Genomic DNA, 111,953 nt, shown 5'->3' on the forward strand with positions numbered 1-111,953 from the left:
GACATTCAGCTCACCGAGGTTGCCGGCCGGCAGGTCCGCGACACCGGCGACCGCGGACAGGAACCGTTCCTGCTCGGCGGAGTCGATCACGTCTGCAGCCAGATCGCTGAACTTGGCCTCATACTGCTCACGCGCGAACGGTCGGGCACCTTGAGGATGCGCATCGGCGACCGCGAGTTCATCGGTGATGACCTCACCGTTCGTCAACGTGATCACCGCACGGGCACCAAACGCCCGCTTCTCCGGATCCGGATCGTGGTAGCGCTCAGTCCATTCGGCATCTTCGACCGTCGAGATCTTCTTCCACAGCTCGATCGTGTCGAGACGGTTCGCCCGTTCGGGTGCATAGGAGGTCTCGTGGTGCCAGACGCCGTCCTGCAGAGCGACCGCGAAGATGTACATGACCGAGTGGTCGAGGGTCTCACGAGAAGCGTTGGGGTCGAACTTCTGTGGATCATTCGAGCCGGTGCCGATGACGACGTGGGTGTGATTGCTGGTGTGCAGGACGATGGATTCGATCCGCGCCGTGTCTCCGACACGGTCGCGCAGCCGGCGAGCGAGATCGATCGGGGCCTGGCTCTGGTATTCCGCCGAATGCTCTTTGGTATAGCTGTCGAGGATGGCTCGTTTGGCTTCACCGCGCGCGGGCAACGGCACTTCGTAGAAGCCGTCGGGTCCGTCGAGCAGCCAGGCGATCACACCGTCTTCCCCTTCCCAGATCGGCGACGGGGCGCCCTCGCCGCGCATCGCGCGGTCGACGGCCTCGACGGCGACCTTGCCGGCCTGCGCCGGGGCGAAAGCCTTCCAACTGGAGATCGAGCCCTTCCTCGACTGCCGGGTGGCGGTGGTCAGGTGCACGGCCTGTCCCACTGCCTGGTAGATCGTCTGCTCGTCGAGGTGCAACATGGTGCCGAGACCGGCCGCGGCCGAGGCTCCGAGATGCGCGACGTGGTCGATCTTGTGCTTGTGCAGGGAGATTCCGCGCACGAGGTCGATCTGGATCTCGTAGGCGGTGGCCAGACCACGGATGAGGTCGGCGCCGCTGACGCCGAGATGCTGTCCGACCGCGACCAATGCGGGGATGTTGTCTCCGGGATGCGAATACTCGGCTGCGAGGAAGGTGTCGTGGTAGTCGAGTTCACGTACCGCGACACCGTTCGCCCACGCGGCCCACTCCGGCGAACAGCCGCCGGCAACACCGAACACACCGGCGCCGCCACAGCTGACCGGGTGTGCGAGCGCCTGCGCACGGGCGACCGTCGCCGGACGGCGGACCACCGATGCTGCACTGACCGCAGCGTTGTCGATGATGCGATTGCGCACCATCTCGGCCGTCTCTTCCGGGACCGCAACCGGGTCTGCGGCAACCTCGGCGATCTTCTGCGCCAGGTGCTCAGAGCGCGGGAACTCGTCGGCGCTACGACGGGTCCGAACGATGTGTTTGATCATGGTTCGCACAGTACGCAGAGCCACTACCGCCACAAAAGGCCTTGCTGAGGCGTATTTTTGCGTATTTCGAGCAACGCGTTTGCGAACTTTGCAAACATCGACCCGGTACTGTGATGGCCGTGCCCAAGATGTTTGTCGGCGCCAAGATGCGTCGTCTGCGTGAAGAGCGAGCATTGACCCAGGCGGCGCTGGCGCAGGGACTCGGGTTGTCGACCAGTTACGTCAATCAACTCGAGAACGACCAGCGGCCGCTGACCGTCGCGGTGTTGCTCCGGCTCACCGACACCTACGACCTGCCGGCACACTTTTTCTCCGCTGACACCGACGCCCGATTGATCGCCGACCTCGGGGAGGTCCTCGGTGAATACTCCGAGGCAGCCGACATCGGACAGGCCGAACTCGACGAACTGGTCGCGCGGATGCCCACCGTCGGACGCACAGTGATCGGCCTGCATCGCCGACTCCACGCGGCCCAGACCGAGCTCGAGACCTACCGGGCGGGGGCGGCACCCGACCAGACGGAGAACTCGGGAGTCGTGTTCCCGGCCATGCCCTTCGAAGAGGTCCGCGACTTCTTCTACGACCGTCGCAATCACATACCCGAACTGGACCGGGCCGCCGAGAGGACATTCGAGGCCCAGGGGTTGCGAGTCGGCGAACTGGACTCCCAACTGGCGGATCTCCTCTCTCGCGAACACGACGTGCGGGTCGTCATCGACGACGGCGACGGCGAGATCGGCTCTCGTAAAAGGGTGTTCGACTCGGAAGCACAGGTGTTGCGCGTCGCGCGACGACTCGATGCCGGGCAGCGTGCATTCCAGATGGCCACCCAGTTGGCGTTTCTTGAGCATGCCGAACGCATCGACTCGATCCTGGCGCACGACAACACGCTCAGCGAACAATCGCAGCCGGTGGCCAGGATCGGGCTCGCCAACTACTTCGCCGGCGCCCTGTTGCTGCCCTACGAGAAGTTCCGGTCGGCGGCCGAGACGGAGCGCTACGACGTCGACAGACTGGCACTGCGCTTCCAGGTCGGATTCGAGACGGTCTGCCACAGGCTCTCCACCCTGCAGCGTCAACGTCAGCGTGGCGTTCCCTTCATCTTCGTCAGGATCGACCGTGCCGGGAACATCTCGAAGCGGCAGTCGGCCACAGCATTTCACTTCTCACGGGTGGGGGGCAGTTGTCCGTTGTGGGTCGCGCACGAAGCTTTCGCGCGGCCGGACAAGGTGCTGACACAGGTGGCCCAGATGCCCGACGGCAGGACCTATCTCTGGATTGCGCGGACAGTGCGATCGGCGTCTGCGGGCTACCTGGCGCCAGAGAAGATGTTCGTCGTCGCCCTCGGTTGCGACATCGCCTACGCCGACAGGCTCGTCTACTCGACGGGTATCGCGATGGACGATCCCACCATCACCGTGCCGATAGGGGCCGGTTGCAAGGTGTGCGATCGTCCATCGTGTCCACAGCGCGCATTCCCCCAGCTCGGCCGACCGGTGCTGGTCGACGAACGCCAGAGCAGCGACCTGCCGTACCCGGCGACCATCCGCTGACCAGATACCCAGGACTCGGCTCACCTCGCCGGGGTGTCGTCGTTCTCGAGTGCTGCAGCGTCTTCGAAGCCGGTCCCCCGGTCCTCCATCCGGTTGACGAGGTACGTCACGCCCCACAGGACCACGCCCAGCAGCAGCATGACTCCTGCGATCTTGTACTGGATCATCTGGGTGTCGGTGCGGGCCCAGGGACCGGCGAGGAACAGACAGAGCACCGCGCCGAGCACCGGAATCCAGACCGGGGCCCGGAAGAACGTCTTGTCCTGGCCCCGTTTGAGGACCAGGCAGGCGACATTGACGACCGCGAACACACAGAGCAGCAGCAAACCGGTGGTACCCGACAGCGCCGCAACGACGTCGTTGTCGGACAACTGGTTCACGACGATGATGAGCGCGAACGAGAGGACCGTCGTGAAGATGATCGCGGTCCAGGGTGAGCGGCGATTCGGCAGCACCTTGCCGAGCGACCGTGGCAGGACCCGTTGTCTGGACATTCCGTAGATCAACCGGCTGGCCATCAGCATGTTGATCAGGGCTGTGTTCGCGACGGCAAACACGGTCAGGTACGGGAAGATCTCATCGATCGGGACCGACGGTGCACCGATACGCACCACGTGCAACAGGATGCCTTCGTCGCCGGAGTCGTAGTCGAGCGGCAGCACCGCGATCACGGCGACGACGACGAGGACGTAGATCAGACAGGCGAGTCCGAGACCCGAGAGCATCATCTTGGGGAAGATCTTCTGCGGTTCTTTGACCTCCTCGACCATGTTCACCGAGTCTTCGAACCCGACCATGGCGAAGAACGCGATGGTCGTCGCGATGGTGGTTGCCAGGAACCAGCCCTTGTCGTTGGCGTCTTCGAAGACGACGAGGTTTCCGATGTCGCCTTCACCGGTACCGCGACCGGCCGCCACGAAGCCGATCACGATCACGATGATGAGCGCGAGCATCTCGACGAGGGTGAGAACCACGTTGAAGCGAACCGATTCCCCGACGCCGCGCAGATTGATCACGGCCAGCAAGACCATGAACGCCAGAGCCACGAACAGTTGCGCGCCGGTTCCGGTCGGCACGTTGAACCAGCCGAGCCCGTCGGCGTCACTGAACGATTCGTGCAGGCCCTCGAGAAGGTTGCCCGCAACGACATTCGACGACGTGGAGGCGCTCGTGATGCCCGAACACACCACGGCGAAGGCCACCAGAAACGTGACGAAGTGGATGCCGAAAGCCTTCTGGGTGTACAGGGCTGCACCTGCACACTGGGGGAATTTGGTCACCAGTTCCAGATAGGAGAAGGCCGTCAAGGTCGCCACGGCAAAGGCGAGGATGAACGGCAACCACGCCATGCCACCGACGTTGTCGATCATCTGGCCGGTCACGGCGTACACACCGGCACCGAGGATGTCACCGACGATGAACAGCAGGAGCAGGCGTGGACCCATCACCCGCTTGAGTTCTGGTTCGGCCTTGGGTGGCGGATTGACTGTCGCTTGCGTCATTTCGGATCCTTCCATTGCCTGGAACAGATTCCAGCTAGCCTGTACCCGAATTGCCCGACTCGCAAATGGTAGGACTCCGAGGTGGTCCGCCGTGGCCGGTTGTCATTTTTTTGTAACTCCGTCGTCGTACGGTGGCGCCATGAGCACAATCATCGAGAACGCCTACATCGTGACGATGGACGCGGGGCGACGTGAGCTGCGCGGCGGATCGGTGGTCGTCGTCGGCAACACGATCTCGGCGGTGGTCGACGGCGCTGTCGACGATGAGCTCAGAGACACCGCTGAGGTGATCGACGGCACCGGATGCATCCTGACCCCGGGGCTGATCAACACCCATCACCACCTGTACCAGTGGATCACCCGTGGTCTGGCGGCCGATCACACCCTGTTTCAGTGGTTGACCACCCTGTACCCCATCTGGGCGGGCATAGACGAAGAGGCCGTGAACGTCGCTGCCACAGGCGCACTCGGCTGGCTCGCTCTCTCGGGATGCACCACCAGCACAGACCATCACTACGTCTTTCCCAAGGAAGGCGGTGACCTCCTGGCAGCGGAAATCCTGGCCGCGCACGCTGTCGGTGTGCGGTTTCACCCGACACGCGGGTCGATGGACCTCAGCGAGAAGGACGGTGGTTTGCCACCGGACAGCGTTGTCGAGACGATCGATCAGATCATGACCGCGAGTTCGGCCGCCATCTCGCGGTGGCACGACCCGTCCCCTGACGCCATGATCAAGATCGCCCTCGCGCCCTGCTCCCCGTTTTCGGTGACAGCCGACCTGCTGCGCGCCACCGCAGAACTCGCGCGGGAGCGCAACGTCCGACTGCACACGCATCTCGCCGAGACGGTTGACGAATCCGACTACACAGCAGAGCACTTCGGTTGCACCCCCCTCGAGTACATGGAGACCGTCGGCTGGGTCGGTCCCGATGTCTGGTTTGCGCATGGCGTGCACTTCGACGACAAGGCCATCGCCACCCTGGCCGCCACCCAGAGCGCTATCGCGCACTGCCCCACCTCCAATGCCCGGCTCGGCGCCGGGATTGCACGTACCCGGGATCTGCTCGCGGCGGGGGTCCCGGTCGGCCTCGGCGTCGACGGCTCGGCATCCAACGAGTCGTGCCGACTACTCGAAGAAGCGCACCAAGCCGTCATGATGGCGCGGGCTGTCGGCGGTCCGACCGCGTTGACCACGAGAACCGCTCTCGAGCTGGCGACGCTCGGCGGCGCCGAGGTGCTGGGCTACGGCAACCTCGGATCCATCGAACCCGGCAAGCTTGCTGACCTGGTGCTGTGGCGTCTCGACGGTCTCGGTCACAGTGGTATCGCAGATCCGGTGGCGGCGCTGGTCTTGGGTGATGTACCACCTATCGAGCGTTCCTGGGTCAACGGCGAGGTCGTCGTCAGCGGAGGCCGGCTGACGCGCGTCGACGCCGAGGTGATCGCGGCCCAGGTGGCCGCAGCTCACTCGGCCTTGATCGCGAAGGCCGGCTGATGGACCTGCACACCATCGACTCGGTCACGACGCCGCGGACCCGCTCAGATCTCGCCGACCTCTGCGCGACGGACGGATTGATGGCGGGCGGAACCTGGTTGATGAGTGAACCTCAGCCGCATCTGCGCCGGATCGTCGACCTGAGCGGGATGGACTGGCCCGACCTGACGATCACCGAGGCAGGGCTCGACATCGCGGCGACCTGCAGCATTTCCTCACTCGTGGCGGCAACCCATCCCGCGGAGTGGGCCGCCACCAGCGTGTTCCGGCAGGCCGCGCAGGCGTTGCTCGCGTCGTTCAAGATCTGGCAGAACGCCACCGTCGGCGGCAACATCTGTCTCGGTTTCCCGGCGGGAGCGATGATCTCCATGGCGTCCGCGCTCGAGGCCGAGCTGCTGGTCTGGAGAGCCGATGGGACCGACCTACGCTGTTCGACAGCCGAATTCGTCACCGGGATCGCCCAGACCATCCTGCGGCCGGGTGACGTCCTGCGCTCGATCCGGCTACCCGCTGCCGCACTACGGCAGCGGACTGTGCTGCGCAAGATGGCGATGTCGCCGCTCGGCCGGTCAGGGGCAGTGGTCATCGGCCGCGCGACACCGACCGGGATCCTCGTGTCGGTCACCGCCGCAACAGATGTCCCTTATGTGATCGCCACTGACTCGGTCGAACCCATGACGGTGCTCGAGCAGGTCTACTCGGCGATCCCCACCGACGCCTACTACTCCGACCCGCACGGCGAGGCCGGTTGGCGGAGGCAGATCACGGGGGTACTGACGAGAGCTGTGGTCGCGGAATTGGCCGAGATAGCGTGAACGCATGAAGGGCGGTCGATCATGAAGATCAACGGTCAGTTTGTCGAGGCTGTTCCGGCGCCCGGGCAATGTCTGCGCACGTTCTTGCGTGAACAAGGCCAGGACGGTGTCAAGAAGGGATGCGACGCCGGCGATTGCGGGGCGTGTTCTGTCCTCGTCGACGGCAAGCCACAACACTCCTGCATCGTCCCCGCACACCGGGTCGCGAACGCCGACATCACGACGGTGGCGGGCCTCGGTACGCCGGAGAACCTGCACCCGATGCAGCAGAGGTTCGTCGATGCTGCCGGCTTCCAATGTGGATTCTGCACGGCCGGAATGGTTGTCACCGCAAGCGCCCTGGACGACGAACAGCTGTCAGACCTGCCGAACAGTCTCAAGGGGAACCTGTGCCGCTGCACGGGTTACCGCTCCATCCGCGATGCTCTCGACGCGGTGGTGAGTACCGAGAAGGTCGCACCTGGCGATCCCGGCGTGTCGGTGGGCAAGTCCGTCCAGGCACCCGCCGCGCCGAGAATTGTGACCGGCACAGAGCCGTACACGATGGATCGCCTGCCCGCTGATCTCGGCCACGTCGCGGTGATCGGAAGCCCGCATCCCCACGCCCGCATCGTCGCCATCGACACCACTGCCGCGGAACGAGTTCCGGGGGTGCGCGCGGTGCTGACCCATCGCGACGATCCCGGTGTGCTCTTCTCGACAGCCCGCCACGACAACCGGCTCGACGACCCGGACGACGGACGGGTCTTCGATGTCACCCTGCGCTTCGTGGGTCAACGGGTCGCCGCGGTGGTCGCCGACTCGATGACCGTCGCACGCAGGGCGAGTGCCCTGATCACCGTCGAATACGAGGTGCTCGCGGCCAACTTCGACCCCGCCCTCGCCACCGAGCCGGGCACACCGCTCGTCCACGGCGACAAGGGACCCGAAGCACGGATCGCCGACCCCGGGAGAAACCTCGTGGCGGCACTGGCCGGCACGGTGGGCGACATCGACGCCGGAATCGCACTCGCCCGCGACACCGGGGGCGCGGTGGTCTCCGGCAGCTGGCAGACCGCACGGGTCCAGCACACGCACCTCGAGACCCACGGCGCGGTCGGCTGGCGCGACGACGAAGGTCGCATCGTGGTGCGCTCGAGTACTCAGGTGCCGTTCCTCATCCGCGACGAGTTGTGCCACATCTTCGAGCTCCCGCGGAATCAGGTCCGGGTGTATGCGGCGCGGGTCGGCGGTGGGTTCGGTGGCAAGCAGGAGTTGCTCACCGAAGACCTTGTGGTGCTGGCGATGCTCAAGACCGGCCGGCCGGTGGTCTACGAGTTCACCAGGAGCGATCAGTTCACCATCGCACCGTGTCGCCACCCGATGCGGGTCGACGTCACGGCCGCGGCGGGTGCGGACGGCGTGCTGACTGCGCTGTCGGTGTCGGTGCTCTCCGATGCCGGGGCCTACGGAAACCACAGCGGCGGTGTCATGTTCCACGGGTGCAGCGAATCCGTAGCGCTCTATCGGAGTCCGAACAAGCATGTCGACGCACGCGCCGTGTACACCAACAACATCCCCTCGGGCGCCTTCCGCGGATACGGACTCGGCCAGGTCGCCTTCGGTATCGAGGGTGCGATCGATGAACTGGCAGCCCGTTTGGGCATCGACCCGTTCGAGATGCGCAGAATCAATGTCGTTGTACCCGGCGACGAGTTCGTGTCGTGGGAAGTCGAGGAGGGAGACCTCGAGTTCGGCAGCTACGGACTCGACCAATGCATCGATCTCGCGGAGCAGGCACTGCTGGCGGGCAGGGCTGACCCGGTGCGTGGGGGCGTCGAACTCCAGCAACTCCCCGAGTGGGAGATCGGAGAAGGTATGGCGGCGGCCATGATCGCCACCATCCCTCCGCGTGGCCACTTCGCCGAGGCCGCGATGACGCTGAACACCGACGGTGAGTACATCGCCGCGGTGGGCACCGCCGAGTTCGGCAACGGGACCACCACGGTGCTGACGCAGATCGCCGCTTCCGCACTGGGGTGTCCCCCGGGCCAGATCACGATTCGGCAAGCAGACACCGACGAGATCGGCTACGACACCGGCGCGTTCGGATCTGCCGGCACCGTCGTAGCGGGCAAGGCACTGCGTAGTGCGTGCGATCGGTTGCGCTCGAGCATGATCGAGGTCGCAGCCCGGGCCCTGGACGCCGACCCGGCAGAGTGCGCGCTGGGACCACAGGGCATCCAGGCTGGTTCGCGCTTCATCGACCTGGCCGGGATTGTCGCGGCGAACGGCGGCCCGATGGCGGCGGAGGGCAAGCACGACGGGAGCCCGCGGTCGACCGCGTTCAACGTGCACGCGTTCCGGGTGGGGGTGAACACCTCTACCGGCGAAGTGCGGATCCTGCATTCGCTGCAGTCCGCCGACGCCGGCGTGGTGATGAATCCCCAGCAGTGTCGCGGTCAGGTCGAAGGCGGTGCGGCACAGGCGATCGGCAGCTCCCTCTACGAAGAGATGATCCTGGAGAACGGGCACGTCATCACGCAGGTGCTGCGTAACTACCACATCCCGCAGATCGCCGACGTCCCCGACACCGAGGTCTACTTTGCCGACACCTACGACGCCATCGGGCCGCTGGGCGCCAAGTCGATGAGCGAGGCGCCGTACAACCCGGTGGCTCCGGCACTCGAGAGTGCCATCCGGAACGCGATCGGCGTCCGGGTGTACGAGCTACCGATGAACCCACCGAGGGTCTGGCACGCCATCAACCGGTGACCGTGCCGGCGACGGGCGGCATCAGTCGGTCGAGATCGTGGTTCCGAGGCCGGTTTCCATGCGCCCGGAGACGATCTGCAGACCGTGATGGGTGCCGGGCTTGAGCCAGGACGTCAACGTCGGACCGTCCGACAGCACCGTCACCCGGGCATATCGGGCCTTCCCAGTGAGTTTCGACCCCGCGATGGCCAGCCCACCGGTGGCAGGCTGCGCGAACCCGATCCCACCCTTGATCGGAAATGCGGGACCGCGTCCGTCGGATTGCGTCTGGACGGCCCACTCCGGACCGCTCGCGCCGGCGCCCGCGAGAACGTCACCGGTGAACGTGGCCATCACCTTGGGCAGTTGCCAGTGCTCACGGCCACCGTGCACCGACGCGGCGGAATCGACGGCTATGAACGGCACCGAAATTCGCGGAAGCGGACCCCGCCCACCACCGGGCCGCCGCAGCACCGGGCTGGCGAGAATCTCTCGATACGGGCCGACCGGCGAATCGAGATAATCGACGACCATGCCCACCGTGATACCGATCGTGGACTCCGAGCTCCCAGCAGACTGCGCACCGATGTCTTTCGCAGCATCGGTACTGCGGTGCCACCAGATGGTGGCGCGCACATTCGCGGGCCAGGGTGGCGGCGCGCTCACCGGCACCTCGCCGGGGTCGACGTCAGACTCGGCCACACTCCACATCAGCAGGCTCCCTTCACGGATTCGGACTCACGATCTCGAACGAACAAAGGGAGCCGCAGGGCCCCCGGGGCACGCTCGGGCACAACAGGTGACGTCGGTTGGACCGGTGAGATCCGCAAGTACCCCGCGCCCAGTTCTGGACGTTCGTCGATCTCACCCTTGTTGGGCCACAACGCAATGGCTCGTTCGGCCTGCGCGGCGATCGTCAGCGACGGGTTCACGCCGAGGTTGGCACTGACCGCGGACCCGTCGACCACATGCAGCCCGGGATGACCGAACATCCGGTGGTAGGGGTCGACGACGCCCTCGCCCGAGTCCGCGCCGATCACGCATCCCCCGATGAAGTGCGCGGTCATCGGGATGTTCACGATCTCCGCCATCGAGCCACCGGGGTCTCCCCCGATCTTGTCGGCCAGCAACCGGATCGCCTCATGTCCCTGTGGTATCCATTCTGGTGGTGGATCGCCGGCGCCTGCGCGGCTGGTCAATTGCCTGCCGAAGATGCCGCGCTTGGAACCCAGTTCGAGAGAGTTGTCGTCGGTCTGCATCACCAGTGCGATCACCGTCTTCTCCGACCAGTGCCGTACCGACAGGCTCCGGACGAAGGCTCCGGGATGGCGGAGTGCGACGCCCGCGGTCTTCAGGACGCGGGGAACCTTGCCGCCCCCGTCGGACAACACCGTCTGTAGCAGGCCGATGGCGTTGCTGCCCTTGCCGTATCGGACCGGTTCGATGTGCGTGTGGTCGTCGGGATGGAACGACGACGTGATCGCCACCCCCTGGGTGTAGTCGGTCTTGCGGTCGCGAGCCGTCGCGGCCAGAACCGCCTCGGAATTGGTGCGCACCACCGAACCCAGCTGGTCGGACAGATGCGGGAGTTGATCGGTCTGCTTCATCGCGAGCAGCAGCTTTTGGGTACCGTACGTACCTGCCGCGAAGATGACCTGTCCCGCGAAGATGCTCTTCTCGCGGCGCCGCAGCTTCGCGCCCGTACGCCGGGTGACGACCTCGTAATCGTCGCCCGCGGGGCGTACCGCCGTCACCGTCGTCAGCGGCAGCACCGTGACCCCTGCCTCTTCCGCCAGATGAAGGTAGTTCTTGACCAGGGTGTTCTTCGCGCCCACCCGGCACCCGGTCATGCACGATCCACATTCGGTGCACGCGGTCCGCTCCGGCCCGGCTCCACCGAAGAACGGATCCGGTACCTGCTCACCGGGATTGCCGAACAGAACCCCGACCGGCGTCGTGGTGAACGTCGAGCCGACACCCATGTCGTCGGCGACTTCGCGCATCACCTTGTCCGCGGGCGTCACGCTCGGATTGTCCACCACGCCGAGCATCCGCCGGGCCTGGTCGTAGTACGGGGTGAGTTCGTCCTGCCAGTCGGTGATGTGTCCCCACTGCGGATCCTCGAAAAACCTGGTGGGCGGCTTGTACAGCGTGTTGGCGTAGTTCAGGGAACCACCGCCGACGCCCGCACCGGCCATCACCAGCACATCGGGGAGCAGGTGAATCCGTTGCACACCATAGCAACCCATCCAGGGTGCCCAGAGGTACTTACGCAGTCGCCAACTCGTCTTCGGGAGTTCGTCGTCGGCGAATCGGCGGCCCGCCTCCAGTACCGCGACCTTGTAGCCCTTCTCGGCCAGTCGGAGTGCAGCCACCGACCCACCGAACCCGGAGCCGACGATCACCACGTCATAGTCGTTCATGCGGACTCGCTTTCCTGTGGCTGGGGCGCAGGCACATCTGCACCGGGTGTGTCGTTCTTGTCGAGTTCGTAATCACCGAGATCGGCGGTCCGAAGCAACTGCCGGAAGCCCCAGGTGAACGTCGGCCACATCACAGAGTTTCGGCCGTTCTTGTCGAAGTACCAGCTCGAGCATCCACCGGAGTTCCAAACCGTACCTTCGAGACCCTCGTCGATCGCCGAGTTGTAGAAGTCCTGGGATCGCTGATTCACATTGACACTGACCAGATTTCGATCAGCCATCTGTTCGAGAGCGGAGCTGATGTAGTTGGCCTGCGACTCGAGCATGTACACGATCGAGCTGTGCCCGAGGTTGGTGTTCGGACCATACATCAGGAATAGATTCGGAAACCCGTGGACCGTGGTTCCGCGATACGCATTGGGGCTACCGTCCCAGATGTCCGCAAGACTACGTCCATCGGTGCCGTGGAGCACCTTTGCGACCGGTGGTTCGGTGGCGGTGAAACCGGTTCCGAAGATCACCGCGTCCACCTTGTGCTCGACGCCCGACGAATCGACCACACCGTCGGCGGTCACAGCGGACACGCCGTGGTCGACGAGGTTCACGTCCGGACGCGCCAGTGTCGGTAGCCAGGTGTTGCTGAGCAGCATCCGCTTACAGCCGATGGTGAACTTCGGCGTCAGTTTCTTGCGCAGCACAGGGTCTTTGACCTGCTTGCGCAACTGACTCGTCGCCAGCATTTTGAACAGCGGAAGCAGGAACGTGAACTTCGCCAACGCGACGACGTACGCCTCGCGATACAGGTACAGACCGCCGCGGGCGATCTTCTGCGTGGGAGGCAGCGTCCGATAGAGGGTGCGCTCCAGCTTTCCGACCGGGCGATCGAGCCTGGGGATGATCCATGCGGGCGTCCGCTGCAGAACTGTCAGATGCGCTGCAGGCTCTGCCAATTCGGGGACGAACTGGATCGCCGAGGCGCCGGTACCGACAACGGCGATCCGCTTCCCGGTCGGGTCGAAACTGTGATCCCAGGTGGCGCTGTGGAACATCGTGCCGGTGAAGTCGCCGATGCCGGGCACGTTCGGCAGGCTCGGATTCGACAACGTTCCGGTCGCGGCGACAAGCACCTTCGCGGAGATCGTTCCGCGCGATGTTTCGACGACCCACCGGGAGAGCTGCGGATCCCATCGTCCTGCGAGCAGCTCGCAATTGAACAGTGTGCGCTCGCGAAACCCGAAGTCGTCGGCGACCGACCTCAGGTAGCTGAAGATCTCCGGTTGCCGTGCATAATTGTTCGACCAGTCCGGACTCGGTGCGAACGAGAACGAGTAGAGATTGCTCGGCACGTCACAGGCAGCACCGGGGTAGGTGTTGTCGCGCCAGGTCCCACCGACGTCGCCTGCCCGTTCGATGAGGATGACGTCGGCGTTCCGATTGCCTTTCAAGATCCTGTGCGCGGCAGCCAAACCGGCAAAGCCGGTGCCGACGATCAGGGTGTCGACGTGCGTGGGCAACGCTGCGAGCGGCGCCTTGTCGGTCGTGATAGCGGTCATTTGGTTGTCACCATGGCCTCCCATATCGGTACCAGGCGTGTGCGTAGCTCCTGGTCGGACTTGTCATTGCGGAACAGCGCCGAGACGGCGAGTCCGCGCGCCAACTCGACGCTGATCTCGATTGCTTCCGGTGTCATCCGGTCGCCGAAGATCACGGCGCCACCGGTGTTGATGGCCTCGTTGACCCGCGCCTCGAGGGGCAGAACCGCCGCGTGCAGTGCAGGGTCGGTGCGGGCCGCGATCCACAGTTCGAGTGCGGCGTAGAACAGCGGCCCGGAGAACGCGTCGAGGAAGACCTCCACGCTCGCTCGCTGTCCCGCTGCGTGCGCTTCGAGCAATTCGGCCAACCGCTGCTCGACGAGGTGCTCGACAGCCGCGACCACCAAGGACTCCTTGGTCGGGAAGTGATGGAGTTGCGCACCCCGCGACACACCGGCGCGCCGGGAGATCTCCTGCGTGCTGGTGCCGGAATACCCCTTGTCGATGAGGCACGAGATGGCCGCATCGAGCAGGCGCGCACGCATCTGCGCGGTGCGTTCGGCCTGTGTCCGGGTCGGCGCTCTGACCCCGTCCGTCTCAACGGTCGTTGCTGTGTTGGTCGCCACACTCAGGAGGTTAGCGGAGAAGTAAGAAACAGTCCAGTCTGTTTGTAAGTTGGTCTGAGGGGTGCGCCAAACCCAGGCAAACCCAGCAGCAGCTGCTGGGTTTGCCGGTGTGACTGGGTTGTGGCGCGAACTACCTGGCCAGGACGCCCTTGGCGACGTGGGTGGTCTGGATTTCGTTGCTGCCGGCGTAGATCATCAGCGACTTTGCATCACGGGCAAGTTGCTCGACCCGATACTCGGTCATGTATCCGTTGCCGCCGAACAACTGAATCGCTTCCATGGCGACATCAGTGGCTGCCCGGGAGGAATAGAGCTTCATCGCCGAGGCCTCCGCGAGGTCGAGGGGCTTGCCCGACTGCGCGCGCTCGAGCGCGTGGAACACCATGTTCTGGACGTTGAAACGAGCAACCTCCATCTCCGCCAATTTGAGCTGGATCAGCTGTAGTTCAGAGATCGGCTTGCCCCACAACGTGCGCTGTTTGGCGTAGTCGACGCACAGGCGCTGACATTCGTTGATGATGCCGAGCGACAGCGAGGCAATGCCCACGCGCTCGAGCACGAATCCGGCTTTCGCGCCGTCGCCGCCGCCCTTCGCACCGACCTCTTCCGTCTCACCGAGGAGACGGTCTTTGTCGAGTTTGACGTTGTCGAAGAAGAGCTCTCCGGTCGGCGAGGACATGATGCCCATCTTCTTGAACGGCTTGCCTTGCGTTAATCCCTCCATGCCCTTGTCGAGCACGAACGTGAGCACCTTGCGACGACGCCGGTCGACACTCGCGTCACCGTCGTCGAGCTTGGCGAAAACGACGATCGTATCGGCGAACGGCCCGTTGGTGATGAAGGTCTTCTGCCCGTTGAGGATGTAGTTCTCACCGTCTCGCTTGACAGTCGTCTTCATGCCACCCAGCGCATCTGAGCCCGAGTCCGGTTCGGTGATCGCCCACGCACCCACCTTGTTCATGGTGACCAGGTCCGGGAGCCAGCGCTTCTTCTGGGCCAACGTGCCCTTGGACCGGATCGTCGAAGGCGTCAGGCCCAGGCTCACCCCCATCGAGGCGACGATGCCCAGGCTCACGCCCGCCAGTTCGATGTTGAGGATCGAGCCCATCGACGTCATACCCGCCCCGGGCGAGGGTTTCTTGGGCTCGGCCTCGCCGCGGGCCACGGCCTCGTCGTGGGCAAACTCCTTCTCCAGGGAATCGGTTGCCATGGCGTCGACACCGAAGGTCTTGAGCAGATTTCGGACGATGTCGTACGGCGGTAGGGCGCCTGTCTCGAGCTCATCGATGTGCGGACGGATCTCTTTGTCGATGAACCCGCGTACCGCGTCGCGCACCATCAGGTCTTCTTCGGACCACTCGAACATGCAATTTCCCCTAGCGTCAGCAAGTGTTCTTTCTGCTAATACTAGAATCTGAGATCATTTTTTAGAACAGGTTTCAGAAATCGGTCGAGCCCAACTGCAGCCGCCATCGTCCACCTCGGCGTTCGAGATCGATCACCCCGGCAGGTACCACCTCGACGCTCCAAAAACTGGCCCCGGTGGCTGCGGCGACGAGACCCTGCGCGGTCCCGCAAGCGACCACCGCACCGACATCGACTGTCCACGCGGTGTCCAGCCAGTCGGTCAGGCGCGCAAGAAATGCCGTGATGCACTCGCCGCCGTGAGGACTCGTTCCCGGATCGCCGAACCACTCCCCCAGGTCCATGGGATCGATCTGGTCCGGCGTGAGACCTTTCCATCGCCCCAGATCCAGTGCTTTCAGGGCGTTGTCGATGACCCCGTCCGCCCCGATCGCTGCGGCCGTTTCGGTCGCGGATCGATCCGGCGCGATGCGGACCGTGTCCGGATACGACAAACGCAGCCGCGCGCAATCGGCGCGACCGCGTTTGTCGAGTGGATCGTCATGCGCACCGAACCGCAGTGCCACATTGGGCCCGGTCCGGGCCGCGGTGATCAGTCGTAGTCTCAGCGAACGCTTCTCTGAGGTGTTGCAACGCCCGCCTCGCGGGCGGCACGCTTGCCGATCCAGGTGAGCGACAATGCGAATCCGAGTCCCAGGACGCCCCACAGAATCACCTGGTTGACGATCGAGTAGTACCGGAAATCGCCGACGACATCAGCCGGGAAGCCAGGGAACACGATGGTGTTGCCGTCCAGCAGTGGTCCTGGTACCTCGTCAAAGCTCGGTAGCAGCGCGATACTGATACCGACCGCGATGAAGTAGGCAATTACACCGGCGACTGCCGAGAGCAGGCCACCGATTCGCGGCGCGAGCCAGAAGGCCAGCACGGTCGCCGCGATGAGAAATGCCACGGACAGCAGCAGGATCGTGAGGTAGGCACCGCTGCGCGCACCGATCGTGTCGTCACTGCCGACCGCGGGAGGATTGGCCGGGTACGCACTGAACGGGATCAAATACACCGCCACGAATCCCCCGACGGCGAGAAGCCCGGCGACGACGCGCGGATCGACCAGCGGGTAACGACGGCCGACGTACGCCCAGACAACGGTGAAGGTGACCGCGAAGAACGCCCCGATGATCAGGCCGAAGACAACCGTGCCCGTGCTTGCACCCCAGTTCTGCTGCACGGCCCGGCTGAACACCTCGCCGTGATCGTGACCGGCGTCCCCACCGACCAGCTCCAATTCGGCGTGGCCGCGGCCCTCTTCGTAACCGATGGCCCGCTCGACCAGCGGCTCGATGTAGATGCGCGCGAACACGAACGCGAGTATTCCGGCGACCAGGCCCGAGAGCAGGCCGGCGCCGATGAACTTCTTTTCCATGTATTCAGTTCCTCAGCGGCTTCGGTGACTCAGTGGCAGGGGAAGCCGAGGAAATGGCGTGCGTCGTGGATGTACTCGTGAACGTGGGTGTCACTGCCGAAAACGGACACGGCCCCTTGATCGAAGCCGAGGAAGTAGTAGGCGAGAGCGGCGACCAGGGTGGTGGCGGTCAGCCATAGCGCGGCGTTGACCGCGGACACGTCGGGCACCGCTATCGCCAGGGCCGGCTTTCCCGAAATGGGCTGCGCCATTGACGAACTGGACATTGACATCTCCTCTCGCGGGATTGCGCGTCCCGCGTGTACACATGTTTGTCGCCAAGCGCCGGAGCCCTGACTCGCCCACGGGCGAAGCCCGATGGAACTCACAGTGGCGCGACCGTTCCGGATTCACACCGGATTTCCCGTTCACCTGGTTCGCAGTGACTGTATTCCGCTGCGTTTTGCCCGGTCAACTGCGGGGAAGATCTAGACCGCCGACGATGTCCGACCTCTCGTGGATCATGGAGCAATGGCCGCCCGCAAGTCCTCCCCCTCAGCCCCCGCCGGGCTCGACCCGCAGCAGGTCATGGGCCGCTTTGCCGCACCCACCCGGGCGTGGTTCACCTCGGCGTTCCCCGAACCGACCGCGGCGCAGCTCGGAGCCTGGAACGCCATCTCCGCCGGCGAGAACACGCTGGTGGTGGCGCCCACCGGCTCAGGCAAGACGCTGTCGGCATTTCTGTGGGCACTCGATCAGCTGTCGCGGCCGGAGTCCGACGTGGCGACCGCCGGCACCCGGGTTCTCTATGTCTCACCGCTCAAGGCACTGGCCGTGGATGTCGAGCGCAACCTGCGGGCCCCGCTGATCGGCCTCACTCGCGCAGCGCAGCGGATCGACCAGCCGATCGCGGACATCACCGTGGGGGTGCGCTCCGGCGACACCCCGGCCGCGCAGCGCAGACAACTCCTGCGCAAGCCGCCAGACATCCTGATCACCACGCCCGAGTCACTGTTCCTGATGCTCACCTCGGCGGCGCGGGAGACGCTGGAGAACGTCGAGACGGTGATCGTCGACGAAGTGCATGCCGTGGCCGGCACCAAGCGCGGCACCCACCTGGCACTGTCCCTTGAACGTCTCGACACCCTGCTCGACAAACCGGCCCAGCGCATCGGACTGTCTGCGACCGTGCGCCCGCCCGAGCGGATCGCCGGCTTCCTCTCGGGGAGCAGGCCATGCACCGTGGTCCAACCACCCGCCGCCAAGACCTTCGACCTGTCGGTCAACGTGCCGGTCGCCGACATGACCAACATCCCGGTCATCGCGAGCAGTGAAGAGATCGACGACGAGGCGTCGGCACCCGCGGCAGGCTCATTGTGGCCATATGTCGAGAGCTCGATCGTCGATCTCATCGAGAAGAACCGGTCGACCATCGTGTTCACCAACTCGCGACGATTGTCAGAACAGCTGACGGCCCGCCTCAACGAGGTGCACGCCACCCGCCTCGGCGGGCCCACCGAATCTGAGCCCAATCCGGCGGTTCCCGGCGGGGCCCCGGCACACATGCTCGGCAGTGGGATCAGCTCCGGGGCCGAACCGCTCCTGGCCCGCGCCCACCACGGCTCGGTGAGCAAAGAGGTCCGAGGGCAGATCGAAGACGAACTCAAGTCCGGTCGCCTGCGCTGCGTGGTGGCCACCAGCAGCCTCGAACTCGGTATCGACATGGGCGCGGTCGATCTGGTGATCCAGGTCGAGGCGCCCCCCTCCGTGGCCAGCGGCCTGCAGCGGATCGGGCGCGCCGGTCACCAGGTCGGTGAGATCAGCCAGGGTGTGCTGTTTCCCAAGCACCGCGGCGATCTGCTTCGGTGCGCGGTTCTCGTCGAGCGGATGACCGACGGCCTGATCGAAGAACTCACCGTTCCCGCCAACCCACTCGACGTACTCGCCCAGCAGACGGTCGCCGCGTGCGCCACCGGCACGATCGACGTCGACGACTGGTACCAGACCGTCCGCCGCAGCGCGCCGTACGCCACGCTGGCGCGACCGGTCTTCGATGCGACTCTCGACCTGTTGTCCGGGCGTTATCCATCCGACGAGTTCGCCGAACTGCGACCGCGCATCGTCTGGGACCGCGCGCAGGGCACGCTCACCGGTAGGCCGGGCGCCCAGCGACTCGCGGTCACCTCCGGTGGCGCAATTCCCGACCGAGGGCTGTTCGCGGTGTACATGGTCGGCGAAAAGCAGACGCGGGTAGGCGAACTCGACGAGGAGATGGTCTACGAGTCCCGCGTCGGAGATGTCTTCGCGCTCGGCGCCACCAGCTGGCGCATCGAGGACATCACCCACGATCGGGTGCTCGTGACGCCGGCGTTCGGGCAGGCCGGACGACTTCCCTTCTGGCATGGCGACAGCATCGGCCGGCCCGCCGAACTCGGCGAGGCGATCGGGAAGTTCGTCGGCGAATTGTCCAAACCCGGCAAGCTCGGTGCACACGCGCAGCGGCTGGGGCTCAACGAGTTCGCCCGCGACAACCTCGCGCAACTGGTCTCCGAGCAACAGGCCGCCACCGGTCACCTACCCACCGACCGCACGCTTCTCGTCGAGAGGTTCCGCGACGAACTCGGCGACTGGCGGGTGATCCTGCACTCCCCCTACGGTTTACGTGTTCACGCACCGTGGGCCAGTGCCGTGGCCGCACGCCTGCAGCAGGACTACGGCATCGACGGCGCCGTCTCCGCTGCCGACGACGGCATCATCGTGCGTCTCCCCGACACCGACGATCAACCACCCGGAGCGGCGCTCTTCCACTTCGACCCGGACGAGATCGAGCAGATCGTCACCGAGCAGCTCGGCGGTTCGGCGATGTTTGCCTCACGCTTCCGTGAATGCGCCGCCCGCGCACTGCTGCTGCCGCGCCGCAATCCCGGCAAACGCGCTCCGCTGTGGCAACAGCGGCAGCGTAGCGCCCAGTTGCTCGACGTGGCACGAAAGTTCCCGCAGTTCCCCATCATCCTCGAGGCATTCCGCGAGTGTCTGCAGGATGTCTACGACCTCCCCGCGCTCGTCGGCATGCTCACGAAAGTCGCCGATCGACGCCTCCGGGTCATCGAGATCGAGACCGAGACACCGTCCCCGATGGCCTCGTCCCTGCTGTTCGGCTACGTCGGCGCGTTCATGTACGCCGACGACGCCCCACTCGCCGAGCGCCGCGCCGCGACCCTGTCACTCGACACGGCGTTGCTCGCCCAACTGCTGGGTCGGGTGGATCTGCGAGAGTTGCTCGACCAGAACGTCATCGCCGATACCGAGGCCAAACTCCAGCGCCTTCACCCTGACCGCCAGGCCCGCGACATCGAGGGCATTGCGGATCTGTTGCGGTGGCTCGGTCCACTCAGTGAATCCGATGTCGCCGCGCGATTCACCGGCGATGAGCCCCTCCCGTTGCTCGCCCAACTCGTGTCGGCCGGCCGAGCGATCGAGGTGCCCCGCGGGGGCTCCCTGCTGTTCGCCGCCGCAGAAGATGCCGGCAGACTCCGCGACGGGCTCGGTATCCCGCCCCCGCAGGGGCTTCCGATGGCGTTCCTCGAACCCGTCGACGATCCGCTCGGCGATCTGATCGGACGCTACGCACGAACGCACGGACCGTTCGTCGCCGCCGACGCGGCCACCGCGCTCGGCCTCGGTGTCGCGGTCGTGCGCGACACCCTCGTTCGACTGGCGAGTTCACGGCGGGTCGTCGAAGGAGACTTCCGGCCCGAACCGGAGGGCACCCTGCGCAGCAGCGAACAGTGGTGCAACACAGAGGTTCTCTCCGGGCTTCGACGAGCCTCACTGGCGGCGAGCCGAGCCGAGGTCGCGCCCGTCAGCCATGAGACGTACGCGCGGTTCGTCACCGGCTGGCAACACGTCACCCGGCAGTCGCGGCTGCGTGGTATCGACGGCGTGTCGGCGGTCATCGATCAGCTCGCCGGTGTACCCATTCCCGCGTCTGCGTGGGAGTCCCTGGTCCTGCCTGCCCGCGTCGCCGACTACCGACCCGACATGCTCGACGAATTGACCGCCGGCGGCGAAGTCCTGTGGGCAGGGCACGGCCGGCTGTCAGGTTCCGACGGGTGGATCAGCCTGCACCCGGCCGATCTCGCCGAGGACAGCCTGCCCACCCCCGCCGAGATCGACATGGGTGAACTGCATCAGCGGGTACTCGACCATCTGGCCCCGGGCGGCGCGTTTTTCTTCCGGCAGCTGAGCGAGTCGATGGCCATCGATGGTGTCACCCCGCTCGGCTCAGAACTCGAGATGGTGCTCTGGGATCTCGCGTGGGCCGGACTGATCAGCAACGACACGTTCACCCCCGTGCGTTCACTACTGGGTCCGGGCCGTAAACCCGGCGCAGTCCGAAGTGCGCCGGCGCACCGTGGTCGGCGACGTTTCGCCCGGACCCCTCGCACGGCGCCGCAGTCGATGACCGGACGTTGGTTCGTGTTGCCCGCCCCGATCTCCGATCCCACCCTTGCGGTCGCCGCTCAGTGCACGGCACTTCTCGACCGATACGGCGTCGTCACCAAGGGCGCTGTGATGACCGAGGGCATCGTCGGCGGTTTCTCGCGGGTGTACAAGGCCCTCACCGGGTTCGAGGACAGCGGCAAGGTACGGCGTGGTTACTACATCGACGGATTGGGCGGCGCGCAATTCGCCGCGACCACCACCGTGGACAGACTGCGCGACGAGGTCGAACCGATCGGGCAGACGGCCATCGCGCTGGCGGCGACCGATCCCGCCAACCCGTACGGCTCCGCCCTCGCGTGGCCACAGCAGTCGGAGGGGCATCGACCCGGCCGCAAACCCGGCGCACTGGTGGTGTTGGTGGACGGTCATCTCGTGCTGTTCGTCGAGCGAGGCGGCAAGACGGTGCTGACGTTCAGTACCGATACCGAGCAGCTCGCGGCGGCCACCACAGCGCTTGCTCGGGTGGTCACCCGAGGTCAGGTGGACCGGTTGTACGTCGAGCGCGTCGACGGCGAACCAGTCCTGACCGGCGCCTTGGCCGAGCACCTACGAGAAAGCGGTTTCGACCCGACGCCCCGCGGTTTGCGGTTACGCAGAACCGGATGAGCATCGCTTCATCCCACGAACAAGCCGGCCATGTGGCTTCGGCCCGAGGCGCGGCGTCCTAGGCTGTACCCGAGCCCGGGGTACATACACGCAAAGGAACATTCATGACGCAACAGGCATCGACTACTGCGGCGGCAACGCTCAGTTCGGAGTTGCCCGCCTGGCAGCAGGCACGCCGTTTGCGGATCATCAAAGCTGCCAACGCTGCACTCAAGGAGCAGGAGTACGAGCAGATCCAGATCCGCGATGTCGCGCAGGATGCCGGCGTGGCACTGGGCACCCTCTACCGGTACTTCTCGTCGAAGGAGCATCTCTACGCAGCGGTATTGCTCGACTGGGCGGCGCCGGCCTACGCACGTTCGGGCGAAGACCTGTCCGAGCATCAGATCCGCGCGAAGATGAACGCGGTCATCTCCTCGTTCGAGCGCAGGCAGCACTTCTTCCAGGTGCACGTGATCCTGCAGTCGAGCGCAGACACCAACGCGAAGGCATTACTCGGCCAATTCTTCACGGTGTGCCAGAACACACTTGCCGATGACTTCGCCCGACTCGGCCCCGGCGCGGCAGAAGACGCGGCCATCATGCTCTGGTCGATCATCAACACCGCCCTGACCTCTGCGGTCTATCACGACGGGACGATGGAGGACGTCCACCGGCTCTGCAACCGCTTCATGGACTTCATCTTCGGACCTGCAGAACAAGCACTGGTTGAAAACTAGATCTCGGTTCTAGTATGTTTGCGGACGTCCTTCTTTTTCGGTAGTTGATGCGCAGGAGTATCCATGGGCTTTCGGGGCGATGCAGCAATCGTGGGGTACACAGAGCTACCACCGCAGAAAGTGTCGACCCGGACGCCTCGGTTCACCCTGGAGCAGTGGGCCACACTGTCCGCCTCGGCCATCGCCGACGCCGGGCTGACCGGGATCGAAATCGACGGCATCGTCACCTCGACCCTGCTCGAATCAGAAATGTTCGTGCCCTCGACCATCGCCGAATACCTCGGGGCCCGAGTCAATTTCGCCGAGGTGGTCGACCTCGGCGGCGCCTCGGCGGCGGCAATGGTGTGGCGCGCGGCGGCGGCCGTCGAACTCGGGATCTGTCAGGCCGTGCTGTGCGTTCTCCCGGCCGACTACGGCGTCCCCCATTCACCCAAGAAACCGCTACCCGACAGCCTCACCGACATCCTGCTCTATGGATCATCGTCCAACCGGTTCGGTTCGCCGCAGGCCGAGTTCGACATCCCCTTCGGTAACCTCGGCCAGAACGGTCCCTACGGCCAGATCGCGCAACTCTACGGTTCCGTCTACGGCTATGACGAGCGCGCGCTCGCGAAGATCGTGGTCGATCAGCGAGTCAACGCAAACCACACGCCCGACGCCATCTTCTACGACAAGCCGCTGACCATCGAGGACGTCCTCGCCAGTCCGGTGATCGCCGACCCGCTGCACCGGCTCGAGATCGTCATGCCCTGCTCGGGTGGCGCGGCGGTGCTGGTCACGTCCTCGGATGTCGCGCGGCGTTCCAAGAACCGGCCGGTCTGGATCAAGGGGTTCGGCGAGCACGTCGCGTACAAGACGCCCACCTACGCCCAGGATCTGCTGCAGACCCCCATCACCCATGCTGCCGACTCCGCCTTCGACATGAGCCAGCTCGACCGTTCCGACATGGACATGGTGTCGATCTACGACTGCTACACCATCACCGTGCTGATGAGCCTCGAAGACGCCGGGTTCTGCGAGAAAGGCAAGGGGATGGAGTTCGTGAACTCCCATGACCTGACGTTCCGCGGCGATTTCCCGCTCAACACCGCGGGCGGTCAGCTCGGATTCGGCCAGGCGGGACTCGCCGGCGGCATGCACCACGTCTGCGACGCCACCCGTCAGATCATGGGACGGTCTGGCGAAGCTCAAGTGCCCGACTGCAATCGCGCCTTCGTGTCCGGCAACGGTGGCGTGATGGGCGAGCAAACCACTTTGGTCCTGCAGGGCGACTAGAAAGCGTGAACGCCATGACATTCACCCCACCCATGCCGGTAAAGACACCGGTGAGTGCGCCGTACTGGGATGCGTTGCGCGAGCACCGGATTCGCATCCAGTACTCGCCGTCGCTCGATGAATACGTCTTCTATCCGCGAATCCTGGCACCCGGGACACTCGCCGACGACCTCGAATGGCGCGAGATCTCCGGCGAGGGAACGTTGTACACCTTCACCGTCGCCCGCAAGCCGGTGTCACCGCACTTCGCGAACTCCGTGCCGCAGCTGCTCGCCGTCGTGCAGTGGGACGAGGGTCCGCGGCTGTCGACGGAGATCGTCAACGCGGAGCCCTCCGAGCTACGCATCGGCATGCGGGTGCGGCCCGTGTTCTTCGACCATCCCGAGGACGAGGTCACCCTGCTCCGATACGAGCCAGCGCCGTAATCCGGTCTCAGTCCGGAACCGGAACCGGTTCGAGCAGTTCGGACCGGGACTCCGGCGCGGCCGCACGGAGGGCATCGGCAGACTCGTCGTCCGGCTGGCGTTGCGACGAGACCTCGGCTTCGACGCGGGCCAAGTAGGTCTCGATCTCGAACTCTTTCTTCTCGTTGTCCCAGTCGAGCAGCGGCGCAACGAGTTCGGCCACTTCCCTCGCCGACTTCACACCGCGATCGGGATACTCGATGGCGATGCGGGTCCGGCGGGCCAGCACGTCCTCGAGGTGCAGCGCCGCCTCGCTGACCACGGCGTAGACGACCTCGACCCGCAGGTACTGCGGCGCGGCGGCCAGAGGTTGGAGCAGACTCTCGTCCTTCTTCGCGTACGCGAGCACCTCGTCGATCATCGAGCCGTAACGATTGAGAAGTCGGCGAATCCGGTACGGGTGCAGTCCGAATCGCTGTCCGAGCTGATCACACTGGTTGATGAGGGCGTGATAGCCCTCGGCTCCCGCCAGCGGCACCTTGTCGGTGACAGACGGCGCCACCCGGACGGGGATGAAGTCGGTGATGGCGTCCACCGCGTCGGCAGCCATCACCCGGTACGTCGTGTACTTACCACCCGCGATGGCCACCAGGCCCGGTGCGACCTCGGCGACCGCATGCTCGCGGGACAGTTTCGACGTCTCGTCGTTCTCTCCGGCGAGCAGCGGCCGAAGTCCCGCGTAGACGCCTTCGATGTCGTCATGGCTGAGCGGCGTCACCAACACCTCGTTGACGCGCTCGAGGATGTAGTCGATGTCGGCGCGGGTGGCAGCCGGGTGCGCAAGGTCGAGGTTCCAGTCGGTGTCGGTGGTACCGATGATCCAGTGTGTCTCCCAGGGGATCACGAACAGCACCGACTTCGGCGTACGCAGGATGATCGCTGACTCGCTCATGATCCGGTCGCGGGGGACGACAATGTGCACGCCCTTCGACGCACGGACCCGAAAGCGGCCACGCTGCTTCGACAGTGCCTGGATCTCGTCGGTCCAGACGCCCGAGGCATTGATGACGCAGTGGCCGCGAACCTCTGCGGTGTCACCGGTCTCGGTATCGCGAACGCGCACCCCGCTGACGCGGTCGGCTTCGCGCAGGAAAGCGGTGACCTGCGTCGACGTACGGATGACCGCACCATAGTGCGACGCGGTGCGGGCGACCGTCAAGGTGTGGCGGGCATCGTCGACGACGGTGTCGTAGTAGGTGATTCCGCCCGAGAGTGAGTTGCGTTTGAGGGCTGGAGCGATACGGAGGGCGCCCGAGCGGGTCACGTGCCGTTGACCCGGAACCGATTTGGCGCCACCGAGCGAGTCGTAGAGGAACAGGCCGGCAGCGACGTACGGCCGCTCCCACACCCGGTGGGTCAGCGGATAGAGGAAGGGCAGCGGCTTGACCAGATGAGGTGCCAACGTGCTCAGTGACAACTCGCGCTCATGCAGGGCTTCGCGAACCAGCCCGAACTCCAGTTGCTCCAGGTATCGCAGACCACCGTGGAACATCTTCGACGAGCGACTCGACGTTCCCGACGCGATGTCGCGGGCTTCGACCAGCGCGACGCGCAGACCGCGGGTCGCGGCGTCCAGCGCGGTACCCACACCGACGATGCCCCCGCCGACCACGACCACGTCGAACTGCTCTGTGGACAACCGCTGCCAGGCGTTGTCCCGATAACGGGGCCCGAGGTCAGCTGGTCGGTCCGGATCGAATGCAGACGCACTCATCGCAATCTCCTCTGGTCACAGGTGATGTGCCGTGCCGCGACCCACGTTACCCGCTGGTAACTAGTCGGTCAGGGTGAGCGCACCCCGCGTGCCCGGTTCCGCCGGATTGGCGACGAGGTCGTGGGAAACTCGATTGCGTGACCAACAGCACCGGCTACATCGCCGCCATCGATCAGGGAACCACGTCGACGCGCTGCATGATCTTCGACCATTCCGGCAACGTCGTCAGTTCGGAACAGGTGGAACACGAGCAGATCTTCCCGAAGGCCGGGTGGGTCGAGCACGATGGCGTCGAGATCTGGCGCAACACCCGACGTGTCGTCGCGGCCGCGCTGGCGTCGGAAGACTTGCAGACCGCTGACATCAAAGCGCTGGGTATCACGAACCAGCGTGAGACGACGCTGGTGTGGGACAGATCCACCGGCGAGCCGATCCACAACGCCATCGTCTGGCAGGACACCAGGACCGCGAAACTGTGCGAAGAGTTGGCCGGCGACGAGGGCGCAGGACGCTACCAGGAGCGCACCGGTCTGCCACTTTCCACGTACTTCGCGGGACCGAAGATCCGGTGGCTGCTCGACAACGTGGAGGGTGCCCGCGATCGCGCCGAAGCCGGTGAGTTGTGCTTCGGGACAATGGACAGCTGGCTGGTGTGGAACATGACGGGCGGCCCGGATGGCGGGCGGCATCTCACCGACGTCACCAACGCCTCGCGCACGATGCTGATGGATCTGGAGACGCTCGAATGGGACGAAGACATCTGCCGGGAGATGCAGATCCCCACCAGCCTGCTCCCGGAGATCTGCAGTTCGTCGCAGGTCCACGGGAAGGTGCGCGAGCGCGGACGGCTCGCGGACGTACCGATCGCGGGGATCCTGGGCGATCAGCAGGCCGCGACGTTCGGGCAGGCGTGCCTGGAACCGGGCGAAGCCAAGAACACCTACGGCACAGGTAATTTCCTTTTGCTCAACACGGGCGAAGAGGTGGTACACAGCAGCCACGGTTTGTTGACGACGGTCTGTTACAAGATCGGCGACCGAAAACCGATCTATGCGCTGGAGGGATCGATTGCCGTCACCGGTTCACTCATCCAGTGGTTGCGCGACAACCTCGGTCTGATCAACTCCTCCAGCGACATCGAGGAGACCGCCGAACTCGTGGACGACAACGGCGGCGTGTACTTCGTGCCGGCGTTTTCTGGCTTGTTCGCGCCCCGATGGCGTCCGGACGCCCGCGGAGTGATCGTCGGGCTGACGAGGTTCGTGACCAAGGGGCACATCGCCCGAGCTGCGCTGGAAGCCACTGCTTTTCAGACGCGAGAAGTCATCGAAGCGATGCAGGCGGACTCAGGCGTGGAGTTGTCGACGTTGAAGGTCGACGGCGGCATGGTGGTCAACGAGATGCTCATGCAGTTCCAGTCGGACATCCTGGGCGTGCCGGTGGTGCGGCCCGTCGTGAACGAGACCACTGCCCTCGGGGCCGCATACGCGGCCGGTCTCGCCGTCGGATACTGGGAGAGCGAACAAGATATCCGCGACAACTGGGCGCAGGACAAGCAGTGGGATCCGGCGATGGACGCTGACGACCGCGACGCCCGGTTCGCCGAATGGAATACGGCAGTCGAGCGGAGCTACAACCTGGCGTGAGCCCTGCGGCCGGTCATGTCCGGGTGGGGTTGTCACTGTTGTCGGGATTGTTGTTGTCGGGGTTGTTGTTGTCGCGGTTGTCAGAGGGTGCGTCGAGGTTCATCGGCGGCACATCTGCGGCGCTGGTGTCGACAGGTCGGGCCCAATCGCCCAAAACCGGGGGCCCGACCAGCGGCAGAGGCCCGAGCATCTCTTCCGCGTTCTCTCTGGTGTGCAGATAGGACGCAGCGCGGTGTTCGCCGTTGGCGTCCCGCCCGCCTCTACCGGCTCCGCCGGGCGGGACCATCGGAGAACCGCCCCGTGTCGTTGTCGCCGGGCCGGATCCCGGCACCGGGCCAGTACCGGCCGACGGTGTCGCGAGCGGCGTGATCGGTCGTCGGGCAAGCGGATTGGGTTCAGATCCGGCGCCGCCGAGACCGCCCGCGCCGCCTGCCCGGCCGCCACCTCCACCGGCTGAGCCGCTGCCACCGCCGGCCCCGCCTCGGCTACCGAGCCCGCTCGCCGACTGTCCACGGGCGGAGTTCAGCGCCGCGTTGGTGGTACTTGCACCAGTTCCGCCGGCAGGGATGGGACTTCCGAATGCACCGTTCAGGGGGCCGGATCCCGGGCCGCCCGCGTCCGCTGCCGTCGTTTGCCCTGGGTTACCCAGGGACAGCGGGACGTCTGCTGCCGGATCACCTCCGTACGAGACCGGCCCGGCGCCTGGACCACCGGGGCCGCCCGGCCCGCCTGGTCCGTGTGGGCCACCGCCACCCGCCACTCCGCCGACAAGTCCCGAGTTGTCACCAGAGCCACTGCCGCCCGTACCGCTACCTGCGGTCGAGGTGTTGATCGGCCGGAAATCGTCGCCCAGCTGCGGTAAGGGCGGTGCCGAGTACTCCGGCATCGCGCTGTTCGCGCCGATCACCGGGTTGCTGTAGACGTCCGTCATGGTCTTGGCGAGTTGTTGCTGTTGCTGAAAGCGCTCCGCCGCGCTCTGGGTGACGCCGAACTCGGCATCCAAATCAGCGACGCTCCCCTGAGTCGACGACAGGATGGACGAAATTGCACTGATCTGATCAGCGATCTTGATTCCGACAGCCGCCGAGTCATCCATGTGCCGGATGCCGGCGATCGTCGCATGCCGCGACCCGGTGACAGACTCCCCATGGAAATCGCCTTCGGGATACAGCGCAGCAAGCTTCGCGTAGTACATGTCCGCAGCAAGGGTGATGCGTGATGCAATCAGCCGGATGGCCTCAGCATCTGCGCTTGCCGAGCTCGGGTCCATGCCGGCGCAGATACGCTTCATCTCATCGATGGCATGGCTGACCCAATCCGTCTGACCTATCCCCTTTGGCGCCATGCTGTCCCCCAAGTACTCGCCGGCAGTGCCTCCCCCAGCACTTCGCTGCGCAGAAGTCTATGACATCCGCCGCCTGGAGGGCTGGCTGACTTCACTCAGGAATTTTGTCTATGTAAGCGCGTGTGAAATCGATGACCAGCTTGCACGCGTCTACCGATTGCCCGTACGGGGACGTCGACGTGATGACATTTGTGACGACGCCAGCGCTGAAGGATTGCACGTAAGTCGAACATGTTTTGCTAGTGCCATAGTCGACTGCAAACAAGCCCACTGTTCGACCACCAACTTCCAGGTCGGGCTTCCAATCCAAATCCGTTGACGCCGTCCGGTATTCATCGAGCGAACTTGCGTCGGTCACCAATTGACCCAGATCGAACTGATCGGACATATACCAGTGACACCCACGCGTACTCTGGCCATCGACTTGGGCAACATCCTCGATTTTGGATGAATCGACCTTAAACCGGGAGAGTTCACCAGACGTGTACGCGACACACGGTTCAAACGACGTCCCGTCGTTAGAGGCATTCCAACGATTTGGAAACGGATTGTCGAACGGCAGCGGTACGGGCGTGCCATTCACGGCCGCCGCACGCGACGAATCGACCACCGGCCGAGCGTCGGTGCTCGGGTCATCGATATGACACGCAGACAACGCGAATACGAACAGCATCGAAGCTAGGGTGCGTTTAATCAATTCTTGAATCGTTCCGAGCTACCGCTGTCCGCTTTGTTCAAAGAAACCTTCGAGTTGTGGCATTCCGCTGCCAGATTCTTTAGGTAGGTTGCTTCCTCAACTATCGCCGAGGAAAACGACGAATCAGCCCCGCGAAGCAGATCTTTCAGGTTTGCGATAATTCCCTCGCCCTCCAAACACTGCCCTGCCCAATTCTTCGATAGGACGTGAAATAGCTTCGTCCGCTCTTCCTCCAGCGTCGCCGCAAACACCTCAGCCGCCTCAGCTAGCGCGTCCCATTGCTCGTTGGTGAACTTCACTTCATCCGTCACGACCCCTCCTCCGCTTGACCCCCGTTGACCGGCGACCGGCCCCAAACCAGACCCCACGCCAGGGATAGGACGTTAGCGGATCGCGATCGGTTCCAACAGACAGCACTGAGCCCGGCATCAAGAGGTTTCTGATGCCGTGCTCAGTGGTGTGGTGGGCTACTGGTCCTGCTCAGGCGGGTCGGGGTCGTCGCCGAGCTGCGCGGGTGGTGGTGGGAGTTGCAGTTGGCTTTCGCGTTCTCTGAGTGCGGCCTGGCGTTGGGCGAGAATCTCGAGCCACGCCGCCTCCACGCTCTCGTTGACATGGTGGGCACGGTTGACCCGTGGTTTTTGCTCGGGATCGACATACACCGGCGGTATCCACGCCACCCGACCCTTGTCGGGCCCGTCGGTGATCATCACCGTCGCCCACTTACCCGGCCCGATCATCCGATGATGCGGAACACACGCAGGGGTCAGATTGTCCACATCGGTCAGGCCACCGTCGATCCAGGCGAGCACGTGATGGAACTCGGCCCACGTCGCCGGGTTGCGGCACCCCGGATGACTACATCCCCGGTCGCGGGCGATGATCGCCAACCGCTGCCCCAACTGCGCGACCCGCTTGGCCCGCGCGAGATGCAGCACCTGCGCCGAATGATCGGGGAACACCGCCAACCACTTGTCCGACCGCGCCGCCAACTCCAACACATCTTTGACCGGGATATCCACCCCGTTCGCGGTGGTCGCCACCCCCGCTGCCTCGTCGAGTTGCTGCTTGGTCAGCGTGACGATGAGCTGCGCGGGCAACCCCCGATGAGACCTACCCAGCAGATTGCACTCGAGGATCGTCGTCAAAATCGCGGTCAATGCATCGTGGCGACGCTGCCCGACGCTGCGGGTGTCGCGCTGGGCGGCGGCTTCGATCAACTGCGCGTCCTGAGCCGGGTCGTCTTTCGCACCGGAGGGGCTGTCCGGGTCGGCGGGATTGTTCATCCCCGGCGCCGCCCACACATCCATCACCGTCTCGAGCATCGCGTAGGTCTTCGGATCGAGTCGTCCGGTGACGATGGCCATGAAATCCACACCCTGCGACCCCTTCGAGAAGGTCCGCTTGCGGGCCCGATCCACATCATCGGTCAACGACCCGTCCGGATCCACCCGCGCCAAGATGTCGCGACCGGATTCTTTGAGCTCGGTCGGGTCCTTCACCCGCGCGTCCTCGGTCATCCACTGATCGACCACATCGAACACATCCGGGCCGGCCTTCGACGGGATTTCGTTGCGGACATCCAAGATCGCATCGACGTGGGCGAACCCGATCGCCCCTTCCGCCCACGCCGACGCCATCGCCGGACACTTCGGCGGCAACAACTCGCCCTGCAACGAGTGAAACTGCGCGACCGCCTCCATCGCCCGCGTCCGCTCCCCGGTGGCACCTTTGCTGAGCCGCAGCTCTTTTCGTGCGAACCCGAACAGCGATGGATACCCGGCTTTAACAAACGACGACCGATCCGACACCTCGAGCAAACGATCAAGCCCTACGAACTCGAGCTTGCGGGCAATCCGCTCATGCACCCGCACAAGCTCATTGACCTGCACGTCATCAAGATCAGACGAGCCCGCCTCAGCAATCTCCGCCAGCAACACTTCCAACTCGAGATACTTGGCAACCAAAACCGGGACCACCGGCGAATCAGGTGACGACGAGTCAGCCATTCGAAGTCCCCCCAGACCCTCGATCGAACGCTTTCCCCAATCATACCAACAGATTTCGTATCTGTCGAATACTTGTTCGAACAATTCATACGAACCTACAACCGCCCCGCTTACACGCACACGCAGCAGTTACAACCGGCGCGCACGTCTACAAGTGGAGCGAATTCACCTGCCAGGTCCTATCTTCGATCCGACTCCGCGACTGCCACAGCCAGACGCCGGACGCCTTCCGCAAGTTCTTCGGGCGTCAGCGTCGCATAGCTCAACCGTAGGCAGTCGCCGAAATCGGCCTCCACGCCGAACGCAGCGCCGGGCACGTAAGCCACTCCTGCATCGACCGCCTTCGGCAACAATTCGGTCGTGTCGACACCGGGCATGCGCACCCAACAGAACATCCCGCCTTCCGGCTCGGCGAACGTCACCCGTTCGCCGAGTGTGTCCCGCAGCGCCGACGTCAAAGCCGCTGCGCGCGAACCATACTCCTGCCGTATGACTCCGATGTGCTCAGCGAACCACGTCTGATCACCGAGCAGTTCTGCAACCATCAATTGGCTGAATGTGGACCCACACAGATCGGCGCCTTGCCGTAGGCGCTCCACCAACCGGATCACGTCGGGCGGACCACTCATCCACCCCACCCGCAGCGCGGGCGCCAACACCTTGGAGGCGGTGCCCAACAACACCACCCGATCACTGTGCGCAGCAATGGGTTCGCTATCCCGGCCCCTGAACCTGAGTCGGCCATATGGGTCGTCCTCGATGATCAGAAAACCGTACTCATCTGCCAGACGCGCCAACTCGATCCGCGCAGACTCGGAGGCCGACACACCCGCCGGGTTGTGAAAGTTGCTCACCGTGTGGACGATCCGCGGTCGTTCGCCGGCTTCGAGCCATTGACGCAACAACTCGACGTCGACACCATGCGTTGTGATCGGCAGTGCGCGTATCCGAGCGCGCACCGACTGGAAGACCTGCAGCGCACCGACGTACACGGGATCATCGACCACCACCAGATCGCCGGGATTCACCAGAGCGTGCGCCAGCAAGAACAGCGCCTGCTGCGATCCATGCGTCAGCAGCACACGCTCCACATCTGATGATCCGACGTAGTCGGCAACAACCTCGCGACACGACATCACGCCGGCGCTCACCGTGTACTGCAACGCGGCCGGATCGGCGCTCACGCGCGCCGCGGTGTCAGAGATCCGCTGCGCGGGAATGAGTTCGGTCGCAGGTAGACCGCCGGCCAGACTGAGGACGTCCGGCTGCTCGGTCAGTTTCAGCAGATCACGGATGGCCGAGCCGCGGACGTTGGCCAATGCGTGGGACGGCGCGTATGCAGAATCAAGCTTGATCACAACCACACTCCAGAAGAAGACGACAGAATTACGACAGAAGGTGATGAGTGTGGTCACCGAACAACGGCCCAGGTGTACGCCGCTACAAGCAGGCTAACCTCGGCTGTTCGAAATATGAAATGGTCATCCCGCTAGTTGGGAATCGTGAGCGAATGAAGAAATACGCGGGCGGCGTCAGTCCAGGTCGTCGTGCCGAACCAACTGCCGGGCCGCCTCGGTCACCGATCCGGACAGGGACGGGTACACCGAGAACGTCTGGGCCAGATCGCTCACCATCAACTTGTTCTGCACCGACAACGCGATAGGCAGAATCAGTTCGGACGCGTTGGGCGCGACCACGACTCCGCCGATCACCACACCGGTCGCAGGCCGGCAGAAGATCTTGACGAATCCTCGTCGCAGACCACTCATCTTGGCGCGTGGGTTGGTCGCCAACGGCAACATCACGGTCCTCGCCGGGTACTCGCCGGAGTCGATGGCCGCCTGGGTCACTCCGACGGTCGCGATCTCCGGACGAGTGAAGATCGCGGACGCGACTGTCTTGAGCTTGATCGGGGTCACGCCCTCACCGAGCGAGTGGTACATCGCGATGCGGCCCTGCATCGCCGCAACCGACGCCAGCGGAAGCAAGCCCGTGCAGTCGCCGGCTGCGTAGATCCCGGGGATCGATGTCCGCGACACTCGGTCCACCTGCAGGTAGCCACCGCGTGCCAATTCGATGCCCACAGCTTCCAAGCCGAGTCCATCGGTGTTCGGTACGGAGCCCACCGTCATCAGACAATGCGACCCCTCGACCGTCCGCCCGTCCGCGAGATGCACGATCACACCGTCGGTGGTCCGCTCGACCCGGTCGGCACGGGCATGTTTGACGAGCTTGACCCCACGCTCAGCGAGCACGTCCTCGAGAACCAGGGCCGCGTCCTCGTCCTCGCCCGGCAGTACTCGGTCGCGACTGGACACCATCGTCACCTGCACACCGAGCTCGGTGTACGCGTGCACGAACTCGGCACCCGTCACGCCGGAGCCGACCACGACGAGATGCTCGGGGAAGTCGCTCAGGTCGTACATCTGACGCCAGTTCAGAATTCGCTCACCGTCCGGCTCGGCACCGGGCACGACACGCGGCGACGCGCCGGTGGCGACCAACACCACATCCGCCTCGAGAATCTCCTCCGGGCCGTCGGTGCCGTCCGGCTCGAACGGGGTGGCCACCACGCGGTGCCTGGCGGCGAACCCGACCTCGGGTTCGGTCAGCCGACCGCGCCCGTGAACGATCCGGACGCCCTCGGTGAGGAGCCTGGACCGGATGTCCGAGGACTGCGCGAAAGCAAGGTCCCGGACGCGTTCGTGGATCTGCGGCAGCGACACCAGCGCGCCGTCGTATTTCAGGTTGATCCCCAGGTCAACAGCTCTACGCACTTCGGTCCGGATCCCCGCCGAGGCGATGAACGTCTTGGACGGAACGCAGTCCCACAACACACAGGCGCCGCCCATACCGTCGCTGTCGACCACGGTGATGTCAGCGCCGTAGCTGGCCGCGGCGAGGGCCGCTTCGTAGCCGGCCGGTCCTCCGCCGATGATCACGATCTTTGTCATGTCAGGTCAACTCCCTGGGGTGTCGGATGGGCCTGATGGGCTGTCGGCGGGGGTGTCGCCACGTGTCGAATCTAGTCGATCGCCGTTCCCACTTTCCCGATGGGGAGCAGACCATCTAGGCTCCTCCCGTGCCGATTTATGCCGCGTACGGATCAAACATGCACCCCGAGCAGATGCTCGAGCGGGCTCCACACTCTCCGATGGCGGGAACAGGGTGGCTGTACGGATGGCGGCTGACCTTCGGCGGCGGCGACATCGGCTGGGAAGGTGCGCTTGCCACAGTCACCGAAGACCGTGACGACCCCGACGCCCGCGTCTTCGTGGTGCTCTACGACGTCACCGAGGACGACGAGGGCAGCCTCGACCGCTGGGAGGGATCCGAACTCGAGATCCACCGCAAGATCCGGGCGCGCATCCACACCGCGAACGGCCCGGTCCTGGCGTGGCTGTATGTGCTCGACGCGTTCGAGGGCGGTCTGCCCTCAGCCCGGTATCTCGGAGTGATGGCCGAGGCCGCCGAGATTGCCGGAGCCCCGGACGACTACGTGCACCAACTCCGCCTGCGCGAATCCCGGAACGTCGGTCCCGGCCCGGAATCTCCCTCGGCGGAATCCTGACCTATCGGGCGTGTAAGCCCGCCTGTAAGACGACCCCCGCGAGCGTCCGCACCCCGACGGCCAACGCCCGTTCGTCGAGGTCGAAGTTCGGCTGGTGCAGATCGACCTGCGGACCGTGTCCGCTCCATACACCCAACCGCGCCATCGCTCCCGGAACGTTCTCGAGGTACCAGGAGAAGTCCTCACCCCCACCGGATTGTGGGGTGTCCGCCAGCGCATTCGGTCCCACGGAAGTGATTGCCTGACTCAGTAGTTCGGTCGACACCGCATCGTTGACCACCGGCGGCACACCGCGCTTGTAGATGAGGTCGTAGCGAACACTCAGCGGCGCGAGCAACCCCGCGATGATCTCGCGCACCAGCGGTTCGAGCAACGCCCACGTCGCGTGGTCCCCGGTGCGGACGGTGCCGCGCAGACGACCCTCCTGCGGGATCGCGTTGGGGGCATCGCCGGCGTTCGCCGCGCCCCACACCATCACGGTGCTGGTCCGCGGGTCGATTCGGCGGGACAAGACGCCCGGCAGCCCGGTGATCACCGTGCCCATGGCGTAGACCAAATCAGCGGTCAGATGTGGCCGCGAGGTGTGCCCACCCGGCGAATGCAGAACCACCTCAACGTGGTCGGCGGCAGAGGTGATCGGGCCTGCGCGCAGTCCGACCTTGCCCACCTCGAGCTTCGGGTCGCAGTGCAACGCATAGAACTGCGAAACACCCCTGGTGACACCCGCGGTCACCGCGTCGAGCGCCCCACCTGGCATCACTTCCTCGGCCGCCTGGAACACCAATCGCACGCCGATGGGAAGGTCCCCCATGGACGCCAAAGCCTTGGCGACGCCGAGCAGGATGGCGGTGTGCCCGTCATGCCCACAGGCGTGCGAGACACCCTCGACAGTGGACGAGAACGGCAGCCCCGTCATCTCGGCGATCGGCAGCGCATCCATGTCTGCGCGGAGGCCCACCAAGGGCCCCGCCGGTCCGATGTCGCAGACGACGCCGACGCCTTGCGGGAGTACCCGCGGCGACAATCCAGCCTTCTGCAGCTCGTCGACCACCACCTGGGTGGTCCGCAACTCACCCCGAGACAGCTCCGGGTGCACATGGAGATCACGGCGCCAGGCCACCAACTGCGCGCTGTTCTCGCCGATCCAGTTGTCCAGCTCTTTCAGAAACCGTTCCGAATCCACTACTTGCCCACTCATTTTCTGTACACATTCATCGTCTGTTGCCCGCTGTCTGCGGTTGTCCACCCGTTCGTTGTTCGTGCGCCTGCAGCAATTCGTCGCGCAACACCGGATCGAGCGCTGCGTGCACCGCGGTCGCGGTCAGCGCCACTGCCCCGTCGACGACGGCCCGATCCGCCGACGCCGACGCCGCCGCAGTCGCGAACTCGATCTCGTGCGTCCCGGCCCCACCGCTGTCGATCCCGATCAGCGGGTGGATGACCGGCATCACGTGACTGACGTTGCCCATGTCAGTACTCCCGAGAGGCCGAACCCCTTCGAGTCCGGCCGGAATCACGGGTCGGCCCAATTCGACGATCGCTTCGCGATAAGCGGACAACAGTCGAGGATCCTGCCGCAATTCGAGGTAGGTCGGTGACACCGTCGCCACTTCGTAGGAGCACCCGGTCGCCATCGCACCGGCCGCAAAGCACCCCTCCGCACGTTCCCGCAGATCGTCGAGCGACTGCCGGTCACGTGCCCTGAGGTAATAGAGCAGTTCACTGTGTCCGGCAACAATATTCGGGGCGCGACCACCATCGCTGACGATGCCGTGCAGTTGTTGCCCGGATTTCAGATGCTGACGCAACAGTCCCAGCGACACCTGCGCGACCGTCAAGGCGTCTGCCGCATTGCGACCGCGCTCGGGGGCGGCGGCAGCATGTGATTCGAGGCCGGTGTAGCGGATCGCCAGGTCAGCGAGTGCGAGTGAACTGGCGGCGATCTCATCCGCGCGACCGGGATGAACCATCATCGACATGGCCACCGGATCGAACACTCCGGCCTCGGTCATCACGATCTTGCCGCCACCGGTCTCCTCAGCGGGTGTACCCAGCACGAGCACCGTGATGCCCAACTCGTCGGCGATCTCGGCCAGACCGCGGGCGGCACCCACGGTCATCGCGGCGATCATGTTGTGCCCGCAGGCGTGGCCCATCCCGGGCAGGGCGTCGTACTCCGCACACAGACCGATGACCAGGTCTCCGGAGCCGTACGAGGCCGTGAACGCGGTGGGCAGATCGGCCACCGCCGGCGTCACCTCGAACCCGTACCCGGCGAGCAGCTCGGATACCTTCGCGACGCTGCGATGCTCCTCGAACGCCAACTCGGGTTCGGAATGCAGTGAATGCGACAACTCGACCAGGTCGCCGGCGATCGTGCGCACCGCACGTTCGCCTCGCCGCCTGATGTCAGTCATCAGGTCATTCTCCCACTCTGCGCCACGCGTGGTCGGTTCGAGTCAACCGAGCAACGACGGCGGCGTCGGCCGCTCGAGATCTGCCAGCAGCGGTGCTCGCAGACCCTTCTTGATCAGCGCGAGAGTCGGACCCGCGACGGCAGCGCGACCTGCGACGATGTCGGTGGCCGCGGGCAGGAGCTGGTCGATGTCCACAGCGTGCTCGACGATCCCGGCCTGAGCGGCGTCGGCGCCGCCGTAGCGCCGACCGGTGGTCATGGCCTCGGTCACCGTCGAATCAGGCAGCCGAACCCGCAGCAGCGAGGCCATGCCCGTCGTGAAAGGCATTCCGAGCAGAATCTCTGGAAGGGACCAGAAACCACGCTCGGTACGCATGATCCGATGGTCGGCACACAGGGCAAGCATGGCCCCGGCACCGAAGGCGTGTCCGTTGATGGCTGCGACCGTGGGGATGGGCAGGGTCAGGACGCGCGCGTACAGCGCGTGGACGCGGTCGAGGTAGGCGGGCAGCTTGTCCCCGTTGGCCGCGATGTAGTCGACGTCGAGCCCGTTCGAGAAGAACTTCCCGGTGGCGGTGATCACGAGCGCGCCCGGCGCACTCTCGACAACCTGATCGAGCTGGGCGTTCACGGTGTCGAGCCAGTCGATCCCGAACCTGTTCTCCGGATTGGTCTCGTCGAGTTCGGCGCCCTCTGCACCGAGATACAGGGTGTGTACAGCGTCATTGGTGGTCACGTACGGCATGGAGCGACCATATCGTCTTATGGTTGTGACCATGCCAGAGCAAGGTTCATACGTAGATCCGACGACCGACCCCGCGCGTGCCGCCCAGGCGGCTGCCGACGCCATCGCCGCAGCAACGGGTGCAGCGAGCCACGACGTGGCCGTGGTCCTCGGCTCGGGGTGGGCTCCGGCGGCCGCCGCCCTGGGAACGCCTGCTGCCAGTGTTCCGATGGCCGAGTTGCCCGGATTCACTCCCCCGAGCGCCGAGGGGCACTCGGGGACAGTTCATTCCCTGCGGATCGGTGGCCGGTCGGTACTCGTCCTACTCGGCAGAACCCATGCCTACGAAGGACATCCGCTCGCGAGCGTGGTGCACGCGGTCCGCACCGCCGCCGCCTCCGGTGTCGGCACACTGATCTTGACCAATGCTGCGGGCGGCCTGCGGGATGACATGTCCGTCGGACAGCCAGTACTGATCAGTGATCACCTCAACCTGACAGCGCGGTCTCCCTTGGCCGGTGCACAATTCGTCGATCTGGTCGATGCTTATTCACCACGCCTGCGACAGATCGCACAGAGCGTCGACCCGTCGTTGGCCGAGGGGGTCTACGCGGGTCTGCCCGGCCCGCACTACGAGACCCCGGCCGAGATCAAGATGCTACGAGTGCTCGGAGCGGATCTCGTCGGGATGTCGACGGTTCACGAGACGATCGCCGCTCGAGCGGAAAAGCTTGATGTACTCGGTATCTCGCTGGTCACCAATCTGGCGGCCGGCATCACCGGTGAACCGCTCGACCACGAGGAAGTGCTCGCGGTGGGACGCTCGTCGGCGACCCGGATGGGCCACCTGCTCGCGCAAGTCATCGAACAGATCTGAGCCGGCGATGACCGATGAGCAGGTAGAGGCGTGGATCGACGCGGACCCCGACCCCAGGACGCAGACCGAGTTGCGCACACTCGACGCAGAATCGCTCGCCGAACGCTTCTCGGACACCCTGCATTTCGGTACTGCGGGCCTGCGGGGTCCGGTGCGGGCCGGACCGGCGGGCATGAACGTCGCGGTGGTCAGCGGCGCCACCGCTGGTGTCGGGCAGTGGCTGATCGATCACGGCCACCGCGGCGGTTCTGTCGTCGTCGGCCGCGACGCCAGGCATGGGTCTGAAGACTTCTTCGCGGCGACGACGCAAGTTCTTGCGGCGCAGGGTTTCGACGTGATCGCGCTTCCCGAACCCGGCCCGACACCGCTCGTCGCCTTCGCTGTCCGCGACCTCGGCGCGGCCGCGGGTATCCAGATCACGGCGTCGCACAATCCACCTGGGGACAACGGCTACAAGGTCTACCTGGAAGAGGGTGCTCAGCTCGTCCCTCCGGCAGACGCCGAGATCGAGCAACTCATCACCAGGGTGGGGCCCGCGAAGGACATCCCCCGGGTCGCGGTCGGCGCAGACAGCCGAGCCCGCGCCAACGTCGACCGCTACCTCGCGCGCCTGGTCACCAGGTTCGGGAGCCGGGAGCGGCGTCGTATCCGCGTCGCACTGACGGCCATGCACGGCGTCGGCGGGGACATCGCCGTACAGGCGTTGCGGGAGTGCGGGTTCCACGATGTCACCGTCGTCGGCTTGCAACACAGCCCCGATCCCGACTTCCCCACCGCGGCGTTTCCGAACCCCGAGGAGCCAGGCGCGTCCGATCTCCTCCTCGACCTCGCCAGGGACGTGGACGCCGACCTCGCGATCGCGCTCGACCCCGATGCCGACCGGTGTGCTGTCGGCGCCTACGTGGACGGTGCATGGCGGATGCTCACCGGTGACGAGACCGGCGCACTGCTCGGCGCGGAGATCCTCGACGAACACCGCGACGAGAACGCCCTGGTCGCCAGCACGATCGTGTCGGGAACATTGCTCGGCAAAATCGCGGCTGCCTCAGGGGCACGTCACGTCACCACGTTGACTGGTTTCAAGTGGCTGGTCCGTGCCGGCGACGGACTGGTCTACGCGTACGAGGAGGCGATCGGCCATTGTGTGGACCCGGAGGCGGTCCGGGACAAAGACGGCATCAGTGCTGCCATCGCGCTCTGCGTGCTCGCGGAGCGGCTTGCCGGGCAGGGCGAGGGCCTGGGCGACCGTCTCGACTACCTGTTCACGCAGTTCGGAGTGCACGCCACCGGCCAGTACTCCCTACGGGTCGACGATCTGAGCCGCATCACCGACATCATGAATGCACTGCGCACCACTCCGCCCGCCGACGTGGCCGGCATCGCCGTGACCGCGGAGGACCTCCTGGACCGGCCCGTCCCGGCGGCCACCGACGCGGTGCAGTTCACCGGCTCGACAGAACACGAGCAGGTCAGGGTCATCGCGCGCCCGTCCGGCACGGAACCCAAGTTGAAGTTCTATCTGGAGGTTGCCGTAGCACCCGGCTCACCGCTGACCCAGGCAAAGTCGACGGCGCACGCACGGCTGAGACAACTCACCGCGCAGGTGGCCGAGTTCAGCCTGTCCGTCGGCCGCTGAGTGGGGGGCATCGGTAGGGTGAGCCCGTGAGTGGCAGCTACCAACCGACACCGCCGCCGAGATCACCGTGGTCGTCTCCGGTGGTCATCGGCGCGATCGTGGCCGGCGCGGTGGTGCTGGCCGTCGCCGTGCTGTTGGGCTTCCTGCTGATCCCTTCCGACAAGGACGACACCGCGAGCGCGAGTAGCAGTGTCACGCAGCCGACGTCCACCATCACGATGTCGCCTTCGACCGGAGTCCCGACCAGCACGCTCACCCCGACACAAACCACGACGACCACGACCCCGAATCTGCCCAACCCGGATGTCCCCGGCGCCGATGGTCAGGGCTTCCTCAGCGGGCCACGGTGCAACGCTGCCGGTGATCCGGCGGTGATGATCGGACAGACCAATCGGTCGAAAGTCGTTGTCTGCCAGGTCGGCAACCAGACCGGTCGTTACTATTACAAAGGTCTCGCCGACGGCGGCGCCATCGAGATCCAGTACCCGACCCGCTCGGGCAACCTGTTCACCGCGGTGAACGTCGACACCACCTACCTCGTCGACAGCTCGTCGCTCACCATCACCCGAGGGGGTTCGGTGCTGGCTGCCGAACCCATGATCTACTACTGGACCAACTGAACCTTGAACGCCACAGCCGATGAACGGTCGAGTGCCGGTTCGCTTCGTCCCACAGGTGAGGTCCTTCACGTTGCCCACATCGACGTGGTGCGGGGAGGACGATACCTGTTGCGCGACATCAGTTTCACCGTCAAGGCGGGCGAACACTGGGCGCTGCTGGGTCCCAACGGTGCCGGGAAATCAACCCTGCTGAACATCCTCGGGCATTCGGGCACCCGACCCGCGGCACCGTCGACGTACTGGGGCGCAGGTTGGGCCGGGTCGACATGCGCGAGTTGCGTACCCATATCGGGCACGTCGATCCGAGACATCGCCTCGACCTACCGTTGACGGCTCACGATGTGGTGCTCACCGGACTGACGAACACTCCAGAACTAGACCATCGACGCGATTACATCGACGTCGAACATCGGCATGCCGACGAACTTCTCGAGCTGTTGGGCATGACCGACAGACGAACCTCTGTCTGGACCACCATGAGTCAGGGTGAACGCGGACGAACACTCATCGCCAGGGCATTGATGGCCAGGCCGTCGCTGATCCTGCTCGACGAACCCGCCACGGGTCTGGATCTGGCCGCCCGCGAACAACTCCTGACCAGCGTCGATCAACTGCGCCGCGAGGTTCCGGACCTGGCGAGTGTGCTGGTCACCCACCACCTCGAGGATCTTCCAGCGAGCACCAGTCACGCGCTGTTGCTCCGCGACGGCGAATCAGTGGTCCAGGGCCACGTCGACGACGCCCTGACCTCGGCAACCATCACGAAATGCTTCGATCATCCCGTGCAGGTGCGCCGCGACGGAGGCCGCTGGGCCGCACGCTCTACCTAGGACCGAACTGGCGATCTCCCGCATCACCGAGACCCGGTGTGATGTAGGCGACCTCATTGAGGCCATCGTCGATGGCCGCGGTCACGAGTCGAACGGGATATCCGGAATTTTCGAGCGCAGCAACGCCTTCGGGCGCCGCGACGACGCACACCGCGGTGATGTCGGTGGCTTTGCGCGAGACCAGCAACTCGATCGTGTGCAGCATCGAACCGCCGGTTGCGAGCATCGGGTCGAGAACGAAAACCGGCTGGCCGGTCAGATCGTCCGGCAGGGACTCCAGGTAAGGCACCGGCTCCCGGGTCTCTTCGTTCCGGGCGATCCCCACGAATCCGACGTTCGCCTCCGGAACCATCGCGTGTGCCTGCTCGACCATCCCCAGTCCGGCTCTCAGCACCGGGACGAGCAGGGGCGGCGACGCCAGCTTCACCCCGGTCGTCGAGACCACGGGTGTCGTGATCGGCACCTCGGTCACCGGCGCGCCGATCAACGCCTCGTAGATGAGCATCTGGGTGAGATCGGACAGCGCGCCGCGAAAAGCCGCATTACCGGTGGTCTCGTCGCGGAGGGTGGTCAGCCTGGCGGCGGCCAGTGGATGGTCAACTGCTCGGATCTGCATGGACTCACCTTACGAGGGAACCGACACCCCCGACCACCGCGTCGTATGCACATGAGTTCGGTCTCCGTTGATCCCGCCGCCCTGACCACCGCTGCTGCCGGCACCCGCTCGGTCGCAGCCGACATCGCCGCCCAGGCCCTCGCCGGCCGCGTCGACGCGTCCGTGCTGACGCCGACGTTCGGCCTCATCGGAGCCGAGTTCACCGCGGCCGCGGTGATGGTTACCGACCGGCACTGCCGGAAGATCGACGATCTGGCCACGAGGATGGCAGCGCTTGGCCAAGGTCTCGCGGACGCCGTCGACACCTACACCGGCGCAGACGACACCAACTCCGCACAGATCGCGGCGATCCAGCGATGATCCCGATCGAATTGCTCATCATCCCGTTGCGGGCCCTTCTTGCCGCATTGGGCACCGGAGAGTTGCCCGCAGGCGTCCCCGCGGTCCAGTTGCGTTCTACTGCAACTGTTCTCGATGACGCCCGCAACCGGCAGGTTCGCATCAATAGCGAACTCGAACCCGCCTGGTCGGGGGTGGGTGCCGCCCGCGCGACCTCGGTTCTGGAGCGCGCAGTCGTCGATACGGCAGACTTCTCCGACAACAGCACCGATATCGCCGACGTCATCGAGTCCGCGGGTGAAAAAGTTCGCCTGGCCGCAGGCGAACTGCAGGCGATACTCGACTCGTTCGTCGCCGTCGCCGCAGCCATGGGTCCGGCCCTCTACACACCGGCGGGTCTCGCGGCCATCATTCCGGTAGCCATGGCACATCTGCAACGCGGCATCGATGTCGTCGAGCGCACCCGTACCGAACTCAAAGCCGACACCGACCGGCTACTGGCCATCGGCCGCACCACCGCACCGGCGGAGTCGGACTCCGTCGACGCCCAGCTCGCCCGTGTCGGTACCGAACTGGGCAATCTGGGCAACGCCGCGTTCGGTCCGGTACAGACCGCGGCTGACACCACCGGATCCGACGCCGGCGAGGACCCGGCGCGCACCGTGCCGGCCGGACTGACGGCAACCAACCCGGGCGGCACCGAGGTCGCGATCACCTTGCCCGACGGTTCGGTCGCGTACGCACCCAATGAGCGCGCAGCCAAAGCAGTCCGGGCAGCGCTCAGCCAGCAGGGTGTGCCCTACGTCTGGGGAGGTACATCTCCTGGGCAAGGGCTCGACTGCAGCGGGCTCACGCAGTGGGCTTATCGGGAAGCCGGCGTCGAGCTGCCCCGGTTGGCGCAGGAACAGGACACCGCCGGGGTGCAGGTGGCACAGGCCGATCTACAGCCCGGCGATCTCGCTGTGTGGTCCGGACATGTCGCCATGTACGTCGGCAACGGACAGATGGTGGAGGCTGTCAGTCACTACCGGTACCTTTCCGACCATGCGCGCAGTGATCTACACCCGAGTGAGCAACGACGACTCCGGCCGGTCCCGATCGACCGAAGACCAGGAGCGCGAATGCCGCGCCCTCTGCGAGACACACGGCTGGTCAGTCGCCGAAGTTCTCTGCGACAACGACATCGGCGCGTCACGGTGGTCAGGCAAGGATCGCCCCGCCTACCGACAACTCACCAAGGTCCTGCGCAAAGGCGACGTGCTGGTCACCTGGGAGGCCTCGCGAGCACAGCGCGACCTCGAGGCGTACGTCCAGCTGCGCGACCTGTGCGCCCAGCGCGGCGTTCAGTGGTGCTACTCCGGGCGGATTTATGACCTGTCCGACGGCGACGACCGATTCTCGACCGGCCTTGACGCGCTGATGGCCGAGAAGGAGGCCGAGCAGCTCCGCACCCGAGTACTCCGCGGCAAGCGCGCCGCCGCCCTGGCAGGCCGGCCGAACGGGTTCCCGCCCTACGGCTACCGGATCGTGCGCGACCCTGTCTCCGGCCGGACGCTCACTTGGGAGCTGGACCCAGAACCGGCCATGGTCATCGAGGAGGTGTCCCAGCGGGTGCTCGGCGGCGAGTCGTTGTTCGCGATCGCCCGTGAGCTGACGATGCGGAAGGTGCCGGCGCCGACGAAGACCGGCGAGTGGCTGCCACGCCGGATGCGGCTGATGCTCCTCACGCCGAGCTACGCCGGACTCCGAGTCCATCAGGGCAAGGTCATCGGCAAGGGCGTGTGGCCGGCGCTCATCACCGAAGAGGAGCACCTGCAGCTGACAGCAATCCTCACGGACCCCTCGCGGGTCACCTCGTCGAGCTCGGCCACCAAGCACCTGCTGACTGGTATCGCCCGCTGCGGTGTGTGTGGCAGCGTCGTCCGGTACTTCGGGCCGAAGTCGCTGAAGACCCCGACGTACCAGTGCGAGGCGAACTCGTGCGTGCGCCGACGGACCGATCTCGTCGACGAGCTGGTGGTTGAGAACCTCCTCGCTCGCCTCGAGGCGCTCGACCCGGACGACATTGACACCACCAACGTTGACGCCGTCGAAGCCATGCGCGAGGCCCGCCAGCTCCGTGCCCGCCTCGAGGCCTTCGCCGATCAAGCGGCCGACGGCGCGCTCACCGCGGCGTCGCTCGCCCGAGTGGAGGCGAAGCTGCTCCCCCAGATCGCTGCGGCCGAGCGCCGCGCCTCGGTCTCGCAGCATCCGATCATCGGCCACATGGCCGGCCCCGACGCGCGCAGCACATGGGAGACGCTGGACATCCTGCCTCGTCGCGAACTGGTGCGGGTGATGATGACGGTGACCATCAACAAGTCGACCGTCGGCACGCGCCGGTTCAGTCCCGCTGACGTTCCGATTGCATGGAAGTGATCATGGCGTTGCGGGCGCGGCGCGCGGTGGTGCGCTGCGAGCGGACCCGCTTGAGCCTGTTCACCAGGATCGGGTCGTGGGCGAGGGCCTGCGGGTCGTCCAGGATCTGATTGAGCCGCTGGGCGTAGCGCGTCGCGCTTATGCCGAACTCCTCCCGAATCGCGTTCTCCTTGCTGCCCGAGTGGCGCCACCACTTCTTCTCGAACTCGAGGATCGCCAGGGCCTGTTCACTCAGCATGCGTAGGTCCATTCGCCGTCCAGTCGATTCTCCAGCTCGGCCACCTCGATGGGGGTGAGCGCGTTCATGCGGAACGTGAACGTCGGGACGTCGACCCACAGCTCTTCGGCGAGCTGCTCCGCGCTCCCGTGACGATGCCAGCGGAAGGCGTCGACGAGCTGCTCGATTGTGATCAGCCTTCGAGTCGCAATGTCGTTGACGATCGCCTCCTCGCGCCGGACCGCGACCAGGCCCTCGGGCAGTGGCCCACGCTCCACGTGCACCAGCTCGTGCGTGAGGGTGCAGCGCCGCTCGGCCTGGGTCAGCGTTGAACAGAGCCAGATCCGCCGGCCTCGCGAGAAGCCCATGCGGGTGGCGTGCAGCTCGTGCTGGCAACTCACCACGACCTCGGGATGGTGGTCGCGCAGATGGCGCCAGGGGTGCCAGCGGATCGCGGTCTGACTCATGACGATGAACGTAAAGGGCATGTCCGACAGAAGATGTCGGTCACCAGGAACTACACCCGTGTCATTCGTCGGGGGTCGGCTTGCCTTTGCGGTAGCCAGGTGGGGTTTCGCGGGCAGCTAGGCCGAAATCGGAAGGCGATGGAGGGGCATCGTCCTGGCTGCCAAGTCGCCCTTCCGTGAGGTCCGACAGGCGCGCAGGCCCGACCGCCTCCACGGCGAGGAGTTCGACCTGGAGCGCCATAATCAGCGCGTTCTGCATCAACACGTCCAGATCGCCAGGCGACATCCTGCGATGGTTCCCATGGGCCAATGGATTACGAACCGACCTGGCGATCTGGGCAAGTTGCGCGAGATGCGCAGCGCTTACTTGGACCAGCTCATCCGAGGTCACCTCACCGCCGAGCACCCGTGTGGAAAGTGGAGTCGGAGTACCGCCGGCAAGCACCCTCTGCGCGCTCCCCTCCTCCCACCTCAACGCCCGGTCTAGCTTGCGCTGGGTCACGGCACCCACGGTCTCCGCAGCACCATTCTCAATCCCGGTGAGCGTGCTGTTCGACGGGCCGCCGTTCTGCCATACGTCGATCTGGCTCATGTTGAGCTCTCGACGGCGGGCAGCTACAGCTTCACCCAGCTTGGCAACGTTCGGTTTCATGCCCCTGAGCGTGCCGGAAAGTTTTGGCAAACCCAAGCACCAAAAGGCAAACCTCACGGATGTGCTTTGAACAGGCATGGGACTAACACCCTTGTGATTCTGCAGCTAGAAGAAGTTTTCCAAGTTTAATCCTTGGATTGTGCTTGGGTTTGCCGTAGCTTTAAAGCATGACCAAGGCGCAATCCAAGTATGAGGCGGCACGCAAACTGCGCACTCCCCCTCACGTGTCGATCCGCACATTGCGGGTTGTCTCGGGTCTCACGCTCGACCAACTGATCGGCCGCATGCAGGAGGCCACAGGCCGTTCGTTCTCGCGCGGCGCGATGTCGGCAATCGAGAGCGGCCTGCGCGGCGCCTCCGCCGAAGTGGTCGAAGCGCTCGAGCTGGCTTACGGCCTGGAACCGGGCGCCATCGACACGAACTACGAGCGCCGCGCGAGCACTGCCGCGGCGCGGGTGCCGGCATGAGCAACGCCGACGTCCACGAGGAGATCCGCGCCGCGGCCCGTGCCAATGCCAAGCGCGCTCCGGACTTCTTCACCACCGAGCAGCGAGAGGTTCTCGCGCGGACGTTCGTCCCGGCGCTGCGCCGAGTCCGCGAGTCGAAGGCCTCATGACTTCCGCGCCGCCTGGGGATGGGCGGCGCGGGACCAACCCACAAAAAAAGAACCCGCCGAGTGCCAGCTCGACGGATTCCCGAAGGACCACCAGGAGGTCCCAATGGTTAGAGAGTACCTAGAAATCATCATCGTCTGGCCGGCGGTCGCCCTACTGATCGTGTGTTGCGTCGGCGCGGTGCTGTCGGTGATGCGCGACGACCAGCTGGCGGATGAGTACGCCGAGCTGCTCGACGAGATGGACGACTTCGAGAACCATCCGATCACCGAGGTCGATCGCGGTGAGATCCGATGACCGCCACCCAGCGGTACGGCGAGATCGCCGACGGCATCAAGTTCGCCGCCCAGGCGGACGTGGAGCGACTCAAGGTTGGCCGTCTGCTACTCGACCTTCAGGCCCGATGCGCTGAGCGGCTCGTCGACTTCACCATCACAGGGATACACGGTGTCGACTGGATGGTCCGAGTTCAGTCCGAGGGTGCCGACCCTGCCGAGGCCATCGACAAAGCACTCGACGAGCTAAGCCGGTGCCAGTGATGAACCTCGCAGAGGTGGCCGAGACCATTCCCGCGCCAGAGGGTTACGACTGGACGGTTGCGACATATGAGCGTTACAGCCTCGCCGAGCGCAGCGCCGCTCCGACGCTCTACCTCGAGTACAGCCACGACGGGATGACCAAGATGGTCTACCTCGTCGGGCAGCACGAGCTGGCGCCGGAGGTGGGCTCCGATGGCTAGAGCTGACACTGTCGAGGAAGTAGTCGACTGGCTCCTCGCCGAAGGTCACATCACCGAGACCGACCTCGTCGGAAGCAAGATCATCGTCTGCTCGCGGGGCGGTGAGGGCTGATGTACCGCAACGAGGATGACATCGCCAGCGCGGCTTGGCACATCGTTGAGGACGTCCGCGAGGTGTCTCCCCCGCAGACGCACCAAGCGCTCACAAATCAGTGCCGCCTCCATCCCGACCGGATGGCGCAAGTGTTGATGGCACTGGCGATCTGGGTCAATCCCGACGAACCGCGATGCGAACTCGACGCTCGCGTTGCACAAGCCGCACGGACACGAGTCCGCACAGTATTGGGGGTCCCAGCATGACCGAACAGCAGGAGTTCACCGCCTCCGACATCATCGCGAAGGTCCGCGAGGTCGCCGCCCGCAACCCCGGCCGCATCTACGAGGTGCCCATGGGTGGTGAGCGGTACTACGTCTACGACGGCATGCCCGCCAGCCTCGAGGGCTGCGCGCTGTGGGAGATGGGCCTGATCGATGTCTCGCTCCAGGCCCGCTGGGTCAACGAGCTGAGCATCCGCGACCTCCTGAACACCCTGAAGGTCAACGGGACGGACGACGAGATCAATTGGCTCCGTTGGTCACAGCACTACGGCGACCACCTCGACCCTTGGGGTACGGCGGTCGAGAAGGCCGACGAGTGCCTCGCGAACGGCATCGAATACCGGGTCGCGTCATGAGGGCACAGGTCATCTCCGAGCGCGGTACAGGAGGCCCGCTCAAGACCATCAACGGCGAGGTGCTGCTCGAGCATCCGCATGTCGCGGTGGTCATCACTGACGACTGCACGCACCACATCCCCTGGGCTCGCGTCATCGACATCGTCGAAGCCCATCCCACCAACGAACAGGACAACCGGCTATGACCACATCGACACCCACCATCGACTCCCTGAAGGATCCGCTCGTGCAGACCGAGTACCAGCGCTCCATCGGATTCGCACTCAGCGCCAAGCTCATGGGCCACGGGGCCCAGACCCCGCACAACCCGATCTACCAGGGCTTCGGTCCTGACATCATCCACCTCCCCCGCGCCCCACACGGCCCCGGCGAGGTCGGCCGCCTCGAGGGTCACCAGCAGCCCGACCCCCGCATTGCCCAGGTCGAGCGGCGACGTGCAAAGAACCGCGTGGCCCGTAAGTCGAGGCGCGCCAACCGGATTGCGAGCAACCGATGACCACACGCAAACAGCGCTCACGCGCCCTGGCCGCGAAGCCCGCACCGGCCCCTAAGCCCGCACCCGAGGTGCAGCCGTTCGTCCCGACCGAGGACACCCCACGCCTGCACTACCGGGGCGATCGCACCGGGGTTGACCCGAGGCGGATCTACGGGCCCGACGCGTTCGGGGCGTTCTACCGGGCCGGAGCTGCTGAATACGACTTGGAAGCTGATCGCTCGACGATCTACTTCCGACCGATCGCACCCCCGGAGCGGGTGCTGGCATGACCGAGATCCAGACTTTCTCCCAACTCACCAAGAAGGCATACAGCCAGGGCTTGCAGGCCTACGGCGACGGCATATCCGAATGCCCACTGCACTCGCCCGAGATGGCGGCAGCGTGGCAGCGCGGATGGGGCGACGCCGCCGCCGGAGCAGCCGGAGTGCCGGACGCCGACGGTATCCACCCACACGTGCCCGACACCGTCTATCACGGCGACCGCCATAGCCTGTCGTCCTCAGGTGCCCGCGCTCTCCTCGAGCCCGGAGGGCCGGCCAAGTTCAAACACGCACCGCGAGTGGAGAAGAAGGAGTACGACTTCGGCCACGTCGCCCACGCGCTCATCTTGGGCGAAGGCTCATCCATCGTCATTGTTGAAGCCGACTCGTGGCGCACCAACGACGCGAAAGCAGCCCGCGTCCAGGCGCGGGAGGACGGCAAGGTGGCGGTCCTGGTGGACACCTACCGCCAGGGCGAAGCGCTCGCGAAGGTGGCGAAGCAACATCCCCTCGGCGAGCTGCTCTTTGCCCAGGGGCGAGCTGAGGATTCAATCTACTGGCACGACGACGCGACCGGCGTGCGCCTGCGAGCCCGCCCTGACTGGACTACGGCCGGCCCCCTCGTGGTTGATGTGAAGACCACCCGCTCAGCTGCACCACGCGACTTCGCCAAGTCGTGCGCCGAATACGGCTACCACCAGCAAGAGGCGTGGTACCTCGACGGACTCGCCGCCCACGGCATCGAAGCGCAATTCGTCTTCTTCGCCATCGAGGTCACCAAGCCGTACCTCTGCTCGGTGACGGAGCTACCCACCGAAGCCGTCGCGGTCGGCCGCTCACTTAACCGTGCGGCGATCAACGTCTTCAATCGCTGCTACACCACGGACGAATGGCCTGGGTACGCACCGCGCATCCACCAAGTTGACCTACCCGCGTGGGCCTATGGCCGCGCACAAATGACACTCGACACTCTCGAAGGAGCATCCGCATGAGCACCACAGAAATCTCCCCCGCCGCGACTGGTGATCTGAGCATCCTGCCGCCCGCTCAGCCAATGAAGCCCGGCTCACTCAACCAGCTCATGCAGCACGCCGAGGCGATGGACGTGGCGCACCGTCTCGCCGACAGGATGTGCCGCACCACTGTGGTGCCGGAGATCTATCAAGTCGGCTCCTACCTCAATCGAGACAAGGATGACGAGGTGGTGACGGGAAATGCCACCGCAGCGATTCTGTACGGGATGGAGATCGGCCTCGCGCCAATCCAGGCCCTACAGCAGGTCTTCTCGGTCGGCGGGCGACCCGCAATCTACGCCCGCACTGCCGTCGCCCTCCTCACCTCGCGTGGCTACAAGATCTGGACCGAAGACAGCTCCGACGAATCCGTCACCGTCATGGCGCAAGCCCCCGACGGTCGCGCCGAAGGCTCGACCTGGAGTGTCGATCGCGCCACCAAGGCGGGGTACGTCCCGACTATCGACGAGAAGACGGGCGACTACCGAAAGAATCAGCGCGGCAAACTGATCGGCAACGAGAAGTACCTCACCGACCCCCAGGCGATGCTCTACGCCAAGGCAGCGATGGAGGTGTGCCGCAAGATCGCACCCGACGTACTGATGGGCATCGCCGACGGTGACGATGCTGCTGTGGTGGACGAGGCGCCACGCAAGGTGGCGAATGAGGCTGCGTCGAGTCAGGCAATTGGTGTCGAGCAGCTGCGCGCCAAGATGGGATTGCAGAGCCTCCCGGCCCCCTCGGATTCGGGTGTAAAACAGGACACTCCGCAGGCCAAGCCCCCGGCGAAGCCCACCAAGAAGCAGGCCGAGGACCTCGACCGCCTATTCGCTGACGCCAACATCGAGACCGACAACTGGTCGGCCCGGTACGTGGTGATCAACCGCACGATCAACCGTGCCGAGCCCGTCACCGACATTAGGACCCTCACCCGCGACGAGGTCGCCGACCTCATCACAACACTCGGTGGCCTGCAGGCCGAGGGCGTCCTCGTCGAGACCGTCGAGAACATGCTCATCGAGGAAGCCCAGGCGAAGGAAGCTCAGTCGTGAGGCAGTTCGGCGGCATCTTCAACGGGAAGCTGCTGCCCGGGCTCAGTGGGGTGAACGAACTCCCTGAACTTCGCAGCTTCGTGGAGATGGGTAACCCAAGGTGCACGTACCAGATCGTCGAACTGCTTCCCACCCCGACCGCGCTGGGCCTGCCGGAGTTCAACCGGCGCAAGAAGGCGCGGCTCGACGAGCTGACCGCTGCCTCGAATCAGAAGACGATGCCGGCGGAAACCAATATCCCGTGCGACATCGTCGACGGCCAGTGCACCACCTGGGCCCACAAGTTCCGCCCCGACCACCAACCCACCCCCGAAGCGAAGGATGCGCGATGACCCGCTACAAAGACGACGACACGGTTGCCGAGACCCACACTGCCCCAGCCGATATCCCCAAGGCCGAACGACCGCTCATCGAAGCACCCAGGGCGGCGAAGGTGAAGATCGTCGGCGGCATGAGCGAGTACGCGCTCGAAGATCCGCCCGAGTACGGCGAGGAGCGGACCTACATAGTCAAGGCGTGGTGCAAGAAGGTCCACCTCGATGAGGTCGACGGCGAGCCCCGCATGGTCGTCGACATGCTGCAGACGTCGATCTACGAGCGCGGCAAGGTGCCGATCGTCGACGAGCCCCAGCCGGGCCTGTTTGACGCTGATGACGAGACCAGGACCGAGGGTGAGCCCGAGGCGCTCGGCGACGCCATGGGCCTCGTCGCGGTGCCCGAGCTCCCGGGCGACGACGAGGCGCAGAACGGCGAAGACCGCAAGGCTGCGATGTTCTCGGATGGTGGTGATGAGGCATGAGCACCCTCACCCATACAACCGTGTTCGAGGTCGAAACCTGCTGTAGCTGCGGGATTCTCTTCGCCATGCCGACGGAGTTGCACAAGCGCCGAGTGAATGATCATGGCTGGTTCTACTGCCCCAACGGCCATAGCCAGCATTTCACCGGCAAGTCCAAGGCCGAGAAGGAGCGTGAGCGCGCCGAGCGCCTGGAGCGTGAGCTCGCTTCCGCGGATCGTCGGATCGCCAACCTAGACGAGGATGTGCGGTCGGCCAAGGCCTCACTCCGAGCCGCCAAAGGCCAGCTGACCAAGACGAAGAAGCGCGCCGCCAACGGCGTGTGCCCCTGCTGCAACCGGTCGTTCGCCAACGTCCAGCGGCACGTCAAGGGCCAGCACCCCGAGTTTGTGGAAGCGACCAAATGAGCGCGCGCCGTGAAGACCGCGACGACGAGGCATTCGAGCGCCTCGAGAAGCGGTACGAGCGCACACCCGAGCAGCAGCTCGCCGAGCTGGACCGCCGCCTCGGCAGAGGGATCGGCGCCAAGCGGGAACGCGCCCGCCTGTGGGCTGAGCTGACGCCGACGAAGCGGAAGCGGGTGTCGGCATGATCACCGAGCCCTGCTGGATCTGCGACCTCAAGGCACGTGATGAGGAGGTCGACGCGTGATCGCCTACCTCCAGATCCTCTGGCACCACCACATCCTCGGCCACTGGCAACAGCCCCGCATCAACGGCGCCGAGCCGCCCGCAGTCATCTGCGCGTGCGGTGACATCTGGGAGACGCGATGACCGAGGACCTTGCAAAACACCTCCGGCTCGAGACCCGCCTGCGCGCTGTCCTCAAGGACCTGGTGCACCACGGTGACATCACGCCCGCCGGGAAGATCATCATCGAGCGGATCCTGGACGGTGCGACGTGACCGCGCAGATGCCGCTGTTCGCAACAGGCGACTACGACCCCAACCCGCCGGCCGTGTTGGGTGAAAAACCGGTCACCTCGGTCGAGTGGGGCGTCATGGCCACCAGCATTCGACCCGCCGGAACTGAGATCCGAGACGGTCGCAGCCATCACCCAGTGGACGCGTTCACCGAGGACCAGGCGCGCGCCTTCATCGGCCTGATCCGAGAGAAGCAGCGCGCGGCCGGGATCAAGCCTGACGCCAAGCTCGTTCGACGTTTCTGCACCAGCTGGGAGGACGCGGAATGAGCTTGCTCGGATTCAAGGCGCAGAACCATCCGCAGCAGACGCTGCCCAACGGCCCAGTCGATGACATCGATGACCGGGCCACCACGCCTCAGCACTTCGAGATGTTCGTAGAGCGGTTTGGTGAGTTCACTGTCGACGTCGCAGCAGCGGCGCACAACACAAAGTGCCACAAGTACTACGACCGCGAGACCGACGGACTGAGGCAGCCGTGGGCCGACGAGCTCGTCTGGTGCAACCCGCCCTATTCGGCGATCGAGCCATGGGTCCGCAAGGCGTGGGCCGAGTACCAGAACACTCGCGGCATCGTCATGCTGCTTCCCGCCAATCGGACCGAGCAGAAGTGGTGGCAGACCCAGGTCGAGCCTCATCGCGATCGCCCCGGATCCGGGCTTCGTGTCGAGTTCCTCCCCGGCCGGATGCGATTCATCAAGGCCGGGCGAACCGATGTCGGTCCAAATGAGCGGCCGCCGTTCGGCTGCTGCCTACTCATTTGGACGCCAAATGAAAGGACTGGCGCGTAATGGCCAACTCCGCAGGAATGCTCAAAGAATCGATCTGGCGCGACAAGGATTTCCGCGCCATCCCCCGCACAGCGCAGACCACCTACGGCCAGCTGCTCAGCCAGAAGGAGCTCGACCGCGCAGGCATCCAGCCGCTCCAAGTGTCCAAGTGGGCCAAGGGGTGCGACGAGATCACCGAGAGCGACGTCTGGACCGATCTGAAGGTCCTCGAGGCCGCTCGCTTCGTGTTCTACGACGAGGACACCGACGAGCTGTTCGTGCGCTCGTACATGCGCCAGAGCGACATCACCCGGTACCCCAACATCCTCAAGAACGCACTGCGGTGCGCGGGCATGGTGGCCTCGCCCAAGCTGCGTCACGAGCTGGCTACGGAGCTGCGTCGTCTGCGTCGCGCGGAGGCCGCCAAGGTGGCCGACGAGATCGATCCGATCGAACCGTCAGAGAACCCTTCCGACAACGGTTCTGAAACCGTTGTGCAAACCGTTCCAGAACCGTTTAACCCTTCCGAAAGGGTTCGCGAACCCCGGGGAGTGGGAGAGGGAGTGGGAGAGGTTACGTCTGTAGGTGGTTGGGTTGGGAGGTCGCGTGAGCGCGAGGCCGACACCGACACGACAGGCGAGCCGAGCAACGATCCCCCACCACCCCGCTGCCCCAAGCACATCGGCGAACCAACCGACCAGCCGTGCCGAGCCTGCGGCGTCGCCAGGCAGACCCGAGCGGCGTGGTTCTCCGAGCAGGCTCAGCGCGAAGGCCAGGCCCGCTCCGAATCCGCCCGGTCCGCAGCCGAGACCCGAGCGTTGGCAATCGCCAACTGCGCCATGTGCGACGAGGACGGCTACCGCGCCGGCCGATTGTGCTCACACGACCCCGACGAGGACGCACGCCGTGAGCGCGGCCTCGCAGCAGCCCGAGCAGCCATCACCAAGGGCAGTGACGAGTGAGCACCATCGTGGGCATCGACCCGTCACTCACCAGCTGCGGCATCGCCGTCGTGCGCAGTGAGACCCGCTTTCACATCCCGTCGGATGGCTACGTGCCGATGACGTACATCGCCGGCCTCCTGTCGGTGGGCCATCCGGGCAAGGACTCGGCGAGTTGGGATGACCGCTCCGACCGCATCGTGAGCCAGACCCGACACGTGCTCACCAAGATCCCGCGCGCCGCCGAGCTGGTGGTGATGGAAGACCTGCCGTCGCACGTGAAGCTCCTGCCCAGCTTCCGCGATCGGTGCGTGTTGTGGGGCGGCCTGTACTCGGCGCTCCGGGCCCGCAACACCCCGATCGCCGTGTGCAACCCAAAGACTCGCGCCAAGTGGGCCACGGGCAGCGGCAGCGCCGACAAGAAGCTCGTCCTGGCCTGCGTGCGCGAGCAGTGGCCCAACAACCGCATCCACAACGACGACTGCGCCGACGCGCTGACCATGGCCAGCATGGGCGCCCTGAAGCTCGGATGGACCCTGCCGTTCGAGATCAAAGATCGTCACCACCTCGGGCTCGATGTGGTGGCCTGGCCGAAGGAGATCGCAGCGTGACCCAGTGCCAGAAGTGCGGCGGCCGAGCCGACGCGTTCCTCTGCCGCGACTGCGGCCAAGCACTCGTCCGCGACCTCGACATGATCCCCTGGCTCGCAACACGCCTCGGCGAGTCAGCCCTCAAACTCACCGCACTCAGCCCCACCATGAGCGGACCCCGACGCAAGGTCACCGAAGACGAAGAGCAATCACCAGTGCCGTTCAACAGCTGGGCCCACGGCCTCTACGACGAACTCCGAACCGTCTGCATGCGCTGGGTCCGCGACCTGTGCGATGCCAACGGCGTGCCCTTCTGGCCCATCGACGCAGTGCCCCACAACTTCATCGGACCACTCCCCAGGCGCGGCATCCGCCGGCTACCAGCAGCCGGATACGTGGTCACCACGCAAGACCTCTCCCGCTGGCTGTCCAAGAACTACCTATCGATCATGAACAGCGAAGACGCGGGCATGTGCGCCAACGAGATTCACGCCACCATCAGCCGCGCGCTCACCGTCATCAACCCTCGCGTGCCACCCGCATACCGCGGCCCCTGCCCCACCGTGACCGGCAAAGGCCCACGAGACGAACCACTCACGTGCGGCATCCCGCTCTACGCCCCGCACACCAACGACACCGACCCCGACTCACCCATCGTCGACCGCATCACCTGCCCGAAATGCAAGGAAGACCACGACACCCGAGTACTCGAGCAGCAGCTGCTCAACGACGTCGGCAAGTACCTCATGCCAGCCAGCCAGGTCTTCCAGGTCATGCGCGAGCTGGGCGAGCCCATCGCCAAGTCGACGTTCTACAGCTGGACCAGCAGCCGCCGCCTGCAACCCCGCGGCTGGGAACACAAGGGCCGCATCGTCGGCTACTGGATCCACCGCAACGACCCCCCGATGTTCAGCATCGACGACGTCCGCAGGCTCAGGCGCACCAGCGACAAGCCGAAAGTGGGATCACGCCGATGACCAGCACTTTGTGTATATTGGACCTCAATCCGCCACTGACGACCCCTGCCCAGGTATTGGATCTGGTGCACGTGGAACGGATCGCAACCCCTCATCGCAGCGCGTCAAAGCTGTTCTCTGCGTCGCAGCCAAGCGCACCCCACGACGCCAACCCTTTCATGGACGAGGGTGTTGCTGCGCGCTGCGATGCGGCCCCACGAGAGGAGCGGTGATGGCCAACCTCTGCTCCCGCTTCGCCGAGCCCACCGAGCGCACAGGGCCCGGACGCTGGGTCATCGTGCGCGGCCTATGCCACGGCACCCTGTGGACCAACGGCAACACCATCGGCTTCCAGGTCGTCCCCACACCAGGAGCTGACCCACTGCCTGTGCTCGAGGCCATCACCGCGGCACCAGGCACCACGAGCGAGGCGTTCGACTACCTCGCCGCGCTGTACGGCGAGAGCCGCATCGTGACCGGCAACCTCGACAACTGGCGACCAGACAAGGTGAGCAAGCGATGAGCGCACGATTCCGCAAGAAGCCTGTTGAGATCGAGGCATGGCAGTTCACTGCAGCGTCAGCTGTGGGCTACATCGCTGAGTGGATAGAACGCAACGGCGGCCGAGCAACGTACGGCGAGACAGACAGCGGCTCAGTCGAACTGCAGATCCACACGCTCGAAGGCGTCATGACAGCGAGCGTCGGTGACTGGGTTATCCGCGGTGTGCAAGGCGAGTTCTACCCGTGCAAGCCCACGATCTTCGCCGAGGCGTACGACCCAGCATGAGCGCACCGCAGTACGTACCGCAGTCCGACATCATCAACCAGTGGCGCCTACTCGTCGCAGGTGTTGCGTGCGCCGTCGAAGAGCAGGACGACGCGGGCCAGCTCCTCCAACTACAGCGCCTGATCCTGCCCCGCATCCAGCACATCAAGGCGCTAGGCGGCAAGGCCAGCACACGTGACCAACTGGTCACCGAGGTAGCCGAAGCGCGAGAGCTGTTCGCCAAGATCATGGGCCCCGAGTGGAAGCCCAGGCTCGACACACAGACAGCACGAGCGATGACCGAACGCGGCGTCGACCCCATGTCCATCGTTGCCTGATGCCCACCCGACCACCACGCATCTGCAACCGCTGTCGCAAGCCCGCACCAGCCAACGGACGCTGTCCATGCAAACCAGCATGGGAAGGCTCGAGCTATGGCGCCAGCGGCACCAGCCGACGCCAACAGCGCATGAGAGCAGCCCAGCTCGAAGCACACCCCATCTGCCAGCACATCGGCTGCATGAACATCGCGACCGACGCCGACCACATCGTCAACATCAAGGCCGGCGGATCCAAGTACGACCCGAACAACCTCCAGTCGCTCTGCCGGACCCATCACGACCAAAAGACCAGGTCAGAAGCCAAAAGAGGCCAAAGACGCAGGTCAGAGGGGTATGGGGGTCGGGATCTCTAGGGCCCACCGAAGGGGGAGCCCGACTGGTTGGCCTTCCTTTTTCGCGCTCATGTTGCGCGTCATGGGGGGTATCCCGAGATCGCCACTACCGCAACGACTTTCACGCCCGAAAGTCGGTAATTACCAACAACTTTCGCGAGGAGGTGCGTTATGCCTGGTCCAGCGGCTGCACCTCCGAGCTTGAAGCTCCTGAACGGTCGGTCCGAGGGTCGCGACAGCGGTGGCCGGCCGGTCACTCCCCCGCCGGACTTCCGTCGCATCCCGCCGAAGCCGCCGACGTGGTTGTCGCGCGAGGCGAAGGCGGAGTGGAAGCGCGTCGTGCCGGGTCTGTCTCGTCTGGATCTGACGAAGGAGGAGGACCGGGCGTCGTTGTCGGCGTACTGCGAGACGTGGGCGACGTACAAGGACGCGATTCAGCTGGTCCGGAAGAACGGGATCGTCGTCGAGAACCACTCGCTCCGCAAGGACGGGACGGAGACGACGTGGATGACCAAGAATCCGGCGATGGCTGTGGCTGAGCGTGCGTCGCAGCAGCTGCGGATGTGGGCTGGCGAGTTCGGTTTGACTCCATCGGCTGAGGGGAAGCTGTCGGCGGCGTTTGGCGCTGTCGAGGGCGCGCCTGATGACGACGCAAACCCGTTCGGTTGAGCTAGATCCGGACGAACTCGACCGTCTGAAGCTCTCCCCCGAGGTCGCCTGGTACTTGGCGAGCCGCGGGATACCGTTTCCGGACTGTCCACCGCTGTGGAAGACGCCGGAGCCGCGCGATGAGCCTGGCGCTCGCTTCGATCCGGAGCGTGTCGACCGGGTTCTGACCGCGTTCTCGATGTTGCGGCACACCAAGGGCCGATTGGCGGGCAAACCGCTGAAGCCGGACCCGTGGCAGGTGGCCTACATCTTGGCTCCGTGGGCTGGTTGGGTCCATTTCGACGAGGACGTGGGCGACTACGTCCGGATTATCCGCACGATGTACGTCGATTTGCCTCGAAAAAACGGGAAGTCGACGATCGCGGGCGGCATTGGGCTGTATCTGACCTGTGCTGACGGCGAGGCCGGCGCCCAGGTGATCGCTGCGGCGACGCGGAAAGAGCAGGCGGGGTTCGTTTTCGAGCCGATCAAGCAGATCTGCGAGAGGTCGCCGGCACTCCGGCCGCACACGAAGGCGCTGGCGTCGAAGATCACGCACCCGAAGTCGGGCAGCTACTTCCAAGCAGTGGCGTCGGCCGGCGATGCACAGCACGGCGCGGACCTGCACGGCGGCATCGTCGACGAGCTCCACCTGCACAAAACGTACGACCTGGTTGAGGCGATCGAGACGGGCACTGGCTCTCGCTCCCAACCGCTCATCTTGTTCATCACCACCGCGGACTCGGGCAAGCGGCACACGCCGTATGACCGGAAGCGGACGATGATCGAGCAGCTCGCGCGGGGCGCGCTGAAGGACCCGTCGACCTACGGTGTGGTGTTCGCGGCGCCGAAGGAGATGGATCCGCTGTCCGAGGAGGCGCAGCGGGCCGCGAATCCGGGCTACGGAATCTCGCCGACCAGAGCGTATCTGCGTGACGCTGCGACGAAGGCGCAGAACTCGCCGGCCGATATGGCGAGCTATCTGCGGTTGCACATCGGCCGACGGACGAAGCAGGACACCAAGTTCCTCGACCTGGCGGCCTGGGACGGCAACGCATCGATCGTCGACGAGACGCGACTAAAGGGCCGCGAGGCGTTCGGCGGCCTGGACTTGGCGTCGACGTCGGACCTCGCGGCGCTGTGCTGGGTGCTGCCGGATGACGAGCGCGGCGGGTTCGATCTGGTGTGGCGGATCTGGACCCCCGAGGCGAACCTCGAGGACCTCGACGCACGGACGGCCGGCGAGGCGTCGGTCTGGGCGAAGCAGGGCCTGCTGACCGTCACGCCGGGCAACGTCATCGACTACGACTTCATCGAAGGCCAGATCAAACGAGACTCGGACTTCTTCGACGTCCAGGAGATCGCCTACGACCGGTGGAACGCGACGCAGCTGGTCACCAACCTGACCACCGATGGCGCTCCGATGGCCGCGATGGGCCAGGGATTCGCGTCGATGTCGGGCCCGACGAAGGAGACCCAGCGGCTGATGCTGCAGGGCACTCCGGAGATCCCCCTTCTTCGCCACGGCGGTAACCCGTTGGTGCGCTGGACCGTCGACAACTTCGCGGTGGTCCTCGACGACGCCGGAAACGTGAAGCCATCGAAGAAGGATGCCGCCGACAAGATCGACCCCGTCGTCTCGATGATCATGGCCCTCGCTCGAGCGATCGAAGCGCACGAGCCAGCAGTCGAGAGCGCTTACGAAGACAACGACCTGATGATTGTGTGAGGAGTTCCATGGTGCTCGAAGTGGCTGCGCTGGTGTCCAGCTGGGCTGTCTTTGCAGTCGTCGGCGGTATCGGTGCATACGTGGCTACCCGACGCGATCGCAAGGGACGGACGTCACTCCTGATCAAACGTCGCGTCGTGGTCAACCTGAAGTCCGGGACCGCGGTGGCCGGTGTGATCGTGGGCGACGATCCCGAACGCCTGACGCTCAAGGGCGTTGAGGTGATTGAGCCGGGCGCAACCGCGCCGACGCCTGCTGACGGCGAGATCCTCATCGACCGCGATCACGTCGACTACATCCAGGCGCCCTGATGTCGTTCATCGTCTCTGACGGCGCGCTCCTGGGCCTGTCGAAGCCCGCGCAGGCGCTTCCGACGACGCTCAACCTCGACACGCCTGTCACGTTCGCCAACGCCTCGGCGGTCGACTACTACGAGATGTTCCGCAAGCAGCGCGCGGTGCGCACGGTGGTGTCGTTCCTGGGCCGCAACATCGGCCAGCTCGGGATCCACGCCTACCGACGCAAGGGCGACACCGACCGCGAGCGCCTCGGCCTGGACCATCCGCTGGCCCGAGTGATGGCGAAGCCGAACGCAGTCACCACTAAGTACCGGTTCATGGACGCCCTGGTCCACGATCTCGGGATCTACGACCGCGCCTACGCCCTCAAGCTCGGCTCGTCCGCCCAGCCTCAGCTGGTGCGAGTTCCACCGGCCCTGGTGACACCCAAGGGTGAGAACTGGATGACGCCGGACTCGTTCGAGCTCAAGGGCAGCAAGGGCAAGCAAATCGTTGGCCGTGAGCAGCTGATCTACTTCCGCGGCTACGGCGGGTCGGCCGACTTCGGTGAGTCGCCTCTCGAGTCGCTGCGCCAGATTCTGGCCGAGGAGCACCTGTCGTCGAAGGCGCGTTCGGAGGTTCTCAACAAGGGTGCCCGCGTCTCCGGATACATCGAGCGGCCCCCGTCGTCACAGGCCGGCACGTGGTCCGAGACCGCCAGGACGCGCTTCAAGAACACGTGGGATTCGCAGTACATCGGCACTGGCCCCGGGGTTGGCGGTACGCCGATCCTCGAGGACGGCATGAAGTTTGTTGACGCCCACCAGTCGTCGCGCGACCTGCAGTACATCGAGGGCCGCAAGCTGACCCGCGAAGAGGTTGCCGCGGCGTACTTCATTCCACCGCCGATGGTCGGAATTCTCGACAAGGCGACGTTCTCGAACATCACCGAGCAGCACAAGATGCTCTACCAGGACACCCTCGGCCCCTGGCTGACGATGATCGTCGAAGAGATTGCGCTCCAGCTGATCCCCGACATCGCGCCGACCGAGATGGATGAGCTGTATGTCGAGTTCAACCTGCGCGAGAAGCTGTCCGGCAACTTCGAGCAGCGCGCCGCGTCGGTCATGGCCGCTGTCGGTGGCCCGTACATGACCATCAACGAGGCCCGCGCGCTCGACAACCGGCCACCGATCGACGGCGGCGACGAGCTGATCCGCCCACTGAACGTGACCCAGAACGGCAACCAGGCACCGATCCCTGCCGAAGGGGCGCCCGCACCTGATGACGAGCCTGCCGAGGACGTCGACACTGACCAGGAGGACGAATGAAGACTCGAACGGCCGGCCCCGGTCAGCTCAACGCCAAGACGAAGTTCAAGGCAGGTCCGGACGCTGGCCTCGAGGAGGGCGAGTTCATCGCCTACGCCTCGGTGTTCGGCAATCGGGACAGCTACGGCGAGGTCGTCCAGAAGGGCGCATTCGCCGAGTCGCTGGCCGATTGGGCGAAGGGCGACAACCCGATCCCCCTGCTGTGGGGTCACAACTTCGCCGACCCGGACTACAACCTCGGATTCATCAAGGACCCGGAGGAGGACGACCGCGGCCTGAAGGTCCACGGCGTGCTCGATCTGCAGTCCCCGAAGTCTGCCCAGGTGTACCGACTGCTGAAGTCCGGCCGGGTAGCCCAGATGTCGTTCGCATTCGACATCGAGAAGGAGACGTACGTCGAAGCCGAATACGTCGACAACGGCGACGGCACCAAGACGGTCACCCCGGGCTATTGGTCCCTCGAGAAGCTCAAGATCCACGAGGTGTCGGTGGTTCCGCTGGGTGCGAACCAGGAGACCGAGGTCCTCGCTGTGAAGTCGGCGGCTGACTCGCTGCGACTGAAGGCGGGCAAGGCGCTCTCGACGAAGAACGAGACCGTCATCCGCGACACCATCGAGCGTCTCGAGGACAGCCTCGACGCTCTGAAATCGATACTTCCGGCCGACGACGATGAGTCGTCGGATGGAGATGAAGACCAGGAACAGACCAGCGGCAAGGGAACCGTCCCCGGCGTCAAAGCCGATGAGACCACGCCCAATTCGTCCGTCTCCCTGGCGCAGTTGGACGCGCTCGAGCTGACTCTCGCGACGAGCGAATAACACCTCACCAAGGAGAAAAATGAAGACACGACTGGTACAGCTCAAGGAAGCGGCGCAGGCCGCAGCGAAGTCGGCTCGCGACATCGCGGAGAAGGCGGACGCCGAGAACCGCGACATGACCGAGGCCGAGCGGAAGGACTTCGACGAGGCGTTGGCCAAGGGCCGCGACCTCGTCGAGAAGTACGGCGTGGCGAAGGCCGATCAGGATGTGATCGATTCGGCCATGGCGCTCGCCGACGACATCGGTCCGGACGCCAAGGGCGACCTCGACGCGCAGACCGGCACCACCACGGTCCGTGAGCGCGTGAAGTCGCTCGGTCTGCAGGTCGTCGAATCGCCGGAGTTCAAGGCCGCCCTGGCCCCCTACAAAGGTCGCCAGATCAACGAAAAGGCTCGGTTCCAGACCGACCCCATCGGGATCAAAGGCCTGTTTGTTGGCGGGACCGACACCAGCGCTGGCGCGTTCGTCGTGCCGGAGCAGACCGGCATTGTCGAGATGCTGGGTCGCAAGCCACTGACGATCCGCGATCTCGTCTCCGTTCGCCGCACCGGTTCGGACGCAGTCGAGTACGTCGAGCAGACCTCGCACACCAACGCCGCCGCGGTGGTGCCCGAGGCGACCAGTTCGGCCGCGCCGACCGCCCCCGGTACCGCTGGCGCCCTGGTGCTCAACGCCAACGGTGGCTACAAGCCCGAAGGTGCGTGGGCGTTCGTCCGCCGCACCGCACTGGTGAAGACCATCGCCGAGTGGGTGCCGGCCACCAAGCGGGCCCTGTCCGACGTCGCAGCCCTCGAAGGTCTGATCAACGACGAGCTGCGCGCCGACATCGACGAAGCCGAAGAGGCGCAGATCCTCAACGGCAACGGCACCGGTGAGAACTTCACCGGCATCAATTCGTGGTCGGGCGTGCAGACGCAGGCCTTCTCGACGGATCTCTTCGAATCGGCACGTAAGGGCATCACCAAGGCCCGCACGATCGGTCGGGTAAATCCGAATGGTTGGGTGGTCAATCCAGCCGACGCCGAGGTCATCGATCTGGCGAAGGATCTCAATGGCGTCTACCGCTACGGCGGCCCGCAGGTCATCGGCCAGCGCACCCTGTGGGGCCTGCCGGTGGTCGAGTCCGAGACTCAGCCCGCGGGCGAGGCGCTGCTCGGCGACTTCGCGAAGGCGGTCTTGTGGGACCGCGAAGAAACCACGGTGACGATCACCGACTCGCACGCCGATTTCTTCATCCGCAATATGGTCGCGATCCTCGGCGAGAAGCGTGAGGCCTTCGCAGTCACCCGCCCGACCGCATTCGTCAAGGTCGACATCGCTGCCTGATGGCACTGATCAGCTCCCGCTCGGTCGGTGGTGACATTCGCCGGCCGAGTGGGGCTCCACAGCCTGAGGAGGCTCACATGCTGGACATTTACGAAGTTGAGGTCAACGGCCGCTTGGCCACGTTGCAGCTCAGCGAGGAAGACGCCAAGGAGCGTGGTCTGAAGAAGTCGGACACCGTCGCGGCCAAGCGCGAGGCAGCCGAGGCGGCCGCCGAATCGAAAACGCGCGCCGAAGCTGAGGCTCAGCGCGTTGCTGACGACGACGCGAAGGCGAAGGCAGACGCGAAAGCCAAGGCTGACGCTGAAGCGAAAGCCGCTGCGGTACCGGCCAACAAAGCTCGGACCCCGGCCTCCAAGTGATCGACTTCTCGAAGTACCCGCCGCTGGTCGCCCAGTCAGATCTTCCCGACGGCTTCACGGTCGACGACGAGGCTCTGCGGGCGGCCGGCGACGACGTACGCGGCGAGTGCGGGTGGCACATCGCACCCCGCTTCGACGACACGCTGTGGGTCGACGGCGATGGCAGCTCGCTTCTGACGCTGCCGTCGCTGTTGCTCACCGAGCCGACCGAGATCACCGACGCGAACGGCGCCGCGATCACCGGCTGGTCGTGGAGTGAGATCGGTCAGCTCACCGGCTCGTGGCCCGCCGGGTTCCGGTCGGTGAAAGTGTCGGTGGCGCATGGGCTTCTGGTCACGCCGCCCAACCTCGTCGCGGTGGTGGTCGACATGCTCCGCGACCGCACGACGGCCGCCGAGGGAACATCGGTCAGCGCGGTGTCGCTCGACGGTGCGAACGTCACCTTCGGCAACCCGTACTCCCCGCGAGGCAGTAGCAGCAACGTCGGCGTACGGCGCGAGCTGTCCGACGCGTACGGCCACATCCTGCGGCGGTATTCGCTGTGAGCGCTGACCCGTTGGCCATCTTCTACACCTGGCCGATCAAGGTTCAGCGCAAGGTCGAGGGTGGTCAGACCGCGCGCGGCGCGACGTTCGAGCCCGAGGTCACGATCATGTCGAAGATCCGGATGGTCTCGCAGCTGGTGACCGACGCGGACGGCGACGAGATCGTCTCCCTCGCAACGGTGACCATGGCAGCCGACACTCCCCCGATTCCTGTCGACTCCATCGCGACCCTGCCCGACGAGCTGGGCGGTACGTCGACGCCCGTCAAGATCTCGGGATTGCACGACACGAAGATCCCAGGCGTCAACCTTGCGTTCTATCAGATCGTCCTCTGATGCCAGTCAGCTTCTCGTGGCCGTCGTTCGGCGCGAACCGACGCAAGCGCGCTCTGAAGCGGGCGGGTGAAACCCTCGCGGACGACGCCAAGGCCCGTTCTCCGGACGACACAGGCGCGATGGATGAATCGGTGCGCGTCGAGCTGCTCGATGCCGACTCGGTCCGGGTCAGCTTCAACACCCCGTACGCCCGACGCCAGCACTACAGCAAGAAGAACAGACACGACGACGGCAGCGCGTTCTTCCTGCTCGACGCGACCCGCGCGGTGGGCCCGCAGATCGAGCAGATCCTCGCCGACGAAATCCGAAGGGGCATGCGCGGATGACCGACTTCTCTGAAGCCGAGCTGATTGACTCTCTTGCTCAACGCCTCGCCAACCGCGGTTTGGTGCGCTACAACCCGACCGTGCCGTACGGCGCCGACGACCCGACTCTGCCGGCCTTCATCGACGGCAACCTTCCACCCGACCCTGACACTGCAGTGGCCGTGAAGGTACTCACTGACCGTCGCGACCGCGACGAGTACAACCCCGACATCGACATTCGATTGCGATTCCGCACCGCAGTCAACAGGGTTGGCCCGTCAGTCGGTGATTACGCCGACGCGGTGTTCATGCACCTGCACGTGCCTGATCACCAGTACCGCCCACAAGTTTGGCCCGGTGGCATCCGGGTCATTGATGTCCGCCGCGTCCTGCGCGGGCAGTCCGCTCAGGACACCAACGGCCGCTCGACGCGCGCCGACGATTATCGCCTCACTCTCAACCCAAGGAGTTGAAATGACTGCACCCAAGCAGCCGGTGGATACCTCTGATCTCGATGTCACTCTTGCGCGGCATTGGGGTCTGGAAGTCCGTAAGGCACTGACTGACCCCTGGATTCCGGTCCGCTCGATCCAGTCGCTCAACCCGACTGTCAGTAAGTCCCGTCAGGACGGAGGCGACTACCACTCGGGCAACTACACCCAGCAGGTCGCCACCGAAGCCTCGTGGGCCCTCGAGGTGAGCGTGGGCCGCAAGCTCGACGCGGCCGGCGCGCCTGACCCCGGTGTCGAGCTGCTCCGCTCTGTCGACGGCGAGCTGGGTAGTGACGAACTCGTGTACGTCCGGTGGTGGCGTACCGACGGCCTGCCCGACTCGCACCAGGGTCGCGCCGGAGTCGACTTCTCCTCGGCAGGCGGCGAGAAGGCCTCGCTGCAGGGTGCCACCATCACCCTGACCGGCTACGGCCGGCGTGAGACGGTTGCCAAGCCGACTGCCGCGCCGGTCAATGAGATCCAGCGCCTCGAGATCAAAGAGCTGGTCACGAGCTTCAAGCTCAAGCTGCTCTCCGGCACCACGTCGGCGCTCACCGTCTCCGGACTCAGCGCCGCGGGGCTGCAGACCGCCATCACCAGTCTTGCGGCAGTCGGCGCCAGCAACGCGCTGGTGACTGGCAACAACGCATCGGGCTACAACATCACGTTCACAGGCGCTCTCGCCGGCCTGAACGTGCCGACCCTGTCGGTGATCGACATCGTCGACGGCGACCCGGGTGACGTGGTGGTCTACGCCACCACCGAGGGTCAGCCGGCCGGGTAGTTGTTCGACCAGTTTGACGAGTGGCTCGACTCCGGGCTCATCCTGCCGATCGGTGGGCGTGAGTTCCGGGTCGAGCCACCGTCAGCTCTGACCATTCTGCGGTTGCATTCGCTGCTCGCCGACAAGGAGCAGCGGTGGACGTCGACCACCGAGCGTGTCGAGATCGAGCGAGTACTCGGTGGCACCTGGACCGAGATGGTCGACGCGGGAGTGCCCGAACTCAAGGCGCTGCACGCCGGCCGCGTGGCCATCACACACTTCACTGACAGCGCCGCGAATGCACTGGCTACGTGGAAGTTTCAGCCAATCGCGGACCGAATCACCACTCCGGAACAGGCACCCAAACGCAAACCGACCATCTGGCTGGTCGACACTACGGACCCGATGGCCGAAGATCCTCCCGGAACCATCAATGAGATGGACCCCGGCGGCGGGCCGTATCGACCCGAGTTCGGCGATCGCCTGTGGTACCGGCCCGCGAAGGATGCGCCCGCGTACCAGCCCCCGAAGAAGGACGACGACCTCGACATCCAGTGGTCGGACATCCTCGATGCCTGGGACGCGGTCTGCGTCGACTTCCACATGCACCCCTGGAACATCGACCTCTCGTCCGGCGTGCTCGACGAGCGCCCGTGGCAGTGGCTCGCTGTCCGTCTGCAAGTCATTCTCGGCGAACCGAATTCACGGTCTCGCCGCACCATTGAAGCGCGAAAGGCGGTGCCTGGTGGCGACACGGTATGACCCGCTCGAGGACCATTACGATCCCGATCTCTATCTGCCGATCGGCGATGTGGTGTACCAGATCCCGGCGCCGTCGATCACCGAGGCCGACCGCATCCGACCATTCCTGTGGGGCCCGGAGGCTGATGGCTACAAGCCCGACGCCGAGCAGGCTGACGCCGAGAAGATGCTCGGACCGGCGTACCTCGAGATGACCAAGAACGAGGTGCCCGCGCCCTACGTGAATCACGCCGGCCGCACCGCGCTCATCCACTTCTGTTCCGGACCGCAAGGCCCGGAGCTCGGCCGTGGCCACTGGGTATTTGCGCACCTCTCCGAGCGCATCGACGTCCAGAAGCTTATGAAGTACATGGCGGCCGAGCGCGACAAGAAGCGCAACCAGGACGCGGCTCGCGAAGCGATGAAGTCGAAGGCTGATGTCTGAGCGCGTAGCAGATCTCTACGCGGACATCTCACTTCGCGGCGGCGACGACTTCGAGGAGCGCCTACAGTCCGGTCGGGAGAACCTCATCCAGATGGGTCGCGCCGCGGACTCGTCGAGCGAACAGGTTCGACGTGCCGCGCTGCGCACCTCGAATGCATACCAAGAGGTTCAGAAGGAACTCGAGAAGGCGCAGCGTGCCGCTCGCACTGCGGGACAGGCATCGGCCGACGCAGCTGACCGGGAGCGCATCGCGGTCGATCGTCTGGCCGAGGTCAGGCAGCGGTATGGCAACGAGTCCACTCAGGCCCGTCGTGCACAGGAGAATCTGGCTCGCGCTCACCGGGAGACGGAGACCTCGGCGCGCCGCGCCGAGCGGGCTGTCGATCAGCTCACAGTCACCCAGCGCCGCGCCGGAACGGTCGCCCAGCAAGCTGCGGACGATATGCGCCGCGCTGGCCAGGACATGGAGTCCGCGCTTCCTGGTGCTGACGACACCGCCGCCGCGGGCGAAGAAGGCGGCAGCGGCTTCGGTGGTGGTTTCCTCGCTGGTGCTGCCGGCAAGCTGAAGGGTCTCGCTGGTAAGGGTGGGCCAATCGCAGCCGCGGTTGTAGGCGTCGCAGCCATCGGCCTCACGGCGGGCCAGTTGTTGGCCAACGCGATCGTCGAAGGCGCTGAACGCGAGCGTGTTCGCGATGCAATCCAGGGCAGTCTCGGTATCGATGAGGACACGGCCAGGAGGCTCGCGACCGCATCGTCTGAGGCCTATATGGACGTGTGGGGTACCTCGGTCGAGGGCAACATGGACACGCTGGCGAGCCTGTTCGAGTTCAAGCTGATCGACACCTCGGCCTCACAGTCCGAGATGGAAGGGCTGATCGCCACCGTCGAGACCCTGAACGGGGTCCTCAAGACGGAGTCGCCCGAAAGTTTGCGCGCTGTCAACGGGCTCGTGAAAACCGGCCTGGCGACCGACATCAACGACGCGGCCAACATGATCGTCCGCGCCAAGCAGCTCGGCATCGACGCCCAGGGCGATCTCATCGACTCGATCTCTGAATACTCGGCGGGCTGGAAGCAGACTGGCTTCAGCGCCGAGTTCACCCTCGGCCTGATCTCCCAGTCGATGGACAATGGCGCCGACAACTCCGATCGTGCCGCCGACTCCATCCGCGAGTTCGGGCGCCGCGTCGTGGAAGAAGGCGACACTCTCACTCAAACGTTCACCGACCTCGGCTTCAACGGTGAGGAGATGTACGCCAAGTTCGTCAAGGGCGGACCTGAGGCCGAGGCAGCATTCGACCAGGTCTTCGACTCGATCCGACAGATCGAGGATCCAGCCAAGCGGGCAGCCGCGGCGCAGTCCCTACTCGGCGACACTTCCGGTGACTTCATCGACACCATGGCTCGATGGGATCCGTCGGAGGCCACGAAGAAGTTCGAGGGCTCCGCGACCGCGTTGACCGATGCCTCAAAGGTGATGGGCGACAACGCCGCCACCACCTGGGATGGCGTCAAGCGCACCGTCGAAGAGGCAACGATGGGGATCAAGACCTCCATGGCTGAGGCCTTCGGTCCCACGGTGTCGAACATGGCTCAGGGGATTCTGGCCAACAAGGATGAACTGGTCGCGTTCTTCGCCGACGTAGTCTCGGCCGCGCTGACCTTCGGTGAGGGCATCGCTCAGGTGGCAGTCGCGGGACTGCATGCCTGGGGCTTCTTCGCCACCGGAGTCGGCAACTCGCTCGATGGCATCCTCAACGCCGTCGGTACCGGAGCGGGCGTTCTGGGTGATCTTGTCGGCGCAATCCCCGGCATGGAGGGCGTCGGCGACGCCATCTCAAAGGCGGGCGAAGCCGCAAACGGCATGGGCGAGAAAATCATCGGGCTCGGTGACTCGGCGCACGGGATGGCCAACACGATTGCTGACGATGTGATCCCCGGCATCGTCGACATGCGCGACGCGGTCGACATCGCAGGAGACTCCGCACGTCAAACAGCGTGGGCAATGGACACCCTCTCCGGCTCGATGGTCGCGATCCCGAACGAGAAGACGATCGTCATCAACGACAACTCGCAGCAGACGATCGACGGGTTGGCCGCGCTCGGACTGAAGGTGACGACGCTCCCCAACGGTCTCGTCCAGGTCACTGCCGACACGGCTGCAGGGCAGCAGGTCATCGATGAGTTCATCGCGCGGCCGAAGTCGACCACCGTCACGGTGTACGCGGTCGACGCGAACGGTCAGTCGGTCCTCAACAACCCCTTGTTCGGTAAGGGCCTTGGCGTCGCGAAGCAGCCGCAGGCCGATGGCGGCATTCGCCAGTACGCCGACGGCGGCTTCGATGGCCCGCTCCCCGACCAAGCTGTCATTCAGCCGGCCACCCGCGGTAAACGCGGACTTGTGCAGTGGGCCGAGACCGACGCCGGCCCCTGGGAGGCATTCATTCCTGGCGCTGCGACGAAGCGCGGTCGGGCGGTCAACATTCTGTCGGAGGTTGCAGATCGATTCGGCTACAAGATCTTCAAGATGGCCGACGGTGGCGTGCTCGGCTCTTTGCAGTCCGTGCAGCAGCAAGCCGCGCCGACGTTGACGCTCACCTCCGGCTACCGGGATGAGCCAGGCAGCTACCACAACACCGGGCAGGCCGGCGACTTCGGACCTCCCGGCGGTGGCCGCGACACCGACGACATGCTGGCGTTCGCCAACTACATGGCCGACAACTACAAGAACCAGCTGGCCGAGCTGATCTACCACGACCCTCGGTTCTCCGGCCGTCAGATCGGTGACGGCGAGTTCGTCCCTGACTCGTACTACGCCGACGCTGGCGATCACCACGATCACGTCCATGTGGCTGCGATGGAACCACTCGCTGCACCTTCCGCGCCGCCGCCAGCTGCGCCTGCTGAGATCGAGATCCCGACGCTTACGAAGGATTCTTCCAAGCAGGATGTCGCTCGCGCGATCATCGCTCAGGGCCGCAAGCGCGGGTACACCGACGACGAGATCAAAGCGATTCTGTCGACAGGCCTGCAGGAGTCGGGTCTGGACCCGGAGGCCGAAGACCCCAGTGGCCAGTGGAAGAGCATCTTTCAGCAGGACACGAGCTATCCCGGCCGCGACGACCCGAACCAGAACATCGACGAGTTCTACAACCGGCTCGACGAGCGGCACAAGGGCCCTGCGGCGGGCGATATCTGGGATGACATCTTCTGGCTGCAGCAGCGCCCAGGCGACACGTCTGGCGCCTCTGCGGTGGCCAATGGTCGCGGTGCGTACAAGACCGAGATTCAGAGTCAGCAGGACGAGGCTGGGGCGCTGTTCGATCAGATCGCGCCGTCGGTTGGTCCGACGCCGGTAGACCCTGCTCTCGCGGCTGGTGCGCCTCCGGCTGGTGTGCAGCAGGTCTACGTCGTGGGTGGCCGTCTCGATGGGGCGACGCCGCCGACCACGCCGACCCCGGCGCCGACTCCGACGCCTGAGCCAACACCTCCGGCTGAGCCCGACCCGAACGCCTTCAAGATCACGTCACCGCTGATGCGTGGCCGTGCGCCGATCAAGCTGTTCGCCCACGGCGGTATCGAGGATCACCAGGCGGAGATCGCGCGCCCTGGTGATTACCGCGTGTGGGCCGAACCGGAGACCGGCGGCGAGGGTTACGTGCCGTTGGCGATGTCGAAGCGTCCGCGTTCGCTGCGCATTTGGGCTGAGATCGGCCGGCGCCTGGGCGTTAAGGGGTTCGGCGAGGGCGGGTTCGGCGGTTACACCGTGGACACCCGCGACGCGATGAAGCCGCGCAACGCCAGCGACGCATTCGCACTCCTGACCGGCCTCGGATTCACGGCGGCTTCGGGCATCGCGCCGTACCTCGGTATGGCCCAGAGCGGCAACTGGGACCTCGGCAACATGGCGCCGACCATCGACACGGGTTCCAACGACATTCCCGGCGTCTCAGGCGTCATCAGTGACATCGCCGGTCAGATCTCGCAGCAGCTCGACGCGATCGTGCAAGCCGTACGGGAGGGCAAGAACATCACCGTGACTGTCGAATCGGATGAAGGCCCAGCCAACATGATCCTCACGAAGACGGGCACGTAATGGCTGGCCCTGTAGTCATCCTCACTGGCGTCGACGGCGAGGTCTGGGAGTTCGGCGATCCGTTGTGCCCGGTGCGGCTCAAGTACGTCAAGGGCCTGGGGGGTGCCGACTTCACCATCGAGGACACCGAGGGCGTCGGGCAGGCAGGCGTGACCTTCGTGGCCACGAACGACAAGCCCAACGTCGTCACTCTCGGCGCGAACCTCGGGCCAGTGCCGAAGTCGCAGGGCATGGATCTGCTGTCCCGGTGGCGGCAGACGCTGGGTCGCGGGTCGTCGCTCGTCTCAGGCGGCCCGCTGATGAAGCTGGAGATCGTCCAGTCCGAGCGGTACCAGTGGATGCGGCTGACCAACAAGCTCGAGTCGCCGTTCGAGCAGATGGCGAACGTCGGTTGGATGTTCGAGGACGTCGACCTGCGCAGCGATGAGACATGGTGGCGCACAGACCCGATCGTCAAGGAGTTCACCGCGGCCCAGTTCGCGGGTGCAACGATCGACAACCTCGGGACCGAGCCAGTGTGGCCGTTCATCCGCATCGATGGGCCGATCTCGTCACCGACGCTCTCGTGGGCCGGTCAGCCTGCGGTGTCGCTGCCGTCGCTGACCGCCGGCCAGTGGCTCGAGATCGAATCAGACCCGGACTGGTGGGCCATCACCGACCAGGCGGGTCTCGATCGCTCGTGGATCGGCAATCGCTGGTACGTCAAGGCGCCGAAGAAGACGAATAATATTCCGGTCACAATCACCGGGGGCAGCACTTCGGGTGCGACTCGGCTGAAAGTCACCCTGCCGCAACTGTTTGCGACTGCGCTGTGACGATGGGCATGCCGGGATTCGCCCGGCCCAACACCACCGAAGTCACCCCGTTCCCTATCGAGATAGGCCGGCGGAACAACCCGGTCATCGAGTGGCGCCCGGTCGGGAACTACCAAGAGTCGGCATTCGACTGGACCTTCGGCAGCGAGCCGAACACAGGCGCGTTCTCGCTGCATCCCGATCACCCGCTGGTATCGCAGATCACGAACGTCAAACGCCGCTGCTTCCACGTCCGGACGATGCGCAACGGCAAGCCGTGGGACGGGCGGATCATGCGCCGTCGTCTGTCGGGCGCTCCGGGTCGCGAGAAGATCCTGTACACCTGCGTCGGCAATAAGTATCTGATGCAGAAGTGGCTGGCCTGGGTGAACCCCGGTCTGCCGCCATGGATCCAGGTGGGTCTCACTGGCAAACAGGACGTGATTGTCGGCGCTCCGGACCCCGTGTTCAAGTACTACTTCGCGAAGAACATGACGCGGCTCAACTTCCCGGCGTTCTGCAAGTTGCCGTTGCACTGGCCGGCGGAGTGGACGATGCCGGATCTGAGCGACATAGACAGCTTCGACGATCTGCTGGACCTGATCGCCGATGTCACTGACCCGATCGCCGCGCTGCAGGCCCGGTTCCCTCGAGGTGCTGACCTCTTCGAGCCCACCATGAAGCGACTCGAGATGGGCTACTCGGTGAACCTATGGGACGGGCGCGGCACCTCACCGCAGGTGTTCAACACGTCCAGTCTCGCTGCGATGCAGTCGATTATCGACGCATCATCTGATCACTTCCTCGACCTCTCGCAGTTGATGAAGCCGATCAACAACGGGCTGTGGTCGGACAGCATGGACCGCGCCGGCATGGTCTTCGATACCCAGGTCCAGCGAGACAACCGCAAGGTGCAGTTCCGCACTGACGCCCCCGGTCAGATCGACTCCTACGAGTACGAAGAATCGCACCCGGAGGCGGGCAAGGTGATCGTCGGCGGCAAGTCGCCGGCCATCCTGAACGACGTCATCGAGATCGGCGCGAACCTCGCCATCCAGCTGCTGATCAACCTCATCGCCCCGGGTCTCGGCCTGGGCGTGGTGGTGGGCGATCTGTTCGATGACATCTTTTTCGCCTACCAGCAGTTCTGGGATCAGGACCTGATTGACGACGTCGGTGAGGACGATCTCTGGCCCGAGGACTTCGTCGACAACACCGCGGCGCACTCGCTCGATTCGTACGCCACCGGCATGACTGGGCTCAAGGAGCGCGGCGGCGGCGAGAAGCTCGTCATCAACGCCACCTCTGGCGGTGCGGATGGCCGAGGGATGAGCTTCGGCGCGGACAACGGGACTGCGCGCCGGTTCGACGTCGGCGACCGGATCCAGTTCTGGGACCGCGGGAACATCGTCGAGCAGTACGTGTCGAAGGTGGCGGTCGCCGATCGCAACGACGGCCGGATGGTCGAGCAGATCACCCTCGGCGAGTCCGAGCGCCTGAAGGGTCCGTGGGATCGGTCGATCTCTGGGCTCATCGGACTGGGCGCGACATCGAGAGCGTTCGCGAACTCGGTATGACCGGCTGGATATGCCGCCCCGTGATTGCTTTCGCGGTCTGGATGGGTAAACGGCGAGCCCACTGTGTGCAGCACGAGGCGCAGATCCGCGCCTACCAATTAGCCGACCTGGCAGACAAAACCCAAGGGAGACAACATGGCATGGACAGGTGACCCCGTCTGGCTCGCAGATGTACTGCGCGCTGAGGGCGTGGCAACGGTCGAGTATCCGGGCTGGCGTGAGCGCGGCCACGGTGACTTCGGCAACGTGTGGGGCGTCGTGGCGCATCACACCGGCGCGTCCGGTTCGCCAGGCCCCGCGATGATCGCGAACGGCATCTCTGGTCTGGCCGGTCCGCTCTCGCAGATCCACCTCGCCCGCAACGGCGTCGCAACGGTCGTCGCTGTCGGTGTCGCCTGGCACGCCGGTCAGGGCGCCTGGCCCGGACTTCCGACGAACAACGCCAACTTCCACACCATCGGTATCGAGGCCGAGAATAACGGCACCGAGGGCTGGTCGGCGGCGCAGTACTGGGCGTATGTGAAGTGCTGTGCGGCGATCTGTCGCAAGCTCGGCTACGGCGCCGACCGCGTCATCGGTCACAAAGAATGGGCCGGGGCCGCGCAGGGCAAGTGGGATCCGGGCGGCATCGACATGAACGCCTTCCGCCGCGACATCCAGAACCAGATCAACGGTGGCGCGAAGCCCGTTCCTCCACCCCCCAATCAGATCGACGAGATGGCGAAGGTGGCGGCCGGGTGGATCGGCGCGCGCCGCACCAAGGGTGAATTGAAGACTCCCGACGGCAAGGGCCGGTATGCCGAGTTCGAACGCGGCTACATCTACTGGCACCCCGACACCGGCGCTCGCCCGGTGCCGCTGAACATCTTCGAGACCTGGGCAGGGCTCGGCTGGGAAGCAGGCCCGCTCGGCTACCCGACCAAACACCATGCAGTGGTCGACAAAGTCGGCGACATCCAGGCCTTTCAGCATGGCGTCATCTACCGCCGCTACGGACAGCCCGGCTTCTGGGTCCATGGCGTGATCGGCGACTCCTGGTTCCAGCGCGGCGCAGAGAACAGCCCGCTCGGTTGGCCCACCTCGAATGAGTACGACTACGACGGCGGCAAGATGCAGGACTTCGAAAACGACTCCCTCGCCTGGAATCCCTCCGGCGCGGTTCGTATTACACGAAAGAAGGATTAACCATGACCACTCACACTGCCCCCGCCCGCCTCGTCTTCGGCCGTGAACCTGCCGCCTGGGCGGGCGCGATCATGGCGGCCGTCGCGCTGCTCGTTGCGTTCGGCTTCAACATCAGCACCGAGACGCAGGGCCTGATCCAGGCCGCTGTCAACGCGGTGCTGTCGCTGATTGTGGTGATCAGCGTCCGCGAGACGGTTCTGCCGGCCATCCTCGGTGTCGTCCAGACGGGCCTACCGCTGGTCGTCGCGTTCGGCTTCTCGGTCACCGAGGCCCAGCAAGGCGCAATCCTGGCCGCCGCGTCGCTGTTCCTGACTCTCATCGCCACTCGTCCGCAGGTCACCCCGAAGGTACTCAGCCACACCATCTTCGTTGAAGCGGACAACACGGGCGAGGCGTTCATCCCGCACAGCGGTGAGCACAGGGCCGAGTAGTGCTCGGTGCGCGGCTCATGGCCGCAGCTACAGGCCTGATGAACGTGACGGTCGGCGTGCTGTACATCTCCCCCGAGGAGTTGGTGCGCCGACCGCTGCAGCCTGGCCAAGTCTCCGCAGTGGTGTGGATCGAGAACATCGGGCCCGCATGGTTTGTCGGCTTCATGGTCACCGGCCTGATGCTCCTATTGGCCGCCGCCCGCTCAACAGGGTTCGTCCGCGCCCACATCGCATCGTCAATGATGTTGGCGTTCTATGCCGGGTGCATCTTGTGCTCGGCCGTACTCACTGAACCTCCGGTCCCTGTAGTCCACGGGACATTCGCCGGATTCTTCGCGGTCCTCCATATTGCGATCGCCCGCGGCGACGCGGAAAGGGGCTGTCGGTGAGCCCAGAACTCATCGCGTCGTTCGGCGGTCTCCTGGCCGCGATCGGCGCCCTCATCACTGGTGTCCTCGCGACCCGGTCCAAGGTCAAGTTGGACGACATCGCGAAGCTGCACGCCAAGATCGACGACCTCGAGGCAGACCTCGCCGAGGAGAAGAAGGCTCGCGATCGCGACGCCGACCAGTACCGGGCCAAGCACTCGCAGACCATCGCTGACTACGAAGCTGAGTTGGCCGAGCTGAAAGAGCGGCTGCGGCAACGGGATCAGACGATCGGCCACCTGGACCGCGTCATCCTGGCGCTGCGGACCTACGTCGCGCGGGCTCGACGCAAGCTGATCGACCGCGAGATCGAGCTGCCCGACGAAGTTGAGGGGATGAACGACTGATGATGAATGTGCGAGCTCGCGGAGCCGGTGAACAGACCGGCCCTGCGCAGATGCTGGTCGGCGTGACCCGGGGCATGGACGCGGTCGACCTGGACTATCCCGCGCAGATCCGTCCGATTGGCACACTCACGCTGATCGAGTCGGTCCTGCGTGGGCGTGCAGCTCTGCGCGCAATCGACGCCCTCGGCAAGCCCTGGACGCTCAGCGGCTTCTCTCTCGGTGCATACCTGGCCGGCGAGTATGTCGTGCTCGACAAGCCGAAGAACCTCAAGGGTGTTGTCCTGCTGGCCGATCCACTGCGCCATCGCAATCAGATCGCGCATGTCGGCGTCGCCCGGAATCGATTCGGCGTCGGCGGCGAGCGGTTCATCTCGGGTGTGCCGGTGCAGAGCTTCGCGATACCTGACGATCCGATCACCTCGTGCCCGGCTGACAACGGGCTGCGGCTGATCTCGAATGGTGTGACGGGCCGCCAACAGCCGTATCCAGCCGCGGCGTTCAACCTAATCTACACACTCGACTGGGCGAAGAAGTACCTGATCGAGGGTCGGCATACTGCGTACGGCGTGGAGAAGATGCCGGGCGATCAGCGTACGTACGTCCAGGCGGCGCGCGATGCGCTGATGGGAATGCAGTAATGCCGGTCGAGATTCCAGGCACGCGTCGATCGGGTGGTGGAAAGCCCAAGGGCGATCAAAGCCTGCTCGATCTCCTGGGCCTGAACTGGAACTTTCCAAGCCTCGACGAGATCCTCGAACTCATTCTCGCGGTGGTCACTGGCGCCTTCACTGGCGGTGGTGTTGGTGGGGCCATCCAGGACTTCTTCGACATCCTCAAGGGGCGCGTCACGGACGTTGAAGCTGAGGTTGTCGCAGTTGCCGGTGATGTCGGCACCCTCGAAACCCGCGTCACCAACCTCGAATCAGGTGGGGTGCTGACGTACTTCCCCGGCAATGGCACATTCGTCAACCCAGGCTTCGGCACAGTCACATTCACGCTGTTCAGCGGCGGGCAAGCTGGGTCAACCGCAGATGGCATCTCTGGATCATCAGGCATCGGCCCCCTGATCCGGTCGTTCAAATGTGTTGACTATGCGGGTGATTTCGTCGTGGCGGTCGGCGCTGGCGGTAGCGCATCAAACCTTCAGGCTGGCGGCGTCACGACAGTGTCGGTAAACGGCGTTGTCATCATGTCGGCTACCGCAACGGGCTCGATGACCGCGTACGGGATCACTTCCGTTCAGGGTTTCGCCACCCCCGGCGGGTATGGCCGTGTCGTGAACGGCACCAACTCTGAGACCCGCGCAGCGTTCTCGGCGAATCCCGGATATCTAGGCACCCCCGGTGGCGCGGCGGGTACATCGGGCAGCCGGGACGGCAAGGACGGTACTGACGCCCCGGATCTCGGGAACCTCATCATTGGCGGCACTGGTGGTGGAGGCGGCTACAGCGCTTACGGGTCGGGCACTTCAGGTCGGGGTGGCGACGGAGGTTCACCTTCTGGTGGTGGTGGTGGCCCTGGTAATGCACAGCTCGGCGCCTCGCAAGGCAGACGTGGATATGGCGCCAATGGTGCCGCACTAGCGAATTGGGAGCCCTGATGACACACACAGCAACACTGACCCGCGAGAACGTCCCCGGAAAAGGTGTCGGGTCCACGATCTCCAACTGCTACCAACTGTCCGAGCCGCTCGATGGCGTGGAGTTCCTGACGGTCACGTGCATCGACATGCCGAAGTGGAACTGTCAGATGACTTCCATCCTCCCCGCGATGGACGGCGACGGCGCGCCCCTGTCGGCACCGGACGGAACGTTGGCGATGTCGATCACCAAGCCACTCATGGACCCCGCCGAGGCCTTGGCCGAACTCGGCTACACCGTCGTCACTGATCCCGAGGAGCCCTGATGTCGATTCTGAACTACGGCTGGACCGACAGCGACGGCGGCGACCCGCCCCGCGTCCGGGTCCGCCTCACTCCCCCGAGGCCGCGCCCGTCGGTCCTCAACCCTGGCACCACGGTGTCGACGAACACCATCCCGTCCGAGTCAGCGACCGGCGCGGGGTCGTTCAACCCGGTCGAGCCGGGGCCGTATGAAGTCATCGTGACGTTCGGTCGCGCAGGGTCTGATTACTTCTCGGGCGCCGGCATCATCGGGCCCTCGTTCATCAACGTCCCCGAGGGCACATCGGACCTCGGCGTCCTGCTGATGGCCGCTGGCGCACCCCTGCCACCGCCGGACTGGAAAGCGGTCGCCGACGTAACTTATGCCCCGCTCGAAGGGCTCGGTGACATCGTCGCCAATGCGGTCGCCGACGACCCGACGATCGCCAGCAAGGCCCCGCTTCCCACTGCTGCTCGCAACCCGCTTACCGGGTACTGGCACGCCGATGGGTACGGCGCGGTGGGAAACGGATCGACTGACGACAAGAACGCGATCAACGCCGCGATGGTTGCGGCTTCAGCGGCCGGCGGCGGTGTGGTCTACATCAAGCCCACCAACTCCGCGTACATGATCTCCTCGTCGCTGACGCCCCGATCCAAAGTCACCCTGTTCTCTCATGGCGCGACTCTGAAGATGTCGTCGAACGGGACCGCGATCTACGGATCAACAGTCGGGCTCACGGACTTCGCGATCGACGGTCTGATCTTCGAGGGCGGCGTCACCGAGAACGCCACAGCACCAAAGCGCGCCCGCACGAAGGTCACAGGCATGGAGACAGCGGTATCGCTGTACGGCAACCTCGACCCCAGCGCGAGCGGCTCAGCGGCTCTGACCGGGTTCTCGATGCGCAACTGCATCGTCCGCAACTGCTCCGGTCTGCCGATCTTCCTGCGCGGTGTCGGCGGCGCAGTCCAGGTCCACGACAACCAGTTCATCAACAACATGGACGTCGGATTCGTCTACTGCCCATCGGTGCAATTCAACAACAACTACGTCTACGGCTCGGCCGACAACGGTGTCTCGATGTCGCGGGTCAGCGACAAGCTGACGTGCGTCGGCAACGTCTTCGAGAACTGTGCCTACAACGGCATCTGGGCGGCGGGCTTCGGCACCGAGACCGGCCCCGCCCACTTCGCGATCGCTGGCAACGTCGTCAAGGATGTCGGCCACGCGGGCATCTTCATGGACCTGGCCCCGAAATACGGTGCGATCACAGGCAACGTCCTCGACGGTGCGTACCGACGCGGCCCCTCGGACGAGGCCACGGACTCGATCTGCGTGGGCATCTTCATCGGCGGCTTCCCCGACACCGACCGTGCAACGCCGACGAACTTCGCAACTGACATCGTGGTGATGGGCAACCAGATCCGCCGGTTCGCGCAGGCCGGTATCTTCTCGCCAGGCGGCATCAAGCGGGTCATGATCGCCAACAACCTGATCGATGGCATCGGCACGCAATACCTCGCCGACGGCGCAACCGCCGTGTCGAGCACCGACGCGGCGCGCAACATCGGCATCCTGATCAGCTTCCCCGCGACCGTCGCGGACGTCCTGATCCAGGGCAACAAGATCACCGACGCCCGCAGCCCGTCGTATTGCAACTACGCGATCCGCCCGAACGGTTCCTCGTTGGTCAACGCCAGCCTCAATGAGGCGTCGGGCCTGCGCAATACTGCCGACCTGATCGAGACCGGACCAGCGCGCAACGTCAACTGGGTGGCGCTTCAACAGAGCCAGACTCGTCACCTGGCGGGCGCGCTGGCGGGCACCTCAGCTTCGACGGGAACGGTCGCAGGGTTCGACATCAATGGCGCTGCTACCTCGCTGCGCCACGATCGCGTGAAGACGGCGTCTCTTGACCGGTTCTCATGGGGTGTCAACGGTAACGCCGAGGCGGGGAGCAACGCGGGGTCGGACTTCGATCTCCGCGCCTACACCGACGCCGGGGCGTATCTCGGCACGGTAATCACGGCGAAGCGCTCGAACCTCACCCTCAAAGCGGAGAAGGGCTACGTGCAGGCAGTAAAGGCTGGTGTCCCGTCAGACGCCGACTTCGCGACCACGCCGAGCGACGGGACGACCGTCCTCGACACCACGAACCACCGGCTCTATGTGCGCTCCGGTGCGAGCTGGCGGTACACAGCGCTGACCTGATCGTCGGCGTCGTCTTCCTCCGGTTCCGGCTCGGGTCGGTGACACGACAGCCCGATCAGCAACATGAGGATGGCCCACGGCGCGGGGAACTCATTGACATCGAAGACGAAGTACATCGCGAACAGCGAGAGCACCGCGGGCCGGTACTCGGGCTGAGCAAACCAAACCGACCCAATGATGATCGCGACGAAGATGCCCAGGCCGATCAGTCCACTCGTCGCGATCAGCGACACGAACTGGTTGTCGATCGCGAGGAACCCGTCGAGCTGCAGGAAGTTGCGATCGAACAGCCACTCCCGGGAGTACCAGCCGCTTCCGGTCATGGCTCGCGTGAACGACTGATCCAGGAGACGCTCTGCTGCGTCGAGGGCTCCCTCGCGGTGGCTGACCGAGTCGCTCTCGCTGAACCGTTGGTACACGCCGGAGGTGGAGAACGAGAACAGTAACGCGAACCCGAGTGTCAGACCGGTGAGCACCAGGCCCCGGACCCACGACAGAGTGCGGGGACCGTAGGCGAAGAACAGGACGGCGATCATGATGATGATCGTGCTGCGAGATCCCGTCGCGAACCCTCCGGCGAGGATCACGGCGGTGATCCAGTAGCGGTGCATCGGGTTGTTGAAGTGGTGACGTGCGGTCAAAGCGAGGCCGACAGCTAGGAACATCGACATCAGCAGCGGGTGCCCGAACGTGCCCTGGGCCCGGAGCAGCCCGGGGATGATCTCGCTTCCGAGGCGGTCGGACGGCCACTTGAACGACTCCGGGACCGGCGACGCCCACAGAACTGCCGGGGTGAATAGAACCTCGTACGCCGCGTAAATGCTCTCGACGACAGCCAGGCCGATAATGACGCGAACGATTTGCTGTCGTTCATCGGGATTGCTGTAGAGGCCGACGATCAAGAATGTCACGCCGATGATCACGTGAAGAATGAATTGGTACATCGCGCCGGTGATGCCCATGGATCGGGTCGAAAGAAAAGTCACCACGAAATATCCGGCGACCAGCCCCATCATCGACATGTGCACGGTACGAGGCAGTGGTCGGCGAGCCAGGATGACGGCGGAGACCAGGACCAGAACAAGCATCTCTGCCAGGCGAAACAGGTTCGGCACGAGATGGATGGGCAGCAGGACCACCATGACGATGACCGAGGACCCGAGGATGCCTACGACGCGGTCACTGCGCAGGAAAGCGCCGATAGTTACGACGGCGACCGTTAGCGCGGCTCCGTACGTCAGCGACAGGTGATAAACAACTCCATACCCAACAGCCGAAGCCAGGACGACACACCCCAAGAGCGTGAAAACCCGCTCTTTCATCGAATACATAAAGGGAGTATCGCGCACCGCACGGGATTAAGCGCAACGTGCGATGATTCTCGGCATGGAGAAGTCACACCTGGGCCGTTCGATGAAGGCCCCGCGGCCGGCACGCCGCCGCCGCGATCTCGTCGCGCTGCTCGCCCTGGGATCGGTGTTCGTGTGGATGCTGCTCAGCTCCATCGGCGACGAAGTGCCGGCCGTCTTCTACTTCTGACTTAGCCCTATGGGGTCTTGAGTTCCTGGTATCGAGTAACGCCCTGATCGAAGTAGCGGCGTTCCAGGCCGCCCAACTGGTCGATCTCTTCCTGGATACCCTTCCGGGCTTCCTCGGTCTCGGCCGCCAACTGAAGGTCTTCGAGCTCGGTGATCGCGGCCGGGATTTCGGCCAGGTCGTAGGTGAAGTTGCGCATGTCGACTCCTTTGTCGGCCTCGATTGTGGTGCCTTCAAGGGTGACAGGTGGGACGCCCTTCTCGGGCGATACGAACCCTGCGGGGCCTGAATAATCGGTTAACTGTTCAACCTGGCGACACGGGGCATAACGTCCGAACTGTCCCCAGCCCGTTCGAGGCTGGGGACAAATCCGATCGTCAGTAAACCGTGCCAGTACGTCGCCGTGCGCGAGGTGCGCCCGTGGTCACCTCTGCCCAATAGCTCGGTGAGTGAAAGCGCTCAACGCCATCCAAGTCGGTCAGCTTGAGAACGCCGCTGTGCTCGTAGATTGTCGCGCTCGCATCTTCGTACGTGCTCTGACTCCCGTCAGTGAACGTGATCGTGATTTCGCCCTTGATGGTCCGGACTGTGTCAGCCAAGGCGGCATCGCCCCTTTCTGGTGGTTAGCCGGGCAGATGCCCGGGCCATAAGACAGAACCACACAGTCCGTGGAACCCATGTGGAAATCGGCACGTCTCATCTCCATGGACGACAACCTCCCCGAGATCGCACAGTGGGCGATCGCTGACGCGCTGTCAGAGATCCGCTGGGAGCTAGATCAGTCCGACCCCGGCACGTAGTGCAGCCCGTCGAGGTGGTTCTTCGGCGCCGAGGTCTCAGGGTCCTTGTAGATCGTGGCGTCACACTGGCGGCACGTCCAGGTGCGGCACGGCGGCTTGCGAGTGTTGCTCCATCCCACCAGCACCCGGCGCGGACCGAGCCGGTGACCGTTCGGACAACGCCGAGGTGGATTGCTGTCGGAGTACACAGAGCCCTCTCTGAGACTCCAACCTCCGCTCACCGAGCATACGACCCATGAACGACAGAACGCCCGAGCCATAAGTTAGATGGCTCGGGCGTTCTTTTGCGTTGGATGCAACCCCTTCCCAGAAGCGAACCCAACGCGACGACGACTGTAGATCAGCGGTCGGACATCACCGACGCCCATCCCTGATCTGGTAGGTCCGCGGCTTGGACAGTCCTGACGCGGTGGCGATCTGGGGTCCGGTGTGGCCGGCCTCGAACGCTGCCTTGACGGCCACCTCGAGCTGCTCGTCGAGCTGTGCGAGTTGCGCGGCCACCTCTTTGCGCTGATCTCTGATGGCTGCGACCTGGTCGATTGGCTCCATGAGAAAAATATAGCAGATTTACCCTGCTAGGGCTTGCGCCCACCAGGGGAAGCGCGCTATACTTTAATCACAAGGAAGAACGAAAACGAAAGGGAGACAATGACACTCACCATCAACTTCAAGGGCGAGGGAACCCACACCGAGAAGGTGCGGAACCTGGACCACGGACTCGACCGGGCCGAGATCCTGGCGGAAGAGATCGGGATGGTCAGCCGGTACAACCGGGACGGCACGGTCACCCTCCACGGTAAGGGCCTCGAGTTCGGCGGCTACGTGGCCTGAGGGCCTCGGCCCGGCCCTTCGGGGGGTCGGGCCTGCTGGCATGTGAATCACGTGTTGTCAGATGCGGCTACCCTCCCTGCCGCACCCGCGCCACACAGTTCTGTAGCGCGGACCCGTACTCATCGCCCGCGCTGATGTTCACGTCAAGCAGGTCCCGGCCGTCGGGCAGCACAGTGAACTCATTGGCCGAGCTGGACAGTGCGTACGGAACGTCATCCTTGATGACCCAGGTGTCCTGACTCGACTCCCGCTCGTCGCCCCGCATGATGTCGGCTCCGACGTAGACCAGACCACCCGGTGCCGTCAGAGACTGCAGGTTCGTCAGGCTCAGAGAGGAATCGATCAGACTGAACTCGATCATGCTGACGTACGCCTCCGCTGGGATCTCGCACGGCAACTGGGACATCGTCTGAGTCGACCGCGCGGCGGGTGGCGGTGGCGCAAATGTCGTCGGCGCCGGCAGTTGCGCCCTCGTGGTGGTGGTCGACGCCGCGGCCGGTTCATCGTCCTCGCCCGGCTCGAAGCCGGTGATCGCCGCGAACGAGATATAGAGGACCAGCGCCCCGAAGATTGCCGCGACCGCAATCAGCCACTTCTTGTTGCCTCCCCTGCCGCCGCTCGGGCCCGGGGGCGGTGCAAACTGAGCGGGGCGCGTGGCGCTCGTCCACTGCTGACCGTCCCACCACCGCAACTGATCTGGGACGCCTTCGGGGTCCGGGTGCCATCCTGGTTGAGAGCTGTTTGACATCAGCAGATGCTATGGGATGAATACCCGATTCGACATGTACCGTTTGCGACACACAGTTGAGGCGGGAGATCCGGTTCAGGTCAACCCGGTACGGACCTCGAACCTGGACCAGACCTTCGAGGGCTTCTACCGCCCGAACTGAGCTGGAGAGAAATTCGCGCCACGTACCTGCATGCGCGCGGGTTGCACATGGCGCGCACGGACGCCGGCGGCGCGAATTGTTGCTGAAGTGCCTCGGCCCCAGCGGACGGCACATCGCGCCACGACGGGGTTGACCTCGCCAGAAAGTCGCCGAGTAGAGACCAGATCGACAAATCTCGGCAAACCTTGCGCACTTCGGGCGAGGCGAGGTGGCCGACGCTCGGGGTCGGTGACTAGGCTCTGTCCCCATGGCCGGAGACATCGTCCCAATCGAACTCGGAATCACCGAGGGCAACACGTTCACCTTGTGGGCTCCGCGCTGGCGCGAGGGCGACGACGAGTGGGAGGCCTTCCTCGGTCTCGAAGAGGACCTGTACGGGTTCAGCTCCGTCGCAGAGCTCGTCGCGTTCATCCGCTCGGGTACCGACAACGATCTCGTCGAGCATCCCGCCTGGAACACCGTGGTCGGCCTCAAAGCGGACGAGCTCGAGCCGGCCGAGGGCAATTCCTACGACCTGATCGCGGTTCCTGAACTGGCCTCCGAAGATCCGACCCCCGAGGTGATCGCGAAGCTCGAGGACGTCCTGGAGATCGTCAGGATCATCGGCGAAGTCTGCGAACTCACCGCAATCACCAAGTTCTTCAACGGGAACCCCATCCTTGGCGCGGTCACCACGGGTACCCGCAACTTCGTCGGCAAAGATGGCGCGGAACTGTGGGAGCGCATCGGAACCCTCATCGACAAACGCTGGGACGACGTCATCGACGCCATAGATGCCGTCATCACGACCCCCGAGGTCGACTCGGAGGCCGTCTCGGTCGCCGAGGCCGAGATACTCGCGGCAGCGAGTGCCGAGGACGAAGACGAACCGGACGACGACGTCGAATTGGTCGAGGGTGACGACACCGTCGATGACGATGACGACGACACCGCTGACGAAGAAGACGATCTCGACGACGACGACGACGAGATAGACGAAGACGACTTCTGGGGTTCGGTCGGGATCGATCCGATTCAGATCATCACCAGCGCCGGCGAGTTCTTCTCACTGCGTTGCTATTTGGACGACGATCCGGTGTTCCTCGGCAAGAACGGGAAGATCTTCGTCTTCGGGTCGAAGCGTGCTCTCGAGCGTTTCTTGGCCGACGAAAACGAGCACGACCTGTCGGCCGTCAGCACGTTCGAGGAGATCCAGATCGCAGCGACCGACGGATCGCTGGAGATCGACGTCTACGACGACAACGTGTACGTGCTGCCGGGCCTGACCGACGACATCGCCGACGGCCCGCGTCGCATCGACCGGCGTCAGCTCGAACTCGCGGTTGAATTGCTCACGGATGCTGCTGATTTCGCCGACGACGATTCGGTCGCCGAGGCGCTGGGATCGACCACGCCGCTGGGGTGGTTCGTGAATTACGCGCTCAACCCCGACCCGAAGCGGATGGCTCCGAGCGCGCCGTTCGACAATGAGTCCGAGGCTTGGCGCGCGCTCGAGCACGAATTCGAGACCCGGCTCGAGAAGAAACGCGACTAGGGCACGCTCGGCGGATCAACCGATGAGCACCGCGTAACCGGGCTTGATGACGTCGTCGATGATCGCGAGCCGCTCGTCGAAGTGGATGAAGGCGGACTTCATCGCGTTCACCGTGAACCGCTCGAGGTCTGACCATCCGTACCCGAACTGGTCGACGAGCACCTTGCACTCACGACTCATGGTCGTGTCGCCCATCAGTCGGTTGTCGGTGTTGACCGTGACGCGAAAGCGCAGTCGGGCAAGCACGTTGAACGGATGCTCGGCCAGACTCGGGACCGCTCCCGTCTGCACATTCGAGCTGGGGCAGAGTTCCAACGGGATCCGCTTGTCCCGCACGTAATTCGCCACATCGCCGAGCTTTGCGTCCGGGAATGACGCGGCCGCGGGATCCGCGCCGACGGGTAGCGTGATGTCCTCGATGACCCGGACACCGTGACCGAGCCGATCCGTCCCACAGAAGCTGATCGCCTCGTGGATCGACGGCAACCCGAACGCCTCCCCCGCGTGGATCGTGAACGGCGCGTTGTTCGCCCGCATGTACTCGAAGGCGTCGAGGTGTCGGCTGGGCGGGTAGCCGGCTTCGGCTCCCGCAATGTCGAACCCCACGACCCCGCGATGGCGGAACCGCACCGCCAGTTCGGCGATTTCGCGGGAGCGGGCCGCGTGCCGCATCGCGGTCACCAGCGTGCGCACCTGTATCTGCCGTCCCCGGTCCGCAGCCTGCGCGGTACCATCCTCGAACCCGCGCAGTACTGCCTCGACCACCTCGTCGAGGGTCAGCCCGTCCTCGAGATGCTGCTCGGGCGCGAAGCGCACCTCGGCGTACACCACCCCGTCGTCGGCGAGATCTTCGGCGCACTCACGGGCCACCCGCTCCAGGGAGGAGGCCGTCTGCATGACCGCCACCGTGTGTTTGAACGTCTCCAGGTAGCGGACGAGAGAACCGCTGTCGGCCGCCTCCCGGAACCAGGCGCCCACGGCGGCAACGTCATCGGCTGGTAGCTCCTCGTACCCGATCGCCTCCGCCAGCTCGAGCACGGTCTGTGGACGTAATCCGCCGTCGAGGTGGTCGTGGAGAAGAACCTTGGGAGCGAGTGCGATGGACGGAAGATCCAGCGGCGACGTTGTCATGCCTCGACCGTAACGCGATCGATCACCCGCGACAGGGTCTGCGGCGGTGTTGACCCGATCACGGTCGAACCTGCGAGCGCGGCCCGTGCCGCGCCGAATCTCTCGGGCGTGGCGGTGTACATCGTGAACAGCGGATCGCCGGCCTTCACGCGATCGCCCGAACGCACGTGCAGTCGCACCCCGGCCTCGGCCTGAACCGACTCACCCTGCCGTGCCCGCCCCGCACCGAGCCGCCAGGCGGCGCGGCCCACCGCCATCGCGTCGATCGACTCGATCACGCCTGCCGACTCGGCAGAGATCGTCTCGGAGTGGTCGGCCTGCTGCAGTGCCGCCTTCGGATCGCCGCCCTGCCCCCGGACCATCGCTTCCCACACATCCATGGCCCTTCCATTGCGCAGGTTGTCGGCCACGTCGACGCCGGTCATCCCGGCAGCAGCCAGCATCTCCGTTGCCAACGACACAGTCAGCTCCACCACATCGGGTGGTCCGCCACCGGAGAGCACCTCCAGCGACTCGGCGACCTCGAGCGCATTTCCGGCAGTCATCCCCAGCGGCTCCCACATTGCCGTCAGCAGGGCTGACGTCCGAACTCCCGCCTCATTGCCCAGTTCGACCATGATCTCGGCCAGCTCGCGGGCATCCGCCTCCGATTTCATGAAGGCACCGGCACCGACCTTGACGTCGAGCACCAGGGCCTGCGTGCCCTCGGCGATCTTCTTGCTCATGATCGAACTCGCGATCAACGGGATCGATTCGACGGTTCCGGTCACGTCGCGCAGCGCATACAGCTTCTTGTCCGCGGGTGCCAGCGAGGCCCCCGCTGCGCACACGACCGCACCCACGGATTGCAGCTGCGCCACGATCTCGTCGTAGCTCAGGTCGCTGCGCCACCCGGGGATCGCCTCGAGTTTGTCGAGAGTGCCTCCTGTGTGACCCAGACCACGTCCGGACAGTTGAGGCACCGCGATCCCGTAGGAAGCGACCAACGGGGCGAGCGGGAGGGTGATCTTGTCCCCGACTCCGCCCGTCGAATGTTTGTCGACGGTCGTGAGCGGTTGGCCCGCGCGGCGCAGACCGGTGAAGTCCATCTGCTGACCCGAGTTCGTCATGGCGGCGGTCCATCGCGAGATCTCCCGACGGTTCATGCCCCGCAACAGGATCGCCATCGCCAGCGCCGACATCTGCTCGTCGTGCACCTCCCCCGCGGTGAACCCCTCGATCACCCAGTCGATCTGGGCATCACTGAGGGCACCGCCGTCACGTTTGGTCGCAATCACCGAGACAGTGTCGAAACTTTCAGCCACGGTGCCCACCCCCGGACGCAAGCCGCCCCGCCTCGAGGTCGGCGGGCCCGAACGAGTCGGGCAGCAGTTGCCCCAGAGGCCGCGGACCGGCGCCGTGGTCGATCAACATCTCGGTACCTCCGTGCTCGAGAAGTACCTGTCGACAGCGCCCACACGGCATCAGGATTTCGCCGCGACTGTCGGTGCACGAGAGCGCGAGCAGGCGTCCACCACCGGAGACGTGCAGGTTGCCTGCCAGCGTGCACTCCGCGCAGAGCCCTAAACCATATGAGACATTTTCCACATTGCAACCCGTCACGAAACGCCCATCGTCGACTAGGGCGGCGGCACCGACCGGGTAGTCGGAGTACGGCGCATAGGCACCCCGCATGGCTTCTAAAGCTCTGGTGCGCAACAGTTTCCAGTCAACATCAGGGGCCATGCGATGACCCTACCGGTACACCAGCCGACCCGCACGAGGACCGCACCTGACATCGAAACAATGGTAAGGCAACCCTAAATCGAGATGCCTTGCAGCTCAGTTCGACTCGGGCAGGATTCCACGCTGGTTCAGCTTGGGTTTATGGTTTGTTTCGTGGGTCCACGATCGAGCAGCCGGAACCGCGCTCGACGCATCCATCAACGATGTTGGAGGCCAATTTCTCGATGAGCATTCCTACAGAGACCGCGCCCGCGCCGGTGCGCAAACGTTCCCTGTATCGGGGTGACCCAGGCATGTGGTCCTGGGTACTGCACCGGATCACCGGTGTCTCGATTTTCTTCTTCCTCTTTGTACACGTGCTCGACACGGCCGTGATCCGTATCGATCCGGACAAGTACTCGGAGATCATCGAGACGTACAAGAACCCGGTCATCGGCCTGATGGAGATCGGACTGGTGGCGTGTGTGCTGTACCACGCACTCAACGGTGTTCGGATCATCCTGGTCGACTTCTGGTCCAAGGGACCCAAGTACCAGCGTCAGATGCTGTGGACCATCCTGACCCTGTTCGCGATCCTCTTCGGCGCGGCAGCGATACGCCTGCTGCAACTTATCGTGGAACACCTTTAGGAGGCGCCGCAGATGACCACTCCGAACAGCCCCATCCTCGCGAAAGTCGTGGGCACCGACCACGACCGTCCGGCCAGCCTCGACAACCCCCGTTCCCCGCGGCGGGCCAAGGGCGGCAACTTCGAGAAGAACGCCTGGCTTTTCATGCGCTTCTCGGGTCTGGCCTTGATCATCCTGACCATCGGCCACATGTTCATCATGCTGGCCTGGGACGACGGCGTGCACCGGATCGACGCATCCTTCGTGGCCGCACGATGGAAAGACCCCTTCTGGCAGGTCTGGGACATCAGCATGCTGTGGCTTGCCCAGCTGCACGGTGGCAACGGTGTACGCACCGTGATCGCCGACTACTCCCGTAAGGACTCGACGCGTTTCTGGCTGAACGTGCTCCTGGCCCTGTCGATGATCCTGGTGCTGCTCACCGGCACCTACGCCCTGCTCACCTTCGACGTCAACAGCGTCTGATCCGGCCCTGGAAACGGAGCAAGTACACATGCAGGAACATCGTTACGACGTGGTGATCATCGGCGCAGGCGGCGCCGGGATGCGAGCGGCCATCGAAGCAGGCCCCCGGACCCGTACCGCGGTGCTGACCAAGCTCTACCCCACGCGTAGCCACACCGGTGCTGCGCAGGGCGGTATGTGCGCCGCACTTGCGAACGTCGAAGAAGACAACTGGGAATGGCACACCTTCGACACGGTCAAGGGTGGCGACTACCTCGCCGACCAGGACGCCGTGGAGATCATGGCGAAAGAGGCCATCGACGCCGTACTCGACCTCGAGAAGATGGGGCTGCCGTTCAACCGCACCCCCGAGGGCAAGATCGACCAGCGTCGCTTCGGTGGTCACACCCGTGACCACGGCAAGAGCCCGGTCCGTCGCGCCTGCTACGCGGCAGACCGTACCGGCCACATGATCCTGCAGACGCTCTACCAGAACTGCGTCAAGCACGACGTCGAGTTCTTCAACGAGTTCTACGCGCTCGACATCTGCCTCACGGAGAACTCCGAAGGCGAGAAGGTTGCCACCGGTGTGGTGGCCTACGAGCTGGCCACTGGTGAGATCCACGTCTTCCACGCCAAGTCGATCGTCTTCGCGACCGGCGGCTCGGGACGTATGTACAAGACGACTTCCAACGCCCACACGCTCACCGGTGACGGCATGGGAATCGTCTTCCGCAAGGGACTCCCCCTCGAGGACATGGAGTTCCACCAGTTCCACCCGACGGGCCTTGCCGGCCTCGGCATCCTGATCTCCGAAGCAGTGCGTGGTGAGGGCGGAATCCTCCGCAACGTGGACGGCGAACGGTTCATGGAGCGATACGCCCCGACCATCAAGGACCTTGCTCCTCGTGACATCGTCGCGCGGTCCATGGTCCTCGAGGTGCTCGAGGGGCGCGGCGCAGGTCCGAACAAGGATTACGTCTACATCGACGTGACGCACCTCGGCGAAGAAGTTCTCAACGAGAAGCTCCCCGACATCACCGAGTTCGCCCGCACCTACCTCGGCGTCGACCCGGTGACCGAATACGTGCCGGTGTTCCCGACGTGCCACTACGTCATGGGCGGCATCCCCACCAAGATCAATGGTGAGGTCTTGGCCAACAACGACGAGGTCGTCCACGGCCTGTACGCCGCGGGCGAGTGCGCGTGCGTCTCGGTGCACGGCGCCAACCGACTCGGCACCAACTCGCTCCTCGACATCAACGTGTTCGGTCGTCGGGCAGGTATCGCCGCCGCCGAGTACGCGTTGGCAAACGAGTTCACCGAGCTCCCCGAGGCGCCGACCAAGATGGTCGACGAATGGCTCGAGCTGGTCCTGTCCGAGCACGGACACGAGCGGGTCGCGGACATCCGCACCGAGCTGCAGGCCTCGATGGACGCGAACGCTTCGGTGTTCCGTACCGAGGAGACACTGAAGCAGGCCCTGACCGACATCCACGGATTCAAGGAGCGGTACAGCTCCATCCGCGTCCACGACAAGGGCAAGCGCTTCAACAGCGACCTCCTCGAGGCCATCGAACTGGGTTTCTTGCTCGAGATGGCCGAGGTCACCGTGGTCGGCGCGCTCAACCGCAAAGAATCCCGCGGCGGGCACGCACGCGAGGACTACCCGGACCGCGACGACACCAATTACATGCGGCACACGATGGCCTACAAGAAGGGCGACGCCCTTCTGTCGGACATCGAATTGGACTACAAGCCCGTGGTCCAGACCCGCTACGAGCCGATGGAGCGGAAGTACTGATGACTGCCACCACCGATATCGCCGACGCACGCCACGACGATCCGCCGTTGCCCCCGGTTCCCGACGAGGCGACCATGGTCACGCTCAAGATCAGCCGGTTCAACCCGGAAGATCCTGACGCACAGGGTTTCGAGAGCTTCCGCGTGCCGGCGCTGCAGACCGACCGGCTGCTGAACCTGCTCCATTACGTCAAGGGCTACCTGGACGGCACCCTGACCTTCCGTCGGTCCTGCGCACACGGGGTCTGCGGTTCCGATGCCATGCGGATCAACGGCGTCAACCGGCTCGCCTGCAAGCTGCTCATGAAAGACATGCTGCCCAAGGACAAGTCGAAAGAGATCACCATCACCATCGAACCCATCAAGGGTCTTCCGGTGGAGAAGGATCTCGTGGTGAACATGGAACCGTTCTTCGACGCGTACCGCGCCGTCAAGCCGTTCCTCATGACCAGCGGCAACGAGCCGACCCGTGAGCGGATCCAGAGCCAGACGGACCGTGCACGTTTCGACGACACCACCAAGTGCATTCTCTGCGCATGCTGCACCACGAGCTGCCCGGTGTACTGGAACGAAGGAAGCTACTTCGGTCCGGCCGCCATCGTCAACGCTCATCGCTTCATCTTCGACAGCCGTGACGAAGGTGCCGCTGAGCGACTGGACATCCTCAACGAGGTCGACGGTGTGTGGCGCTGCCGCACCACGTTCAACTGCACCGACGCCTGCCCCCGCGGCATCCAGGTCACGCAGGCAATCCAGGAAGTCAAGCGCGCATTGATGTTTGCTCGCTGAGCACTCTCTCGCCTCAAGCACATGGCCGTCGCCCCACCGGTGGCGGCCATGGTGCTGTTCGGATGCGCTAAGCCACCGCAGGACCGATCCGCGCTAGCCTCTGGCACATGGGAATCGGCAGACTCAGCGCGCTGTTCGGACTGGTGCTCGCGGCCGTTCTGACAGGATGCAGCTCGAGTTCGCCGGGCGCACCGACCGCCGAACCTGCCCCACTTCCGCCCGATCAGATCGTCTTCACGGTGAGCTCTGGACCCGGCTACAGCCCCACGATCATGTTCCCTCTCCAGTCCCCGGCGATCGCGATCTATGGCGACGGACGCATCCTGCAGATGGGTCCGCGAGAGAACTACGACTTGCCCGGCGACTACTCCGTGACCACCGTCGACCCCGCCGCGGTGGCCCGATTCGTCGGCGACGCCGAGGCAGGCGGACTCATCTCGGAGTCGACCGACGCCGGTCATCCGCAGATCACCGATCACGGCAACACGACGTTCACCCTGCACGGAGAAGGCGAACAGTCGACGCTGAGCGTCTACGCCTACAGCTCCGACTTCGACGGAGGGCTCACCGACGACCAGAAGATGGTGCGCGCGCGCCTGCGCGATCTGGTCGACGGCGCGCGCAGCCTCGCCGACGGTCATCCATCGACGGACTTCATCCCGGAACAGGTCGGGGTCTTCGAGCTCGACACCGGCGGCGACCCACCCGCCACAACACGCTGGCCCGGACCCGCCCCTGCCGGGTTCCTCACCGGGAGATCGAAGATCTACGGCGTCGAGCGCTGCGGAGTCCTACGCGGACCCGACGCCGCGCAGGTGTACTGGGCGGCACTGACCAATCGCGGGGCCGATTGGCTCATCGACGGCGCCACGAGAATCCTCGTCGTCAATCCGCTGCCGGTGGGGACGGTGTCGTGCGACGCGGCGGCCTAGCACTCAGTAGTGGTAGGTGTCCGACGGCGCGGGCATGTGATCCGGGTCGTCGTACTCCTCGTTGAACTCGATGCCGTAGGCACGGGCGAGGTCGAGAATCTTGGTGCCTCGCGCGATCCTGGGCAGGTCGGACCCGTTGCGGATCTGTCCCCCGTCCTTCTCGTACTCGGCGAAGAACTCCAGCGCCCACGCGATCTCCTCGTGCGAGGGTGAGAGACCCTCGTTCACCGCCGCGCACTGATCCGGGGTGAGGCAGATTTTGCCCGTCATCCCGAACTCGGCGCTCACTGCGGTGGCCTCGCTCAGCTTGAGGGCCGAAGAGCCCACCGTCGGACCGTCGATCGCGCTGGGCAGGTGTGCCGCCTTGGCGGCGATGGTGAACCGGGAGCGGGCGTAGGCGAGGGTGGCGGGCTGATCGCCGAAGCCGGTATCACGGCGGAAGTCACCGATACCGAACGCCAGTCGGAAAGTCCCCTTTGCCGACGCGATTTCGCTGATCCGCTCGAGACCGCGTGCCGTCTCGACGAGCGCAACGATCGGCACCCCGGGCAGCCGCTTCGCAGTCTCGGTGACGTGATCGACCGATTCGACCATCGCCAGCATCACACCACCGAGCTTGACCTGACTCAGTGCCGTCAGGTCGTCGGCCCACCACTGCGTTCCGAATCCGTTGACACGCACCCAATCACGATTTCCCGCAGCAATCCAGCGGACGACGTTGTCGCGGGCGACAAGCTTGTCTTTGGGCGCAACCGCGTCCTCGATGTCGAGGACGACGATATCTGCGCGCGAGTTCGCTGCACCCTGAAATCGGTCGTACTGCAGTCCGTTGACGAGTAGCCAACTCCGCGCGAGCACCGGGTCGATTCGAGATCCGATGTCGTCCGGGTCGAGTGCGCTGACTGAATTCTGCGAAGGATTCACAACAGAGCATGATCCTCTATCGGCGATCGCCGGGGCAAAGTGCACCGTTAAACGGACCGGAGTACTGTTTAGGGCGACTCGTTAGGAGAACACATCAGATGACAAATACCCGTAGCCGCTCCACCCTCGACGTCGGACTTCTCGCACTTCGCGTGGGCGTCGGCGGCACCCTGTTCGCTCACGGCACCCAGAAACTGTTCGGCTGGTTCGGAGGCCACGGCCTCGATGCCACCGCAGGAGCCTTCGACGGAATGGGCTTCAAGCCCGCCAAACCGTCCGCAGCACTGGCCGGCATCAGCGAGGCCGGCGGAGCCCTTCTGGTCGCAGGCGCCGGAACACCGTTCGCTGCCGCCGGCGCGGTCGGCGCCATGGTGGGTGCCGCTTCGGTGCACAAACCAGCAGGGTTCTTCGCCACCTCTGGCGGCTACGAATACCCCGCGATACTCGGACTCGCATCAGCCGCCCTGGCCCTGACCGGCCCGGGTAAATACTCCGTGGACGCGGCCCTCGGTCATCGCTTCACCGGCAGCAAGGTGGCCGTGGGTGCGCTTGCCGCGGCAGGCGCAGGCGCCGGCTTCGTCGTCGCGCGTCGGCAGAAAGCCGTTGCCGCGGCAGCAGCTGCCGCACCTGCCGAGTAGGCGCTCGCCCACTTCTTCGCATCCGCTCCGCTTCCGTGGTTCATCCCGTCAGGGTCTCGGAAGCGGAGCGGATTGTCATATGCGGACCTGTTGGGCGTCACGTCGAGGTCAGTCCGAGAATCAACTGGCAAGGGCGACCCTCAGGTGGGACCGTATTAGTTGCGCGGCCTCACAAGACGGTGGCGCGGAGGCCAGCCGCCCGCCAATCACGGCGTTCACCGGCGTGCTCACGACTGATTTAGTCGCCGTGTTACTGAAATGGAAACAAATCCGTCGTTATCGAGCGCCTACACTGCTGAAAACGTACGGTGAGCTAGTTGATCCCCTCACCGTCCGGAGACACCCATGGCCATTTCGGATCCGCCAGTTTTTGAAGTTCCCGACAAAGGCCTGCGCTCAGGCTCCCTAGGACTCGTCGGCAACGTCGTCATCGGCCTTTCGGCCGTCGCACCTGCCTACAGCCTCGCCGCGACCCTGGGTTTCGTGGTCGCCGCCGTGCACGAAAAAGCCCCGGCCATGTTCATCCTCGCGTTCATCCCGATGCTTCTCATCGCGTTCGCCTATCGCGAACTGGGCGAGGACACCCCTGACTGCGGCACCACTTTCACCTGGGGAACCAAGGCATTCGGACCATGGATCGGCTGGATCGGCGGCTGGGGACTCGCCGTATCCGCGATCATCGTGCTCGCAAATGTCGCCGAGATCGCCGGCGTCTACCTCCTGCGTTTCCTGGGCCTGGACTCCTGGGCCGAGAACATCTGGATCAAGGTGGGCCTCGGGTGCATTCTGATCGTGATGATGACGTGGGTCAGCATCCGCGGCATCCTCATCAGCGAACGAATGCAGAACGTCCTGATCGTCGTCCAGTTCGGCGTTCTGATCGTCGCCAGCGTGATCGCCCTGTTCAAAGTCGGATTCGACAAGGCCGGCCCGCAGGCCATCAACCCCAGCCTCAGCTGGATCTGGCCGAGCGGCCTGACCGCTTCCTCGATCGCCGAGGCGGTGATCCTGTGCATCTTCATCTACTGGGGCTGGGACGCATGTCTCGCCGTCGGCGAAGAGACCAAGGACTCCGCCAAGACACCCGGTCGCGCCGCGGTCATCACCACAATCATCCTCGTGTGCACCTACGTACTCGTCGCCTACGCGATCCAGTCGTTCGCCGGCTTCGGTGAAGAGGGAATCGGATTGAACAATCCCGACAACGCCGACGACGTCCTGACAATCCTCGGCGATCCCGTGGCCGGTTCGATCATGGCTTCCCTGCTCCTGCTGACCGTCTCCGTTTCGGCGCTGTCGTCGACACAATCGACGATCCTGCCGACTGCCCGCGGAACGCTGTCCATGGCGGTCTACGGAGCCATCCCGAAGCGGTTTTCCAAGGTTCATCCGCGATACATGACCCCCGCCTTCGGCACCGCGGTCATGGGCGCCTCGGCACTGATGTTCTATCTCGTGCTGTCCCTGGTCAGCGAAGACACCCTCGGTGACTCCATCTCCTCTCTCGGCTTGGCAGTCGCCTTCTACTACGGCATCACCGCCTACGCCTGCGTCTGGTACTTCCGTCGAACGCTCTTCACCTCGGCCCGAAACCTGTTCTTCCGCGGGGTCTTCCCGCTGATCGGCGCACTGGCGATGACATGGGCGTTCTTCCAGAGCGCCATCGACATGTACGCGACCGACTACGGCTCCACCTCGATCGCCGGCGTCGGCGGCGTGTTCATCATGGGCGTCGGCATGCTCGTCCTCGGCATCCCCCTGATGCTGCTGTGCTTCGCCTTCGGTCCCAAGGACTTCTGGAAGGGCAAGACCCTCAACGCCAACACCGAGGTCAAGGTGCCCGATGTCTACTGATTTCGCCCCGAGACCGCTCACCACCAGGGCTTCGACGAAAGCGAGCACCAACTCATGAGGCTGACCGTGGGATATCTCTACACCGACACCGGCGACGACGGGGTGAACCTGGCCATCGCGATCGCGAAGGCGACGGGGGCCGCCATCGACCTGGTGTGTGTCGTCCGCGCCACGGAACCCGACGGCTCCCCGGGCCGGGCCGGCTACGAGGCGGCTCTGGTGAACAAGGCCGAACAATGGCTCGACGAGGTCGCCGCCGACATCCCTGATGGCATCGAGGTCGCTCTGCACACCCCGGTCGCGGAATCGTTCCCCCAGTGCCTGATCGATTTCGCCGTCTCGAGCAAGGCGGCCATGATCGTGGTGGGCGGCACCAGCGATGGGATCCTCGGTAAACACACCCTGGGCACCATCTCCTCTGCGCTCACCCATGCTTCTCCGGTACCGGTCGCACTGGCGCCACGTGGCTACAGTCGCGTCGACATCCCGGCGATCAGCACATTGACGGTTGCGGTGCCCACCACCGAGTCGAAGGACAGTCCCCTGCCGTTCGCGCTGACGCTCGCGAGAGAGGGTGGCCTGAACCTGAGACTGCTGTCGCTGGTCTCGCACGACGAGATCGCCACCGACGATGACGAATCGCTCGAGGTCCGTGCTCGTCACGTCGCTGCTGCGGAGGCAAACCTCAAAGTCGCCGAACAGACCTGTGGTGGACCCGCGGGCATCGAATCGCTGGTCGCCGACGGCGACACCCTCGAGGCTGCTCTCGACGAACTGCACTGGGGTCCGGGCGACGTGGTGGTCATCGGTTCGGGACGACTCGCTCCCCCACGCCGCGCCTTCCTCGGTTCGACCTCGGCACGCATCCTCAAGAACACCGACGCACCGATCATCGTCGTCCCCAAGGACTTCACACCCTGACCCGCGACTGCCGATCTTGGTGTCAGGAATCGAAGCCGATGCCCGCGGCGTCCATGGCCTTGAGCCAGACGCCGCGTTTGCCCTTGTTCCGGTCGGCACGGGCGAACTGGTGCCGGGTGACGGTGATACCGAACCACCGGAGCGGCTCGGGCGGGAACGGAATCGGCTTGGACTGCACCATCTTGAGCCGGGTGCGTTCGGTGTCGAGGCCATCGACGAGATCGAGGGCCGTCCGGGCCCCGAAATGCGAGGCGCCGACACCGAGTCCGGTGAACCCCAGGACCGACACCGCCTTGCCGCCCATGCTCACGTCCCAGAAGTTGTTGAATCGCGAGCACGTGTCGATGATCCCGCCCCATGTGTGCGATGCCTTGATGCCCTCGAGTTGTGGAAACACCTGCAACAGGTGCTCTGCGAGCAACCCGAACTCACTCGGGCGTTGCGCCCGACGCGGGTCGGTGTCGCCGCCGTAGTGATACACAGCGTCCCATCCGCCGAACAGGATGCGGTCGTCGGCCGTGAGGCGGAAGTAGTGGAATCGATTACCTGAATCTGCGAGGCCCTGTCGACCGGACCAGCCGATGGACGCCAACTGCTTCTCGGTCAGCGGCTCGGTCATCAGCGCGTAGTCCCAGACCGGCACCATCAGGTATCGCAGTTTACGGCGCAAGGGTTTCGACGCCGCTGTCGCGATGACGACCTTCGCGGTGTCGACGCTTCCGTATCCGGTTCTCAGGTGTACCCGGTCGCCGACGGACGCGATCGCCGTCACCTCGCTGTGCTCGTGCACGCGCACCCCGAGCCGCTCCGCCGCCGCGGCAAGGCCCCAGGCGAGTTTCGCCGGGTCGATCATCATCACGTCGGGGTCGTACACGGCGCCGTGGGCCATCGGGCTCGACACATGCTGGGCGACTTCGGCTGCATCCAGGAACCGGAGCGGCTGACCGAAACGCTTGCCCTCTGCGACAGCCTCTTCGAGGTCTGGCACCTGCCACTCGAAGCTCGCCAGATCGAGTTCTCCGGTCCGCTCGACATCGGCGTCGATTCCGAGTCGGGCGATGGCCGTACGGATCTCCTCGAGCGTGGCCACTCCCATGCGGAGCAGTTCGGGAAGTTCATCGGCGTAGCGATCGATTCCGTTCGACAGACCGTGAGTCAGACTCGCAGAACAGAACCCGCCGTTCCGGCCGGAGGCGCCTTCTGCGATGCGATCGCCCTCGAGCAACATCACCGAACGCGCCGGGTCCGCTTCGGCAGCCTGTACCGCGGTCCACAAACCGGTGAAGCCGCCGCCGACGACGACGAGGTCGGCACTCGCCTGCCCCGCCAACCGCGGTCGGGGCGCAGGGCGCTCCGGCCGGTCGAGCCAATACGGTGCCGGCGTGGCGCCTGAGACCATCGCCGTGCCGCGGGCGGTCGGCGCCTCCGCCCACGCATCGGACCCATCTAACGAGGCAGCGTGAAAATTGTTCGGTGCCATGGCTTGTGAGGTACTCCTGTGATGTCACTCATCACGTGTTTGATGGTGAGGTACTCGTCGAGCGAATAGGTGGACATGTCCTTGCCGAAGCCCGATGCGCCGACACCACCGTGCGGCATCTCGCTGATGATCGGGATGTGATCGTTGATCCACACGCAGCCGGCGTGGATCTCCCGGCTCGCTCGCTGCGCCCGGTACAGATCCCTGGTCCAGGCCGAGGCGGCCAGGCCGTAGACGGTGTCGTTCGCCCGGCGCACGCCGTCATCGTCATCATCGAATGGACTGACGGTGAGCACCGGACCGAAGATCTCGTCGCGATACACCTCGGCGTCCTCGGGCACGTCGGCAAGCAGGGTCGGTGGGTAATACGCACCGGGCCCGTCGGGCACGGAACCGCCCGTCACCACCCGGATTCCCGCGTCGCGGGCGCGGTCGACCATCGCGGACACCTTGTCGCGGTGCGGGGACGAGATGAGCGGCCCCATGTCGGTGGCCGGATCGGTCGGATCTCCCACCACGACCTTGCTCATCAACTCGCCGACACCGGCGACGAAATCGTCGTAAAGCGGCCTGGCCACGATCGCCCTGGTCGCCGCCGTGCAGTCCTGGCCGGAGTTGATCAGCGCTCCGGCCACAGCCCCATGGATCGACGCTTCCAGATCAGCGTCATCGAACACCAGAAACGGTGCCTTACCACCCAATTCGAGCTGAACGCGAGTTCCGTTGACGGCCGCCTGCGACATCACCTGCCGTCCGACCCCGGTGGATCCGGTGAACGTCACGACGTCGACGCCGCGGTGTCCCGCGATCGAGGCGCCGACCTCGGCGCCCGTTCCGGTCAACACATTGAACACCCCGTCCGGCAGACCCGCTTCGGTGGCCAGACGGGCCAAGGTCAGTGTGGTCAGCGGTGTCAGTTCAGCGGGCTTGAGCACCACGCTGCAGCCGGCGGCCAAGGCCGGCATGACCTTCCACACCGCCATTTGCAGCGGGTAATTCCACGGGGTGATCGATCCGACGACCCCCACGGGTTCACGCCTGATCGACGAGGTGTGGTCGCCGGAATACTCAGCGCTGGCCTTGCCCTCGAGATTGCGCGCCAGGCCGGCGAAGAACTCGGTGTTGTCGACGCACCCCGGCACATCGAACTCGTTCGCCAGCCGGATCGGCTTACCCGTCTGGCTCACCTCTTCGTCCGCCAGTTGCGCTGAGGCAGCGGCCATCCCAGCGGCGAGTTTCGCAAGCACAGCGCTGCGCTCGGCCGGGGTCGCGCCTGCCCATTCGCCGAGCGCTGCGCGGGCCGTGGTCACCGCGGTGTCGACGTCTACAGCGGTCGCGAGTGCCGTGGTCGCGACGACACCGCCGGTGGCAGGGTTGATCACCTGGTGGTCCGGACCGGTACCGACGAGATCGCCACCGCCGACCCATCCAGCGGCGAATGTCGGGTTGTTGCTCATCGTCTGTCCTCGCGGGCCTCGTCGAACGGGTGGGCTGTCATCTTCTGAACTGTCGGCCAGAGTACGCAGCGACTGCTGATTCCGCGAGCCAAACGGCCTACAAGCGACTAAATCGTCAGTTTGTATTGCGGAATTGTGCGGAATCCGTAACGATGACGGTGCAACGATCGAACCTGACCGCGCATCGACAAGAATCGGGGCCATGACCGATCAGCAACCGATAGTCCTTGACGACATCTCCAAGCAGATCATCGAGGAGCTGCAGGCCGACGGCCGGCGCTCGTACGCCTCGGTGGGCAAGGCGGTGGGCCTGTCGGAAGCAGCAGTGCGCAACCGGGTTCAACGACTCAGCGATGCAGGCGTCATGCAGATCGTGGCGGTGACCGATCCGATGCAGGTGGGCTTCGCCCGCCAGGCGATGATCGGGATCCGCTGCACCGGCGACACCGGCGAATTGGCGGAAGCCCTCGCGCAGGTCAAGGAGATCGACTACGTGGTGCTCACGGCCGGCTCGTTCGACGTGGTGATCGAGGTGGTCTGTGAAAACGACGAGCACCTGCTCGAAGTATTGAACAAAAAGGTTCGATCGCAGCCCGGAGTGACCGGAACCGAAACCCTGGTCTATCTGAAATTGGTCAAACAACAATACAATTGGGGAACCCGATGACCGCTCTCGAATCCGAGACCACCAGCCTTGGCGCCCGCTCGGCACGTCACCTGTGGGGACATTTCTCGCGACACGGCGACCAGACCACACCGCCGGTGATCACCCGCGGCGAAGGCGCCAGGATCTTCGACGACCGCGGTCGCAGTTATCTCGACGGATTGTCAGGCCTGTTCGTCGTCCAGGCCGGTCACGGGCGCGACGAACTCGCCGAGGCCGCAGCCAAGCAGGCCAAGGAGCTCGCATTCTTTCCCCTGTGGTCTTACGCGACGCCGCCCGCCATCGAACTCGCCGAACGCCTCGCGGCCTACGCTCCCGGAGATCTGAACCGGGTATTCTTCACCACTGGCGGTGGTGAAGCCGTCGAGAGTGCCTGGAAGCTCGCCAAACAATACTTCAAACTGACCGGCAAACCCGGCAAGCACAAGGTGATCTCGCGATCCATCGCCTACCACGGCACCCCACAGGGCGCCCTCGCCATCACCGGCATCCCCGCGCTCAAAGAGGCTTTCGAGCCGCTGACGCCGGGCGCCTTCCGCGTTCCCAACACCAACATCTACCGCGCCACCGAATACGCCGACGACCCCAAGGCCTATGGGCGCTGGGCTGCGGACCGGATCGCCGAAGCCATCGAGTTCGAAGGCCCCGACACCGTCGCCGCAGTGTTCCTCGAGCCCGTCCAGAACGCCGGCGGCTGCTTCCCGCCGCCGCCCGGCTACTTCGAACGGGTCCGCGAGATCTGCGACCAGTACAACGTCCTGCTCGTCTCCGACGAGGTGATCTGTGCGTTCGGTCGAATCGGCTCGATGTTCGCGTGCGACGATTTCGACTACATTCCCGACATCATCACCTGCGCCAAGGGTATGACCTCGGGCTACTCGCCGATCGGCGCGATGATCGCCTCCGACCGCCTGTTCGAGCCGTTCAACGACAACACCACTTCCTTCGCCCACGGCTACACCTTCGGCGGGCACCCGGTGTCGGCTGCGGTGGCCCTGGCGAATCTCGACATCTTCGAACGCGAAGGACTTAGCAGCCGGGTCAAGGAACTCGCTCCGGACTTCCGGTCGACCCTGGAGCGACTGAACGATCTGCCGATCGTCGGTGACGTACGCGGCGAAGGCTACTTCTACGGGATCGAATTGGTGAAGGACAAGGCGACCAAGGAGACCTTCTCCCCCGACGAGTCCGAACGGGTACTGCGCGGATTCCTCTCGACGGCACTGTTCGACGCGGGCCTCTATTGCCGCGCCGACGACCGCGGCGACCCCGTCGTCCAGCTTGCTCCACCCCTCATCTGCGGCCAGGCCGAGTTCGACGAGATCGAGCAGATCCTGCGATCGGTCCTGACCGAGGCATACACCAAGATCTGACCCCGGTTGCGCCGAGCGGGCCCTACCGGACGCCGAGCGGGCCCTACCGGACGCCGAGCGGGCCCTACCGGTCGCCGACTGTAGCCGTTCCCGGCCATTTACTGACTACAACGGCACGTTGGGCGTCGGAAACGGCCCGCTCGGCGAACCGGTACGCCACCGCTTTTCACTCGCGCTGATTTAAACCCTCAAAGCCTCTCGGGGCGCGCTCTCGAACAGGTCCTAACACCTTCGTTGGATGCCCCGGACCCTGACGAGTCGACCGTTTCCTCACCACACCGATGTTTGGTCGTGGTTTATTTGGTCGACACGATAGTTCGATACGTCGACACAGCGGCGTGGTCGTATGTTGGTGTCGCAACACGAGGGGAAGCGGGGACATCGCTTGAACGCGTTGTGGGACTACATCACGTCGCACCAATCCCAGTTGGTTTTCGACTCTTACCAGCACGTCAGTGCGGTCATCCAGAGCGTCATCATCGCCACCGTCATCGGGGTCGTGATCGGTCTGCTCACCTATAGCAACGACATCGCGTCGAACCTGGCGACGTCGATCTCCAGCGCCGTCCTGACCGTTCCCTCGTTCGCGCTGCTGGGCCTGCTCATCCCCCTCGTCGGGCTCGGCGTGATCCCCAGCATCACGGCATTGGTGCTGTATTCGTTGCTGCCGATCATCCGAAACACGATCGTGGGCATGAACAACATCGAACCTGCGCTCATCGATGCCGCCAGAGGCATCGGCATGGGCCGGGTCATCACGCTCGTGCGTGTCGAACTGCCGCTCGTCTGGCCGGCGATCCTCGCCGGTATGCGGCTGAGCACCCAGATGGCGATGGGTGTCCTCGCGATCGCCGCCTACGTCAAAGGCCCCGGATTGGGCAACCTGATCTTCGCAGGCCTCGCACGTGTCGGTAGTCCGACCGCAGTGCCGATGGCGCTGAGTGGCACCCTGCTCATCGTCATCCTCGCCCTCGTTCTCGACGCTCTCTACGTACTTCTCGGACGGCTCACAACGTCGAAAGGCATCCGGTGACAGAACAGTCAGCCGCAGTATCCAAGAGTCTGCGCACCGAAAACCCCACCGGCGTGCAGATCACGCTGGACCACGTGTCGAAGACGTACCCCGGGTCGAAAACACCTGCTGTGGACGACGTCTCACTGCACATCCCCGCCGGGGACGTCGTCGTGTTCGTGGGACCCTCCGGTTGCGGCAAGACCACGACCATGCGGATGATCAATCGTCTGAGCGAACCGACGTCGGGCAAGATTACGATCGGCGACAAAGACGCGCTGTCCATCAAGCCCACCGAACTACGCCGCTCGATCGGCTACTCGATCCAGCAGGCCGGTCTCTTCCCCCACATGACGATCCGCCAGAACATCGGGCTGGTCCCGGGATTGCTCAAGTGGGACAAGAAGAGAATCGCCGACCGCGTGGACGAACTCCTTGATCTCGTCGGACTGGATCCGGCCCAGTATGCGGGCCGGTACCCGCGGCAGTTGTCCGGCGGTCAGCAGCAGCGTGTCGGTGTGGCGCGGGCCTTGGCGGCAGATCCGCCGGTCCTGCTCATGGACGAGCCCTTCGGCGCGGTCGACCCGATCACCCGCAGCTCCCTGCAAGACGAATTGTTGAGACTGCAAAGCGAACTGGGCAAGACGATCGTGTTCGTCACCCACGATTTCAGCGAGGCAGTGAAACTCGGCGACCGCATCGCCGTGCTGGGTCAGCAGTCGAAGATCCTGCAATACGACACCCCACAGACGATCCTCGCCAATCCTGCGGACGATACGGTCGCCGGCTTCGTGGGCACCGGCGCCTCGCTCCGTCAGCTCGGACTCGTCCGCGTCAAGGACATCGACCTCGAGACCCGGCCCACGGCCCACCTCGGTGACAGTGTCGACGTATTGCGCACGGAACTGGCCACCAGCGAACACGATTGGGCCGTCGTCCTGGACGACCGCGAGCGCCCGGTGAGCTGGGTGCGGGAAGGCCGGCTACGACAGGCGAACACCGTCAACGACGTCGCCGAACCGCTCAACGAGCTGATCAGCATCCAGGCCACCCTGCAGGATGCGCTCGAAGCGATGCTGGCCGAGGACCACGCGTCCGCCGTCGTCGCGGGTGCGGGTAACCGCTACCAGGGTGTGGTCACCCTGGAGACGCTGATCTCGACCATCACCCATCTCCGGAACACCCCCACCGCCGACCCGCCGGCCACCGAGATCACCGACGCCCCGGACCTCGAGAAATGACCACCGCAGTCGAGGCACCGACACCCTCGATCAGCACCGCGGACAAACTTCGTCTGATCATTCAGCCCATCCTGGTGGTCATCGCGGCCGCCGCGGTCATCTTCTGGGCTTTCAGTCAGGATCTGACGGCGACACAGAAGGTGAACGTCAGCGTCGGCAACGTGAGCACGCTCGTGTGGCAGCACCTGCTGATCACGATCACGGTGACGGCGATCGTGGTCCTCGTCGGCGTCCCGGCGGGGATCCTCGTCACCCGGGGTCGCGCCCGGTTTCTGCGGCCACCGTTCATCGGTGTTGCGAACATCGGGCAGGCGGCGCCCGCCGTCGGCCTGCTCGTGCTGCTCTTTCTCTGGACCGGTGAGACCGGTTTCTGGATCGGCGTCCTTCCCATTGCCGTGTACTCGCTGCTCCCCGTCTTCAGCAGCACGATCCTGGGCATCGATCAGGTCAACAAGTCCCTGATCGACGCCGGCCGGGGCCAGGGCATGTCGTCGTCGTCGATCCTGTTCCGGGTCGAACTCCCGCTCGCCGTGCCGTACATCCTCGCCGGGCTACGCACCTCCCTCGTCCTGGCGGTCGGTACCGCGACCCTGTGCTTCCTCGTCAATGCGGGTGGACTCGGTGTTCTCATCGACACGGGGTACAAACTGCGCGACAACGTCACCCTGATCCTCGGCAGTGTCCTGGCCGTGTGTCTGGCTCTGCTCGTGGACTGGGTCGGCGCGCTCGCCGAGTACTACCTCGGACCGAAGGGAGTGCGCGCATGACGCACTCCTCATCACGTCGCCGGCTGATCCCGGTCGTCTTCGCACTCATCTGCGCGGTGGTCCTCGCCGGGTGCGGACTGTCGTCCGGAGGCGCCGTTCCGTTAAAAGTCGGACCCGGATCGATCACCGAGAACGCAGGACTCAAAGGCGTCGAGATCACCGTTGGATCCAAGGAATACACCGAGCAGGTCATCCTCGGGTACATCCTCGAGTTCACCCTCGTCGCCGCAGGCGCCGACGTCCGCGACATGACCGGAATCGTGGGTTCGCGCAGCACCCGTGACGCACAGATCGCAGGGCAGGTCGACGTCGCCTACGAATTCACCGGCAATGCGTGGATCAATTACCTCGGGCACGAAAAACCCATCGCCGACACCAGGGAACAATTCGAGGCCGTACGCGACGAGGATCTTGCCAAGAACAACATGATCTGGCTCGAACCCGGTCCCATGGACGACACCTATGCCCTCGCGGCGAGCCAAAAGGTCATCGACGAAACCGGCGTGACAAATCTTTCGGAGTACGCCGAACTGGTCAAAAGCAATCCGGCCGCGGCAGCTACCTGTGTCGACACCGAATTCCGGGCCAGGCAAGACGGTTTCCCCGGAATGGCGGCCGCATACGGATTCGATCCGGCTCAGGCCCAGACCCCGATTCTGCAAGTGGGAATCATCTATCAGGCGACCTCCACGGGTAATCAATGCAAGTTCGGCGAGGTGTTCACCACCGACGGCCGAATCGCCGGGCTCGGACTCACCGTTCTCACCGACGACAAACAGTTCTTCCCGCATTACAATCCGTCGGTCACGATGAAGGCGAGATTCTTCGAGAAGCACCCTGAGATCGCACCGGTTACCGCACCGGTGACCGCAGCACTCACCAACGAGGTCATCACCGAACTGAACAAGCAGGTCGATGTCGACGGCCGCGACCCCGCCATAGTCGCCCGGGACTGGATGGTCGCGCAGGGTTTCATCACCGAGGGGTAGATCCTTACCCGGCGACCTACTTCCGATCAGCGTGAATCTAAGGTGTCGAGGATCAGCGGTCAGACGCAAACTGGAGTCATGACCGCTCTTGCCGAATCCCCTGTCGTCGCTCCCGACTCGCACTCGCGTACCGCGGATCTGCTGACGGTGACCAAGCTCGGCGAACACCTCGGGGCCAGGGTTGACGGCGTCCGGCTCTCCGCCGACCTCGATGCCGACACCGTAGAGGCCATCCGCACGGTGATCGCCACCCACAAGGCGGTCATCTTCACCGGTCAGCAGCATCTCGACGACGACGCGCAGTACGCCTTCGCCGCCCTGCTCGGGACCCCGACCAAGGCCCATCCGACAGTGCTCTCCCGCGGCGAAGACCTGCTGCCGCTCGAGGGTGCCGCGAACTCCTGGCACACCGACGTCACGTTCGTCGACCGCATCCCGAAGATCTCCGTGCTGCGGCCCACCGTTCGTCCGAGCTACGGCGGCGCCACGATGTGGGCGTCCACGGTGGCTGCTTACGCGGCACTGCCGCTTCCGTTGCGAGCCCTGGCCGACCAACTGCGCGCCGTCCACTCGAATGATTACGACTACGCGGAGCACCTGACTGTCGGCGACAGTTCCGATGCCGCCTACCGCGCCGAGTTCTCGAAGACCATGTTCCGTACCGAACATCCTGTCGTCCGGGTTCATCCGGAGACCGGCGAGCGCGCACTGACCCTCGGGCATTTCGTGCAGTCGTTCTCGGGATTCAAGACGTCGGAGACCGCAGACCTGCTGCGGTTACTGCAGGCACGGATCGAACGACCTGACAACACATTCCGGTGGAATTGGAATGACGGCGACGTGGCCATCTGGGACAACCGCTCCACCCAGCATTACGGTGTCGCCGATTTCGGGAATCAATTTCGCCGAGTGAATCGCGTCACACTCGCGGGAGACGTACCTGTCGGGGTCAATCGGTTGCGTTCTACATCGCTCGAAGGCGACGCATCGGGATACTCGATCGTCGAAACGCCTCGCTCCCTCGTCGGATGGGAACCGGCCAGCGAAGCCAGCGTCACCGGATTTCTTGCCGGCGGCAGTCTCTGAGCCGAGATCGCCCACAACTGACACGATGATTTGCGAACCAATTCGATAACCGAGGCGCACTGAAGCGCGGTTCGACCGCAAAAACATTCTGTTTGCTGCTTACTATGACCGTGATGACTCCGGCATATCAGCGGTCCCTTCGCATATTCACCGCGATCACCACAGCTGTAATTGTGGTTATCCCGGCCTTTCTGCTCCCTTCGGCCGCGGCTGCGCCCGGCGACGGTGGATCCCTCTCGCAATCACCCGTTTTGGCGTTGCCCACGCTCGGCGCAGGCGACACCCTGTCCTTTTTCGGACAGCAAGGCACCCAGACGATCACCATCCCGGTGCCGTCCGGTCTCGCCCCGTCCGAGTTGAGAGCGACCGTCGAATTGCCCCCGAACCTGCAAAGCGGCAGTATCTCGGCCGTCCAGCAGGAACGCACGCTCTCGCGCGTCGACATCCCCACAGCTGAACGGGCAACGGTCACGATTCCTCTCCGAGGGGCGACCGTCGTCGAGAACTCGGTCGCGATAACACTGCAGTCGTTCCTGGTGCCCGCCAGCGGGATCTGTGTGTTCGACAAAGCAGACCCCTTGCGCCTGACCGACGCCTCGGTGGCGTTCACCGGGACCGAAGCAGCGCCCGCTTCCGTCGCAGAGTTCTTACCGCCCGTTCTGGAGAAGCTCACGGTATCCGTTCCTGCGACGCCCAGCCAGAGTGAATCTGGCGCTGCCGTCGCACTGTCGTCGGCCGTGGTCGCGTACTACGGGGCTCAGCCGGTAGAAGTTGTGGTCCAGGCGCTTCCGGCCGGAAGCAACGTACCCGACATCCCCTCCGCGCCACTCGAGCGCCAGATCACGATCATCGAGCAGCCGGCCAGTGGGGTCACCTTGCTCGAGGGTCCCGGCGTGCCGGCGTTGGTGATCAGTGGACCCGCGGCCGAACTGAGCAACCAGGCCCTCCTGCTGACCAGTGACATCGCCCGGCTCGCGGTCAGCTCCAGAGCGGTGGCCGGACCGCTGCGTGTCAGCCCGCAGCTGCCTCCCGACTCGACCACCCTGCGGGACCTCGGCGAACCCGGGGTCAGCGCAACGGCTTTGACCGACCCCCAGGTCTCGATCGGCATCGACCAGACACGTCTCGGGCGACCGGCGGGGAACATCCGGGTGAATCTCAAGGGTTCGTATACGCCGTTGCCACCTAACTACGGAGGGCAGGTGGTCGTTTCCGTCGGCGATCAAGTGGTCTCCCGGTGGGCCGCCGAGGCGAACGGGACGATCGACAAGTGGGTCGACATCCCCGACCGGCTGTTGCAGCGCTTCACCGATCTCAATGTCGCGGTCGACGCTGCCGGTGACACCGGCGGATGCGGCCAGAGTTCGCCCATCACACTCACCATCGACGGCGACAGCCCCGTACAGAGCACCCCCGCAGATCCGCCCGTCCCGCCCGGCTTCCAGTCGATTCCGCAGGCGTTCATGCCGTCGGTCCAGGTCGGTCTGACCATCGGATCGCTGGACGACACCGCGCGTGCGTCCAGCATCGTCACCGGTCTGCAGCGCCTGAGCTCAGTTCCGATCGAGACCACCGTGGTTCCACTCGGTGAGGCTGTCTCATCGAGCAACCCGGCGATCTTGATCTCAGCCGACGGCTGGAACGAGCCGGGCATCGACCTGCCGGTGAGTACCACCGCAGGGGGCCCGATCGACATCGAAGGAGTCGACAGTTCCGGAGGCAAGACCACGCTGACGCTCGACCCAGCCGTGCCCTTCGGCTCGCTGCAGACGGTACGGGACGGCGGCCGGACGGTACTGGTGGCCTCCTCGACGGGCACAGCGGGACAACTCGACTCGCTGCTGCGCTGGCTGGAAGCCGACGAAGAGCGTTGGATCACCCTGAATGGCAACGCGTTGATCGCGGTACCCGACCAGGATCCGATCGCGATGATTTCCGATGCCGCCAACTCACCGCAGTCCACATCCGGAGACGATGACAACAAGCAGCTGATCCGTTGGATCGGGGTCGGCGTGCTGGTGGCCATCGCACTCGGCGTGGGGTTCCTGATCCTGCGCAGCCGGCGCCGCGAACCAGGTAGCTGATCTCAGGTGGCGGCCGCTGAATTTCCGCTCTTCTCGTCCCTGCACCCGGTCTACCGGATCATCTTCCGCTGGGCGCTGATCGGCGTCCTCACGCTGGTGGCCTTCTGGGACTCTCTGGCGAGTGTGCTCGAGGAGTCCTACTCCGGCAGCCTCATCGGTTACGTCCTTGCCATTCCCTGGCTCGCGCTGCTCGCGGCGCAGGGCGTGGCCAGACGTCGGTCGGGCGAGCTGCCCATCCATGACCGGCAAACCGACTTCATCGTCGGTTTCATGGGTCTGGTGCTGGCCCTGTTGATCAAGGGGGTCCTGGTGGGCCGGTATGCCGACCAGTACCACCTCATTCGACTTGACCTACTTGCGATGTGGCTGTTCGTGGTCAGTTCCGCTGTGGTGCTGTTCGGGCTGCGCCCCGTGTCCCGCTTCGCGCTGGTATGGCTCCTGCTGCTCACTGTCTTCCCGCTCGCGTTTCGGATCATCGTCATCACTCTGGGCGGCACCCGTTATGCGGCAGCCGCAGTCATGGTCGTCATGGCCGCAGGCGCGACCGCCTTGGCGGTGGGCCGCACCCGCAGACGTGGGCTGATCGGAGCGGCCGGCACCGTGGTCGTCGGCATGGGCATCGTGCTGGTCATGTACGTCTACTTCCCGACGGCCCCGGTCATGGCGTACACCCAGATCCCCCCGCTGCTGGCCACCGCACTCGTCGCCGAGGCCATGTATCTCTACTCCAGACGCGGGACGGCGAAAACGCCGATGGACCGACCCATCAA

The 111,953-nt window shown here is 64.8% G+C and carries 120 protein-coding genes, 3 pseudogenes and 1 riboswitch (2 of these 124 cut by a window edge); of the genes and pseudogenes, 89 read left to right on the plus strand and 34 right to left on the minus strand.

The genetic code is table 11. The features are described 5' to 3' along the window. On the minus strand, window positions 1-1,449 hold the 5' portion of the coding sequence (locus J3S28_RS20115) for an MmgE/PrpD family protein (protein ID WP_207842530.1). It extends 57 nt beyond the left edge of the window; the window shows 1,449 of its 1,506 coding nt (coding positions 1-1,449); the start codon lies at window positions 1,447-1,449; its stop codon lies off the left edge, out of view. Window positions 1,450-1,562: 113 nt separating this feature from the next. On the opposite strand from J3S28_RS20115, the gene J3S28_RS20120 reads away from it, so the two are divergent. Next, window positions 1,563-3,002, plus strand: a complete 1,440-nt coding sequence (locus J3S28_RS20120) for a short-chain fatty acyl-CoA regulator family protein (RefSeq protein WP_207842532.1) — start codon at window positions 1,563-1,565, stop codon at window positions 3,000-3,002. A 20-nt stretch (window positions 3,003-3,022) separates the two neighbouring features. Here J3S28_RS20120 and J3S28_RS20125 read toward each other — a convergent pair whose 3' ends face one another. Further along, window positions 3,023-4,504 carry an APC family permease gene (locus tag J3S28_RS20125; RefSeq protein WP_207842533.1) on the minus strand — a complete coding sequence of 494 codons (1,482 nt, stop codon included), beginning with the start codon at window positions 4,502-4,504 and terminating at the stop codon, window positions 3,023-3,025. A gap of 139 nt (window positions 4,505-4,643) precedes the next feature. Between J3S28_RS20125 and J3S28_RS20130 the strand changes: the two genes are divergently transcribed. Genes J3S28_RS20130 through J3S28_RS20140 form a run of 3 tightly spaced genes read left to right on the plus strand, consistent with a single transcriptional unit; the run spans window position 4,644 to window position 9,568 of the window. Then, entirely contained in the window at window positions 4,644-5,999 is a 1,356-nt protein-coding gene (locus J3S28_RS20130; protein WP_207842534.1) for an 8-oxoguanine deaminase, read from the plus strand. After that, window positions 5,999-6,814: an FAD binding domain-containing protein gene (locus J3S28_RS20135; RefSeq protein ID WP_207842536.1), complete on the plus strand. Its 816-nt coding sequence runs from the start codon at window positions 5,999-6,001 to the stop codon at window positions 6,812-6,814. Before J3S28_RS20130 ends, J3S28_RS20135 begins: the two co-directional genes overlap by 1 nt. A gap of 21 nt (window positions 6,815-6,835) precedes the next feature. Beyond that, window positions 6,836-9,568 carry a molybdopterin-dependent oxidoreductase gene (locus J3S28_RS20140; protein WP_207842542.1) on the plus strand — a complete coding sequence of 911 codons (2,733 nt, stop codon included), beginning with the start codon at window positions 6,836-6,838 and terminating at the stop codon, window positions 9,566-9,568. A 21-nt stretch (window positions 9,569-9,589) separates the two neighbouring features. Here J3S28_RS20140 and J3S28_RS20145 read toward each other — a convergent pair whose 3' ends face one another. The 8 genes from J3S28_RS20145 to J3S28_RS20180 form a co-directional block, all read right to left on the minus strand. Beyond that, entirely contained in the window at window positions 9,590-10,258 is a 669-nt protein-coding gene (locus tag J3S28_RS20145; RefSeq protein ID WP_207842544.1) for an acetoacetate decarboxylase family protein, read from the minus strand. Beyond that, on the minus strand, window positions 10,258-11,970 hold the full coding sequence (locus J3S28_RS20150; protein WP_207842546.1) for an FAD-dependent oxidoreductase: 1,713 nt from the start codon (window positions 11,968-11,970) through the stop codon (window positions 10,258-10,260). The genes J3S28_RS20145 and J3S28_RS20150 overlap by 1 nt, the downstream gene beginning before the upstream one ends. Next, the gene (locus J3S28_RS20155; RefSeq protein WP_207842549.1) at window positions 11,967-13,523 is read right to left on the minus strand and encodes a flavin-containing monooxygenase; all 1,557 of its coding nucleotides are present in this window, start codon (window positions 13,521-13,523) and stop codon (window positions 11,967-11,969) included. Before J3S28_RS20155 ends, J3S28_RS20150 begins: the two co-directional genes overlap by 4 nt. Then, window positions 13,520-14,047: a TetR/AcrR family transcriptional regulator gene (locus J3S28_RS20160; RefSeq protein WP_207842733.1), complete on the minus strand. Its 528-nt coding sequence runs from the start codon at window positions 14,045-14,047 to the stop codon at window positions 13,520-13,522. The genes J3S28_RS20155 and J3S28_RS20160 overlap by 4 nt, the downstream gene beginning before the upstream one ends. A 211-nt stretch (window positions 14,048-14,258) precedes the next feature. After that, the gene (locus tag J3S28_RS20165) at window positions 14,259-15,494 is read right to left on the minus strand and encodes an acyl-CoA dehydrogenase family protein (RefSeq protein WP_207842550.1); all 1,236 of its coding nucleotides are present in this window, start codon (window positions 15,492-15,494) and stop codon (window positions 14,259-14,261) included. Window positions 15,495-15,567: 73 nt separating this feature from the next. Further along, window positions 15,568-16,059: a histidine phosphatase family protein gene (locus J3S28_RS20170; protein WP_207842551.1), complete on the minus strand. Its 492-nt coding sequence runs from the start codon at window positions 16,057-16,059 to the stop codon at window positions 15,568-15,570. Between the two features lie 38 nt (window positions 16,060-16,097). Next, window positions 16,098-16,916: a CbtA family protein gene (locus J3S28_RS20175; RefSeq protein ID WP_207842552.1), complete on the minus strand. Its 819-nt coding sequence runs from the start codon at window positions 16,914-16,916 to the stop codon at window positions 16,098-16,100. A 29-nt stretch (window positions 16,917-16,945) separates the two neighbouring features. Then, entirely contained in the window at window positions 16,946-17,182 is a 237-nt protein-coding gene (locus J3S28_RS20180; RefSeq protein ID WP_207842553.1) for a CbtB domain-containing protein, read from the minus strand. A 40-nt stretch (window positions 17,183-17,222) separates the two neighbouring features. Then, window positions 17,223-17,361, minus strand: a riboswitch (cobalamin riboswitch). 65 nt (window positions 17,362-17,426) lie between these two features. Between J3S28_RS20180 and J3S28_RS20185 the strand changes: the two genes are divergently transcribed. From J3S28_RS20185 to J3S28_RS20200, 4 genes are all read left to right on the plus strand, one after another. After that, window positions 17,427-22,007: an ATP-dependent helicase gene (locus tag J3S28_RS20185; RefSeq protein ID WP_207842554.1), complete on the plus strand. Its 4,581-nt coding sequence runs from the start codon at window positions 17,427-17,429 to the stop codon at window positions 22,005-22,007. A gap of 104 nt (window positions 22,008-22,111) precedes the next feature. Next, a complete protein-coding gene (locus tag J3S28_RS20190; protein WP_207842555.1) occupies window positions 22,112-22,726 on the plus strand; it encodes a TetR/AcrR family transcriptional regulator in 615 nt (204 codons plus the stop codon). A 63-nt stretch (window positions 22,727-22,789) separates the two neighbouring features. After that, a complete protein-coding gene (locus J3S28_RS20195; RefSeq protein ID WP_084895448.1) occupies window positions 22,790-24,001 on the plus strand; it encodes a thiolase family protein in 1,212 nt (403 codons plus the stop codon). Window positions 24,002-24,015: 14 nt separating this feature from the next. Then, window positions 24,016-24,426: a Zn-ribbon domain-containing OB-fold protein gene (locus J3S28_RS20200; RefSeq protein WP_207842556.1), complete on the plus strand. Its 411-nt coding sequence runs from the start codon at window positions 24,016-24,018 to the stop codon at window positions 24,424-24,426. A gap of 7 nt (window positions 24,427-24,433) precedes the next feature. On the opposite strand, the gene glpD is transcribed toward J3S28_RS20200, so the two are convergent. Then, window positions 24,434-26,179: a glycerol-3-phosphate dehydrogenase gene (gene glpD, locus J3S28_RS20205; protein WP_207842557.1), complete on the minus strand. Its 1,746-nt coding sequence runs from the start codon at window positions 26,177-26,179 to the stop codon at window positions 24,434-24,436. 158 nt (window positions 26,180-26,337) lie between these two features. On the opposite strand from glpD, the gene glpK reads away from it, so the two are divergent. Beyond that, window positions 26,338-27,825, plus strand: coding sequence for a glycerol kinase GlpK (gene glpK / locus J3S28_RS20210; protein WP_207842734.1), 1,488 nt, complete (start codon window positions 26,338-26,340; stop codon window positions 27,823-27,825). Window positions 27,826-27,838: 13 nt separating this feature from the next. Here glpK and J3S28_RS20215 read toward each other — a convergent pair whose 3' ends face one another. The 6 genes from J3S28_RS20215 to J3S28_RS20240 form a co-directional block, all read right to left on the minus strand. Continuing rightward, window positions 27,839-29,116, minus strand: a complete 1,278-nt coding sequence (locus J3S28_RS20215; RefSeq protein WP_207842558.1) for a hypothetical protein — start codon at window positions 29,114-29,116, stop codon at window positions 27,839-27,841. Window positions 29,117-29,261: 145 nt separating this feature from the next. Further along, window positions 29,262-29,843, minus strand: a complete 582-nt coding sequence (locus J3S28_RS20220; protein ID WP_207842559.1) for a DUF3558 family protein — start codon at window positions 29,841-29,843, stop codon at window positions 29,262-29,264. 20 nt (window positions 29,844-29,863) lie between these two features. Further along, the gene (locus J3S28_RS20225) at window positions 29,864-30,178 is read right to left on the minus strand and encodes a hypothetical protein (RefSeq protein ID WP_207842560.1); all 315 of its coding nucleotides are present in this window, start codon (window positions 30,176-30,178) and stop codon (window positions 29,864-29,866) included. A 156-nt stretch (window positions 30,179-30,334) separates the two neighbouring features. Continuing rightward, window positions 30,335-31,873 (minus strand): HNH endonuclease signature motif containing protein, encoded by a 1,539-nt coding sequence (locus J3S28_RS20230; RefSeq protein ID WP_207842561.1) that lies wholly within the window; start codon window positions 31,871-31,873, stop codon window positions 30,335-30,337. Window positions 31,874-32,052: 179 nt separating this feature from the next. Then, window positions 32,053-33,228, minus strand: coding sequence for an aminotransferase-like domain-containing protein (locus J3S28_RS20235; protein ID WP_372436048.1), 1,176 nt, complete (start codon window positions 33,226-33,228; stop codon window positions 32,053-32,055). A 177-nt stretch (window positions 33,229-33,405) separates the two neighbouring features. Next, window positions 33,406-34,827: an NAD(P)H-quinone dehydrogenase gene (locus J3S28_RS20240; RefSeq protein WP_207842562.1), complete on the minus strand. Its 1,422-nt coding sequence runs from the start codon at window positions 34,825-34,827 to the stop codon at window positions 33,406-33,408. A 128-nt stretch (window positions 34,828-34,955) separates the two neighbouring features. Between J3S28_RS20240 and J3S28_RS20245 the strand changes: the two genes are divergently transcribed. Next, window positions 34,956-35,444, plus strand: coding sequence for a gamma-glutamylcyclotransferase family protein (locus tag J3S28_RS20245; protein WP_084838296.1), 489 nt, complete (start codon window positions 34,956-34,958; stop codon window positions 35,442-35,444). A gap of 1 nt (window position 35,445) precedes the next feature. On the opposite strand, the gene J3S28_RS20250 is transcribed toward J3S28_RS20245, so the two are convergent. Genes J3S28_RS20250 through J3S28_RS20260 form a run of 3 tightly spaced genes read right to left on the minus strand, consistent with a single transcriptional unit; the run spans window position 35,446 to window position 38,605 of the window. Further along, window positions 35,446-36,642 carry a M20 family metallopeptidase gene (locus tag J3S28_RS20250; protein WP_207842563.1) on the minus strand — a complete coding sequence of 399 codons (1,197 nt, stop codon included), beginning with the start codon at window positions 36,640-36,642 and terminating at the stop codon, window positions 35,446-35,448. A 13-nt stretch (window positions 36,643-36,655) separates the two neighbouring features. Continuing rightward, window positions 36,656-37,861 carry a M20 family metallopeptidase gene (locus tag J3S28_RS20255; RefSeq protein ID WP_207842564.1) on the minus strand — a complete coding sequence of 402 codons (1,206 nt, stop codon included), beginning with the start codon at window positions 37,859-37,861 and terminating at the stop codon, window positions 36,656-36,658. Window positions 37,862-37,903: 42 nt separating this feature from the next. After that, window positions 37,904-38,605 (minus strand): enoyl-CoA hydratase/isomerase family protein, encoded by a 702-nt coding sequence (locus tag J3S28_RS20260; RefSeq protein ID WP_207842565.1) that lies wholly within the window; start codon window positions 38,603-38,605, stop codon window positions 37,904-37,906. Window positions 38,606-38,636: 31 nt separating this feature from the next. Here J3S28_RS20260 and J3S28_RS20265 point away from each other — a divergent pair, with 31 nt between their 5' ends. From J3S28_RS20265 to J3S28_RS20280, 4 genes and pseudogenes are all read left to right on the plus strand, one after another. Further along, a complete protein-coding gene (locus J3S28_RS20265) occupies window positions 38,637-39,461 on the plus strand; it encodes a purine-nucleoside phosphorylase (protein WP_207842566.1) in 825 nt (274 codons plus the stop codon). A gap of 7 nt (window positions 39,462-39,468) precedes the next feature. Next, window positions 39,469-41,097 (plus strand): phospho-sugar mutase, encoded by a 1,629-nt coding sequence (locus J3S28_RS20270; protein ID WP_207842567.1) that lies wholly within the window; start codon window positions 39,469-39,471, stop codon window positions 41,095-41,097. Between the two features lie 26 nt (window positions 41,098-41,123). Then, entirely contained in the window at window positions 41,124-41,717 is a 594-nt protein-coding gene (locus J3S28_RS20275) for a hypothetical protein (RefSeq protein WP_207842568.1), read from the plus strand. Between the two features lie 78 nt (window positions 41,718-41,795). Next, window positions 41,796-42,547 (plus strand): annotated as a pseudogene (locus J3S28_RS20280) (ABC transporter ATP-binding protein). On the opposite strand, the gene upp reads toward J3S28_RS20280, so the two are convergent. Then, on the minus strand, window positions 42,540-43,163 hold the full coding sequence (gene upp / locus J3S28_RS20285) for a uracil phosphoribosyltransferase (protein WP_207842569.1): 624 nt from the start codon (window positions 43,161-43,163) through the stop codon (window positions 42,540-42,542). The pseudogene J3S28_RS20280 and the gene upp overlap by 8 nt on opposite strands. Before the next feature lie 51 nt (window positions 43,164-43,214). Between upp and J3S28_RS20290 the strand changes: the two genes are divergently transcribed. The 3 genes and pseudogenes from J3S28_RS20290 to J3S28_RS20300 all read left to right on the plus strand — a co-directional run bounded on the left by J3S28_RS20290 (window position 43,215) and on the right by J3S28_RS20300 (window position 45,920). Then, on the plus strand, window positions 43,215-43,523 hold the full coding sequence (locus tag J3S28_RS20290) for a type VII secretion target (protein WP_207842570.1): 309 nt from the start codon (window positions 43,215-43,217) through the stop codon (window positions 43,521-43,523). Further along, window positions 43,520-44,518: pseudogene (locus J3S28_RS28890) on the plus strand (C40 family peptidase); the annotation flags it as partial. The gene J3S28_RS20290 and the pseudogene J3S28_RS28890, both read left to right, overlap by 4 nt. A 28-nt stretch (window positions 44,519-44,546) precedes the next feature. Continuing rightward, complete coding sequence (locus J3S28_RS20300; RefSeq protein ID WP_207842571.1) at window positions 44,547-45,920, plus strand: recombinase family protein; 1,374 nt, start codon at window positions 44,547-44,549, stop codon at window positions 45,918-45,920. Here the strand turns inward: J3S28_RS20300 and J3S28_RS20305 are convergent. The 3 genes from J3S28_RS20305 to J3S28_RS20315 all read right to left on the minus strand — a co-directional run bounded on the left by J3S28_RS20305 (window position 45,886) and on the right by J3S28_RS20315 (window position 47,256). Then, window positions 45,886-46,158: a DUF3263 domain-containing protein gene (locus J3S28_RS20305; RefSeq protein ID WP_237341849.1), complete on the minus strand. Its 273-nt coding sequence runs from the start codon at window positions 46,156-46,158 to the stop codon at window positions 45,886-45,888. The two genes, J3S28_RS20300 and J3S28_RS20305, sit on opposite strands and share 35 nt — an antisense overlap. After that, the gene (locus tag J3S28_RS20310; RefSeq protein WP_207842573.1) at window positions 46,152-46,604 is read right to left on the minus strand and encodes a hypothetical protein; all 453 of its coding nucleotides are present in this window, start codon (window positions 46,602-46,604) and stop codon (window positions 46,152-46,154) included. Before J3S28_RS20310 ends, J3S28_RS20305 begins: the two co-directional genes overlap by 7 nt. 61 nt (window positions 46,605-46,665) lie before the next feature. Beyond that, window positions 46,666-47,256 (minus strand): helix-turn-helix domain-containing protein, encoded by a 591-nt coding sequence (locus J3S28_RS20315; RefSeq protein WP_207842574.1) that lies wholly within the window; start codon window positions 47,254-47,256, stop codon window positions 46,666-46,668. Window positions 47,257-47,423: 167 nt separating this feature from the next. Here J3S28_RS20315 and J3S28_RS20320 point away from each other — a divergent pair, with 167 nt between their 5' ends. The 51 genes and pseudogenes from J3S28_RS20320 (at window position 47,424) to J3S28_RS20560 (ending at window position 81,649) form a co-directional block, all read left to right on the plus strand. Then, the gene (locus tag J3S28_RS20320) at window positions 47,424-47,723 is read left to right on the plus strand and encodes a helix-turn-helix domain-containing protein (protein ID WP_207842575.1); all 300 of its coding nucleotides are present in this window, start codon (window positions 47,424-47,426) and stop codon (window positions 47,721-47,723) included. Then, window positions 47,720-47,872 carry a hypothetical protein gene (locus tag J3S28_RS20325; RefSeq protein ID WP_207842576.1) on the plus strand — a complete coding sequence of 51 codons (153 nt, stop codon included), beginning with the start codon at window positions 47,720-47,722 and terminating at the stop codon, window positions 47,870-47,872. The genes J3S28_RS20320 and J3S28_RS20325 overlap by 4 nt, the downstream gene beginning before the upstream one ends. Before the next feature lie 103 nt (window positions 47,873-47,975). After that, window positions 47,976-48,167: a hypothetical protein gene (locus tag J3S28_RS20330; protein WP_207842577.1), complete on the plus strand. Its 192-nt coding sequence runs from the start codon at window positions 47,976-47,978 to the stop codon at window positions 48,165-48,167. Then, on the plus strand, window positions 48,164-48,409 hold the full coding sequence (locus J3S28_RS20335) for a hypothetical protein (RefSeq protein WP_207842578.1): 246 nt from the start codon (window positions 48,164-48,166) through the stop codon (window positions 48,407-48,409). Before J3S28_RS20330 ends, J3S28_RS20335 begins: the two co-directional genes overlap by 4 nt. After that, a complete protein-coding gene (locus J3S28_RS20340) occupies window positions 48,409-48,609 on the plus strand; it encodes a hypothetical protein (RefSeq protein WP_207842579.1) in 201 nt (66 codons plus the stop codon). The genes J3S28_RS20335 and J3S28_RS20340 overlap by 1 nt, the downstream gene beginning before the upstream one ends. A 356-nt stretch (window positions 48,610-48,965) precedes the next feature. Further along, complete coding sequence (locus J3S28_RS20345; protein WP_207842580.1) at window positions 48,966-49,343, plus strand: hypothetical protein; 378 nt, start codon at window positions 48,966-48,968, stop codon at window positions 49,341-49,343. Then, window positions 49,340-49,528 carry a hypothetical protein gene (locus J3S28_RS20350; RefSeq protein ID WP_207842581.1) on the plus strand — a complete coding sequence of 63 codons (189 nt, stop codon included), beginning with the start codon at window positions 49,340-49,342 and terminating at the stop codon, window positions 49,526-49,528. The genes J3S28_RS20345 and J3S28_RS20350 overlap by 4 nt, the downstream gene beginning before the upstream one ends. Then, window positions 49,525-49,839: a hypothetical protein gene (locus J3S28_RS20355; RefSeq protein WP_207842582.1), complete on the plus strand. Its 315-nt coding sequence runs from the start codon at window positions 49,525-49,527 to the stop codon at window positions 49,837-49,839. Before J3S28_RS20350 ends, J3S28_RS20355 begins: the two co-directional genes overlap by 4 nt. Then, window positions 49,836-50,108 carry a hypothetical protein gene (locus J3S28_RS20360; RefSeq protein ID WP_207842583.1) on the plus strand — a complete coding sequence of 91 codons (273 nt, stop codon included), beginning with the start codon at window positions 49,836-49,838 and terminating at the stop codon, window positions 50,106-50,108. The genes J3S28_RS20355 and J3S28_RS20360 overlap by 4 nt, the downstream gene beginning before the upstream one ends. Further along, window positions 50,105-51,091 (plus strand): PD-(D/E)XK nuclease-like domain-containing protein, encoded by a 987-nt coding sequence (locus J3S28_RS20365; protein WP_207842584.1) that lies wholly within the window; start codon window positions 50,105-50,107, stop codon window positions 51,089-51,091. The genes J3S28_RS20360 and J3S28_RS20365 overlap by 4 nt, the downstream gene beginning before the upstream one ends. Continuing rightward, window positions 51,088-52,164 carry a hypothetical protein gene (locus J3S28_RS20370; RefSeq protein WP_237341850.1) on the plus strand — a complete coding sequence of 359 codons (1,077 nt, stop codon included), beginning with the start codon at window positions 51,088-51,090 and terminating at the stop codon, window positions 52,162-52,164. Before J3S28_RS20365 ends, J3S28_RS20370 begins: the two co-directional genes overlap by 4 nt. Further along, window positions 52,161-52,496 carry a hypothetical protein gene (locus tag J3S28_RS20375; protein WP_207842585.1) on the plus strand — a complete coding sequence of 112 codons (336 nt, stop codon included), beginning with the start codon at window positions 52,161-52,163 and terminating at the stop codon, window positions 52,494-52,496. The genes J3S28_RS20370 and J3S28_RS20375 overlap by 4 nt, the downstream gene beginning before the upstream one ends. Beyond that, on the plus strand, window positions 52,493-52,963 hold the full coding sequence (locus J3S28_RS20380) for a hypothetical protein (protein ID WP_207842586.1): 471 nt from the start codon (window positions 52,493-52,495) through the stop codon (window positions 52,961-52,963). The genes J3S28_RS20375 and J3S28_RS20380 overlap by 4 nt, the downstream gene beginning before the upstream one ends. Beyond that, window positions 52,960-53,367 carry a hypothetical protein gene (locus J3S28_RS20385; RefSeq protein WP_207842587.1) on the plus strand — a complete coding sequence of 136 codons (408 nt, stop codon included), beginning with the start codon at window positions 52,960-52,962 and terminating at the stop codon, window positions 53,365-53,367. Before J3S28_RS20380 ends, J3S28_RS20385 begins: the two co-directional genes overlap by 4 nt. Further along, entirely contained in the window at window positions 53,364-53,552 is a 189-nt protein-coding gene (locus tag J3S28_RS20390; RefSeq protein WP_207842588.1) for a hypothetical protein, read from the plus strand. Before J3S28_RS20385 ends, J3S28_RS20390 begins: the two co-directional genes overlap by 4 nt. Window positions 53,553-53,607: 55 nt before the next feature. Continuing rightward, entirely contained in the window at window positions 53,608-53,733 is a 126-nt protein-coding gene (locus tag J3S28_RS28625) for a hypothetical protein (RefSeq protein WP_272874224.1), read from the plus strand. Continuing rightward, window positions 53,730-53,864 carry a hypothetical protein gene (locus J3S28_RS28630; protein WP_272874225.1) on the plus strand — a complete coding sequence of 45 codons (135 nt, stop codon included), beginning with the start codon at window positions 53,730-53,732 and terminating at the stop codon, window positions 53,862-53,864. The genes J3S28_RS28625 and J3S28_RS28630 overlap by 4 nt, the downstream gene beginning before the upstream one ends. Next, window positions 53,861-54,151, plus strand: coding sequence for a hypothetical protein (locus J3S28_RS20395; RefSeq protein WP_207842589.1), 291 nt, complete (start codon window positions 53,861-53,863; stop codon window positions 54,149-54,151). The genes J3S28_RS28630 and J3S28_RS20395 overlap by 4 nt, the downstream gene beginning before the upstream one ends. Then, on the plus strand, window positions 54,148-54,672 hold the full coding sequence (locus tag J3S28_RS20400; RefSeq protein ID WP_207842590.1) for a DNA N-6-adenine-methyltransferase: 525 nt from the start codon (window positions 54,148-54,150) through the stop codon (window positions 54,670-54,672). Before J3S28_RS20395 ends, J3S28_RS20400 begins: the two co-directional genes overlap by 4 nt. Further along, the gene (locus J3S28_RS20405) at window positions 54,672-55,613 is read left to right on the plus strand and encodes a hypothetical protein (protein ID WP_237341851.1); all 942 of its coding nucleotides are present in this window, start codon (window positions 54,672-54,674) and stop codon (window positions 55,611-55,613) included. The genes J3S28_RS20400 and J3S28_RS20405 overlap by 1 nt, the downstream gene beginning before the upstream one ends. After that, window positions 55,610-56,203 (plus strand): hypothetical protein, encoded by a 594-nt coding sequence (locus J3S28_RS20410; RefSeq protein WP_207842591.1) that lies wholly within the window; start codon window positions 55,610-55,612, stop codon window positions 56,201-56,203. The genes J3S28_RS20405 and J3S28_RS20410 overlap by 4 nt, the downstream gene beginning before the upstream one ends. Beyond that, window positions 56,200-57,159 (plus strand): hypothetical protein, encoded by a 960-nt coding sequence (locus J3S28_RS20415; RefSeq protein WP_207842592.1) that lies wholly within the window; start codon window positions 56,200-56,202, stop codon window positions 57,157-57,159. The genes J3S28_RS20410 and J3S28_RS20415 overlap by 4 nt, the downstream gene beginning before the upstream one ends. Window positions 57,160-57,370: 211 nt before the next feature. Beyond that, window positions 57,371-57,661 carry a hypothetical protein gene (locus J3S28_RS20420; RefSeq protein WP_207842593.1) on the plus strand — a complete coding sequence of 97 codons (291 nt, stop codon included), beginning with the start codon at window positions 57,371-57,373 and terminating at the stop codon, window positions 57,659-57,661. Continuing rightward, window positions 57,658-57,927, plus strand: a complete 270-nt coding sequence (locus J3S28_RS20425) for a hypothetical protein (RefSeq protein ID WP_207842594.1) — start codon at window positions 57,658-57,660, stop codon at window positions 57,925-57,927. The genes J3S28_RS20420 and J3S28_RS20425 overlap by 4 nt, the downstream gene beginning before the upstream one ends. Next, window positions 57,924-58,244, plus strand: a complete 321-nt coding sequence (locus J3S28_RS20430; protein WP_207842595.1) for a hypothetical protein — start codon at window positions 57,924-57,926, stop codon at window positions 58,242-58,244. Before J3S28_RS20425 ends, J3S28_RS20430 begins: the two co-directional genes overlap by 4 nt. Window positions 58,245-58,750: 506 nt before the next feature. Continuing rightward, entirely contained in the window at window positions 58,751-59,248 is a 498-nt protein-coding gene (locus J3S28_RS20440) for a phage terminase small subunit P27 family (protein ID WP_207842597.1), read from the plus strand. Further along, window positions 59,223-60,956, plus strand: coding sequence for a terminase large subunit (locus J3S28_RS20445; protein WP_207842598.1), 1,734 nt, complete (start codon window positions 59,223-59,225; stop codon window positions 60,954-60,956). Before J3S28_RS20440 ends, J3S28_RS20445 begins: the two co-directional genes overlap by 26 nt. 8 nt (window positions 60,957-60,964) lie before the next feature. Next, the gene (locus J3S28_RS20450) at window positions 60,965-61,267 is read left to right on the plus strand and encodes a hypothetical protein (RefSeq protein WP_237341852.1); all 303 of its coding nucleotides are present in this window, start codon (window positions 60,965-60,967) and stop codon (window positions 61,265-61,267) included. Continuing rightward, window positions 61,267-62,565, plus strand: coding sequence for a phage portal protein (locus tag J3S28_RS20455; protein WP_207842599.1), 1,299 nt, complete (start codon window positions 61,267-61,269; stop codon window positions 62,563-62,565). Before J3S28_RS20450 ends, J3S28_RS20455 begins: the two co-directional genes overlap by 1 nt. After that, complete coding sequence (locus tag J3S28_RS20460; RefSeq protein ID WP_207842600.1) at window positions 62,562-63,383, plus strand: HK97 family phage prohead protease; 822 nt, start codon at window positions 62,562-62,564, stop codon at window positions 63,381-63,383. Before J3S28_RS20455 ends, J3S28_RS20460 begins: the two co-directional genes overlap by 4 nt. A 19-nt stretch (window positions 63,384-63,402) precedes the next feature. Further along, window positions 63,403-64,710 carry a phage major capsid protein gene (locus tag J3S28_RS20465; protein WP_207842601.1) on the plus strand — a complete coding sequence of 436 codons (1,308 nt, stop codon included), beginning with the start codon at window positions 63,403-63,405 and terminating at the stop codon, window positions 64,708-64,710. A 77-nt stretch (window positions 64,711-64,787) separates the two neighbouring features. Further along, window positions 64,788-65,069: a hypothetical protein gene (locus J3S28_RS20470; RefSeq protein ID WP_207842602.1), complete on the plus strand. Its 282-nt coding sequence runs from the start codon at window positions 64,788-64,790 to the stop codon at window positions 65,067-65,069. After that, the gene (locus J3S28_RS20475) at window positions 65,066-65,614 is read left to right on the plus strand and encodes a hypothetical protein (protein ID WP_207842603.1); all 549 of its coding nucleotides are present in this window, start codon (window positions 65,066-65,068) and stop codon (window positions 65,612-65,614) included. Before J3S28_RS20470 ends, J3S28_RS20475 begins: the two co-directional genes overlap by 4 nt. Beyond that, the gene (locus J3S28_RS20480; protein ID WP_207842604.1) at window positions 65,611-65,949 is read left to right on the plus strand and encodes a hypothetical protein; all 339 of its coding nucleotides are present in this window, start codon (window positions 65,611-65,613) and stop codon (window positions 65,947-65,949) included. The genes J3S28_RS20475 and J3S28_RS20480 overlap by 4 nt, the downstream gene beginning before the upstream one ends. Continuing rightward, on the plus strand, window positions 65,949-66,275 hold the full coding sequence (locus tag J3S28_RS20485; protein ID WP_207842605.1) for an HK97 gp10 family phage protein: 327 nt from the start codon (window positions 65,949-65,951) through the stop codon (window positions 66,273-66,275). The genes J3S28_RS20480 and J3S28_RS20485 overlap by 1 nt, the downstream gene beginning before the upstream one ends. Next, window positions 66,272-66,727 carry a hypothetical protein gene (locus tag J3S28_RS20490; RefSeq protein ID WP_207842606.1) on the plus strand — a complete coding sequence of 152 codons (456 nt, stop codon included), beginning with the start codon at window positions 66,272-66,274 and terminating at the stop codon, window positions 66,725-66,727. Before J3S28_RS20485 ends, J3S28_RS20490 begins: the two co-directional genes overlap by 4 nt. 1 nt (window position 66,728) lies before the next feature. Next, window positions 66,729-67,529, plus strand: coding sequence for a phage tail tube protein (locus J3S28_RS20495; protein ID WP_207842607.1), 801 nt, complete (start codon window positions 66,729-66,731; stop codon window positions 67,527-67,529). Then, a complete protein-coding gene (locus J3S28_RS20500) occupies window positions 67,530-68,270 on the plus strand; it encodes a DUF7426 family protein (protein ID WP_207842608.1) in 741 nt (246 codons plus the stop codon). Next, window positions 68,254-68,694, plus strand: coding sequence for a DUF7426 family protein (locus J3S28_RS20505; protein WP_207842609.1), 441 nt, complete (start codon window positions 68,254-68,256; stop codon window positions 68,692-68,694). Before J3S28_RS20500 ends, J3S28_RS20505 begins: the two co-directional genes overlap by 17 nt. Beyond that, the gene (locus J3S28_RS20510; protein WP_207842610.1) at window positions 68,687-72,790 is read left to right on the plus strand and encodes a phage tail tape measure protein; all 4,104 of its coding nucleotides are present in this window, start codon (window positions 68,687-68,689) and stop codon (window positions 72,788-72,790) included. The genes J3S28_RS20505 and J3S28_RS20510 overlap by 8 nt, the downstream gene beginning before the upstream one ends. Continuing rightward, window positions 72,790-73,605, plus strand: a complete 816-nt coding sequence (locus J3S28_RS20515; RefSeq protein WP_207842611.1) for a hypothetical protein — start codon at window positions 72,790-72,792, stop codon at window positions 73,603-73,605. Before J3S28_RS20510 ends, J3S28_RS20515 begins: the two co-directional genes overlap by 1 nt. 2 nt (window positions 73,606-73,607) lie before the next feature. Next, window positions 73,608-75,161, plus strand: coding sequence for a Gp37-like protein (locus J3S28_RS20520; RefSeq protein WP_207842612.1), 1,554 nt, complete (start codon window positions 73,608-73,610; stop codon window positions 75,159-75,161). Between the two features lie 135 nt (window positions 75,162-75,296). Beyond that, window positions 75,297-75,860 (plus strand): annotated as a pseudogene (locus tag J3S28_RS28800) (N-acetylmuramoyl-L-alanine amidase); the annotation flags it as partial. Between the two features lie 18 nt (window positions 75,861-75,878). After that, window positions 75,879-76,346: an LGFP repeat-containing protein gene (locus J3S28_RS28805; protein WP_307797309.1), complete on the plus strand. Its 468-nt coding sequence runs from the start codon at window positions 75,879-75,881 to the stop codon at window positions 76,344-76,346. A gap of 2 nt (window positions 76,347-76,348) precedes the next feature. Then, the gene (locus tag J3S28_RS20530) at window positions 76,349-76,777 is read left to right on the plus strand and encodes a hypothetical protein (protein WP_207842614.1); all 429 of its coding nucleotides are present in this window, start codon (window positions 76,349-76,351) and stop codon (window positions 76,775-76,777) included. A 17-nt stretch (window positions 76,778-76,794) separates the two neighbouring features. Beyond that, window positions 76,795-77,166, plus strand: coding sequence for a hypothetical protein (locus tag J3S28_RS20535; RefSeq protein ID WP_237341853.1), 372 nt, complete (start codon window positions 76,795-76,797; stop codon window positions 77,164-77,166). Next, the gene (locus tag J3S28_RS20540) at window positions 77,163-77,552 is read left to right on the plus strand and encodes a hypothetical protein (protein WP_207842616.1); all 390 of its coding nucleotides are present in this window, start codon (window positions 77,163-77,165) and stop codon (window positions 77,550-77,552) included. The genes J3S28_RS20535 and J3S28_RS20540 overlap by 4 nt, the downstream gene beginning before the upstream one ends. Next, on the plus strand, window positions 77,552-78,190 hold the full coding sequence (locus tag J3S28_RS20545) for a hypothetical protein (RefSeq protein ID WP_207842617.1): 639 nt from the start codon (window positions 77,552-77,554) through the stop codon (window positions 78,188-78,190). Before J3S28_RS20540 ends, J3S28_RS20545 begins: the two co-directional genes overlap by 1 nt. Next, on the plus strand, window positions 78,190-79,152 hold the full coding sequence (locus J3S28_RS20550; protein WP_207842618.1) for a hypothetical protein: 963 nt from the start codon (window positions 78,190-78,192) through the stop codon (window positions 79,150-79,152). Before J3S28_RS20545 ends, J3S28_RS20550 begins: the two co-directional genes overlap by 1 nt. Beyond that, on the plus strand, window positions 79,152-79,457 hold the full coding sequence (locus J3S28_RS20555; protein WP_207842619.1) for a hypothetical protein: 306 nt from the start codon (window positions 79,152-79,154) through the stop codon (window positions 79,455-79,457). Before J3S28_RS20550 ends, J3S28_RS20555 begins: the two co-directional genes overlap by 1 nt. Next, window positions 79,457-81,649: a right-handed parallel beta-helix repeat-containing protein gene (locus J3S28_RS20560; RefSeq protein WP_207842620.1), complete on the plus strand. Its 2,193-nt coding sequence runs from the start codon at window positions 79,457-79,459 to the stop codon at window positions 81,647-81,649. The genes J3S28_RS20555 and J3S28_RS20560 overlap by 1 nt, the downstream gene beginning before the upstream one ends. Here the strand turns inward: J3S28_RS20560 and J3S28_RS20565 are convergent. After that, window positions 81,604-82,980 (minus strand): O-antigen ligase family protein, encoded by a 1,377-nt coding sequence (locus J3S28_RS20565; protein WP_207842621.1) that lies wholly within the window; start codon window positions 82,978-82,980, stop codon window positions 81,604-81,606. The two genes, J3S28_RS20560 and J3S28_RS20565, sit on opposite strands and share 46 nt — an antisense overlap. Before the next feature lie 55 nt (window positions 82,981-83,035). Between J3S28_RS20565 and J3S28_RS20570 the strand changes: the two genes are divergently transcribed. Beyond that, window positions 83,036-83,188, plus strand: a complete 153-nt coding sequence (locus J3S28_RS20570; protein WP_207842622.1) for a hypothetical protein — start codon at window positions 83,036-83,038, stop codon at window positions 83,186-83,188. Between the two features lie 7 nt (window positions 83,189-83,195). Here the strand turns inward: J3S28_RS20570 and J3S28_RS20575 are convergent, their stop codons facing one another. After that, complete coding sequence (locus J3S28_RS20575; RefSeq protein ID WP_207842623.1) at window positions 83,196-83,384, minus strand: hypothetical protein; 189 nt, start codon at window positions 83,382-83,384, stop codon at window positions 83,196-83,198. A 478-nt stretch (window positions 83,385-83,862) separates the two neighbouring features. On the opposite strand from J3S28_RS20575, the gene J3S28_RS28635 reads away from it, so the two are divergent. Then, the gene (locus tag J3S28_RS28635; RefSeq protein ID WP_272874226.1) at window positions 83,863-83,985 is read left to right on the plus strand and encodes a hypothetical protein; all 123 of its coding nucleotides are present in this window, start codon (window positions 83,863-83,865) and stop codon (window positions 83,983-83,985) included. Window positions 83,986-84,339: 354 nt separating this feature from the next. Here J3S28_RS28635 and J3S28_RS20580 read toward each other — a convergent pair whose 3' ends face one another. Further along, window positions 84,340-84,534 carry a hypothetical protein gene (locus J3S28_RS20580; RefSeq protein WP_207842624.1) on the minus strand — a complete coding sequence of 65 codons (195 nt, stop codon included), beginning with the start codon at window positions 84,532-84,534 and terminating at the stop codon, window positions 84,340-84,342. 99 nt (window positions 84,535-84,633) lie between these two features. Here J3S28_RS20580 and J3S28_RS20585 point away from each other — a divergent pair, with 99 nt between their 5' ends. Continuing rightward, entirely contained in the window at window positions 84,634-84,816 is a 183-nt protein-coding gene (locus J3S28_RS20585) for a hypothetical protein (protein ID WP_207842625.1), read from the plus strand. A gap of 67 nt (window positions 84,817-84,883) precedes the next feature. Here the strand turns inward: J3S28_RS20585 and J3S28_RS20590 are convergent, their stop codons facing one another. Further along, complete coding sequence (locus J3S28_RS20590; protein WP_207842626.1) at window positions 84,884-85,564, minus strand: DUF2510 domain-containing protein; 681 nt, start codon at window positions 85,562-85,564, stop codon at window positions 84,884-84,886. Between the two features lie 389 nt (window positions 85,565-85,953). On the opposite strand from J3S28_RS20590, the gene J3S28_RS20595 reads away from it, so the two are divergent. Further along, window positions 85,954-87,240: a SatS C-terminal domain-containing protein gene (locus J3S28_RS20595; RefSeq protein WP_207842627.1), complete on the plus strand. Its 1,287-nt coding sequence runs from the start codon at window positions 85,954-85,956 to the stop codon at window positions 87,238-87,240. A gap of 15 nt (window positions 87,241-87,255) precedes the next feature. Here J3S28_RS20595 and J3S28_RS20600 read toward each other — a convergent pair whose 3' ends face one another. Genes J3S28_RS20600 through J3S28_RS20610 form a run of 3 tightly spaced genes read right to left on the minus strand, consistent with a single transcriptional unit; the run spans window position 87,256 to window position 90,096 of the window. Next, the gene (locus J3S28_RS20600; RefSeq protein WP_207842628.1) at window positions 87,256-88,371 is read right to left on the minus strand and encodes an adenosine deaminase; all 1,116 of its coding nucleotides are present in this window, start codon (window positions 88,369-88,371) and stop codon (window positions 87,256-87,258) included. Continuing rightward, on the minus strand, window positions 88,368-89,675 hold the full coding sequence (locus J3S28_RS20605; RefSeq protein ID WP_207842629.1) for a thymidine phosphorylase: 1,308 nt from the start codon (window positions 89,673-89,675) through the stop codon (window positions 88,368-88,370). The genes J3S28_RS20600 and J3S28_RS20605 overlap by 4 nt, the downstream gene beginning before the upstream one ends. Further along, complete coding sequence (locus J3S28_RS20610; protein ID WP_207842630.1) at window positions 89,668-90,096, minus strand: cytidine deaminase; 429 nt, start codon at window positions 90,094-90,096, stop codon at window positions 89,668-89,670. The genes J3S28_RS20605 and J3S28_RS20610 overlap by 8 nt, the downstream gene beginning before the upstream one ends. A gap of 224 nt (window positions 90,097-90,320) precedes the next feature. On the opposite strand from J3S28_RS20610, the gene sdhC reads away from it, so the two are divergent. From sdhC to J3S28_RS20635, 5 genes are all read left to right on the plus strand, one after another. Then, window positions 90,321-90,725: a succinate dehydrogenase, cytochrome b556 subunit gene (sdhC, locus tag J3S28_RS20615; RefSeq protein WP_207842631.1), complete on the plus strand. Its 405-nt coding sequence runs from the start codon at window positions 90,321-90,323 to the stop codon at window positions 90,723-90,725. 12 nt (window positions 90,726-90,737) lie between these two features. Beyond that, complete coding sequence (locus tag J3S28_RS20620; protein WP_084838309.1) at window positions 90,738-91,190, plus strand: succinate dehydrogenase hydrophobic membrane anchor subunit; 453 nt, start codon at window positions 90,738-90,740, stop codon at window positions 91,188-91,190. A 28-nt stretch (window positions 91,191-91,218) separates the two neighbouring features. Beyond that, window positions 91,219-92,973 (plus strand): succinate dehydrogenase flavoprotein subunit, encoded by a 1,755-nt coding sequence (gene sdhA, locus J3S28_RS20625; RefSeq protein ID WP_207842632.1) that lies wholly within the window; start codon window positions 91,219-91,221, stop codon window positions 92,971-92,973. After that, window positions 92,973-93,761 (plus strand): succinate dehydrogenase iron-sulfur subunit, encoded by a 789-nt coding sequence (locus J3S28_RS20630; RefSeq protein WP_207842633.1) that lies wholly within the window; start codon window positions 92,973-92,975, stop codon window positions 93,759-93,761. Before sdhA ends, J3S28_RS20630 begins: the two co-directional genes overlap by 1 nt. A 107-nt stretch (window positions 93,762-93,868) precedes the next feature. After that, complete coding sequence (locus tag J3S28_RS20635; RefSeq protein WP_207842634.1) at window positions 93,869-94,693, plus strand: hypothetical protein; 825 nt, start codon at window positions 93,869-93,871, stop codon at window positions 94,691-94,693. Window positions 94,694-94,696: 3 nt separating this feature from the next. Here J3S28_RS20635 and J3S28_RS20640 read toward each other — a convergent pair whose 3' ends face one another. Beyond that, the gene (locus J3S28_RS20640) at window positions 94,697-95,617 is read right to left on the minus strand and encodes an HpcH/HpaI aldolase/citrate lyase family protein (protein ID WP_207842635.1); all 921 of its coding nucleotides are present in this window, start codon (window positions 95,615-95,617) and stop codon (window positions 94,697-94,699) included. Window positions 95,618-95,715: 98 nt separating this feature from the next. Here J3S28_RS20640 and J3S28_RS20645 point away from each other — a divergent pair, with 98 nt between their 5' ends. The 3 genes from J3S28_RS20645 (at window position 95,716) to J3S28_RS20655 (ending at window position 99,030) form a co-directional block, all read left to right on the plus strand. Continuing rightward, window positions 95,716-96,255, plus strand: a complete 540-nt coding sequence (locus J3S28_RS20645) for a DoxX family protein (protein ID WP_207842636.1) — start codon at window positions 95,716-95,718, stop codon at window positions 96,253-96,255. A 345-nt stretch (window positions 96,256-96,600) separates the two neighbouring features. Beyond that, on the plus strand, window positions 96,601-98,109 hold the full coding sequence (locus J3S28_RS20650) for an APC family permease (protein WP_207842637.1): 1,509 nt from the start codon (window positions 96,601-96,603) through the stop codon (window positions 98,107-98,109). Between the two features lie 54 nt (window positions 98,110-98,163). Continuing rightward, the gene (locus tag J3S28_RS20655) at window positions 98,164-99,030 is read left to right on the plus strand and encodes a universal stress protein (RefSeq protein WP_207842638.1); all 867 of its coding nucleotides are present in this window, start codon (window positions 98,164-98,166) and stop codon (window positions 99,028-99,030) included. Between the two features lie 22 nt (window positions 99,031-99,052). Here the strand turns inward: J3S28_RS20655 and J3S28_RS20660 are convergent, their stop codons facing one another. Together J3S28_RS20660 and J3S28_RS20665 are read right to left on the minus strand one after the other, a co-directional pair. After that, complete coding sequence (locus J3S28_RS20660) at window positions 99,053-100,510, minus strand: NAD(P)/FAD-dependent oxidoreductase (RefSeq protein WP_207842639.1); 1,458 nt, start codon at window positions 100,508-100,510, stop codon at window positions 99,053-99,055. Next, the gene (locus J3S28_RS20665; RefSeq protein ID WP_207842640.1) at window positions 100,477-101,967 is read right to left on the minus strand and encodes a gamma-aminobutyraldehyde dehydrogenase; all 1,491 of its coding nucleotides are present in this window, start codon (window positions 101,965-101,967) and stop codon (window positions 100,477-100,479) included. The genes J3S28_RS20660 and J3S28_RS20665 overlap by 34 nt, the downstream gene beginning before the upstream one ends. Window positions 101,968-102,169: 202 nt before the next feature. On the opposite strand from J3S28_RS20665, the gene J3S28_RS20670 reads away from it, so the two are divergent. The 9 genes from J3S28_RS20670 to J3S28_RS20710 form a co-directional block, all read left to right on the plus strand. Beyond that, window positions 102,170-102,634: an Lrp/AsnC family transcriptional regulator gene (locus tag J3S28_RS20670; protein ID WP_084838319.1), complete on the plus strand. Its 465-nt coding sequence runs from the start codon at window positions 102,170-102,172 to the stop codon at window positions 102,632-102,634. After that, on the plus strand, window positions 102,631-104,004 hold the full coding sequence (locus tag J3S28_RS20675) for an aspartate aminotransferase family protein (protein ID WP_207842641.1): 1,374 nt from the start codon (window positions 102,631-102,633) through the stop codon (window positions 104,002-104,004). Before J3S28_RS20670 ends, J3S28_RS20675 begins: the two co-directional genes overlap by 4 nt. 385 nt (window positions 104,005-104,389) lie before the next feature. Then, entirely contained in the window at window positions 104,390-105,037 is a 648-nt protein-coding gene (locus J3S28_RS20680; protein WP_084838439.1) for an ABC transporter permease, read from the plus strand. Next, window positions 105,034-106,257, plus strand: a complete 1,224-nt coding sequence (locus J3S28_RS20685) for an ATP-binding cassette domain-containing protein (protein WP_307797287.1) — start codon at window positions 105,034-105,036, stop codon at window positions 106,255-106,257. The genes J3S28_RS20680 and J3S28_RS20685 overlap by 4 nt, the downstream gene beginning before the upstream one ends. Then, the gene (locus J3S28_RS20690) at window positions 106,254-107,024 is read left to right on the plus strand and encodes an ABC transporter permease (protein ID WP_207842642.1); all 771 of its coding nucleotides are present in this window, start codon (window positions 106,254-106,256) and stop codon (window positions 107,022-107,024) included. The genes J3S28_RS20685 and J3S28_RS20690 overlap by 4 nt, the downstream gene beginning before the upstream one ends. Continuing rightward, window positions 107,021-108,013, plus strand: a complete 993-nt coding sequence (locus tag J3S28_RS20695) for a glycine betaine ABC transporter substrate-binding protein (RefSeq protein WP_207842643.1) — start codon at window positions 107,021-107,023, stop codon at window positions 108,011-108,013. Before J3S28_RS20690 ends, J3S28_RS20695 begins: the two co-directional genes overlap by 4 nt. Before the next feature lie 78 nt (window positions 108,014-108,091). Continuing rightward, the gene (locus J3S28_RS20700; RefSeq protein ID WP_207842644.1) at window positions 108,092-109,099 is read left to right on the plus strand and encodes a TauD/TfdA dioxygenase family protein; all 1,008 of its coding nucleotides are present in this window, start codon (window positions 108,092-108,094) and stop codon (window positions 109,097-109,099) included. A 113-nt stretch (window positions 109,100-109,212) separates the two neighbouring features. Beyond that, complete coding sequence (locus J3S28_RS20705; protein WP_237341855.1) at window positions 109,213-111,183, plus strand: hypothetical protein; 1,971 nt, start codon at window positions 109,213-109,215, stop codon at window positions 111,181-111,183. 6 nt (window positions 111,184-111,189) lie between these two features. Further along, window positions 111,190-111,953, plus strand: the 5' portion of a protein-coding gene (locus J3S28_RS20710; protein WP_207842645.1) for a hypothetical protein. Its footprint extends 724 nt past the window's final position; the window shows 764 of its 1,488 coding nt (coding positions 1-764); the start codon lies at window positions 111,190-111,192; the stop codon falls past the right edge of the window.

The organism is Williamsia soli (assembly GCF_017377795.1).
Lineage (GTDB): Bacteria > Actinomycetota > Actinomycetes > Mycobacteriales > Mycobacteriaceae > Williamsia > Williamsia soli.

Bases quoted from the DNA above. Each gene is read 5' to 3' on its own strand.
- J3S28_RS20120 (WP_207842532.1), top strand. From the start codon at position 1,563: ATGGCCGTGCCCAAGATGTTTGTCGGCGCCAAGATGCGTCGTCTGCGT.
- J3S28_RS20125 (WP_207842533.1), bottom strand. From the start codon at position 4,504: ATGACGCAAGCGACAGTCAATCCGCCACCCAAGGCCGAACCAGAACTC.
- J3S28_RS20130 (WP_207842534.1), top strand. From the start codon at position 4,644: ATGAGCACAATCATCGAGAACGCCTACATCGTGACGATGGACGCGGGG.
- J3S28_RS20135 (WP_207842536.1), top strand. From the start codon at position 5,999: ATGGACCTGCACACCATCGACTCGGTCACGACGCCGCGGACCCGCTCA.
- J3S28_RS20140 (WP_207842542.1), top strand. From the start codon at position 6,836: ATGAAGATCAACGGTCAGTTTGTCGAGGCTGTTCCGGCGCCCGGGCAA.
- J3S28_RS20145 (WP_207842544.1), bottom strand. From the start codon at position 10,258: ATGTGGAGTGTGGCCGAGTCTGACGTCGACCCCGGCGAGGTGCCGGTG.
- J3S28_RS20150 (WP_207842546.1), bottom strand. From the start codon at position 11,970: ATGAACGACTATGACGTGGTGATCGTCGGCTCCGGGTTCGGTGGGTCG.
- J3S28_RS20155 (WP_207842549.1), bottom strand. From the start codon at position 13,523: ATGACCGCTATCACGACCGACAAGGCGCCGCTCGCAGCGTTGCCCACG.
- J3S28_RS20160 (WP_207842733.1), bottom strand. From the start codon at position 14,047: ATGCGTGCGCGCCTGCTCGATGCGGCCATCTCGTGCCTCATCGACAAG.
- J3S28_RS20165 (WP_207842550.1), bottom strand. From the start codon at position 15,494: ATGTTCGAGTGGTCCGAAGAAGACCTGATGGTGCGCGACGCGGTACGC.
- J3S28_RS20175 (WP_207842552.1), bottom strand. From the start codon at position 16,916: ATGGAAAAGAAGTTCATCGGCGCCGGCCTGCTCTCGGGCCTGGTCGCC.
- J3S28_RS20180 (WP_207842553.1), bottom strand. From the start codon at position 17,182: ATGTCCAGTTCGTCAATGGCGCAGCCCATTTCGGGAAAGCCGGCCCTG.
- J3S28_RS20185 (WP_207842554.1), top strand. From the start codon at position 17,427: ATGGCCGCCCGCAAGTCCTCCCCCTCAGCCCCCGCCGGGCTCGACCCG.
- J3S28_RS20190 (WP_207842555.1), top strand. From the start codon at position 22,112: ATGACGCAACAGGCATCGACTACTGCGGCGGCAACGCTCAGTTCGGAG.
- J3S28_RS20195 (WP_084895448.1), top strand. From the start codon at position 22,790: ATGGGCTTTCGGGGCGATGCAGCAATCGTGGGGTACACAGAGCTACCA.
- J3S28_RS20200 (WP_207842556.1), top strand. From the start codon at position 24,016: ATGACATTCACCCCACCCATGCCGGTAAAGACACCGGTGAGTGCGCCG.
- glpD (WP_207842557.1), bottom strand. From the start codon at position 26,179: ATGAGTGCGTCTGCATTCGATCCGGACCGACCAGCTGACCTCGGGCCC.
- J3S28_RS20215 (WP_207842558.1), bottom strand. From the start codon at position 29,116: ATGAAGCGTATCTGCGCCGGCATGGACCCGAGCTCGGCAAGCGCAGAT.
- J3S28_RS20220 (WP_207842559.1), bottom strand. From the start codon at position 29,843: ATGCTGTTCGTATTCGCGTTGTCTGCGTGTCATATCGATGACCCGAGC.
- J3S28_RS20230 (WP_207842561.1), bottom strand. From the start codon at position 31,873: ATGGCTGACTCGTCGTCACCTGATTCGCCGGTGGTCCCGGTTTTGGTT.
- J3S28_RS20240 (WP_207842562.1), bottom strand. From the start codon at position 34,827: ATGACAAAGATCGTGATCATCGGCGGAGGACCGGCCGGCTACGAAGCG.
- J3S28_RS20250 (WP_207842563.1), bottom strand. From the start codon at position 36,642: ATGAGTGGGCAAGTAGTGGATTCGGAACGGTTTCTGAAAGAGCTGGAC.
- J3S28_RS20255 (WP_207842564.1), bottom strand. From the start codon at position 37,861: ATGACTGACATCAGGCGGCGAGGCGAACGTGCGGTGCGCACGATCGCC.
- J3S28_RS20260 (WP_207842565.1), bottom strand. From the start codon at position 38,605: ATGCCGTACGTGACCACCAATGACGCTGTACACACCCTGTATCTCGGT.
- J3S28_RS20265 (WP_207842566.1), top strand. From the start codon at position 38,637: ATGCCAGAGCAAGGTTCATACGTAGATCCGACGACCGACCCCGCGCGT.
- J3S28_RS20270 (WP_207842567.1), top strand. From the start codon at position 39,469: ATGACCGATGAGCAGGTAGAGGCGTGGATCGACGCGGACCCCGACCCC.
- upp (WP_207842569.1), bottom strand. From the start codon at position 43,163: ATGCAGATCCGAGCAGTTGACCATCCACTGGCCGCCGCCAGGCTGACC.
- J3S28_RS20290 (WP_207842570.1), top strand. From the start codon at position 43,215: ATGAGTTCGGTCTCCGTTGATCCCGCCGCCCTGACCACCGCTGCTGCC.
- J3S28_RS20300 (WP_207842571.1), top strand. From the start codon at position 44,547: ATGCGCGCAGTGATCTACACCCGAGTGAGCAACGACGACTCCGGCCGG.
- J3S28_RS20305 (WP_237341849.1), bottom strand. From the start codon at position 46,158: ATGCTGAGTGAACAGGCCCTGGCGATCCTCGAGTTCGAGAAGAAGTGG.
- J3S28_RS20310 (WP_207842573.1), bottom strand. From the start codon at position 46,604: ATGAGTCAGACCGCGATCCGCTGGCACCCCTGGCGCCATCTGCGCGAC.
- J3S28_RS20315 (WP_207842574.1), bottom strand. From the start codon at position 47,256: ATGAAACCGAACGTTGCCAAGCTGGGTGAAGCTGTAGCTGCCCGCCGT.
- J3S28_RS20320 (WP_207842575.1), top strand. From the start codon at position 47,424: ATGACCAAGGCGCAATCCAAGTATGAGGCGGCACGCAAACTGCGCACT.
- J3S28_RS20325 (WP_207842576.1), top strand. From the start codon at position 47,720: ATGAGCAACGCCGACGTCCACGAGGAGATCCGCGCCGCGGCCCGTGCC.
- J3S28_RS20330 (WP_207842577.1), top strand. From the start codon at position 47,976: ATGGTTAGAGAGTACCTAGAAATCATCATCGTCTGGCCGGCGGTCGCC.
- J3S28_RS20335 (WP_207842578.1), top strand. From the start codon at position 48,164: ATGACCGCCACCCAGCGGTACGGCGAGATCGCCGACGGCATCAAGTTC.
- J3S28_RS20340 (WP_207842579.1), top strand. From the start codon at position 48,409: ATGAACCTCGCAGAGGTGGCCGAGACCATTCCCGCGCCAGAGGGTTAC.
- J3S28_RS20345 (WP_207842580.1), top strand. From the start codon at position 48,966: ATGACCGAACAGCAGGAGTTCACCGCCTCCGACATCATCGCGAAGGTC.
- J3S28_RS20350 (WP_207842581.1), top strand. From the start codon at position 49,340: ATGAGGGCACAGGTCATCTCCGAGCGCGGTACAGGAGGCCCGCTCAAG.
- J3S28_RS20355 (WP_207842582.1), top strand. From the start codon at position 49,525: ATGACCACATCGACACCCACCATCGACTCCCTGAAGGATCCGCTCGTG.
- J3S28_RS20360 (WP_207842583.1), top strand. From the start codon at position 49,836: ATGACCACACGCAAACAGCGCTCACGCGCCCTGGCCGCGAAGCCCGCA.
- J3S28_RS20365 (WP_207842584.1), top strand. From the start codon at position 50,105: ATGACCGAGATCCAGACTTTCTCCCAACTCACCAAGAAGGCATACAGC.
- J3S28_RS20370 (WP_237341850.1), top strand. From the start codon at position 51,088: ATGAGCACCACAGAAATCTCCCCCGCCGCGACTGGTGATCTGAGCATC.
- J3S28_RS20380 (WP_207842586.1), top strand. From the start codon at position 52,493: ATGACCCGCTACAAAGACGACGACACGGTTGCCGAGACCCACACTGCC.
- J3S28_RS20385 (WP_207842587.1), top strand. From the start codon at position 52,960: ATGAGCACCCTCACCCATACAACCGTGTTCGAGGTCGAAACCTGCTGT.
- J3S28_RS20390 (WP_207842588.1), top strand. From the start codon at position 53,364: ATGAGCGCGCGCCGTGAAGACCGCGACGACGAGGCATTCGAGCGCCTC.
- J3S28_RS28630 (WP_272874225.1), top strand. From the start codon at position 53,730: ATGACCGAGGACCTTGCAAAACACCTCCGGCTCGAGACCCGCCTGCGC.
- J3S28_RS20400 (WP_207842590.1), top strand. From the start codon at position 54,148: ATGAGCTTGCTCGGATTCAAGGCGCAGAACCATCCGCAGCAGACGCTG.
- J3S28_RS20405 (WP_237341851.1), top strand. From the start codon at position 54,672: ATGGCCAACTCCGCAGGAATGCTCAAAGAATCGATCTGGCGCGACAAG.
- J3S28_RS20420 (WP_207842593.1), top strand. From the start codon at position 57,371: ATGGCCAACCTCTGCTCCCGCTTCGCCGAGCCCACCGAGCGCACAGGG.
- J3S28_RS20425 (WP_207842594.1), top strand. From the start codon at position 57,658: ATGAGCGCACGATTCCGCAAGAAGCCTGTTGAGATCGAGGCATGGCAG.
- J3S28_RS20430 (WP_207842595.1), top strand. From the start codon at position 57,924: ATGAGCGCACCGCAGTACGTACCGCAGTCCGACATCATCAACCAGTGG.
- J3S28_RS20440 (WP_207842597.1), top strand. From the start codon at position 58,751: ATGCCTGGTCCAGCGGCTGCACCTCCGAGCTTGAAGCTCCTGAACGGT.
- J3S28_RS20445 (WP_207842598.1), top strand. From the start codon at position 59,223: ATGACGACGCAAACCCGTTCGGTTGAGCTAGATCCGGACGAACTCGAC.
- J3S28_RS20450 (WP_237341852.1), top strand. From the start codon at position 60,965: ATGGTGCTCGAAGTGGCTGCGCTGGTGTCCAGCTGGGCTGTCTTTGCA.
- J3S28_RS20455 (WP_207842599.1), top strand. From the start codon at position 61,267: ATGTCGTTCATCGTCTCTGACGGCGCGCTCCTGGGCCTGTCGAAGCCC.
- J3S28_RS20460 (WP_207842600.1), top strand. From the start codon at position 62,562: ATGAAGACTCGAACGGCCGGCCCCGGTCAGCTCAACGCCAAGACGAAG.
- J3S28_RS20465 (WP_207842601.1), top strand. From the start codon at position 63,403: ATGAAGACACGACTGGTACAGCTCAAGGAAGCGGCGCAGGCCGCAGCG.
- J3S28_RS20470 (WP_207842602.1), top strand. From the start codon at position 64,788: ATGCTGGACATTTACGAAGTTGAGGTCAACGGCCGCTTGGCCACGTTG.
- J3S28_RS20485 (WP_207842605.1), top strand. From the start codon at position 65,949: ATGCCAGTCAGCTTCTCGTGGCCGTCGTTCGGCGCGAACCGACGCAAG.
- J3S28_RS20490 (WP_207842606.1), top strand. From the start codon at position 66,272: ATGACCGACTTCTCTGAAGCCGAGCTGATTGACTCTCTTGCTCAACGC.
- J3S28_RS20495 (WP_207842607.1), top strand. From the start codon at position 66,729: ATGACTGCACCCAAGCAGCCGGTGGATACCTCTGATCTCGATGTCACT.
- J3S28_RS20510 (WP_207842610.1), top strand. From the start codon at position 68,687: ATGTCTGAGCGCGTAGCAGATCTCTACGCGGACATCTCACTTCGCGGC.
- J3S28_RS20515 (WP_207842611.1), top strand. From the start codon at position 72,790: ATGGCTGGCCCTGTAGTCATCCTCACTGGCGTCGACGGCGAGGTCTGG.
- J3S28_RS20520 (WP_207842612.1), top strand. From the start codon at position 73,608: ATGGGCATGCCGGGATTCGCCCGGCCCAACACCACCGAAGTCACCCCG.
- J3S28_RS28805 (WP_307797309.1), top strand. From the start codon at position 75,879: ATGGCGAAGGTGGCGGCCGGGTGGATCGGCGCGCGCCGCACCAAGGGT.
- J3S28_RS20530 (WP_207842614.1), top strand. From the start codon at position 76,349: ATGACCACTCACACTGCCCCCGCCCGCCTCGTCTTCGGCCGTGAACCT.
- J3S28_RS20535 (WP_237341853.1), top strand. From the start codon at position 76,795: ATGGCCGCAGCTACAGGCCTGATGAACGTGACGGTCGGCGTGCTGTAC.
- J3S28_RS20545 (WP_207842617.1), top strand. From the start codon at position 77,552: ATGATGAATGTGCGAGCTCGCGGAGCCGGTGAACAGACCGGCCCTGCG.
- J3S28_RS20550 (WP_207842618.1), top strand. From the start codon at position 78,190: ATGCCGGTCGAGATTCCAGGCACGCGTCGATCGGGTGGTGGAAAGCCC.
- J3S28_RS20555 (WP_207842619.1), top strand. From the start codon at position 79,152: ATGACACACACAGCAACACTGACCCGCGAGAACGTCCCCGGAAAAGGT.
- J3S28_RS20560 (WP_207842620.1), top strand. From the start codon at position 79,457: ATGTCGATTCTGAACTACGGCTGGACCGACAGCGACGGCGGCGACCCG.
- J3S28_RS20565 (WP_207842621.1), bottom strand. From the start codon at position 82,980: ATGTATTCGATGAAAGAGCGGGTTTTCACGCTCTTGGGGTGTGTCGTC.
- J3S28_RS20570 (WP_207842622.1), top strand. From the start codon at position 83,036: ATGGAGAAGTCACACCTGGGCCGTTCGATGAAGGCCCCGCGGCCGGCA.
- J3S28_RS20575 (WP_207842623.1), bottom strand. From the start codon at position 83,384: ATGCGCAACTTCACCTACGACCTGGCCGAAATCCCGGCCGCGATCACC.
- J3S28_RS28635 (WP_272874226.1), top strand. From the start codon at position 83,863: ATGTGGAAATCGGCACGTCTCATCTCCATGGACGACAACCTCCCCGAG.
- J3S28_RS20580 (WP_207842624.1), bottom strand. From the start codon at position 84,534: ATGGAGCCAATCGACCAGGTCGCAGCCATCAGAGATCAGCGCAAAGAG.
- J3S28_RS20585 (WP_207842625.1), top strand. From the start codon at position 84,634: ATGACACTCACCATCAACTTCAAGGGCGAGGGAACCCACACCGAGAAG.
- J3S28_RS20590 (WP_207842626.1), bottom strand. From the start codon at position 85,564: ATGTCAAACAGCTCTCAACCAGGATGGCACCCGGACCCCGAAGGCGTC.
- J3S28_RS20595 (WP_207842627.1), top strand. From the start codon at position 85,954: ATGGCCGGAGACATCGTCCCAATCGAACTCGGAATCACCGAGGGCAAC.
- J3S28_RS20600 (WP_207842628.1), bottom strand. From the start codon at position 88,371: ATGACAACGTCGCCGCTGGATCTTCCGTCCATCGCACTCGCTCCCAAG.
- J3S28_RS20610 (WP_207842630.1), bottom strand. From the start codon at position 90,096: ATGGCCCCTGATGTTGACTGGAAACTGTTGCGCACCAGAGCTTTAGAA.
- sdhC (WP_207842631.1), top strand. From the start codon at position 90,321: ATGAGCATTCCTACAGAGACCGCGCCCGCGCCGGTGCGCAAACGTTCC.
- J3S28_RS20620 (WP_084838309.1), top strand. From the start codon at position 90,738: ATGACCACTCCGAACAGCCCCATCCTCGCGAAAGTCGTGGGCACCGAC.
- sdhA (WP_207842632.1), top strand. From the start codon at position 91,219: ATGCAGGAACATCGTTACGACGTGGTGATCATCGGCGCAGGCGGCGCC.
- J3S28_RS20630 (WP_207842633.1), top strand. From the start codon at position 92,973: ATGACTGCCACCACCGATATCGCCGACGCACGCCACGACGATCCGCCG.
- J3S28_RS20635 (WP_207842634.1), top strand. From the start codon at position 93,869: ATGGGAATCGGCAGACTCAGCGCGCTGTTCGGACTGGTGCTCGCGGCC.
- J3S28_RS20645 (WP_207842636.1), top strand. From the start codon at position 95,716: ATGACAAATACCCGTAGCCGCTCCACCCTCGACGTCGGACTTCTCGCA.
- J3S28_RS20650 (WP_207842637.1), top strand. From the start codon at position 96,601: ATGGCCATTTCGGATCCGCCAGTTTTTGAAGTTCCCGACAAAGGCCTG.
- J3S28_RS20655 (WP_207842638.1), top strand. From the start codon at position 98,164: ATGAGGCTGACCGTGGGATATCTCTACACCGACACCGGCGACGACGGG.
- J3S28_RS20660 (WP_207842639.1), bottom strand. From the start codon at position 100,510: ATGGCACCGAACAATTTTCACGCTGCCTCGTTAGATGGGTCCGATGCG.
- J3S28_RS20665 (WP_207842640.1), bottom strand. From the start codon at position 101,967: ATGAGCAACAACCCGACATTCGCCGCTGGATGGGTCGGCGGTGGCGAT.
- J3S28_RS20670 (WP_084838319.1), top strand. From the start codon at position 102,170: ATGACCGATCAGCAACCGATAGTCCTTGACGACATCTCCAAGCAGATC.
- J3S28_RS20675 (WP_207842641.1), top strand. From the start codon at position 102,631: ATGACCGCTCTCGAATCCGAGACCACCAGCCTTGGCGCCCGCTCGGCA.
- J3S28_RS20690 (WP_207842642.1), top strand. From the start codon at position 106,254: ATGACCACCGCAGTCGAGGCACCGACACCCTCGATCAGCACCGCGGAC.
- J3S28_RS20695 (WP_207842643.1), top strand. From the start codon at position 107,021: ATGACGCACTCCTCATCACGTCGCCGGCTGATCCCGGTCGTCTTCGCA.
- J3S28_RS20700 (WP_207842644.1), top strand. From the start codon at position 108,092: ATGACCGCTCTTGCCGAATCCCCTGTCGTCGCTCCCGACTCGCACTCG.
- J3S28_RS20705 (WP_237341855.1), top strand. From the start codon at position 109,213: ATGACTCCGGCATATCAGCGGTCCCTTCGCATATTCACCGCGATCACC.